119 protein-coding genes, 4 tRNA genes and 1 other annotated feature (2 of these 124 running past the window's edge) are annotated in these 115,343 nt (G+C 50.2%); of the genes, 24 read left to right on the top strand and 99 right to left on the bottom strand.

Annotated elements, in window-relative coordinates; translation table 11 throughout:
- The 21 genes from dxs to IEY46_RS14800 form a co-directional block, all read right to left on the bottom strand.
- Positions 1 to 1,004, bottom strand: partial view of a 1-deoxy-D-xylulose-5-phosphate synthase gene (dxs, locus tag IEY46_RS14700; RefSeq protein WP_188992737.1) — the 5' portion only. It extends 898 nt beyond the left edge of the window; the window shows 1,004 of its 1,902 coding nt (coding positions 1-1,004); it begins with the start codon at positions 1,002 to 1,004; its stop codon lies off the left edge, out of view.
- 110 nt (positions 1,005 to 1,114) lie between these two features.
- Entirely contained in the window at positions 1,115 to 2,026 is a 912-nt protein-coding gene (locus IEY46_RS14705; RefSeq protein WP_229750301.1) for a polyprenyl synthetase family protein, read from the bottom strand.
- Between the two features lie 2 nt (positions 2,027 to 2,028).
- Positions 2,029 to 2,283, bottom strand: coding sequence for an exodeoxyribonuclease VII small subunit (gene xseB / locus IEY46_RS14710; protein WP_188992738.1), 255 nt, complete (start codon positions 2,281 to 2,283; stop codon positions 2,029 to 2,031).
- 4 nt (positions 2,284 to 2,287) lie between these two features.
- Positions 2,288 to 3,640, bottom strand: coding sequence for an exodeoxyribonuclease VII large subunit (gene xseA, locus IEY46_RS14715; protein WP_188993856.1), 1,353 nt, complete (start codon positions 3,638 to 3,640; stop codon positions 2,288 to 2,290).
- Between the two features lie 22 nt (positions 3,641 to 3,662).
- A complete protein-coding gene (folD, locus tag IEY46_RS14720) occupies positions 3,663 to 4,514 on the bottom strand; it encodes a bifunctional methylenetetrahydrofolate dehydrogenase/methenyltetrahydrofolate cyclohydrolase FolD (RefSeq protein ID WP_188992739.1) in 852 nt (283 codons plus the stop codon).
- Between the two features lie 347 nt (positions 4,515 to 4,861).
- Positions 4,862 to 5,362, bottom strand: coding sequence for a transcription antitermination factor NusB (gene nusB / locus IEY46_RS14725; RefSeq protein ID WP_188992740.1), 501 nt, complete (start codon positions 5,360 to 5,362; stop codon positions 4,862 to 4,864).
- A gap of 155 nt (positions 5,363 to 5,517) precedes the next feature.
- Positions 5,518 to 5,751: a DUF2273 domain-containing protein gene (locus tag IEY46_RS14730; RefSeq protein ID WP_188992741.1), complete on the bottom strand. Its 234-nt coding sequence runs from the start codon at positions 5,749 to 5,751 to the stop codon at positions 5,518 to 5,520.
- Between the two features lie 11 nt (positions 5,752 to 5,762).
- Complete coding sequence (gene amaP, locus IEY46_RS14735; RefSeq protein WP_188992742.1) at positions 5,763 to 6,326, bottom strand: alkaline shock response membrane anchor protein AmaP; 564 nt, start codon at positions 6,324 to 6,326, stop codon at positions 5,763 to 5,765.
- A 102-nt stretch (positions 6,327 to 6,428) separates the two neighbouring features.
- The gene (locus IEY46_RS14740; protein WP_188992743.1) at positions 6,429 to 6,836 is read right to left on the bottom strand and encodes an Asp23/Gls24 family envelope stress response protein; all 408 of its coding nucleotides are present in this window, start codon (positions 6,834 to 6,836) and stop codon (positions 6,429 to 6,431) included.
- A 217-nt stretch (positions 6,837 to 7,053) separates the two neighbouring features.
- Positions 7,054 to 8,412 carry an acetyl-CoA carboxylase biotin carboxylase subunit gene (gene accC / locus IEY46_RS14745; protein WP_188992744.1) on the bottom strand — a complete coding sequence of 453 codons (1,359 nt, stop codon included), beginning with the start codon at positions 8,410 to 8,412 and terminating at the stop codon, positions 7,054 to 7,056.
- 75 nt (positions 8,413 to 8,487) lie between these two features.
- On the bottom strand, positions 8,488 to 8,979 hold the full coding sequence (gene accB, locus IEY46_RS14750) for an acetyl-CoA carboxylase biotin carboxyl carrier protein (protein WP_188992745.1): 492 nt from the start codon (positions 8,977 to 8,979) through the stop codon (positions 8,488 to 8,490).
- The gene (locus tag IEY46_RS14755; RefSeq protein WP_188992746.1) at positions 8,957 to 9,310 is read right to left on the bottom strand and encodes a hypothetical protein; all 354 of its coding nucleotides are present in this window, start codon (positions 9,308 to 9,310) and stop codon (positions 8,957 to 8,959) included. The genes accB and IEY46_RS14755 overlap by 23 nt, the downstream gene beginning before the upstream one ends.
- 278 nt (positions 9,311 to 9,588) lie before the next feature.
- Complete coding sequence (locus IEY46_RS14760) at positions 9,589 to 10,275, bottom strand: SpoIIIAH-like family protein (protein ID WP_188992747.1); 687 nt, start codon at positions 10,273 to 10,275, stop codon at positions 9,589 to 9,591.
- Positions 10,276 to 10,313: 38 nt separating this feature from the next.
- Positions 10,314 to 10,952 (bottom strand): stage III sporulation protein AG, encoded by a 639-nt coding sequence (gene spoIIIAG / locus IEY46_RS14765; protein ID WP_188992748.1) that lies wholly within the window; start codon positions 10,950 to 10,952, stop codon positions 10,314 to 10,316.
- Positions 10,953 to 11,000: 48 nt separating this feature from the next.
- Positions 11,001 to 11,822, bottom strand: a complete 822-nt coding sequence (spoIIIAF, locus tag IEY46_RS14770; protein ID WP_188992749.1) for a stage III sporulation protein AF — start codon at positions 11,820 to 11,822, stop codon at positions 11,001 to 11,003.
- A 58-nt stretch (positions 11,823 to 11,880) separates the two neighbouring features.
- Positions 11,881 to 13,128, bottom strand: coding sequence for a stage III sporulation protein AE (gene spoIIIAE / locus IEY46_RS14775; protein WP_229750302.1), 1,248 nt, complete (start codon positions 13,126 to 13,128; stop codon positions 11,881 to 11,883).
- A gap of 3 nt (positions 13,129 to 13,131) precedes the next feature.
- The gene (gene spoIIIAD / locus IEY46_RS14780; RefSeq protein ID WP_188992750.1) at positions 13,132 to 13,527 is read right to left on the bottom strand and encodes a stage III sporulation protein AD; all 396 of its coding nucleotides are present in this window, start codon (positions 13,525 to 13,527) and stop codon (positions 13,132 to 13,134) included.
- A 30-nt stretch (positions 13,528 to 13,557) separates the two neighbouring features.
- The gene (gene spoIIIAC, locus IEY46_RS14785; protein ID WP_188992751.1) at positions 13,558 to 13,761 is read right to left on the bottom strand and encodes a stage III sporulation protein AC; all 204 of its coding nucleotides are present in this window, start codon (positions 13,759 to 13,761) and stop codon (positions 13,558 to 13,560) included.
- A 16-nt stretch (positions 13,762 to 13,777) separates the two neighbouring features.
- A complete protein-coding gene (gene spoIIIAB / locus IEY46_RS14790) occupies positions 13,778 to 14,296 on the bottom strand; it encodes a stage III sporulation protein SpoIIIAB (RefSeq protein WP_188992752.1) in 519 nt (172 codons plus the stop codon).
- A complete protein-coding gene (gene spoIIIAA / locus IEY46_RS14795) occupies positions 14,289 to 15,299 on the bottom strand; it encodes a stage III sporulation protein AA (RefSeq protein ID WP_188992753.1) in 1,011 nt (336 codons plus the stop codon). Before spoIIIAA ends, spoIIIAB begins: the two co-directional genes overlap by 8 nt.
- A 153-nt stretch (positions 15,300 to 15,452) precedes the next feature.
- Positions 15,453 to 15,719: a YqhV family protein gene (locus IEY46_RS14800; RefSeq protein ID WP_188992754.1), complete on the bottom strand. Its 267-nt coding sequence runs from the start codon at positions 15,717 to 15,719 to the stop codon at positions 15,453 to 15,455.
- 183 nt (positions 15,720 to 15,902) lie between these two features.
- Between IEY46_RS14800 and comA the strand changes: the two genes are divergently transcribed.
- The 3 genes from comA (at position 15,903) to IEY46_RS14815 (ending at position 18,154) form a co-directional block, all read left to right on the top strand.
- Positions 15,903 to 16,763 carry a phosphosulfolactate synthase gene (gene comA / locus IEY46_RS14805; RefSeq protein ID WP_188992755.1) on the top strand — a complete coding sequence of 287 codons (861 nt, stop codon included), beginning with the start codon at positions 15,903 to 15,905 and terminating at the stop codon, positions 16,761 to 16,763.
- 55 nt (positions 16,764 to 16,818) lie between these two features.
- Positions 16,819 to 17,529 carry a 2-phosphosulfolactate phosphatase gene (locus IEY46_RS14810; protein WP_188992756.1) on the top strand — a complete coding sequence of 237 codons (711 nt, stop codon included), beginning with the start codon at positions 16,819 to 16,821 and terminating at the stop codon, positions 17,527 to 17,529.
- Positions 17,530 to 17,692: 163 nt separating this feature from the next.
- Entirely contained in the window at positions 17,693 to 18,154 is a 462-nt protein-coding gene (locus IEY46_RS14815) for a DUF441 domain-containing protein (RefSeq protein WP_188992757.1), read from the top strand.
- A 477-nt stretch (positions 18,155 to 18,631) separates the two neighbouring features.
- On the opposite strand, the gene IEY46_RS14820 is transcribed toward IEY46_RS14815, so the two are convergent.
- The 5 genes from IEY46_RS14820 to IEY46_RS14840 all read right to left on the bottom strand — a co-directional run bounded on the left by IEY46_RS14820 (position 18,632) and on the right by IEY46_RS14840 (position 23,158).
- Positions 18,632 to 19,885 carry an aspartate kinase gene (locus IEY46_RS14820; RefSeq protein WP_188992758.1) on the bottom strand — a complete coding sequence of 418 codons (1,254 nt, stop codon included), beginning with the start codon at positions 19,883 to 19,885 and terminating at the stop codon, positions 18,632 to 18,634.
- A gap of 191 nt (positions 19,886 to 20,076) precedes the next feature.
- Positions 20,077 to 20,634 carry an elongation factor P gene (gene efp, locus IEY46_RS14825; RefSeq protein WP_188992759.1) on the bottom strand — a complete coding sequence of 186 codons (558 nt, stop codon included), beginning with the start codon at positions 20,632 to 20,634 and terminating at the stop codon, positions 20,077 to 20,079.
- Between the two features lie 252 nt (positions 20,635 to 20,886).
- Entirely contained in the window at positions 20,887 to 21,960 is a 1,074-nt protein-coding gene (locus IEY46_RS14830) for a M24 family metallopeptidase (RefSeq protein ID WP_188992760.1), read from the bottom strand.
- An 83-nt stretch (positions 21,961 to 22,043) separates the two neighbouring features.
- Positions 22,044 to 22,487 (bottom strand): type II 3-dehydroquinate dehydratase, encoded by a 444-nt coding sequence (gene aroQ / locus IEY46_RS14835; RefSeq protein ID WP_188992761.1) that lies wholly within the window; start codon positions 22,485 to 22,487, stop codon positions 22,044 to 22,046.
- 92 nt (positions 22,488 to 22,579) lie between these two features.
- The gene (locus IEY46_RS14840; protein ID WP_188992762.1) at positions 22,580 to 23,158 is read right to left on the bottom strand and encodes a YqhR family membrane protein; all 579 of its coding nucleotides are present in this window, start codon (positions 23,156 to 23,158) and stop codon (positions 22,580 to 22,582) included.
- Positions 23,159 to 23,364: 206 nt separating this feature from the next.
- Between IEY46_RS14840 and IEY46_RS14845 the strand changes: the two genes are divergently transcribed.
- Positions 23,365 to 24,339, top strand: a complete 975-nt coding sequence (locus IEY46_RS14845; protein ID WP_229750303.1) for a DUF1385 domain-containing protein — start codon at positions 23,365 to 23,367, stop codon at positions 24,337 to 24,339.
- Between the two features lie 20 nt (positions 24,340 to 24,359).
- Positions 24,360 to 24,650, top strand: coding sequence for a PRA1 family protein (locus IEY46_RS14850; RefSeq protein WP_229750304.1), 291 nt, complete (start codon positions 24,360 to 24,362; stop codon positions 24,648 to 24,650).
- A 9-nt stretch (positions 24,651 to 24,659) separates the two neighbouring features.
- Here IEY46_RS14850 and IEY46_RS14855 read toward each other — a convergent pair whose 3' ends face one another.
- From IEY46_RS14855 to IEY46_RS14870, 4 genes are all read right to left on the bottom strand, one after another.
- The gene (locus IEY46_RS14855) at positions 24,660 to 25,568 is read right to left on the bottom strand and encodes a patatin-like phospholipase family protein (protein WP_188992763.1); all 909 of its coding nucleotides are present in this window, start codon (positions 25,566 to 25,568) and stop codon (positions 24,660 to 24,662) included.
- A gap of 376 nt (positions 25,569 to 25,944) precedes the next feature.
- Positions 25,945 to 27,633: a type 2 periplasmic-binding domain-containing protein gene (locus tag IEY46_RS14860; RefSeq protein WP_188992764.1), complete on the bottom strand. Its 1,689-nt coding sequence runs from the start codon at positions 27,631 to 27,633 to the stop codon at positions 25,945 to 25,947.
- Between the two features lie 87 nt (positions 27,634 to 27,720).
- Positions 27,721 to 29,349, bottom strand: a complete 1,629-nt coding sequence (locus IEY46_RS14865; protein ID WP_188992765.1) for a response regulator transcription factor — start codon at positions 29,347 to 29,349, stop codon at positions 27,721 to 27,723.
- On the bottom strand, positions 29,327 to 31,165 hold the full coding sequence (locus tag IEY46_RS14870; protein ID WP_188992766.1) for a sensor histidine kinase: 1,839 nt from the start codon (positions 31,163 to 31,165) through the stop codon (positions 29,327 to 29,329). Before IEY46_RS14870 ends, IEY46_RS14865 begins: the two co-directional genes overlap by 23 nt.
- A 237-nt stretch (positions 31,166 to 31,402) precedes the next feature.
- Here IEY46_RS14870 and IEY46_RS14875 point away from each other — a divergent pair, with 237 nt between their 5' ends.
- Positions 31,403 to 32,260, top strand: a complete 858-nt coding sequence (locus tag IEY46_RS14875; RefSeq protein WP_229750387.1) for an ABC transporter permease — start codon at positions 31,403 to 31,405, stop codon at positions 32,258 to 32,260.
- A gap of 42 nt (positions 32,261 to 32,302) precedes the next feature.
- Positions 32,303 to 33,175, top strand: coding sequence for a carbohydrate ABC transporter permease (locus IEY46_RS14880; protein WP_188992767.1), 873 nt, complete (start codon positions 32,303 to 32,305; stop codon positions 33,173 to 33,175).
- Positions 33,176 to 33,537: 362 nt separating this feature from the next.
- Here the strand turns inward: IEY46_RS14880 and mntR are convergent, their stop codons facing one another.
- The gene (gene mntR / locus IEY46_RS14885; protein ID WP_188992768.1) at positions 33,538 to 33,960 is read right to left on the bottom strand and encodes a transcriptional regulator MntR; all 423 of its coding nucleotides are present in this window, start codon (positions 33,958 to 33,960) and stop codon (positions 33,538 to 33,540) included.
- A gap of 184 nt (positions 33,961 to 34,144) precedes the next feature.
- Here mntR and splB point away from each other — a divergent pair, with 184 nt between their 5' ends.
- On the top strand, positions 34,145 to 35,206 hold the full coding sequence (gene splB / locus IEY46_RS14890) for a spore photoproduct lyase (protein WP_188992769.1): 1,062 nt from the start codon (positions 34,145 to 34,147) through the stop codon (positions 35,204 to 35,206).
- On the opposite strand, the gene IEY46_RS14895 is transcribed toward splB, so the two are convergent.
- From IEY46_RS14895 to yidD, 7 genes are all read right to left on the bottom strand, one after another.
- Positions 35,203 to 35,916, bottom strand: a complete 714-nt coding sequence (locus tag IEY46_RS14895; protein WP_188992770.1) for a cytochrome c biogenesis CcdA family protein — start codon at positions 35,914 to 35,916, stop codon at positions 35,203 to 35,205. The two genes, splB and IEY46_RS14895, sit on opposite strands and share 4 nt — an antisense overlap.
- Positions 35,917 to 35,986: 70 nt before the next feature.
- Positions 35,987 to 36,793, bottom strand: coding sequence for a metal ABC transporter permease (locus IEY46_RS14900; RefSeq protein ID WP_188993872.1), 807 nt, complete (start codon positions 36,791 to 36,793; stop codon positions 35,987 to 35,989).
- 4 nt (positions 36,794 to 36,797) lie between these two features.
- Positions 36,798 to 37,595: a metal ABC transporter ATP-binding protein gene (locus IEY46_RS14905; RefSeq protein WP_188993874.1), complete on the bottom strand. Its 798-nt coding sequence runs from the start codon at positions 37,593 to 37,595 to the stop codon at positions 36,798 to 36,800.
- Positions 37,596 to 37,675: 80 nt separating this feature from the next.
- On the bottom strand, positions 37,676 to 38,635 hold the full coding sequence (locus tag IEY46_RS14910; protein WP_188992771.1) for a metal ABC transporter solute-binding protein, Zn/Mn family: 960 nt from the start codon (positions 38,633 to 38,635) through the stop codon (positions 37,676 to 37,678).
- A 120-nt stretch (positions 38,636 to 38,755) separates the two neighbouring features.
- A complete protein-coding gene (gene metG, locus IEY46_RS14915) occupies positions 38,756 to 40,777 on the bottom strand; it encodes a methionine--tRNA ligase (protein ID WP_188992772.1) in 2,022 nt (673 codons plus the stop codon).
- A gap of 223 nt (positions 40,778 to 41,000) precedes the next feature.
- Positions 41,001 to 41,129 (bottom strand): hypothetical protein, encoded by a 129-nt coding sequence (locus IEY46_RS36780; protein ID WP_268239519.1) that lies wholly within the window; start codon positions 41,127 to 41,129, stop codon positions 41,001 to 41,003.
- A 75-nt stretch (positions 41,130 to 41,204) separates the two neighbouring features.
- The gene (gene yidD, locus IEY46_RS14920; RefSeq protein WP_188992773.1) at positions 41,205 to 41,483 is read right to left on the bottom strand and encodes a membrane protein insertion efficiency factor YidD; all 279 of its coding nucleotides are present in this window, start codon (positions 41,481 to 41,483) and stop codon (positions 41,205 to 41,207) included.
- 265 nt (positions 41,484 to 41,748) lie between these two features.
- Here yidD and IEY46_RS14925 point away from each other — a divergent pair, with 265 nt between their 5' ends.
- From IEY46_RS14925 to IEY46_RS14935, 3 genes are read left to right on the top strand one after another with little or no spacing between them, the layout of a single operon-like run.
- On the top strand, positions 41,749 to 42,741 hold the full coding sequence (locus IEY46_RS14925) for a Gfo/Idh/MocA family protein (protein ID WP_188992774.1): 993 nt from the start codon (positions 41,749 to 41,751) through the stop codon (positions 42,739 to 42,741).
- 43 nt (positions 42,742 to 42,784) lie between these two features.
- Entirely contained in the window at positions 42,785 to 43,759 is a 975-nt protein-coding gene (locus IEY46_RS14930; RefSeq protein WP_188992775.1) for an AraC family transcriptional regulator, read from the top strand.
- Positions 43,752 to 44,834, top strand: coding sequence for a Gfo/Idh/MocA family protein (locus IEY46_RS14935; protein ID WP_188992776.1), 1,083 nt, complete (start codon positions 43,752 to 43,754; stop codon positions 44,832 to 44,834). Before IEY46_RS14930 ends, IEY46_RS14935 begins: the two co-directional genes overlap by 8 nt.
- Before the next feature lie 133 nt (positions 44,835 to 44,967).
- Here the strand turns inward: IEY46_RS14935 and IEY46_RS14940 are convergent, their stop codons facing one another.
- The 5 genes from IEY46_RS14940 to IEY46_RS14960 all read right to left on the bottom strand — a co-directional run bounded on the left by IEY46_RS14940 (position 44,968) and on the right by IEY46_RS14960 (position 50,754).
- Entirely contained in the window at positions 44,968 to 46,947 is a 1,980-nt protein-coding gene (locus IEY46_RS14940; protein WP_188992777.1) for a stalk domain-containing protein, read from the bottom strand.
- 153 nt (positions 46,948 to 47,100) lie between these two features.
- Positions 47,101 to 47,319: a hypothetical protein gene (locus IEY46_RS14945; RefSeq protein ID WP_229750305.1), complete on the bottom strand. Its 219-nt coding sequence runs from the start codon at positions 47,317 to 47,319 to the stop codon at positions 47,101 to 47,103.
- A 126-nt stretch (positions 47,320 to 47,445) separates the two neighbouring features.
- The gene (locus IEY46_RS14950; RefSeq protein WP_188992779.1) at positions 47,446 to 48,624 is read right to left on the bottom strand and encodes an ABC transporter permease; all 1,179 of its coding nucleotides are present in this window, start codon (positions 48,622 to 48,624) and stop codon (positions 47,446 to 47,448) included.
- Positions 48,617 to 49,792 carry an ABC transporter permease gene (locus IEY46_RS14955; RefSeq protein WP_188992780.1) on the bottom strand — a complete coding sequence of 392 codons (1,176 nt, stop codon included), beginning with the start codon at positions 49,790 to 49,792 and terminating at the stop codon, positions 48,617 to 48,619. The genes IEY46_RS14950 and IEY46_RS14955 overlap by 8 nt, the downstream gene beginning before the upstream one ends.
- 17 nt (positions 49,793 to 49,809) lie before the next feature.
- Positions 49,810 to 50,754 (bottom strand): ABC transporter ATP-binding protein, encoded by a 945-nt coding sequence (locus IEY46_RS14960; RefSeq protein WP_188992781.1) that lies wholly within the window; start codon positions 50,752 to 50,754, stop codon positions 49,810 to 49,812.
- 180 nt (positions 50,755 to 50,934) lie between these two features.
- On the opposite strand from IEY46_RS14960, the gene IEY46_RS14965 reads away from it, so the two are divergent.
- From IEY46_RS14965 to IEY46_RS14975, 3 genes are read left to right on the top strand one after another with little or no spacing between them, the layout of a single operon-like run.
- Positions 50,935 to 52,101, top strand: coding sequence for a sensor histidine kinase (locus tag IEY46_RS14965; RefSeq protein ID WP_188992782.1), 1,167 nt, complete (start codon positions 50,935 to 50,937; stop codon positions 52,099 to 52,101).
- Entirely contained in the window at positions 52,098 to 52,766 is a 669-nt protein-coding gene (locus tag IEY46_RS14970) for a response regulator transcription factor (protein ID WP_188992783.1), read from the top strand. The genes IEY46_RS14965 and IEY46_RS14970 overlap by 4 nt, the downstream gene beginning before the upstream one ends.
- Before the next feature lie 35 nt (positions 52,767 to 52,801).
- Positions 52,802 to 53,440, top strand: a complete 639-nt coding sequence (locus tag IEY46_RS14975; RefSeq protein WP_308422800.1) for a YktB family protein — start codon at positions 52,802 to 52,804, stop codon at positions 53,438 to 53,440.
- A gap of 108 nt (positions 53,441 to 53,548) precedes the next feature.
- Here the strand turns inward: IEY46_RS14975 and IEY46_RS14980 are convergent, their stop codons facing one another.
- Positions 53,549 to 56,554 (bottom strand): efflux RND transporter permease subunit, encoded by a 3,006-nt coding sequence (locus tag IEY46_RS14980; protein ID WP_188992784.1) that lies wholly within the window; start codon positions 56,552 to 56,554, stop codon positions 53,549 to 53,551.
- 551 nt (positions 56,555 to 57,105) lie between these two features.
- On the opposite strand from IEY46_RS14980, the gene IEY46_RS14985 reads away from it, so the two are divergent.
- The 3 genes from IEY46_RS14985 to IEY46_RS14995 all read left to right on the top strand — a co-directional run bounded on the left by IEY46_RS14985 (position 57,106) and on the right by IEY46_RS14995 (position 59,628).
- Positions 57,106 to 57,867 carry an ABC transporter ATP-binding protein gene (locus IEY46_RS14985; protein ID WP_229750307.1) on the top strand — a complete coding sequence of 254 codons (762 nt, stop codon included), beginning with the start codon at positions 57,106 to 57,108 and terminating at the stop codon, positions 57,865 to 57,867.
- Positions 57,864 to 58,883, top strand: coding sequence for an ABC transporter permease (locus IEY46_RS14990; RefSeq protein WP_188992785.1), 1,020 nt, complete (start codon positions 57,864 to 57,866; stop codon positions 58,881 to 58,883). The genes IEY46_RS14985 and IEY46_RS14990 overlap by 4 nt, the downstream gene beginning before the upstream one ends.
- A gap of 79 nt (positions 58,884 to 58,962) precedes the next feature.
- Positions 58,963 to 59,628 (top strand): TetR/AcrR family transcriptional regulator, encoded by a 666-nt coding sequence (locus IEY46_RS14995; protein ID WP_188992786.1) that lies wholly within the window; start codon positions 58,963 to 58,965, stop codon positions 59,626 to 59,628.
- 51 nt (positions 59,629 to 59,679) lie between these two features.
- Here the strand turns inward: IEY46_RS14995 and IEY46_RS15000 are convergent, their stop codons facing one another.
- Both IEY46_RS15000 and IEY46_RS15005 read right to left on the bottom strand, forming a co-directional pair.
- Complete coding sequence (locus tag IEY46_RS15000; RefSeq protein ID WP_188992787.1) at positions 59,680 to 60,873, bottom strand: MFS transporter; 1,194 nt, start codon at positions 60,871 to 60,873, stop codon at positions 59,680 to 59,682.
- A gap of 21 nt (positions 60,874 to 60,894) precedes the next feature.
- Positions 60,895 to 62,160: an MFS transporter gene (locus tag IEY46_RS15005; RefSeq protein WP_188992788.1), complete on the bottom strand. Its 1,266-nt coding sequence runs from the start codon at positions 62,158 to 62,160 to the stop codon at positions 60,895 to 60,897.
- 170 nt (positions 62,161 to 62,330) lie between these two features.
- On the opposite strand from IEY46_RS15005, the gene IEY46_RS15010 reads away from it, so the two are divergent.
- On the top strand, positions 62,331 to 63,800 hold the full coding sequence (locus IEY46_RS15010) for an aminotransferase class I/II-fold pyridoxal phosphate-dependent enzyme (protein ID WP_188992789.1): 1,470 nt from the start codon (positions 62,331 to 62,333) through the stop codon (positions 63,798 to 63,800).
- A gap of 80 nt (positions 63,801 to 63,880) precedes the next feature.
- On the opposite strand, the gene IEY46_RS15015 is transcribed toward IEY46_RS15010, so the two are convergent.
- Positions 63,881 to 64,714, bottom strand: a complete 834-nt coding sequence (locus IEY46_RS15015; RefSeq protein WP_188992790.1) for a dienelactone hydrolase family protein — start codon at positions 64,712 to 64,714, stop codon at positions 63,881 to 63,883.
- A 72-nt stretch (positions 64,715 to 64,786) separates the two neighbouring features.
- Here IEY46_RS15015 and IEY46_RS15020 point away from each other — a divergent pair, with 72 nt between their 5' ends.
- On the top strand, positions 64,787 to 65,206 hold the full coding sequence (locus IEY46_RS15020; RefSeq protein ID WP_188992791.1) for a DUF1885 family protein: 420 nt from the start codon (positions 64,787 to 64,789) through the stop codon (positions 65,204 to 65,206).
- A gap of 102 nt (positions 65,207 to 65,308) precedes the next feature.
- Here IEY46_RS15020 and IEY46_RS15025 read toward each other — a convergent pair whose 3' ends face one another.
- From IEY46_RS15025 to IEY46_RS15035, 3 genes are all read right to left on the bottom strand, one after another.
- Positions 65,309 to 65,635 carry a DUF1292 domain-containing protein gene (locus tag IEY46_RS15025; protein WP_188992792.1) on the bottom strand — a complete coding sequence of 109 codons (327 nt, stop codon included), beginning with the start codon at positions 65,633 to 65,635 and terminating at the stop codon, positions 65,309 to 65,311.
- Between the two features lie 111 nt (positions 65,636 to 65,746).
- Complete coding sequence (locus tag IEY46_RS15030; protein WP_188992793.1) at positions 65,747 to 66,319, bottom strand: stalk domain-containing protein; 573 nt, start codon at positions 66,317 to 66,319, stop codon at positions 65,747 to 65,749.
- A 152-nt stretch (positions 66,320 to 66,471) separates the two neighbouring features.
- Positions 66,472 to 66,672, bottom strand: coding sequence for a hypothetical protein (locus tag IEY46_RS15035; RefSeq protein ID WP_188992794.1), 201 nt, complete (start codon positions 66,670 to 66,672; stop codon positions 66,472 to 66,474).
- A 171-nt stretch (positions 66,673 to 66,843) separates the two neighbouring features.
- Between IEY46_RS15035 and IEY46_RS15040 the strand changes: the two genes are divergently transcribed.
- Positions 66,844 to 67,569, top strand: coding sequence for an MBL fold metallo-hydrolase (locus IEY46_RS15040; protein WP_229750308.1), 726 nt, complete (start codon positions 66,844 to 66,846; stop codon positions 67,567 to 67,569).
- Between the two features lie 106 nt (positions 67,570 to 67,675).
- Here IEY46_RS15040 and IEY46_RS15045 read toward each other — a convergent pair whose 3' ends face one another.
- The 3 genes from IEY46_RS15045 to IEY46_RS15055 all read right to left on the bottom strand — a co-directional run bounded on the left by IEY46_RS15045 (position 67,676) and on the right by IEY46_RS15055 (position 68,531).
- The gene (locus tag IEY46_RS15045; protein ID WP_188992795.1) at positions 67,676 to 67,933 is read right to left on the bottom strand and encodes a DUF3892 domain-containing protein; all 258 of its coding nucleotides are present in this window, start codon (positions 67,931 to 67,933) and stop codon (positions 67,676 to 67,678) included.
- A gap of 85 nt (positions 67,934 to 68,018) precedes the next feature.
- On the bottom strand, positions 68,019 to 68,276 hold the full coding sequence (locus tag IEY46_RS15050; protein ID WP_188992796.1) for a hypothetical protein: 258 nt from the start codon (positions 68,274 to 68,276) through the stop codon (positions 68,019 to 68,021).
- Positions 68,277 to 68,369: 93 nt separating this feature from the next.
- The gene (locus IEY46_RS15055; protein ID WP_188992797.1) at positions 68,370 to 68,531 is read right to left on the bottom strand and encodes a hypothetical protein; all 162 of its coding nucleotides are present in this window, start codon (positions 68,529 to 68,531) and stop codon (positions 68,370 to 68,372) included.
- A 245-nt stretch (positions 68,532 to 68,776) separates the two neighbouring features.
- On the opposite strand from IEY46_RS15055, the gene IEY46_RS37050 reads away from it, so the two are divergent.
- Entirely contained in the window at positions 68,777 to 68,902 is a 126-nt protein-coding gene (locus tag IEY46_RS37050) for a DUF2905 domain-containing protein (protein WP_373288810.1), read from the top strand.
- 639 nt (positions 68,903 to 69,541) lie between these two features.
- Here IEY46_RS37050 and IEY46_RS15065 read toward each other — a convergent pair.
- The 3 genes from IEY46_RS15065 to IEY46_RS15075 all read right to left on the bottom strand — a co-directional run bounded on the left by IEY46_RS15065 (position 69,542) and on the right by IEY46_RS15075 (position 70,776).
- Positions 69,542 to 69,913 (bottom strand): iron chaperone, encoded by a 372-nt coding sequence (locus tag IEY46_RS15065; RefSeq protein ID WP_188992798.1) that lies wholly within the window; start codon positions 69,911 to 69,913, stop codon positions 69,542 to 69,544.
- Between the two features lie 165 nt (positions 69,914 to 70,078).
- Positions 70,079 to 70,420, bottom strand: coding sequence for a hypothetical protein (locus IEY46_RS15070; protein ID WP_229750309.1), 342 nt, complete (start codon positions 70,418 to 70,420; stop codon positions 70,079 to 70,081).
- Positions 70,387 to 70,776 carry a hypothetical protein gene (locus IEY46_RS15075; RefSeq protein WP_188992800.1) on the bottom strand — a complete coding sequence of 130 codons (390 nt, stop codon included), beginning with the start codon at positions 70,774 to 70,776 and terminating at the stop codon, positions 70,387 to 70,389. Before IEY46_RS15075 ends, IEY46_RS15070 begins: the two co-directional genes overlap by 34 nt.
- Before the next feature lie 97 nt (positions 70,777 to 70,873).
- Between IEY46_RS15075 and IEY46_RS15080 the strand changes: the two genes are divergently transcribed.
- A tRNA-Val gene (locus IEY46_RS15080) sits at positions 70,874 to 70,948 on the top strand.
- A gap of 743 nt (positions 70,949 to 71,691) precedes the next feature.
- Here the strand turns inward: IEY46_RS15080 and IEY46_RS15085 are convergent.
- A complete protein-coding gene (locus IEY46_RS15085; RefSeq protein ID WP_188992801.1) occupies positions 71,692 to 72,006 on the bottom strand; it encodes a hypothetical protein in 315 nt (104 codons plus the stop codon).
- 247 nt (positions 72,007 to 72,253) lie between these two features.
- Between IEY46_RS15085 and IEY46_RS15090 the strand changes: the two genes are divergently transcribed.
- Positions 72,254 to 73,252 carry an S-layer homology domain-containing protein gene (locus IEY46_RS15090; RefSeq protein WP_188992802.1) on the top strand — a complete coding sequence of 333 codons (999 nt, stop codon included), beginning with the start codon at positions 72,254 to 72,256 and terminating at the stop codon, positions 73,250 to 73,252.
- Positions 73,253 to 73,358: 106 nt separating this feature from the next.
- On the opposite strand, the gene IEY46_RS15095 is transcribed toward IEY46_RS15090, so the two are convergent.
- From IEY46_RS15095 to lspA, 25 genes are all read right to left on the bottom strand, one after another.
- Positions 73,359 to 74,228 carry an SPL family radical SAM protein gene (locus tag IEY46_RS15095; RefSeq protein ID WP_308422801.1) on the bottom strand — a complete coding sequence of 290 codons (870 nt, stop codon included), beginning with the start codon at positions 74,226 to 74,228 and terminating at the stop codon, positions 73,359 to 73,361.
- Positions 74,180 to 74,887: a uracil-DNA glycosylase gene (locus IEY46_RS15100; RefSeq protein WP_188992804.1), complete on the bottom strand. Its 708-nt coding sequence runs from the start codon at positions 74,885 to 74,887 to the stop codon at positions 74,180 to 74,182. Before IEY46_RS15100 ends, IEY46_RS15095 begins: the two co-directional genes overlap by 49 nt.
- A gap of 145 nt (positions 74,888 to 75,032) precedes the next feature.
- A tRNA-Leu gene (locus IEY46_RS15105) sits at positions 75,033 to 75,121 on the bottom strand.
- A 22-nt stretch (positions 75,122 to 75,143) separates the two neighbouring features.
- Positions 75,144 to 75,220, bottom strand: a tRNA-Ile gene (locus IEY46_RS15110).
- A 21-nt stretch (positions 75,221 to 75,241) separates the two neighbouring features.
- Positions 75,242 to 75,318, bottom strand: a tRNA-Met gene (locus IEY46_RS15115).
- 97 nt (positions 75,319 to 75,415) lie between these two features.
- Positions 75,416 to 75,580 (bottom strand): hypothetical protein, encoded by a 165-nt coding sequence (locus IEY46_RS15120; RefSeq protein WP_188992805.1) that lies wholly within the window; start codon positions 75,578 to 75,580, stop codon positions 75,416 to 75,418.
- A 116-nt stretch (positions 75,581 to 75,696) separates the two neighbouring features.
- Positions 75,697 to 77,235 (bottom strand): ABC transporter substrate-binding protein, encoded by a 1,539-nt coding sequence (locus tag IEY46_RS15125; RefSeq protein ID WP_188992806.1) that lies wholly within the window; start codon positions 77,233 to 77,235, stop codon positions 75,697 to 75,699.
- A 6-nt stretch (positions 77,236 to 77,241) separates the two neighbouring features.
- Entirely contained in the window at positions 77,242 to 78,123 is an 882-nt protein-coding gene (locus tag IEY46_RS15130; protein ID WP_188992807.1) for an ABC transporter ATP-binding protein, read from the bottom strand.
- Positions 78,124 to 78,130: 7 nt separating this feature from the next.
- Positions 78,131 to 81,052, bottom strand: a complete 2,922-nt coding sequence (locus IEY46_RS15135; protein ID WP_188992808.1) for an ABC transporter permease — start codon at positions 81,050 to 81,052, stop codon at positions 78,131 to 78,133.
- Positions 81,053 to 81,055: 3 nt separating this feature from the next.
- Entirely contained in the window at positions 81,056 to 82,144 is a 1,089-nt protein-coding gene (locus tag IEY46_RS15140) for an efflux RND transporter periplasmic adaptor subunit (RefSeq protein WP_188992809.1), read from the bottom strand.
- Positions 82,110 to 82,910 carry an ABC transporter ATP-binding protein gene (locus tag IEY46_RS15145; RefSeq protein WP_188992810.1) on the bottom strand — a complete coding sequence of 267 codons (801 nt, stop codon included), beginning with the start codon at positions 82,908 to 82,910 and terminating at the stop codon, positions 82,110 to 82,112. Before IEY46_RS15145 ends, IEY46_RS15140 begins: the two co-directional genes overlap by 35 nt.
- 279 nt (positions 82,911 to 83,189) lie before the next feature.
- Positions 83,190 to 84,017: an ABC transporter permease gene (locus tag IEY46_RS15150; RefSeq protein ID WP_188992811.1), complete on the bottom strand. Its 828-nt coding sequence runs from the start codon at positions 84,015 to 84,017 to the stop codon at positions 83,190 to 83,192.
- Positions 84,007 to 84,825 carry an ABC transporter permease gene (locus IEY46_RS15155; protein ID WP_188992812.1) on the bottom strand — a complete coding sequence of 273 codons (819 nt, stop codon included), beginning with the start codon at positions 84,823 to 84,825 and terminating at the stop codon, positions 84,007 to 84,009. The genes IEY46_RS15150 and IEY46_RS15155 overlap by 11 nt, the downstream gene beginning before the upstream one ends.
- Positions 84,822 to 85,838: an ABC transporter ATP-binding protein gene (locus tag IEY46_RS15160; RefSeq protein WP_188992813.1), complete on the bottom strand. Its 1,017-nt coding sequence runs from the start codon at positions 85,836 to 85,838 to the stop codon at positions 84,822 to 84,824. The genes IEY46_RS15155 and IEY46_RS15160 overlap by 4 nt, the downstream gene beginning before the upstream one ends.
- Before the next feature lie 290 nt (positions 85,839 to 86,128).
- Positions 86,129 to 86,374, bottom strand: coding sequence for a hypothetical protein (locus tag IEY46_RS15165; RefSeq protein ID WP_188992814.1), 246 nt, complete (start codon positions 86,372 to 86,374; stop codon positions 86,129 to 86,131).
- 171 nt (positions 86,375 to 86,545) lie between these two features.
- Complete coding sequence (gene pyrE, locus IEY46_RS15170) at positions 86,546 to 87,193, bottom strand: orotate phosphoribosyltransferase (protein WP_308422802.1); 648 nt, start codon at positions 87,191 to 87,193, stop codon at positions 86,546 to 86,548.
- Between the two features lies 1 nt (position 87,194).
- A complete protein-coding gene (pyrF, locus tag IEY46_RS15175) occupies positions 87,195 to 87,929 on the bottom strand; it encodes an orotidine-5'-phosphate decarboxylase (RefSeq protein WP_188992815.1) in 735 nt (244 codons plus the stop codon).
- An 82-nt stretch (positions 87,930 to 88,011) separates the two neighbouring features.
- Complete coding sequence (gene carB / locus IEY46_RS15180; RefSeq protein WP_188992816.1) at positions 88,012 to 91,233, bottom strand: carbamoyl-phosphate synthase large subunit; 3,222 nt, start codon at positions 91,231 to 91,233, stop codon at positions 88,012 to 88,014.
- A complete protein-coding gene (gene carA / locus IEY46_RS15185) occupies positions 91,220 to 92,365 on the bottom strand; it encodes a glutamine-hydrolyzing carbamoyl-phosphate synthase small subunit (protein ID WP_188992817.1) in 1,146 nt (381 codons plus the stop codon). The genes carB and carA overlap by 14 nt, the downstream gene beginning before the upstream one ends.
- 123 nt (positions 92,366 to 92,488) lie before the next feature.
- Positions 92,489 to 93,781, bottom strand: a complete 1,293-nt coding sequence (gene pyrC / locus IEY46_RS15190) for a dihydroorotase (protein WP_188992818.1) — start codon at positions 93,779 to 93,781, stop codon at positions 92,489 to 92,491.
- A 110-nt stretch (positions 93,782 to 93,891) separates the two neighbouring features.
- Entirely contained in the window at positions 93,892 to 94,791 is a 900-nt protein-coding gene (locus tag IEY46_RS15195; RefSeq protein WP_188992819.1) for an aspartate carbamoyltransferase catalytic subunit, read from the bottom strand.
- The gene (gene pyrR / locus IEY46_RS15200) at positions 94,788 to 95,381 is read right to left on the bottom strand and encodes a bifunctional pyr operon transcriptional regulator/uracil phosphoribosyltransferase PyrR (RefSeq protein ID WP_188992820.1); all 594 of its coding nucleotides are present in this window, start codon (positions 95,379 to 95,381) and stop codon (positions 94,788 to 94,790) included. Before pyrR ends, IEY46_RS15195 begins: the two co-directional genes overlap by 4 nt.
- A gap of 282 nt (positions 95,382 to 95,663) precedes the next feature.
- Complete coding sequence (locus IEY46_RS15205; RefSeq protein ID WP_188992821.1) at positions 95,664 to 96,899, bottom strand: LL-diaminopimelate aminotransferase; 1,236 nt, start codon at positions 96,897 to 96,899, stop codon at positions 95,664 to 95,666.
- 118 nt (positions 96,900 to 97,017) lie between these two features.
- Entirely contained in the window at positions 97,018 to 97,971 is a 954-nt protein-coding gene (locus IEY46_RS15210; RefSeq protein WP_188993883.1) for an RluA family pseudouridine synthase, read from the bottom strand.
- Entirely contained in the window at positions 97,937 to 98,476 is a 540-nt protein-coding gene (gene lspA / locus IEY46_RS15215; RefSeq protein ID WP_229750310.1) for a signal peptidase II, read from the bottom strand. The genes IEY46_RS15210 and lspA overlap by 35 nt, the downstream gene beginning before the upstream one ends.
- A 191-nt stretch (positions 98,477 to 98,667) precedes the next feature.
- On the opposite strand from lspA, the gene IEY46_RS15220 reads away from it, so the two are divergent.
- The gene (locus IEY46_RS15220; protein WP_188992823.1) at positions 98,668 to 99,375 is read left to right on the top strand and encodes a TraR/DksA C4-type zinc finger protein; all 708 of its coding nucleotides are present in this window, start codon (positions 98,668 to 98,670) and stop codon (positions 99,373 to 99,375) included.
- 36 nt (positions 99,376 to 99,411) lie between these two features.
- On the opposite strand, the gene IEY46_RS15225 is transcribed toward IEY46_RS15220, so the two are convergent.
- From IEY46_RS15225 to ftsZ, 17 genes are all read right to left on the bottom strand, one after another.
- The gene (locus IEY46_RS15225; RefSeq protein ID WP_373288834.1) at positions 99,412 to 99,696 is read right to left on the bottom strand and encodes a DUF5665 domain-containing protein; all 285 of its coding nucleotides are present in this window, start codon (positions 99,694 to 99,696) and stop codon (positions 99,412 to 99,414) included.
- A 231-nt stretch (positions 99,697 to 99,927) separates the two neighbouring features.
- Positions 99,928 to 103,023 carry an isoleucine--tRNA ligase gene (gene ileS, locus IEY46_RS15230; protein WP_188992825.1) on the bottom strand — a complete coding sequence of 1,032 codons (3,096 nt, stop codon included), beginning with the start codon at positions 103,021 to 103,023 and terminating at the stop codon, positions 99,928 to 99,930.
- Between the two features lie 98 nt (positions 103,024 to 103,121).
- Positions 103,122 to 103,433, bottom strand: a binding site (T-box leader).
- A 62-nt stretch (positions 103,434 to 103,495) separates the two neighbouring features.
- Positions 103,496 to 104,011 (bottom strand): DivIVA domain-containing protein, encoded by a 516-nt coding sequence (locus tag IEY46_RS15235; RefSeq protein WP_188992826.1) that lies wholly within the window; start codon positions 104,009 to 104,011, stop codon positions 103,496 to 103,498.
- Positions 104,012 to 104,158: 147 nt separating this feature from the next.
- A complete protein-coding gene (locus tag IEY46_RS15240) occupies positions 104,159 to 104,941 on the bottom strand; it encodes a YlmH family RNA-binding protein (protein WP_188992827.1) in 783 nt (260 codons plus the stop codon).
- Positions 104,938 to 105,210: a YggT family protein gene (locus IEY46_RS15245; RefSeq protein WP_505812890.1), complete on the bottom strand. Its 273-nt coding sequence runs from the start codon at positions 105,208 to 105,210 to the stop codon at positions 104,938 to 104,940. Before IEY46_RS15245 ends, IEY46_RS15240 begins: the two co-directional genes overlap by 4 nt.
- Before the next feature lie 7 nt (positions 105,211 to 105,217).
- Positions 105,218 to 105,670 carry a cell division protein SepF gene (locus IEY46_RS15250; RefSeq protein WP_188992828.1) on the bottom strand — a complete coding sequence of 151 codons (453 nt, stop codon included), beginning with the start codon at positions 105,668 to 105,670 and terminating at the stop codon, positions 105,218 to 105,220.
- Between the two features lie 98 nt (positions 105,671 to 105,768).
- The gene (locus IEY46_RS15255) at positions 105,769 to 106,488 is read right to left on the bottom strand and encodes a YggS family pyridoxal phosphate-dependent enzyme (protein WP_188992829.1); all 720 of its coding nucleotides are present in this window, start codon (positions 106,486 to 106,488) and stop codon (positions 105,769 to 105,771) included.
- The gene (pgeF, locus tag IEY46_RS15260; protein WP_188992830.1) at positions 106,485 to 107,348 is read right to left on the bottom strand and encodes a peptidoglycan editing factor PgeF; all 864 of its coding nucleotides are present in this window, start codon (positions 107,346 to 107,348) and stop codon (positions 106,485 to 106,487) included. The genes IEY46_RS15255 and pgeF overlap by 4 nt, the downstream gene beginning before the upstream one ends.
- Positions 107,349 to 107,439: 91 nt before the next feature.
- Positions 107,440 to 107,718, bottom strand: a complete 279-nt coding sequence (locus IEY46_RS15265; RefSeq protein ID WP_188992831.1) for a PRC-barrel domain-containing protein — start codon at positions 107,716 to 107,718, stop codon at positions 107,440 to 107,442.
- 192 nt (positions 107,719 to 107,910) lie between these two features.
- Complete coding sequence (sigG, locus tag IEY46_RS15270) at positions 107,911 to 108,693, bottom strand: RNA polymerase sporulation sigma factor SigG (RefSeq protein WP_188992832.1); 783 nt, start codon at positions 108,691 to 108,693, stop codon at positions 107,911 to 107,913.
- A 145-nt stretch (positions 108,694 to 108,838) separates the two neighbouring features.
- Complete coding sequence (locus tag IEY46_RS15275) at positions 108,839 to 110,083, bottom strand: hypothetical protein (RefSeq protein WP_188992833.1); 1,245 nt, start codon at positions 110,081 to 110,083, stop codon at positions 108,839 to 108,841.
- 19 nt (positions 110,084 to 110,102) lie between these two features.
- A complete protein-coding gene (locus IEY46_RS15280; RefSeq protein WP_188992834.1) occupies positions 110,103 to 110,936 on the bottom strand; it encodes a hypothetical protein in 834 nt (277 codons plus the stop codon).
- Positions 110,933 to 111,622: an ATP-binding cassette domain-containing protein gene (locus IEY46_RS15285; RefSeq protein WP_188992835.1), complete on the bottom strand. Its 690-nt coding sequence runs from the start codon at positions 111,620 to 111,622 to the stop codon at positions 110,933 to 110,935. The genes IEY46_RS15280 and IEY46_RS15285 overlap by 4 nt, the downstream gene beginning before the upstream one ends.
- A gap of 5 nt (positions 111,623 to 111,627) precedes the next feature.
- On the bottom strand, positions 111,628 to 112,017 hold the full coding sequence (locus IEY46_RS15290) for a GntR family transcriptional regulator (protein WP_188993886.1): 390 nt from the start codon (positions 112,015 to 112,017) through the stop codon (positions 111,628 to 111,630).
- A gap of 594 nt (positions 112,018 to 112,611) precedes the next feature.
- Positions 112,612 to 113,334, bottom strand: coding sequence for an RNA polymerase sporulation sigma factor SigE (sigE, locus tag IEY46_RS15295; RefSeq protein ID WP_188992836.1), 723 nt, complete (start codon positions 113,332 to 113,334; stop codon positions 112,612 to 112,614).
- Positions 113,313 to 114,302 (bottom strand): sigma-E processing peptidase SpoIIGA, encoded by a 990-nt coding sequence (spoIIGA, locus tag IEY46_RS15300; RefSeq protein WP_188992837.1) that lies wholly within the window; start codon positions 114,300 to 114,302, stop codon positions 113,313 to 113,315. The genes sigE and spoIIGA overlap by 22 nt, the downstream gene beginning before the upstream one ends.
- A 224-nt stretch (positions 114,303 to 114,526) precedes the next feature.
- A protein-coding gene (gene ftsZ / locus IEY46_RS15305; RefSeq protein ID WP_188992838.1) for a cell division protein FtsZ crosses the window boundary here: on the bottom strand, positions 114,527 to 115,343 show its 3' portion. It continues 329 nt past the right edge of the window; the window shows 817 of its 1,146 coding nt (coding positions 330-1,146); its start codon lies beyond the right edge, outside the window — the gene reads right to left on this strand; it ends in the stop codon at positions 114,527 to 114,529.

Consider the following 115,343-nt stretch of genomic DNA (forward strand, 5'->3'; position numbering starts at 1 on the left):
ACGATCCGCTTATCCTTTTGGGCTAGCTCAATTAATGCGTCGCTAAATACTTCGGTATACATCGGGGGGCCTACAGCCTTCAGAACCTGGCCCGATTCGATTTTATACGGAGAAATGCCATGCCATTTATAGGAATCCGCCTCAGCGGGTGAATAGCCTTTTCCTTTAACGGTAATAACATGAACCAGAACAGGCCCTGAGGCATTGTTTGCCTGCTCCATGACATCAAGCAGTTGGTTAATATCGTGTCCGTCTACAGGACCGAAATACGTAAACCCGAACTGTTCGAATAAAATACCGCTGACGAGTAAATATTTGATGCTATCTTTGAGTCTTTCGGCTGTTTTGGCCAATTTTCCGCCAATAGCCGGGATTTTGTTAAGCAGTTGGTTTAGTTCTTCTTTGGCTTTCTGGTAATGACGGTCCGTTCGAATTTTACCCAGGTAGTGATGTAGGGCGCCGACATTCGGCGCAATTGACATTTCATTGTCATTCAATATGACCATCAGGTTCTTCTTCTCGTGACCGATGTGATTCAAAGCTTCAAGCGCCATGCCGCCCGTAAGGGCTCCATCACCGATAACGGCGACCACTTTGTTGTCCTCGCCTTTCAAATCGCGGGCAAGCGCCATGCCCATTGCCGCAGACAAGGATGTGCTGCTGTGTCCGGCTTCCCAGACATCATGTTCGCTTTCTGCCCGTTTGACAAATCCGCACAGGCCTTTAAACTGACGCAGCGAATCAAACTGACTCATTCGGCCCGTCAATATTTTATGAACGTAAGACTGATGTCCCACATCAAAAATAAATTTATCTTTAGGACTGTCATACAAAAAATGCAAAGCGAGCGTTAGCTCCACTACGCCTAAGTTCGACGCAAGATGCCCGCCCGTCGCGGAAAGCTTTGCAATTAAAAACTCGCGGATTTCTCCAGCAAGCTGCTCCAATTGATTAACCGACAGATGTTTAAGATCTTTCGGCTCGTTTATTTGTTCGAGCAACACGTTATTTCCTCGCTTTCCTCAGCTGGCAGCCACCATAGTCCGGGAACTTTCGACGTTTCTTCCGTAGATTATAACACAGATTGTCGTAAATGCCCAAGGCTGCCGGCAAATCAGTGATCCCGGTTCATTAAATAATCCGCGATCGACAGAAGTTTTTCGGGCATGGATAAATTAGCCTGCCGCAGCGCTTCCTTGGATTCCTTTGTCAAACGCTTCACCAACTCCAGGCTTTGTTCCATTCCGATAATAAAAGGATAGGTAACCTTTTGCTGCTGCACATCGCTTTGTACCGGTTTGCCCAGCTTGGTTTCGTCACCGACAAGATCAAGAATATCGTCCCGCACCTGAAAAGCAAGTCCCAGCTTGCGTGCAAATTCCTCCAGCGCCGCCAACTGCTCAGGAGTAGCTCCACCGATGCGGGCCCCTGACGTTATAGAGAATACAATCAGATCGCTTGTTTTATGCAAATGAATGTATTCCAGCTCGGTCAATGAAGTTACGCCCTGTTCTCCCAGAATATCCGCGGCTTGACCGCCGACCATTCCCGAAGCTCCGGACAGCTTAGCTAAATCAGACACGATCGCCAGCGCTACTTCTGAAGGAACGCCGAGAGATGCTGTCTGGGATACGGCATAGAAAGCATGAGAAAGCAAGCCGTCCCCCGCTAAAATCGCCATAGCTTCTCCAAATACCTTATGATTGGTCGGTTTGCCCCGACGATAATCGTCATTGTCCATCGCCGGCAAATCGTCATGGATCAGCGAGTACGTGTGAATCATTTCTATGGCGCAGGCTACAGGCATCGCTGCCTCATATGTGCTGCCCTCACCCCTGACCGCCTCCGCAGCTGCAAGAACGAGAATCGGCCGCAGCCTTTTTCCACCTGCCTCCAGGGAGTACAACATCGCTTCGCGAAGTTTGGCCGGAACAGGCCATTCCTGCGGGACAGATGTTCTTAACGCCTGTTCGATTTCATAAGCTGTACGAGATAAGTAATCTGCTGTCACAACCGAAGCGTTCAAGTTTATTCCCCTTTATCTTCGTTTGCCGGGGCAAACGTTTTTTTAATTAAGCCGCCTTCGGATTCGATCAGCACTTCGATCTTTTTCTCCACCTGTTCCAGCTTTGCTCCACACAGTTGGGATATTTTCATACCTTCCTGAAAAAGATCGATTGCTTGTTCGAGCGGAACGTCGCCGTTCTCCAGTTGGCTCACGATGACCTCCAGCCGCTCCATCGCTTCCTCGAAACTTACTTCCTGCTGCGCTTCTTTGCTCATCCGGTTAAGCCTCTCCCTTCATCCCCCATACCTGACATTCCAATTGGCCGTCAGCCAGCTTCACTTTGACTATATCTCCTGGTTGTACAGCGGAGATCGTCTTGATCAGCGATTTTTCCTGTTCATCATAAACAAGACTGTATCCCCGTGACATGACTTTAAGCGGGCTTAAAGCATCCAACTGTCTAATCGAAGCAGTTAGATGGATTCGATGTGTTTTGACCGTTGAAATCATAGTGGCCTCCAGCCTCTGTGAAGTTCCCTGCAGGCGGGCACGCGCAAATACAGCCTTCCCTCCAGGGTGAGCGCTTGCCAGTGCCGAACGCAACCCCATCAGCTTTTCCCTGCTGCGCTGCGTTTGTCTCTGGGTCCGATGCTCCAGCTTATCGCGCAGACGGTCCAGGCGTTCAGCCTGCTGAAGCAAATATTTACGCGGATTGACAAACAGCGGCGATCTGCGGATGCGTAATAAACGATCCCTGCGGCTGGATATCGTATTGCGCAACGAGAGAAGCAGGCGGTTATGCAGCTGATTCAACTGGCCGGCAAGCTCCATAACATTGGCAACGGCAAGTTCCGCCGCAGCTGTTGGCGTAGCCGCTCGCAAATCCGCCACAAAATCAGCAATGGTAAAATCAGTCTCATGGCCGACAGCCGAAATAATCGGTATGGCTGAGGCTGCTATCTTCCGGGCTACCGCTTCCTCGTTGAATGCCCAGAGCTCCTCGAGCGAACCGCCTCCGCGCCCTACAATTAATACGTCAACCTCAGCCATTTGGTTCATTATTTCAATCGCTCTAACAATTGCAGGAGCCGCCCCCTTGCCTTGCACAAGTACAGGAAAAAGCAGCACCGGCACGGAAGGGTGGCGACGCTGCAGCGTAATCATAATATCGCGCACTGCGGCGCCGGTCGGCGAAGTAATTACCCCAATCGCTTTAGGATGGCGCGGAATGGCGCGTTTTCTCGATTGATCGAACAGCCCTTCCTGCTCCAGTTTGCGTTTTAATTGTTCAAATGCCAAATACAAGCTGCCGATACCATCCGGCTGCATTTGAGTGGCATAGAACTGATAATTTCCATCCCGCTCAAATACAGATATATTCCCGCGCGCAAGAACTTTTGCCCCTTCCTTTGGCATGAAAGGGAGCTTCTGATTGTGAGAAGCGAACATAATACATTTTAACCGGCTATCCTTATCTTTAAGCGTAAAATACATATGCCCGCTGGAATGATGGGTGAAATTGGAGATTTCCCCTCTCAGCCATACATCGCCAAGAAGAACATCCGATTCCAGCTTCATCCGGATATACTTATTAATATCCTTGATCGAAAAAATGCGCGAACCGTCTGCCATATGCGGTTTCGTCACTCCCCGACTATTTATTTGCCATTTCTGCAGCTTTCATTGTGTTCTGCATCAGCATGGTGATTGTCATCGGACCTACTCCGCCCGGTACCGGGGTTACATATCCGGCTACTTCCAGCACATCGTCAAAATCTACGTCTCCAGCCAGTTTCCCGTCAGAGAGCCGGTTAATGCCCACATCAATGACCACTGCGCCCGGCTTTACAAAATCGCGTCCAATCGCTTTTGCTCTGCCAATCGCCACCACCAATATATCAGCCGTCTTGGCAATCGATTGCATATCCGCTGTCCTGGAATGGCAAATCGTAACCGTCGCATGTTCGCGGAGCAGAAGCATCGCTACAGGCTTGCCTACAATATTGCTGCGTCCAATGACAACGGCATGTTTACCCGCAATATCTATGCCGCTGTGCTTGATCAATTCAATGACCCCAGCCGGCGTACAAGGGAGCAAACTGTCGTCTCCAATGACGAGATTGCCGACACTAAACGGGTGAAAGCCATCCACGTCCTTCTCGACACTGATCGCATCGATAACGGCTTTTTCATCGATATGCTTGGGCAGCGGAAGCTGAACCAGAATCCCGTGAATGGTCGACTGCTTGTTCAGCTTGTCAATCAGCTGCAGGAGCTCCTCCTGGCTCGTATCAGCCTGTAAACGATGAACCTCGGAATAGAACCCAAGCTGTATGCAGGCTTTTTCCTTGCTGCCTACATATACGCGGGATGCCGGATCGTCTCCAACCAGAACAACAGCCAAACCTGGAGTTATTCCCCGGGCTGCAAGCTCTGCAGCCTTTTCTTTAATTTGAACGCGGATAGTATCCGAGACTTGTTTTCCCTGTATAAGTTGTGCGGTCATAATTGCGTTCTCCTTTCATTTATAAGGCATCCCCCTAAGTCCCCCTTGAAAAAGGGGATTCCAAGGGCTCCGCCCTCTGGACACCCGGATGGTTGTCGATTATGGCAGCGTGACGCTCCCCAATTCATGCGAGCCCGTCCCCGTTTTTCGTCCCTACGGGACACACTTTACTTTTAGCGCACCTGCGGTACATGGACTTCGTCTTGAATAACGTATGATTCCCAGAGGCGCTTGCTTCCCACATTTTGCGAAGGGATCGTTTTTCGTCCCTACGGGACACACTTTACTTCTTTTTGGTACACACCTATGGTGCGAAAACCACAGTATAGGCGCAGCAAGATCCCGGACTATTTTTCCGGCGCATTTTCTTCCATCTGGGATTGATCAGCATGGCTTTTGTCTTTCTTGGGCTTAAGCTCATCCAGGGCTTGAAGAAGCCTGCCAAGGACGCCGTTAACGAATTTGCCGGATTCTTCGGTGCCGAAATGCTTGGCCAGCTCGATCGCTTCATTAATTGAGGCTTTTGGCGGAACATCGTCCCGAAAAATCATCTCGAAGCAGGCAAGCCGCAGCACTTGACGGTCCACCCGCGACAACCGGTCTACCTGCCACCCTGTTAGATAGTGTTGGAGCATATCGTCTATAGCCGTTTTATTTTCACTGACGCCATTCACAAGTTCTCTGACATGCTCGTCGATCCGCGATACATCCGCCAAATCGGCCTCGATCTCATTTTCTTCCTGCACTTCGTCCATCAGCATGTTTACCGCATCTTCCGCCGACACTTCGTTCATTTCCATCTGATACAAACTCTGTACTGCAATCTCCCTTGCCAGCCTTCGTTTCATAGGGCCTCCCAAAATCATATATGAGCTGTCTTCTTATCATGTACTACTTTTGAAAACGGTAAAACTCCCACTTTCACTTGTCCGGAAAAAATATGATCTCCTCCCTGCTCCGAACAGCCAGGTGCCGTGTCCGGAGTACGGAGGAGATCATAGTACTATTTGAATGGACGCCAGCGCTGCATAAGCCATTCGGTCCAACGGCTCCACGGAATGATGGGACCGCTCTGATCATCCTTCATCCTGCCAATGGTATAACCAATCCATAACAGCAGTCCGACAAACAGCATATCCCAAAACCCAACGGTCAAATAAAGGATCCCCAGCACGATGGCCACGACCAGACCCGAGATCCGCCCTCCGTAGCTTATCCAAATTTCCCTCCATAACATCGGCAGCACCCCTATTCCACGCGACTTTTATAGTTTGCGGTCTGGATGATATTCGCCACATAGACCGAAACCGTCGCAACCGGTATCCCTGTGATTTCTTCCACATGAGACTTGACGGTTCGCTGGATATCCTCCGTCAGTGTCGGGATCGGGCTTTCACCATCAGCAATTGCCCTTAGTGTAATTTCAATTCCAGCTTCGCTGATGCGAATACGTGCTCGCAAATCCTTCACGCCACGCTGCCTGGCAGCAGCTTTCAGCGCCAGATTCTCGACTGTCTCCAATGAAATACGGATATCGCCGTACTCCGTCCGTTGATCAATAGAAGGCGAAGATGCGTTGCTCCGACGAAGGGATACATAAAAGAACCGGAGGCTGATCAGGAAAATCACCACAGAAACGACGATTACCGTTACCCGCATCCATTCCATTTCCCCGTTATACAAGGTAGTTATAAAATCTTTGAATCCTTTTTCCGGCACCCAATTGAAGCCGGTGCAAAAAGCAAAAACCGACAGCGCACCGATCGCCAGACTATACAAGAAAAGCAACAGCTTGTCCAACACTCTAATCAACGAGATACTCCTCCTCGGGGCGCACTAGATAAAACCCCCCGGCGCCGAGCGACAAGCCCATACACAAGGGGGTACGCTATCATTTCATTTTTGTGATGACAATCACTTCACCCGTAGCTGCGTCTCATCTTCTTCAACCCGTTCGATGGTCTTGAAATGCACATCATGAATATGAACATTCACTTCGATGACATTCAGGCCCGTCATGGTTTCAATGGAGCGCTTTACGTTGCGCTGAATTTCGGACGCAATTTCAGGAATACGGTTGCCATATTCAACAATAATGGATACATCCACAGCGGCTTCGCGCTGTCCGACTTCCACCTTGACCCCTTTGGAAAGATTCTTACGGCCAAGCAATTCGGCAATACCACCGGCAAATCCACCGCTCATACCAGCGACACCATCAATTTCTATCGTAGCAAGCCCGGCGATAACCTCGATCACCTCAGGTGCTATTTGAATAGTGCCCATGTCGGTTTTTTCATAGTCCGCTGCCAGCGTACTCATGGTTTACATACACCTCCTGAATTAATGTGTAGCATCAGCCTCTCGCCGATAGCTCATCCGCTTCTTACTTTCTATACTATAGCATTCGGTGAGAAATATGACAAACAAACAGGAACCGGTAGACGCTTATTTTGTGCGGCCCAGTTAGCTGTAACAGGAACCGGTAGACGCCACCCATTCTTGTCCAGATTGATTGCAGGACATTTTGTTTTTCAAACTAAGCCTCTATTTCATTGATATCATGTTCCTCAAGGAATTTGATATCGAAATCGCCTTTTATAAACTTCGGATGATTGAGAAGCTTCATATGAAAAGGAATCGTAGTGCGTATGCCGTCGATAGCGAATTCAGCCAGTGCCCGTTTCATTCGGGCAATCACATCTTGACGGGTTTCTCCCCAAACGATCAGTTTGGCAATCATAGAATCGTAATGCGGCGATATCGTATATCCCGGATATGCGGCGCTGTCGACGCGAACCCCCAGCCCGCCCGGCGGCAAGTAAAACTGAATCTGGCCGGGTGACGGCATGAAATTGCGATCAGGATCCTCTGCATTTATGCGACACTCCATAGACCAGCCGTTAATCTTGAGATCCTCTTGTTTAATGGATAGCGGATTCCCTTCGGCAACAGAGATCATTTCCCTGATCAAATCAACACCGGTAATCATTTCGGTGACCGGATGTTCCACCTGAATGCGGGTGTTCATTTCCATGAAATAGAAATCCCCGTCAGGCCCCAACAGAAACTCCAGCGTTCCTGCGCCCGAATAATCAACAGCCAGCGCTGCGCGGACGGCTGCACTGCCCATACGTTGACGCAGTGTATCGCTCAGAACGGGACATGGTGCTTCTTCAACCAGCTTCTGACGACGGCGCTGCACGGAGCAATCGCGTTCAAACAAATGGACCGCATTGCCATGTTTGTCGGCCATAATCTGAATCTCGACATGCTTCATCCCGGTCAGATATTTCTCCAGATAAACGCCTGCATTGCCAAATGCTTTCTGAGCTTCCTGCTGGGCTGCCGTGATTTGCGAGATCAGTGCTTCTTCATCCTCGGCAATCCGGATGCCTTTGCCGCCTCCGCCTGCGGTTGCTTTAATGATAAGCGGATACCCGATCTCTCTGGCGATTCGCAGCGCGTCATCCGCATCCTCTACCAGGCCATCCGAGCCCGGTATAACCGGAACATCGGCATCTTTCATCGTCTGCTTGGCAACAGCCTTGTCGCCCATCTTGCTAATCGCCTGTGGCGATGGACCGATAAACACCACGTTGCAGGATTCGCAAATCTCTGCAAAGTCGGCGTTTTCCGCCAGAAATCCATAGCCGGGGTGGATGGCATCGCATTCGGTCAAGGTTGCGACACTCATAATATTAGTCAAGTTCAAATAGCTGTCTTTTGACGCTACAGGTCCGATGCAGTAAGCCTCATCGGCAAGACGGACGTGAAGGGATTCCCGGTCCGCTTCCGAATAAACGGCAACCGTTTGAATACCAAGCTCACGACATGCACGAATGATCCGGACGGCTATTTCGCCCCGGTTGGCAATCAATATTTTATTGAATTTCACACTCACAAGCTCCTCTCGTGCATTGTTCTAGGTGCGAGCAATTCCTCTTAGGTGTGTCAACGACCACTAACAGGTTCACTCTGGCTTCACCATGAACAAAGGCTGACCGAATTCAACAAGTTGTCCGTTCTCAACGAGAACTTCGACGATCTCACCTTTCACTTCGGCTTCCAGCTCGTTCATAAGCTTCATCGCTTCGAGAATACAGACCACCGACTTCTCATTTACGCGGTCGCCAATATTAACAAAAGGCCCATTCTCCGGTGATGATGCACGATAAAAGGTACCGACCATAGGAGATACAATAGGATAGAGGTTGTCCGCTTGCGCGGGAGGTTGAACAGAATCCGCCTGCGGTGCAGACGTCATAGCCACAGGTTGACTCATTGGGGCTTGTACGGCCTGCGTATATGTAGGAACGAGCGACGCGGATTGTACGTTCACGACTTCCGTTTTGCCCGGCTTGCGGATAAGCAGGCGTGCGCCTTCGTTTTCAATTTCAAGTTCATGTACGGATGTTTGATCAACCAGCTTGATCAGCTCTTTAATCTCGCTCAGCTTGAACAATAGTTTCACTCCTAAAAGTTTTCTGTGCTACTTCTTCGATTATTCTTCTCGCAAGCAGGAAACTTGCTTCGTAAGCATATGCTTTCGTTTTCTGTGCTACTTCTTCGATTATTCTTCCCGCAAGTAGGAAACTTGCTTCGTAAGCATATGCTTTCGTTTTCTGTGCTACTTCTTTGATTATTCTTCCCGCAAGCAGGAAACTTGCTTCGTAAGCATATGCTTTCGTTTTCTGTGCTACTTCTGCGATTATTCTTCTCGCAAGCAGGAAACTTGCTTCGTAAGCATATGCTTTCGTTTTCTGTGCTACTTCTGCGATTATGCTCCATTGCAAATTGCTTTGTAAGCATACCCCTTCATTTTCTGTTTACTTCATTTTCTGCTTTTTTTCTCGAAATCCTCCCCTGCGAATGAAACGTTCACATTTGGAAGGCCTATCTCCATTCTGCTGCAATTTCTTGTTCTTATACGGCTAAGCTGCCGCTAGAAATACCAAAAACTTGCTCATAACAGACCTATTATAGCATAAATGCCTGTGAACACGAACCCATTTTTTACATCCGCTTAATGGAAAAAAGCCCGCCGTCATTTCTGACAGCAGGGCCTTCCGGCTTAATTGTTGCTTGTAATGTACTGAACGGATACCTGGTCGCCGCCTACATTCAATTCCTTCATGACCAGCATCATAATGCTGTCCGCCTGACTTTTCTCCAGTTTGTCGCTTTGCACCACGACTTTGTATTTATTGTTGTCCTCCGCCACAAAGGCGTTGCTGTATTCCTTGATCAGCTCTTCCTCAATGCCGGTAATACGTGTATTTTTGTCTTCCAGCAGATTAATCTGCTCGACAGCCGCGGTGGCTTCATCCGGCTTTTGTTTCGTATCGGAAATTTTTCCGTACAGCTGGTTGATTTGCGTATAGAACTTCTGATCGCGTTTTTCCTGCATGTCGTTGAACACACTGCTGCTCGCTCCGCCAGCCGCTTCAATTTGCTTGATAACCTCTTCGTCCGTTTTTTCCTCAGCAGCGGTCTCTTTGATCACCTTGCCGTCATTGCTGGCTGCAGCTCCATCACTTTTGTCGACGCCTGTAACCTCCGTCACAGTGATGCCATTATCCTCCGTTGCTCCCGAGGAAGCTTCCGTGGCATCCGATTTCAATTGCTGCTCCTGCTGTGTCCCGTCCGTAAGCATATCCGACGAGGTGTCGACATCTTCGGTGAATAAATAGTAAGCAGATAAAATGACCATCAAACTGAGCATTGACACCAGCCATACGGTTTGTCTTTTCGTGTTCATTTTTAGAACATCCTCCCTTTTGTCAGTTGAATGAAATTTCATTGCTGATATTTTCTCGGCACAACCGAGATTCGGCTGACCGGGACATTAAATCCTTTTTCCACCGCGTCCAGGATGAGCCGGCGGACCGTTCCGTTCTCCGCGCCTTTGGCAACAATCAGAACACCCCGGATTTTAGGCTTGATGCGTTTGGTGATTAGCGGGTTTTGATCGCCGGAAGTCTCATACAGCACAACTTGTCCGTCCTTCGTAATTGAGGTCGTATGCCGTTTGCCCCCATTCTTGTCGCTTTCATCGGTAATTTGCTGGGACTCTTTCTGATTTTGCTGCACCACAATCTCTTCCGTTGAATCGATGGTTATGAGCACATCAATCGATCCTACCCCGACGATCTTCTCCAATATATCTTTAAGGCGGTTCTCAAGCGGCTCTTCTATGGAAGCAAAACTATCCGAATCGCTGGAGCCTTTGCCGGAAAATGCTGCCTGATCGGAGGTTGTAGACGAATCAGGCGGCTGCGTGGAAGGGACGGCCTGGAAGGAAAGAAAGGAGTTGACCAGCATCAATATGGCTCCAATCCCACCAATGACAAGCAGCCAGCGCATCGTTCTGACCCGCTTCGGCCCCCCGGGGCCACCTCCCACCAAACCCTCGATTCCTTCCAGCCATTTGGCCACGTCCGCTCCTCCTTTCCAAACCGTTTCCAACTAGTCGAACAATGTAAGTTAGCGATCACCTTTATTCATCAGGTCCTGCTTCTGGCGGATGACGACAGCTTGGGCTTTAACGGACCACCCTTCCCGCAGTACCTCCCTGATGGCCTCTGCGATACGTCCATCAACCATTTCATAACCGCCGGTGCTTGGAGATTCAGACAATTCGGTCTGACTATTCCGCTGCTCATCCACCCGGACAACAACCTCTACGTTGGGGATCTCAATCACGGACCTGACCCTCCCCGATTCTTCGGATATCCTGCTCTTGTCCGGATGGATGGAATCATCCGGTCCGCCGACATTGATGCCTCCTGTCTTCTCTACAGCCGTCGAGCTGGGCGAAATCTCCGAAGTTGATCGTGTCTGATCCGGCAGTGTTACAACTACGGACGCCACTCCCGCATCCTGTTTACCTCTTCCCGATCCGGCTGCAAGCTTCACAGCAATGTCGGTTGTTTCAATGCCGGTACGTTCGGTGATTTGACTGCGCATGGTCAGTGCCAGCTGCTTCTCCGTCAATGTGGCTGCTGAAGCCTCCTGTTTCTTCTTAAGAACGTCGGCATTGCGCTGGATATCCTGGAGTGTAGGCATCCGCAGCTCTTTGGACGGCTCGCTTTTGAACCAGCCCTCCACATTCTGATCGAGTTTTGCACTGAAATCACCTTGAAGCATGCGTAGAATCGGCGTTAAAATCGTAAGCAATATAATTAATCCGGCAACAAGCCTGACATACCGCTGCATGGACTTGTTGGGGAGCAGCAAATCGATTAGTCCCGCAAGCAGCACAACGGCAATAATTTGCTGCAGCCAGGTAGCCAGCCAGGAAAGCATCAGCGTTGTCCTCCTTTACCCGGCAGCATATGCACATGCCTTCGCCGTGCAGCATGATTTACCGGATCATCACAGCAGCATTGCCTGCCGTCAGAATAATCGTAACGGCAAGAAAGAACATCAGGCTGACCGCCGCCAGCGCCGCAAACACATAGATCAGCGTCTTACCGATCGTTTGCAGGCAATCGACGATGGGACTGTCCCCCAGCGGCTGCATGATAGCAGCAGACACGTTGTAGATAAGCGCAAGCGTTAATATTTTAATCGCCGGGAAAGCGCACAGGAATATAAGAATAATAACCCCGGCAAGACCGATTGCGTTTTTGACCAGCAGCGAGGCCGTCATGACGGTATCCGCCGCATCCGAAAACGTCCTGCCAATAACGGGCACAAAATTGCCAGTGATAAATTTTGCCGTCCGCATGGTAACGCCGTCCGTCACAGAGCTCGTGGCTCCTTGAACGGAAATGACGCCCAGAAAGATCGTCAGCATGATACCCATCAGTCCAACGCCGAAATTGCGAAGCACATTGGCCAGCTGCGTCACCTTGAACTTCTCTGTCATCGCACTTGCGATTTGCAGCACCGCCGAGAAGAACAACAGCGGAAAAACAAGCGTATAGATGACGGATCCGACTGCATGGATCATGAAAATAATAAGCGGATGCAGCACGGACACCGTTACGACGCTTCCCATGGTAGCCAGCAGGGTAAGCAGCAGCGGCACCATCGCCATCATAAATTGAATCATCCCGCCAATCGCATCCTTGGCATAGCCGATCGCTACCGTGAAGCTGTTGACTGCCAGCACAATCATAACCATGTAGGTAATGCTGTAAGCCACTTTGCTGACGGTATTCCGCTCGAAAGCCGTTTGCATCGTCTGCAGAATCATGCTGAATACGGTAAGCACCACAATCGTTACAAGAAGTTTGCCGTTATAGAGCACCTCATGGAGCATATAACGCAGCAAACCCGACAGTACAGTGGTCAGTTTCAGGCCATTTCCGCCCGGAGTGATCATGTCCATGAAGCTTGGTACTTTACGATCCGGGAAAAAACCGCCATAATCGCTCATCAGCTGATTCCAGTAATTCTCGACCGCTCCGGCATCGATGTACTTGAGCTGCTCGTCCGCCAGTTCCCCGTTCACAGCAGCGGCATTATCGGTTGCTGGACGATTACCAGCATCTGAGGAGATACCCGGTTCGCCTTCGGCTAGTGCCCATGAGGGACCAAGGTGCAGCAGAACGATCAGCAGCAGCAGGGCCGCTGCTGCACAGCGGATCAAAAGCGGCTTCATCATGCTTCAACTCCCTGCCGGCAGCAAGCCGAGCACCGTTTCAACGATGACGCTGATAATGGGAACGGCCATCACCAGAATCAGGATTTTGCCGGCAAATTCAATTTTGGATGCAACGCTTTCCTGACCTGCATCTCTTACGATTTGTGCGCCGAACTCCGCGATATAAGCAATCCCGATTATTTTCAGAATCGTTTTCAGGTAAATGGAAGGAATGCCTGATCGATCCGCAAGCTGTTCGAGCACGGCAATGACCGCTTCAATTTTGCCGATCACATACAGGAAAATGAACAATCCGGTGAAGGCGGCAAGCAGGAAGGCGAACATTGGTTTTTGCTCTCGCACAACAAGGATAAGGACGGTTGCAATCAGCCCAAGGCCGACGATCTGGATCATTTCCAAGTCCGATTCACCTGCCCTGCGCATCCTTCATTATTGAAAAAGAAAGATCGTTTTAATTTCCCGAAACAGCTCGTCGAGCAGCCTGATCACCATAAACAGCACAACGACAAATCCGATGAGCGTTACCCAATGCGCCATATCTTCTTTCCCCATCTGTTTCAGCACAGTATGGATCATGGCGATAATAATGCCTATCCCGGCAATTTGAAATATGGCGCTAACATCCATGTTCATTGTTTTAGGCACCCCACTAAACGATCAAAATGACGACAAGCGCCGCGATGAGGACGCCAAGGCTTTTCCACATCTTCTCGTATCGCGCTTGATCATCCCGCGCCCCATCCTCTTCCGCTTTCAATTGCTGCACCGCAAGACGCATATGCTTGATTTGGTCGTCCCGATCGCTGATGCCAAGTGTCGATCCCAATCGGATCAATGCCGTTCTCTCAGGTGTTTTCATTGCCGTACCCGGCCAATGATCGGCGATCGAAAGTTCCCAGCATTCCCGGAATGATAATCCCTGCGGCTGATTGATCCGCTCCTTCACCCCCCTGAATATCGAAGCTCCAGGGTCAGGAAGATGCAGGGCACAACGTTCGAAAGCGTCCGGCAGCGGTGTAAAGCCGTAACCGATTTCGGTTTCAAGACGCTGCACCGCTTGAATCAATTGGCGGATTTGGCGCGGCCTTGCCGCGTAACGGGAAGCCTGCATAAAACCGATCATCGTACCCGCGAACAGGATAAGCGCAGCTCCGATTAGCTTAACCAAAAGCATCGCCCCCCTGAATGGCGGTTGGTTCCCGCGCGGCAGGCGCCCTTCCTCCAGCCCTGACCGGAACAATCCGGCTCACAGGAGCGAGAGTTCCCCGGCTAAGTTCAATACCGAGCGCAAAAGCGCCCTGATCCAGCAGCCGCCGCAGCACAGGCCGCCCCCGGGCGTCTGCAATATTCTTGGCGTGGGCTGTAGCAATCACGACAACACCTGCATGGCTCGCATCCAGAATCGCATCCGCATCCTCCTCGCGGCCAATTTCGTCCACGATCATCACCTCCGGCGACATTGATCTGAGCATCATCATCATACCTTCCGCTTTCGGGCAAGCATCCATGACATCCGTTCGGGGACCGACATTGAAGGTGGGAACCCCTTTTACACAAGCGGCAATTTCCGATCTCTCGTCGATAATGCCAACTTTGCGGGCAGGCCAGCCGGACGCCAGAGGATGACCCCAGGTCCCGCTGCTGACAGCTCTGGCCAAATCCCGGACAACCGTTGTTTTTCCCTGCTGCGGAGGAGCAAGGATTAGCGCGGAGTGGACGGTTCGACGGTTAATGTCCAGCATCTTGGGCAAAAGTGCCGCAGCAGCGCCAATCACTTCCCGTGCTATTCTGATATTGAATGCCGAAACGTCCCGGATCCCCCTTACGGAGCCGCCTTCCAGAATCGTACGTCCGGCAATGCCAATCCGGTGGCCTCCGGCTACTGTGATATAACCCCTGCGGAGTTCTTCTTCCATCGCGTAAAGGGAATGGTTCGTTACCCGCTCGAGCAGCTTGCGGCACAGCTCCGGGGAGGGCTTGTACGCATGTTCAGGACTGGGCAAGAGGCGCCCCTCCTCGCTGACAAACCAGAACCCCTCGCCTGTGCCAATCTCCAAGGGACGGCTTTCACGTATCCGCAGTTCCTCAATGACGGTTTCCACAGACCGGGGAATCCGTCCAAGCACGGTAACCAGCTCCAAAGGCAGCAAATGCGCCATATGATCCAGCATGCCACTTTCATCCTCCTGGAAAATTAAAATGCCGCTCTATTCCTAAAGATAGTTTCATAGTAGCGAGAGCAGTATGAGAGTCTACTTTCAATGTATTCGGACAAGCAGAAGTTTATGACATGCCGCTTGCCGTAAGCTCCGGGAAACAATCCGCTATTTTTTGAGAATGCCGACCAAAAGACAACCTACACCCGCGACAATCCAGATGATTCGGCCAAACGAAAGCTTATCGGACATACCGACAAGACCAATCGTTGTAGTCGTAATTAAAATGAGCGGACCCACAAGCGCAAGCGCAGCATTGACTGCCAGAGCTTTGTCGATCTGGTTCAAACGTAGCATCACCAAAGCGGCGCAAATCTCTATGGTTCCGGACAACACCCGCAGCGAAGCCATGGTCAGAACGATTTTATTAAACACCACTCCATCCCTCCCGCTCTTAAATTCCTGCTTGTACTAGTAAAGCTTATGCGGGCTTGTCTGCCATTCATGCCGATATTATAGGCTTTCCGGGCACATGCCCTAGTCGCGTTGCATATATTGCTCTGGTAATGGGCGCAAGAGCTTTTAATTATCCATTTAAAAGTGAGGAGATTCCAAGGTATGAGATCAAATTCCCGTCCAGCTTGGCCAACGAGGCTGCAGGATCCCGGGGGCTTACGCAGCTTGCCGCTCGAGCTGGAAAAAAAGCAGAATGCGGACCGGACCATCGGACGCGGCCAGACGATGATCATCGATAAAGGACTGGGCCAACATGGTTTCTCGGACTTGATGGAAACCGCCGGTGATTACATCAGCTGTGTGAAAATCGGGTTCGGAACGGCGCCGCTGTATCCGACTGAGCTGCTGCTTGGAAAAATCGAACTGGCCAAACGCCATGGACTTCTCATCATGCCAGGCGGCACGATGCTTGAAACGGCGGTCAGTCAAAAACTGGTACCTGAATTTTTCGAAACGATTTGCCGTCTTGGCTTTAATGGAGTCGAAGTGTCGGACGGTACAATCGAGCTTTCTCGCAAACTGAGATCGGAATTGATTCGCGAGGGCTTGAAACACGGCTTGCAGGTCGTCACTGAATATGGCAAGAAAATAAGCGGATCCACTGTGGATGTGGCCGAGCTGCAGGCGACAGCCGATGCCGACTGGTATGCAGGCGCAGAGATGATTACAATTGAAGCCCGAGAATCGGGAATTGGTGTGGGCTTGTTTGACGCCAATGGCAATTGTGAGGAAGAGGCACTGAAGGCCGTGGAAAGGTCGTTCGGCGGTATCAGCCGAATTATGTGGGAGACGCCGCTGAAACAGCAGCAGGCGCTGCTGCTCCGCACGTTTGGCCCTGATGTTCATCTGGGCAACATCCCGCCGCAGGATGCTTTATCCCTGGAGACCATGCGCCGTGGACTGCGTTCGGATACCTTCAGCTTTGGAAAACAAATTGAAATCCCGTTTCATTATATGATTTAACTGCCGATTGGTATGGCGTGGAAACATCAAGCCGGACTGGAAGGAGGCGAACAGCATGCGTGTTGAGGTCATTTCAAGCGTAAATGAAGCGCGGGCCGACAGGTTCACGCATCGGACAGCTATTGTTATCGATGTATTGAGAGCCACCAGCACTATCGTTGCTGCTCTTCAAGCGGGCTCCTCTGGAATATATACAGTAGAAACCGTTCTGGACGCAAGAGCTCTGCAGCGACCTGCGGATTTACTGGCGGGAGAACGGTTTTGCCGTAAAATACCGGGATTTGATTTGGGTAATTCTCCGGATGAATTCACACCAGAAATGGTCCAGGACCGCAGGATCATATTAACCACGACGAACGGGACACGCGGGCTGCATAAAGCGGTGAGGGCCGATCATGTATTGGCAGGCTCGCTTCTTAATTTGTCCGCCTGTACGCAGGCTGCACTGGATCTGCGCCGCGATATTGTCCTGCTTTGTTCCGGCAGTCACGATGAATTTGCGCTGGAGGATGGATTATGCGCCGGTGCATTCGTGGCGAAATTACAGGCTGGAAGCCCGGATGGCTTGGAAATGGATGACTTTGCTGCCGCAATGCTGGGCTTCTACAGAAATTCAACCGGACAGCTCTATGAAACATTGGCATCCGGCGCCACCGGCAGGAGGCTGCTTAAGCTCGGAATGGCACGCGATATCAAGCGCTGTTCCCAGCTCGACAGCAGCGACATCGTCGCACGCATGCAGGGCGGGATGCTCACCAGAGGTTAGCAAACATACCGGTAGTTTCAAGCGGCAGGAGGAATCCTGCTGCTTTTTGCCTTAAGGATCATGAAGCAAACATAATCACAGGGCTTGTTCCATACAATGGAAATATGGACGCTGCGGCGAATACTGGCGGCGATGCTACCGGAATAAAGGAGAGCATGCAAGCATGGGCGGGGAAATTGTACTGGTTGTCCTAATCATTATCGGATTAATTGGCCGTTCGCCAATTATTTCGACAGCGGCATGTGTACTGCTGATTGTGAAATTAATTCATCTGGACCGCTATCTTCCTACCATTGAACGCCGGGGCATGGAGCTGGGGCTGCTTTTTCTGACCTTCAGCGTGCTTGTTCCGTTCGCATCCGAGCGGATTCACACCAAGGATATTATGGGGGCATTATGGTCCTGGCCAGGGGCCCTCGCATTGATTGGAGGCGCCACGGCTACCTATGTAAACGGAAAAGGGCTGGAAATGCTGAAATTCGACCCCCAGCTTATTGTCGGTCTTGTCGTCGGTTCCATTATCGGTATTATCTTCATGCGCGGCATTCCTGTTGGTCCCTTGATGGCGGCAGGAATAACAGCCATTCTCTTTAAAATCTTTCAAATGATCGCCGACCGCTTCTGAACATCAGTTCCTTGTTCGCTCAAATAGTCAAAGACCTCCGGTACCAGCGAATGCGGGCACGGGGGTCTTTGGTATAGATGTCTTGATCTTCATTATATCTTGATCTTCATTATATCTTGATCTTCATTATATCTTGATCTTCATTATATCTTGATCTTCATTATATCTTGGTCTTCATTACCTAATGGAGATCAGCGCAAAAAAGGTGCCCCCAAGGGCACCATGTTTAACGTAATCTTACACAATTCAGTAACTCTCCCCGACATCGACACTCCAACGTGTTGAAAGGACGAAGTCCACAAGGTACCGCGGGAGCGCAAGTTTGGAAGTGTGTCCCGAATGGGACGAAAACGATCGTTGTGAACAGTCGCTAACATCCGATTCTCTTTACCGCCAACGTTATTCCACCGGGTGTCCAGAGGGCCGGAGGCCCTTGGGGTCCCTCCTCAGGAGGGATTTAGGGAGGGGCATCCTATACTATCTACGGTCCTGCGGTCCGCCCACAAACGCCTGTTCCGTCGTATCCAAGCCATAAGCCGTATGCAAGGCGCGCACGACATCATGAACGTTCTCAGCGGCAATGATACAGGATAAGCGGATCTCCGAAGTGCTGACGAGCTTGATACTGACGCCAAGGCTTGAGATCGCCTCGAACATCTTGGCTGCAACCCCAGGATTGCTGACCATGCCTGCGCCAACGATCGAAACCTTCACCAGGTTATCCTCCGTCTCAAGCTCCCGGAAAGGCACCTTACTGCGGATTCCCTCCACAACTTTGGTAGCACGGTCCTTATCGCCCAGACCGACCGTAAAGGAAAAGTCGGCTTTGCCGTCCTGAACGCCGCTTTGCACAATGATATCGACATCAATACCTTGGGATGCAAGAGCACCAAATACGGTGGCAAGCACACCCGGCGTATCCTCTACGCCTAAAATACTGATTCTGGCTACATTTTTATCATAGGCGATACCGCGAACGACAATCCCCTGCTCCATAACCGCTTCCCCTTTCACGCTCGTTCCTTCGTTTTGCGTAAAGCTTGAACGAACGACCAGGCGCACATTATAATTTTTGGCGTATTCAACAGCACGCGGATGCAGGACGGCAGCGCCCAGATTCGCGAGCTCAAGCATTTCATCATACGAAATCTCACTCAGCTTGCGGGCGCAAGTAACAATGCGCGGATCTGTAGAATAAATCCCGTCCACATCTGTGAAAATCTCGCAAACATCGGCGTTGATCGCAGCGGCCAGCGCTACCGCTGTCGTATCGGAGCCTCCGCGTCCAAGCGTCGTTATTTCGCCTTCGTCCGTCATCCCTTGGAATCCGGCAACGATGACCGCGTTCCCGTCCTCCAGCGCCTTAAACAGACGATCAGGCTGTATGTCCGTAATACGGGCTTTGCCATGAACCGCTTCCGTGCGGAACCCGGCCTGCCAGCCTGTAAAGGACTTGGCGCTGTGCCCCAGCTTGTGAATGGCCATCGACAACAGGGCGACGGAAATCTGCTCTCCCGTGGAAAGCAGCATGTCCATTTCCCGCGTGGGCGGGCTATCATTCAACTGATTGGCTTGATCTATCAAATCGTCCGTCGTATCTCCCATAGCCGAGACAACAACGACCACTTTATGACCTGCTTCCTTATTATCGGCAATCCGTCTTGCAACACGCTGCATCCGTTCTGTGGTGCCGACGGAGCTGCCGCCGAACTTCATGACTATCAACGACAACGCTTATCCACTCCCAACATTTATCTGATCACGATAATGGCAATGCCTGAGCCTTGCTACAATATGTTAACGTCAGGCGCAAAAGAATCATACAAAATGAAATTATATCATAATGGAGCTCTCTTGGGTACAAAAAAACCGCCCAAACCGAAGTCGGGACGGCCTTATTAGAGCGGATTTAGGCTAAAAGTCTAAGCGCGTGAAACGTACTTTCCTTCACGCGTATCAATCAGCAGCACATCGCCTTCGTTGATAAACAAGGGAACCTGAAGCGTCAATCCTGTTTCGACCGTAGCGTTCTTGGTTGCGCCTTGCGCCGTGTTTCCTTTGATCCCAGGCTCGGTCTCAACCACTTTCAAATCCACGTTGTTAGGCATCTGAATACCGAGAATCTCACCTTGATAGCTGGTAATATTGACGGTCATGTTTTCTTTAAGGAAATTGATTTCCCACTCCAGCTGCTTTTTCTCCAGCGTGAATTGATCGAAGGTTTCATTATCCATAAACGAATATTCATTGCCTGAGTTGTACAAATATTGAACGGCACGGTTCTCGATTTGGGCACGTCCGATTGACTCTCCCGCGCGGAAGGTTCTTTCCACGGTATTGCCATTGCGGAGATTCTTTAACTTGGAGCGGACAAAGGCTGCTCCTTTACCCGGTTTAACATGTTGAAAATCAATAACCGTAAAAATATCGCCTTCCACTTCGACGGTAAGACCCGTTTTAAAATCGTTGACAGAAATCACTTTTGTTTCCTCCTAAAGAGTTTTTAGCGTTACTTCTTCGAATAATCGCTCATGCGAGCTGAAAACTCACTTCGGAAGCAAACACCTTGAGTTTTTAGCGTTACTTCTTCGAATTATCGCTCATGCGAGCTGAAAACTCACTTCGGAAGCAATCACCTTGCGTTTTTAGCGTTACTTCTTTGAATTATTGCTCATGCGAGCTGAAAACTCACTTCGGAAGCAGACACTTCATTCCTTTTATATGTAAAGCACTCATTCCAAAATCGTAAGTTCCTTCGGAGATGAGGTTAACAACATATTGCCGGTCTCGGTGATCACGATATCATCCTCAATGCGTACCCCGCCAAAACCCGGGAGATAAATACCAGGTTCCACCGTAACGGTCATACCTGGCTGCAGCACAACATTGCCCGTCTTGGACAGCCTTGGCGCTTCATGAATTTCCATCCCCAGCCCATGACCGGTTCCATGACCAAAATAGTCGCCGTATCCATATCTGGCTATGACTTCACGTGCCAGCGAATCTGCATCGCGTCCAGTCATGCCAGGCTTTATTCCCGCAAGAGCGGTCATCTGCGCTTCCAATACGATTGCATAAATCTCTTTGTGCTTGTCGGTTGGAGTCCCGACCACAACGGTCCGGGTTATATCCGAGCAGTACCCCTTATAATAAGCTCCAAAATCAAGCTTCACAAATTCATTACGGCCGATAATCCGCTCGCTTGCAACGCCATGCGGCAGTGCCGAACGTTCGCCTGAAGCGACAATCGTTTCAAAGGATGAAGAGGTGGCGCCTTTGCTTCTCATATACATTTCCATCTCAAGGGCGATATCCAGCTCTTTGGCACCGGTTTTGATAAAACTCAAAATATGCGCATACGTATGATCCGCCAGCACAGCCGCTTCTTTCATAACGGCAAGCTCTGCTTCGTCCTTGATCAGCCGCAGTTCTTCCACTGCGCCGGCCGCCGGGACCAGTTGAATGCCTTCAAGCTGCTTGGTCCATGACGCATATTCCCGGTATACGACATGATCTTCCTCGAATGCAAGCTTGCGTATTCCAGCCGATGAGGCCAATTCCTTCACGGTATCCAACATATTTTGCCCATGTTCGACGACCGTAAATGACGTTGCTTGAAGCGGAGCCTGCGACATATACCGGAAATCCGTAATCAGCCAGTTGTGCGCCTGCGTAATCAGCAGCACGCCTGCTGAACCGGTAAACCCGCTCAGGTAGCGCCGGTTAACGGAGCTCGTTATAAGAATGCCGTCTGCATCCATCTGGGAAAGCTTGCTTCTGATGCCTGCCAATCGATTGTTCGTCATCCATACCACCCTTTCAGATACCGCTTATAAAAATAACAAAACCAGGCTGCTAACGCCTGTTATGTCATGGCGGCCTGTCCTTTTTAGGCTTGCGGGTTCAAATGATGCACGAGCGCGGTCAAGCCAAGAATATAGCTTTGTGCGCCGAACCCGGCGATTTGACCGAGCGCGACAGGCGCAGTGACGGAAACGTGGCGAAAAGGCTCGCGTTTGTGAATATTCGACAAATGGACCTCTACAACAGGAATATTCACGGTGCTTAGAGCATCTCTAAGCGCATAACTGTAATGGGTCAAAGCCCCAGGGTTGATGACGATGCCGTCTTCTTTACCGTATGCTTCATGTATGCGGTCAATTAAGGCACCTTCATGATTCGACTGGAAGAAGGAGATTCCGACACCCAGCGATGCGGCATGTCCGCAAACCAGCGATTCAATGTCAGCTAATGTGGTTGTGCCATATACTGCAGGCTCGCGGATACCCAGCATGTTAAGGTTGGGCCCGTTCAATACGAGAATAGATGCCATGTTGTTCCTCCCGGTGCTTGGATCAATTGCAATTTTACCACAAAGACCCTCGCTTTGAGAAGAGATAGGTTCCTGCTTTGACGCCCTTCCCCTTAAGAACCCATCTTCGTTAATTTCCCGCTCCCGCCTAACGGTTCCCGTGAGGCCTCATCTGTAAATTCAAATGCGATTGTATATCCGATAAACAGACCCCAAATCAGAAATACGCAACATTCGCTGATCATGCTGTCCAATCCCCATTTGTTCAGCGGAGGCGTCACTTTCAGCATGGGGCACACCACCGCAAAAAGAATGGCCCACCAAACCAAACCATATGCTACACCGCACCACGGTCCGCGGATTCGGCCAAGCACCAGCTTGTAAATCAGTGTTGCGGCAATCGAGAAGATGATAAAACAGCCAAGCCCGCTCAGATGACCCCACCCCGTCAAGAGAAAGGAATGGCGGAAGAAAGGATCGGCCAAAAAGCCGGGAATAATGGTTGTAAAATGGAACGTGTATAGCAGCCACCGCACCATCCCCCATATAAGTCCCGCGAAAAACCCTAACTGGATGCAATACCAGAAAGGATTTGTCCGATGCTGTCCTTTATAATCGGCTTTTTTTTCATTGTCTTTCGCCTTCTTGTCCTGGTCATCCTTTACTTCATTCGTTTCCGGCTTGTCAGACATGCGACCCGCTCCATTCCTTTGTGGTAAAACTGCCGTTTTCAGAAGTAGTATGCGCCGGTTCCAGCTCTGGTAAACGATGGCCATTCAAGGGAATCCGCTCTGCCCAGGGACACTCGCAATCGAATGCGGAATCAAGTACAATAAGAACATAAAGTTCTTATATCAGATACGGCTTATAGGCCGAAAAAAAGGATGGTGATTCGCCCTTGTCGCAAAACTCGCGCAATATATATGGCGGACAAGCCGTTATTGAAGGGGTCATGTTTGCCGGCAGACATGCGAATGTTACGGCCGTGCGCCGTAAGAACAATGAAATCGTTTTTTATGAAGTGCCCCGGACAACCAAAACCTGGGTACAGAAACTAAAGAAAGTCCCGCTGGTCCGAGGCGTCGTCGCCATTTTGGAATCAAGTGCAAAGGGTTCGCAGCATTTGAATTTCTCTATGGAAACCTATGCGGAGGATGAGGTTCCCCCGGAGAAAGCAGAAGAACAGTCGGAAATTAAAGAAACAAAACCCGAAGAAAAAAGCGGCTGGAGCCTGAGTATGGTAGTCGGTGTTGCCGTTGCCGGTATTATTTCCTTTATTGTGGGAAAACTCGTCTTTACCGTCGTCCCTGCTGCTGTGGAAGAGTTGATCTTTGGACGTGCGTTCTCGAATATAATAGTACACAACCTGATTGAAGGCGGGATCAAGATTCTTTTCCTGCTCGGATATCTGTACATCATTTCGTTAACGCCTCTCATCAAACGATTATTCCAATATCATGGGGCGGAGCATAAAGTAATAAGTGCTTATGAAGCCGGCGTGGATCTGACTGTAGCCAATGTACAGAAATTTACCCGCCTGCATTACCGCTGTGGAAGCAGTTTCATGGTCTTCTCGGTTCTGGTCGGCGTTATCGTCTATTCTTTCTTTCATTGGGATTCCATGTGGGAGCGGATCTATATAAGAGTCCTGCTTCTGCCGGTTGTGCTTGGATTCTCGTACGAAGCACTTCGCGTTACCAATTCCATGCGGGAACTCCCCGTACTCCGGTATTTGGGTTATCCCGGATTATGGCTTCAAAAGCTGACGACCAAAGAGCCAAACGACGATCAGGTCGCCGTTTCCATCGCTTCCTTCAATCGCATGCTTGAGCTGGATCGTCAAGGAACGCCACCGCAGCTTGTAAAAGTATAGGAAAAGAAAGGGTGAAGGTCATGTCTCGAAAAATGAGCCCCATGCTTGTTGTCATCCTGGCATTAGTTGTGATCGGTCTGGTTTCCCAATCCCTTACTAGCCCTTTTCAGCTCATTATTCCCGTAGCCGTTTTCGGTGCTATTTTCCTTCTTTACAAATTCCCACCCGGAGGGGCCAGGTCAGCCAAACCGCGCTCAAGAGCAATCCCCCGCCGCGACCAGGCGCAGGGCAAGACAAAAACTAAAAAAGCCATGCCCTTCCGCGTCATTGAAGGCGGCAAAGATGATGATAATTTGCCCAAATATCATTAGTACACCTCTTTATAGGGTAGCTTGCTCGAAGAAGGCTGCAGCAGCATCATAGCCGGAGACAAACAGTTGATCGCTTTGTTCCTTCGACAAATGAAACTGTGTGGTACGAATGCCGAGCGTCGGAATCTTGACCGTCCGGTCGGTATTCTTTCTCTTGATGTAACGTTCGTCATGCGCCTGCAGCATGGTTTCGAATATCGCTTGAAACATGGAGACCGGACCCCTGATGCGATGGGGTTCGGTTTTATTTTTGCCTACCATCTGATAGCCGACGGTTGGAACCGGTTTCTCCATTCCCCGCTGTTCGGTGTCAAAAATCCATAACGGAAAATTGCTCAACAAGCCCCCATCCACAATATAGGACCATGGCCCGTGCTTCCCTTCAGGGAGCATCATTCTGATCCGGATCGGATCAAAGAAATACGGAATGCTGGCACTCATCCGGACCGCCGCAGCAATATTCATCTTCTTCGGCTCCTGGCCATAGTACACAATATCATCAGGAAGCACCAGCAAGCGGCCATTGGAAATGTCCGAAGCGACAATACGCAGCTTGCAGTGCGGCAGATCTCCGAAGGTGCGGACCCCCTTCTTCGCCAGCAGCTGCTCGATCCAGCCAGTCAAACCCGCCCCGCTGTAAAATCCGCCGTGAACCATCAGCCGCAGCGCCGGCCCGATCACCCCCAAATTATAGATGAAGCCGCGCCTCAGAAACGATTGGAAAGGCGTCGTCTCCAGCAGCTCCCTAATCTCTCTGCAGGTATAGCCGGCAGCCAGCAATGCGGCTACGATGGCTCCCGATGAAGTACCGGCAACACGGTTGAAGGTGATTCCCTGTTCTTCCGTTGCGCAAATGGCGCCAGCCAGCGAAATGCCTTTGACCCCCCCGCCTTCAAAAACGGCGTTGATCAGCTTCATATCTCTGATGCCCCTTCCCTTAAGTCTTTCATTCCGCAATCCTGTAGGGGTAACCGCAGTTCGTTGATATATATGCGGGAACAGCATGTCTTAAGGTGCGGCGGCACAAACGCAAAAAAATCCGGCCCATTCGAGCAATTGACATGCTATTCGCCAAAGGCTTGCGCAACCTGATCCGACAGGATTTGGCGAATTGTGGTTTTGCACAGCCACAGTTCGCCTCCACCAATACGATGTGATAAGACACCTCAACGGGTGTCTTTTTCTTTGAAGTGAAAATGCTGACGCAAAAAAGAGGTTAACCAGATTTAGCTGGTCAACCTCATTTTTAATTTAACGCGATCGCTGTACCGCATTCTTCATGTCCAAGTCATTATTACTGCGTTACGGTCTGGAACCACTCATTGACTTCCTTCGTTACTTGTTCGCCGCCGTTTTTCATCCAGCTCGCTACGAATTCGTCGAACGCGTCTACAGGCAATTTGCCATAGATGATCTTGTTGAAGGTTTCCAGCTCGGATTGACGCAGCAGGTTCCATTTTTCAATCATGGTTGGGGTTGCAGCACCTGTAAAGTAGTTTTGCTTGCGAATGTCAACTTGAGACATAACCACCTTCGCGGCATACCAGTTTTCAGGCTTGCGGAATTGAGCCTGCTGCTTCTCGTATGGCGTCACCGCTTGGTCACCGTTCGCCAGCTTGACCAACGTTGACATATACAGATTAGGAATACGGGCAGGACCGGTAATGTACGGGAATTTGTCAAAGAAATCTTTAATTTTCTCTTTATCGCTTGTAGGCGTACCATCTACGATATCCCAGTCATACCCTTGGGCAAAACCATATTCATACTTGCTGCCAACCTTCGGGTTTGCCAGGTTATCCAGCAAGTAATTGTAATAAAGAATAAGGGCCTCGGGATGCTTCGCGTCCTTATTAATCATAAAGGTACTGTTCACACCCGAGTTTTGCCATTTCGTACCGATCAATCCATCCGGTCCCGCAGGCACTGGATAAGCTTTATATTTCGAGCCAGGCACGTTTTTCAACAGGTCTGGAGCAGGCCAGTCCGGGACCCAGTTCGCGCCAGGCAAGATGCCTGCGTTTCCTTTTGTCCACATTTCAGCGGATTTTCCTTCGTCCCACAGTGCAGAGTCCGGGTGAATGTAGCCCTTCTCCATCCATTCCTGCAGCTTGGCCAACGCCTGCTTGGCACCCGGATTTACAGAGCCGTATTCCAATTTTCCGTTCGCGTCCTTGTTCCACTGTTCTTGCACGGAGCCGTAGGCGCCGAACAGCCAGTCAAGCGAGCCCATCCATGTGTTTGTATTGCTTTTCAATGTAATGGCAAGCGGATAGACATCCTTGGGGGCCAGTCCGTCGGGATTCTCGTTTTTGAATTTGTCCATAATGATCTCCAGATCGGCTATCGTTTTGGGAGCTTCCAGATGAAGCTTCGCCATCCAGTCTTCGCGAAGCCACAGCAGGGTATCGTCGTTGTCCGTGTACTCCATGATCGGAAGGTTCCACTTCTTGCCGTCTTTGATAAACGGGTACCACAGCTCGGGATTCTGCTTGGCATGGTCCTTCCACGTTTGATTCGCGTATTTCTCGAACAGCTCGTCGATCGGCAGAAAATTCCCGGAATCAATAAGCTGGTTTGTCAGTACGGAATCGGTAGGCACCATGACGAAATCGGGCAGTTTTTCACCGGACGTCAGCGCAAGCTGGAGTTGCTGCTTATATTGATCCCCACCGGCCGGATACCAGGTGTCTTTGTGCTTCAGACCCAGCGTTTCCAGCATCCAACGGTCATGAATGTTGTTTTCCTTCGTTTCCCCTTTGGTATACTCCCGCGGCATAATAACGGTACTGATTTCAATCGGCGGATCATATTTCCCTTTCTCGAAAGCAAGATCGGCTTCGGATTTCGTATCCGTTTCTGCGGCAGCCGGGCTTTCCGTGCTTGGGCCAGCGGTATTTCCCTTTTCGTTCCCATTGCTGCAAGCCGATACAATAAGCATCAAGACGATGAGCGGCAGCCATATTTTCATCCTTTTAAACATGTCGATTATCCCCCTGCAGTGTAAGATGATTGCTAGTGTTACTTTATCAACTGGCCCAGGAGGTCATCTATATGAATTTTTCAGTTTCTATAGGACTCTGTTAGGTTGTTCATGCGCTTCCCTGAATTCTTGCGGCGTCGTTCCGAACTGCCTTTTAAAAACCTTGATAAAATAAGCCGGATCCAAATAGCCAATTTCGGCGCTGATCTCATAAACCTTCTTGTCGGTTGTCTTCAGTTTGTGGCAGGCCGTCTCCATCCTCAGGCGGAATACAAATTCGCTTACGCCTTCCCCGGTCTCGTATTTATAAAGCTTGGAGAGATGGGTGGGATGAAGGTTTACATGATCGGCGAGCGCCCGCAGCGAGACGTCAAGATGCAAATTCGACTCGACAAACCGCTGGATTTTCTTGACGTACACAGAGCGGATATCCTTAACGTCCTCGGATGCCCGTTCCTTTAGCTTGCCCAGCGCGTCAAAGGACCAACTCCGAAGCTTGCCGATGGAGGCGAAAGCCTCTCCCGTCTGAAGAAGCTGAAAGTCCTGCTCCAGCAGTCCCTCAAGCATATATCCGTTGCGATGGCAATAATACGTATAGGAGGATGCGATCATATAACCAGCTTCCAGGCAATGCTCCCAGGAATAAGACCATTTTGCCTCGAGCTCTGCGAAAATGTGGGACAGTTTCTCTTCCGCAGACTCCCATCGTCCGGCTTCGAGCAAGTTCTTCAATCCCGGGGGAGCGTGGACGGTGTCCAACACCCCGCAGGACATAGAATTGTCCAAGTCGCTGGCGCGCATGACAAATTCCCGTTCGTCTCCGACGATTTGCCTGAAGTGAGCAACTGCATGGCGATACCGGTCCGACAGCCTGTCCGGAAAAGGGAAAGGCTCGGAAAGTACGATGGACAGGGTGCCTTTCAAGAATTGTTTGACTTTCGATTGGAGCTGCATGGCAGATTTCTCCATACTCATGTCTATCCCGATGCCGAGAGACTCCTCCTTAAATTGCAGCAAAATGGACAGATAACCATAATCATCCTTGACGCCCCATACATAGGCGAAATCGCCGAAAATCTCTTCGGCAATATTGATAATAGCGTATTCCAGGAGATGCTGACCTTTGTTGCGGTATTGCTCAAACTCCTCTTCCATTCGGACGAGCATGAGCGCACAATTCCCAAAGTTGAAGGGCAGGCTATAGTTCTCGAGCTTTCGCTCCCATTCTTCCATTGAAAGCCGCTCGCCACGCAATGCGCTTTGCAGCAGCTGGCCGCGCAACAGCGGGAGATTGTCCCGGAGAATGTTTCCCATTCGCTCGTAAGAAGTAATGTTCTCCCATTCTGACTTCAACTGGTCGATGGCGGACCTCACGGCACTGAACAAATCGTTGTCCGTCGGCGGTTTGAGCAAATAATCGACAGCCTGATTCCGGAGCGCTTCCTTCGTGTATTCATAGTCCGAATAACCGGACAGAATGATGCATTTAATTTTTTTGTCGCGCTCGCGAATTTTTTCAATCAGCTCTATACCCGTCATCTCCGGCATGAGGACATCGGAAATGACGATGTCAATGGGATAGGCATCGAGAATGCCCAGCGCCTCTTGCGCGGAATATGCCTTATGAACGAGCTCGATGCCCAGCGTATGCCAAGGCTTGGTCGTGGATAAGTTGTCTACCCAGTGGGCTTCGTCATCGACGATGATCATTTGCATATGAAATTTCTCCTTTTTGCTGGGAATGATGGTTCTGAATAGGAGATAACGGGAGTTCCCAAACGATTTCCGTCTGAAAGCCCCCAAGATCGGATTGTGAAAAAACAAGCTGCGATTGATCCCCGAATTGATGGATAAGCCGCTGATTCGTATTCCAGAAGCCATAACCGGTATCATCCTGCAGGGGCTGTTTCATTGTGCGGTTAAGCACGCTCAATTGCTCTTCGGTCATTCCCGGACCATCGTCATCGACATAAAGCTTGCAGAAGCCTCCTGTCATTACCCCTTTAATTCGGATTTCGCCGGAGGAATAGGTTTTTCCAACCCCGTGAATAACGGCGTTTTCTACAATCGGCTGAAGCAGCAGCCGCGGGACCTGCTGACTGAGCATGGCTTCCGGAATGTCGATAGTATAATGGATCCTGCCGTTGCGGAGCTTCTGAATATCCAAATAATTAATAATCAGTTGAATTTCTTCGTTCAGAGATGCCGTCGGCCGCTCCAGGCGCGTCATGTACCGGTAATAAGCGCTTAAATTATGACCCATCGAAACGACAGCCTCTTCGTCCTTCATTTGAGCCATATTGATCATATAACCGATGCAGTTGTAGAGGAAATGAGGATTAATTTGAGCCTGCAATTGCTTTAAGGTCGCTTCCCTTGCCCGCAGCTTCTCGTTCAGCACATTTTCGATCAGGCTTTGGATTTGCTGCGACATATCATTGAACCGATAGAACAAGAAGGCAAATTCGTTGTTTATGTTCGAGCTGATCCGCACGGAAAAATCCCCCCGCTGTACGCTCTGCAGACCATGGATCAGCTTGCGAATCGGAATCTGCACATTGCGATACAGCAACACGGATGAGGAAATACCTACCACGAAGAGCAGGGCCATCGCTACATAAAATAGATTACGGCTAGCGGAGATGGGACCCAATATTTGATCGATCGGCATGATGTCTACCAGATACCAGCCTAATGACAGCGATCTCACAGCACTGATCAAGTAACGTTGGTTATCGATTTCAACATCTTTCTGCATCGTATTCTCCCAGCTTCTTGCATCGAGCAGTTGGACGAGCTTATCCGTAAGCCCCATATCTGCGCTGCGGTTCAGAATCGGAGCTTCACCCTTTTGATAGAACATCGGATCGCCTTGTCCCCCGGCCTTATAGGTGTCCAGCAGGTTCTGTATGTTCTCTTGGCGAAAGCTGGATTTGACGACTAAATTGCTGCCTCTCAGCGCATCCTGCTGTCCGAATGAATCGCTATAAAACCAATGAAAGGCCTTCGGCAGCTGCTGTGCGTCCTCCCGCCCGTCACCGTATGCCCATTTGCCCGTAACATTCTTTTTCAAATAGTCTTCGTCATAGTTCACCATGGTAGCCGCATTGGAAATGGCTTCTTTGTTCTGCTGCGAATAGACGGTAAACTCGACCGGCCATATATTCATGACGCCGGATTGCAGCATCATCTTCTCTTGAATGATATATCTCGTCTGCATCCGGTCATATCGGTCGTCCCAGATCTTTAACCCATTGAATTTGCGCACGTTGGGGTCGCGCGAGAATGTCACCGCAAAATCCATCGTCTGATTAACCCGCGAATCGATTTGGCTGGAGAGGAAGGATAGCTGCTTAATATTCGAAGCCTTGAGCTCTTTATTGATGACATTCGAAGAGACCCCGTTGGAGTAGGTGAAAAAGATGATGACCGGAATGAAAAGGATGATGATCAGCCCGTTCGTCTTCGCAAACAAACTCATCCCGGAACCGATGTTTCTCCTGAAAATGCTTATAGCCCTGCCTGACTTCATAGGTCACCCCTTCGGTAAATTCCATGACAAAACCCTATCGATCCTAACAATGTCTTATAGTTTCCGGGATCATGCGTGTTGATAATATATATAGCAGGGCTTGGCTTCATATACAAATGGGATTTTATAGAAGGGGAGAATACAATGGACCGGATGATTGCTTCAGATCCCACAATTAAAGTTTCACAAACAGCCAATAAGCGAAAAAGAAGCAGAGTGCCTTGGGTGCTGCATCTTATGGTACTACCGGCTGTGCTGTTCGTTTTCGTTTTTTCCTATATCCCCATGTCGGGCATTGTGATGGCCTTTCAGGATTATAAGGCTTCACTGGGAATTACAGGCTCTCCGTTCGTTGGGTTGAAGCATTTTCGTTACATGTTTGAGAATGACTACTTTATGAAAATCACCTGGAATACCGTTCTGTTCGCTTGTTCCAAGATCGTGTTAAATTTGATCATCCCGTTCAGCTTCGCGCTGTTGTTAAACGAGGTTCGAAATATGGGGTTCAAGCGGTCCATCCAGACGCTCGTCTACCTGCCGCATTTTCTATCGTGGGTTACCCTGGGCGGGATCTTGATCGACCTGCTGGCGCAGACCGGCATTATCAATTTGTTTTTGACGAATGTGTTCGGGATCAAACCGATTTTCTTCTTGGGCGACGGTACCTGGTTCCGGCTGACGATTATATTCAGCGATGTTTGGAAGGAATTCGGATTCAACACGATCATCTTTCTTGCGGCGCTTGCCGGAATCAATCCGGCGCTGTATGAAGCGGCTGAAGTTGACGGCGCAAGTCGGTTGAAGCAAACGATGCATATCACCATTCCTTCGCTCATTCCGATTCTTATCGTTGTTGCGACGCTGGCGCTTGGCAACGTGTTGAATGCAAACTTCGATCAAGTCTTTAACCTGTACAGCCCGATGATCTATCAACAAGGCGATATTATCGACACATTCGTTTATCGGGAAGGTTTGCTGAGCGGACAATTCAGCTTTGCCACGGCGGTGAGCTTGTTCAAATCCATGATCAGCTTAATCTTAATCATCGTCTCGTATCGGCTAGCCTACAGATTTGCCGGATATCGTATTTTCTAGCACGGATAGATCGGATCAGCTTATTTGAAAGGGTGACGACTCGTGTATCATAAAACGCTGCCTTATCGCATATTTAGCGTGTTCAACTATTTGTTTCTTGCCATCATCTCCATTGTCTGCTTGCTCCCGCTGTACCACTTGTTGATGGTTTCCTTCAGCGATACATCTGCTGCCAACGCCGGTCTCGTTACGTTCTGGCCAATCGGCTTTACAATCGATGCTTATGTCAAAACCTTCGACAATGCCAACTTTATTACATCCCTCTGGGTATCCGTCGAACGTACCGTGCTCGGTACAGCGCTAGCCCTGACGGTAAACGCGATTGCGGCTTATGCTTTATCCAAAGATAACCGCGTGTTTCGCGGAAGAAACGTGTACCTGTGGTATTTTGTTATTACGATGCTGTTTAATGCGGGCCTTATTCCAAGCTATATTCTCATACTAAAGCTCGGCTTGTTGAATAATCTGCTTGCACTGATCCTGCCGGGCCTCGTTTCGGTCTATAATTTGATTCTGCTCTTGAATTTCTTCCGCACTGTACCGAAGGAGCTGGAGGAAGCCACCTTTATAGACGGCGCCGGACATTTCCGGAGCTTCATATCCATCTATCTGCCCATTTCGCTGCCCGCCCTTGCGACGATCGCCTTGTTTACGATGGTGGGACACTGGAATGCTTATTTCGACGGTCTTATCTATATGAAGGGGGTGGAGAACCTCCCACTTGCCAGTTTCATGCAGACGCTTATCGTCCAGGGAAGCACAACGGGATTTGATCCTGCTGTTATCGCCAACATGTCGCAACGGACACTCCGGGCCTCACAGATTTTTATTGGCGCTCTTCCGATCCTGATCGTATACCCGTTTCTGCAGCGATTTTTTGTCAAAGGTATTGTCATCGGCGCTGTAAAGGAATAGAGAATTAAATCGCCAGAGCCATTTTATATACCCGGTAGTGGTCATGCCCCCAATAACGAACATCGACCAGATCGTGCACCAAACAGCGCGGAGGCACTTCTTGCCCCGCGCTCTTCTTATACAAGCGGGCATCGGGATCGCCGGTGCTTCATAGCCTGCATGATCCCTAACTTCACAGCCAGCAGCTCCCGGATCCCTCCGTGTAATCCTTACCAGCAGCTTATTTAAATTCTTCTGTGTACAGCTTAAATGTTCCCTTTTTTAGCCATAAAAAAATCCCCTCCACGTTCACTCATTACTCATGAGTGTCTACTTGAAGGGGATAATACCAGGATGCGGCTTTTTTTTGTAATCTTTCTACCTTACTCATTGTCGAGGTCATTGCGAATGCCGTTTAATTCTTCAAGCCTGCTGCCATCGCGCTTGAAATACTCAACCAGCGTTTCGATGCAGGTGATGGAATCCCAGCTGAGATGATGCTCGATTCCTTCCACATCTTTGTAAATATTTTCTTCCTGCACTCCGATAATCGTCAAAAAAGATTCCAGCAGCTGATGGCGGTCCATCAAGCGCTTGCCCATTTTCTTCCCTTTATTGGTCAGAACAAGTCCGCGATATTTCTCATATATGAGATAATTATCTTTATCGAGCTTTTGAATCATTTTTGTAACCGAAGAAGGATGTACTTCCAGCCCTTCCGCTATGTCCGAGACACGGGCATACCCTTTTTCATCAATGAGCTTGTAAATACGTTCCAGGTAATCCTCCATACTGGGAGTCGGCATAAAAAAGAACCTCCATTCACCATCGTCCCTACAGACAACGGGCTGCCTGTCCGTTACTCTTAGTATCATACACTGCCCGGCCTGCCTACCGCAACCTGTGGTTTTGGAACTTTCCATGTTTGGTGTCATTCAAGCCTGCGCAAACTAGGTTTATCCCAGGAGCAAAGGAGGCCAGAGGCTGAATATGCCTACCTTAACGGTTGAACATCAAGACCGTATTCATTCTTCATTTGTGCCCGATCTGGTTTATTTCGAACCCTCCGCCCTCGATTATCCCAAAGGCAAACGGATTATGGAGTGGGTACAGACGAGCGGCATTCCTTACCGGATGACAACGTCGCACAACCGGATCACCAATTTGCCTGGCGGGACGGAGCTGGAGCAATATAAAATTGCCAAAAGAACCCTTGTGGTCGGAATCCGCAAAACGTTGAAGTTCGACCCATCCAAGCCATCGGCCGAATATGCGATCCCAATCGCCACAGGCTGTATGGGCCACTGCCATTATTGTTACCTGCAAACGACTCTGGGAGCCAAGCCTTACATCCGGGTATATGTCAATATGGATGAGATCAAGCAGGCAGCCAAAGGTTATATTGATGAACGCGCTCCCGAAAACACCCGCTTTGAAGCGGCTTGCACATCGGATCCGGTCGGTCTTGAACCCATTACGGGAAGCCTTCGCGAGCTGATCGAATTTATGGCGGACGAGGAACATGGGAGGCTTCGCTTTGTTACCAAGTTCCATTATGTCGATTCGCTCCTTGATGCCCGCCACAATGGCCATACACGAATCCGGTTCAGTGTGAACAGCAAATATGTAATTAAGCATTTTGAGCCCGCCACATCGCGTTTTGAACAGCGTATAGAGGCAGCGGGCAAGGTGGCCAGGGCCGGATACCCGCTCGGCTTCATTATTGCGCCGATCATCTGGCATGAGGGGTGGCAGGAAGGGTATGCGGAGCTGCTCCGTTCACTGGCTGATACATTGCCCAAAGAAGCGGCAGCTGGCCTGACGTTCGAAATGATTCAGCATCGTTTCACGAAAACAGCTAAAAATGTGATCGAGCGGCGATATCCGAAAACAAAGCTGGAAATGGATATCGACAAACGCAAATACAAATGGGGGCGCTGGGGCCAAGGCAAATATGTCTACCCCGATGAACAGGCAAATGCGCTCCGGCTGTTTATCTCAGAGCGCATTTTTGATCATTTTCCCGATGCCACCATCGATTATTTCACTTAGAACTTAAGCCATTCCGGCGTAATCCCATTCAGCCAGATCGTAATTCTGGTCATTTGGTCGGTGAACAGCAGCACTCCCATCAGCAGCATGACCGAGCCGCCGATTTTCATCATAATCCCGGAATAACGGACAATGAAGCGGGTGGAGCCCAGGAAGAAAGCCAGTACAAAAAAAGGAATCGCAAACCCCAGTGCATAAGCGGTCGTCAATTCAAACCAGGTACCGGGTTCCGATGCAGCCAGGAGCAAAATGCTCGCCAGTATCGGCCCCGTACAGGGTGACCAGCCCGCCGAAAAGCCGATCCCGAATATAAACGAAGCCAGGTAATTGGATTTGCCCAGCTTTATGTTCATTTTTCGCTCCTTCATCAGCACCTTGGGCTGAATAATACCGACGAGAATCAGGCCCATCAGAATTATCAGCACCGCCGACAGCTGACGAATCAGCGTCTGATACTCAGAGAATAAATCGGCAAACGCATTCGTACCATACCCCAGCGTGTAGTACACAACCGAAAAGCCCAGTATAAAAAATAGCGTGTGGCTCATCGTCCGGATGCGGACTTGTTTGCCGGGACGCTCGCTGCGCAGATCGCTGACCGAAACACCCGTGATATAGGACAGATAAGAAGGATAAAGAGGAAGGCAGCAGGGAGAAATGAAAGAAGCAATTCCCGCGCCGAAAGCGGCCCATATGGTAACTTCAGACATGAGATTCTTACCTCTCCTTTAGAAAGAAATGTATTTCTCTGGTGTGGACATGCCTACCGGCAGGCAGCAATCAGGCTGCTGTTGATTTCCCTTTAACCGACAGCAGAAGCAGAAGCAGCGCGATCAGCAGTAGGACGATTGTGCCGCCAGGCGCCAAATTCCAAATGCCAGCAATCAGCAGACCGCCGATTACCGCGATTTCCGCGATCACCACTACCGTAATAACCGACTGCCGGAAGCTGCGTGCGATTACCAGACTGCAGGCAGCCGGTATAGTCAGCAGAGCCGAGACCAGAAGAGCTCCGACAATTTTGATGGAAACGCTGATGACAAGCGCAGTAAGCACGCTGATCATGAAATTAAAATAACGTGTAGGAAGTCCGCTGACTGCGGCCGCATCTTCATCGAAGGTGAGCAGGAACAGCTCTTTGAAATGAATACGGACCGCCAGCAGCACAATAACGGTTACGACTCCGATCAACACCAGATCTATCGTATCCAGTGTATAGATACTGCCGAACAGATAACCGGTGACACTGACATTGAAGCCCTTGCCAAGCGTAAACAGCAAGGAGGCAAGCGCCACCCCGCCTGACATAATAATGGCGATGGACAGCTCCGCGTAGGTTTTGTAAGCTTTGCGCAGCTTCTCAATAGCGAGTGTCGCAACCAGGGCAAAAATAAGACCGACCCCCATGGGATACACGCCGATTAAAAAACCGAGCGCGACACCGGCTATGGATACATGAGCCAAAGTATCGCCAATCATGGCCAGACGGCGCAGCACCAGGAACAGGCCCATCAAAGGGGCAGTAACCCCGATCAGAATGCCCCCGATCAGAGCACGCCCGAAAAATTCACTTGTAACGATATCCAGCAAACTACACGCCCACTTTCCCTTTCTCCATCGAATGACGCAGCTCTTTCAAGCTATGGGTCAAATTCGTTTCCCCGCAATCCTCCAGCTCATGGGAATGCTTCACATAAAATTTCAACTTCCCGCATTCGCCTTTGGGTTCTTGACCCAAATAAGAGCGGATCATCTCCATATCATGCGACACCATCAGAAACGTAATGTTATGGTGCTGGTGCATGTGCTTGATGAGATGAAAAAAACCCTGCTGCGTTTCGGCATCGATCCCTACCGTAGGCTCGTCCAGAATAAGCAGCGCCGGATTATTGATCAGCGCCCGCGCCAGAAAAGCGCGCTGCTGCTGGCCTCCGGATAACTGGCCGATTCGTTTGGCTGCCAAATCATCTATATTCATGGCATGCAGCGCTTCGTCGCATTTGACCTGATCGGCTTTGCTTACTTTACGGAACAGACGGTTGCCGCTGTAAAGCCCGGATAATACAACTTCACGGACAGTAGCGGGAAACAGCGGATTGAATGAATTTTTCTGCGGCACATATCCAACCCGGCTCCAATCCTTGAAATCCTTCACGGGTTGTCCAAACAGCTTGATCGATCCGCAGTCAGGCTTGATCAACCCGACAATCATCCGCAGCAGCGTCGTCTTGCCCGCTCCGTTGGAGCCGATCAGTCCTACAAAATCTCGCTCCTGCACACCAAAGCTGACGTCCTGAATAACCGGCTTGAGCTCATAAGAAAACGAGACATCCTCAAGCTCGATGACATTCTGATGGCAGTGTGCCTGATTGTCCTTCTCCAACTGCATAATCATCACTCCCCTGGTCCACCTAAAGCGTCAGCCAATCATGACAACCTGTCTCAACGCTGCGGGGTATGTTCCTTCTCCTATTGTAATGCCTGTAAAAGATTTTGCAAATTGAGCTCCATTAGCGAGAAATAGTCCTCGCCTCTCTTCTCCTGCTCGGGAGTCAGCCCTTCCACCGGATTCAGTACCATCGTTCCGACGTCGGCTTCCCTGGCAAGCGTTCGGGCCAGTTCGTCGGAGACAAGCTCTTCAAAGAATATATATTTGATCCCATGCTCTTTGACATATTTTGATAGCTTCAGCAAATCCTGCGCCTTCGGTTCCGCATCTGGCGACAGCCCCATAATAGACAGCTGAGTAAGCCCGTAATCGCGGGCCAGATATGAGAAGGCATGGTGGGAAACGACAATATCCTTATGGGCAGCCGCTCCCAGCTTCTCTTCATATTGATCGTCCAACGCGGCAAGTTTGTTGAGGATGGCCTGATAGTTTCCATCATACTGCGCAGCATGGCCCGGGTCTGCCGCCTTCAAGTGATCACGGACGGTTCCTGCCATCACCATCATGGATTTGGGGCTGACCCAGGTATGGGGATCAACTCCGCCTTTATGGTCATCCTGCACTTCTTCATCTCCTGCTTCCCCGGCAGCTGCCGGGATAAGCTTGACATCCTGGCTCGCTGCGACCGTGACCAGCTGGCTGTCCTTGGACAATCCTTTAAGAAAACCGTCGACCCAGCCCTCCAGCCCAACCCCGTTATAGAAAAACAGCTGTGCTTTGGACACGGTATCCAGATCACGGCTCTTGGGGCTCCAATCATGCGGTTCTACGCCTGCAGGTACAAGATTAATGACATGGATATTGTCGCCGCCGATTTCATTGGCAAGGAAATAAAGGGGATAGAAGCTGGTCACCACATTCACCTTGCCTTCAACCAGCTTGCTGCCCGCCGAACCGCTGCAGCCTGTCAAAATCACCAGCATGATAGCTGCGGCCAGCACAAAGCATCTATTAATAATACTGTTTCTCCAGCATTGCATTATCTGACACCCCAAATTGTATATTCGTAAACATTACTGATAAATTATATCGATGAGTTACAGGGCTGTCAATGACAAACCGCCTGGCGCGGGGTGCGCCAGGCGGTTTGGTGTTCAATACTATTTCACAATTGAGCCATTCTGCATATTTTCCGGAACGGTCGCCAGCGTCAATTCATCGCCATGCGAGGCGGCAAGGATCATGCCCTGAGACATCTCGCCGCGCAGCTTTACCGGCTTCAGGTTGGTCACGCAAATCACTTTTCGGCCGATCATCTGCTCTGGCGTATAAAATTTGGCAATGCCGGAGACGACCTGACGCTGCTCATAGCCCAGATCCAGCTGGAGCTTCAGCAGCTTATCGGCATTCTTCACATGGTCGGCGGCAATGACCTGCGCGACCCTCAGCTCCACCTTGGCGAACTCATCTATGGCAATTTCAGCTTTCGGCTCGGGAGAATCGGCGGTGCCTGGAGAAGCCGGTTTCTGGGCTTGAACATCCCCGTTGCCCGCAGCAGCTGCATCAGTTGGTGCCAGTTCAGCAGCCGGCGCCGTTCCTCCGTTCATTGCGGCCGCGATAAACGCCGTTTCTTCCACTGCATCCAGACGGGGGAAGATCGGTCCTGCTTTCTGAACGCGAGTACCGCCCGTAATCAATCCAAACTGCTTGGCGCTGTCCCACTGTGTCAGTTCTTCGCTCTCCACCCCAAGCTGGCGGCGTATTTCAAGCGGGGCATTTGTCAGGAACGGCTGCAGCAGAATGGAAATAATGCGCAGCGATTCGGCCAAGTGATGCATAACCGATGCCAGCTCGCCGCTTTTTTCCGGGTTTTTGGCAAGCGCCCATGGCTGGGTCTCGTCAATATATTTATTGGTCCGGCTGACGAACTGCCAAATCGCCGCAAGAGCTACGGAAAACTCCATTCGCTCCACTGACGCTTCCACCTGAACGACAGTCGAAGCTGCAAGTTCCGAGAGGGACCCGTCAAAGGCCGTTACGCTTCCCTCATAGCCCGGAATTTCACCTCCGAAATATTTCTCGATCATGGCGACGGTCCGGTTCAGCAAATTGCCCAGATCATTGGCCAGATCGAAATTGATCCGTTCAATGAATCCCTCCGGGGTAAAGGTACCATCAGCGCCGAACGGCACCTCGCGAAGCAGATAGTAACGGAGCGCGTCGAGACCGTAACGGTCAATCAGCGTAACCGGATCCACGACGTTTCCTTTGGATTTGGACATTTTGCCATCCTTCATGAGCAGCCATCCGTGGGCGAATACCTTCTTAGGCAGCGGGAGATCCAGCGCCATTAGAATGATCGGCCAGTAAATGGTATGGAAACGAACGATTTCCTTGCTCATCAAATGAACATCGGCAGGCCAGTATTTATCGAATTTGCTTGAATCCGATGAATGGTAGCCCAAAGCGGTCACATAGTTAAGCAGCGCGTCAATCCATACATAGATCACATGCTTGGGATTTCCTTTAACCTTGATGCCCCAGTCGTAGGTGGTGCGGGAAACAGCTAAATCTTCCAGCCCGGGCTTGATGAAATTGTTGATCATCTCATTCTTGCGCGATTCAGGCTGGATGAAATCCGGATTGTCTTCGTAATATTGGAGCAGTCTGTCCGCGTAATTGCTCATCCGGAAGAAATAGCTTTCTTCCTTGACCAGTTCAACGGGTCTTCCGCAATCCGGGCATTTGCCGTCCACCAGCTGCCGCTCCAGAAAAAAAGATTCGCAAGGGGTACAGTACCAGCCTTCATACAAGCCTTTGTAGATATCACCTTGCTGCAGAAGCTTGTCAAATACCTCCTCGACAACCTCTTTATGCCGCACCTCCGTTGTCCGGATGAAATCATCATTTGAAATATCGAGTTTCTTCCACAGATCCTTGATCGACACCACAATATCATCGACAAACTGCTGCGGGCTTTTGCCTTTCTCCTGCGCCTTGCGTTCAATCTTCTGTCCATGCTCGTCGGTTCCCGTCAAATACCAGACATCATAGCCGCGCAGTCTCTTGTAGCGGGCGATGGCATCCCCTGCTACAGTCGTATAGGCATGACCAATGTGAAGCTTGTCGCTTGGATAATAAATCGGTGTTGTAATATAGAACGTTTTGTTTGACTCGCTCATGAAAAATCCCTCCTTCATTAATATGTTTCTTCTTTTACTTCCTGATTGGCTTCATCATCAAAAGGGGACTTTTTGAACAACCTCTTAACGAATCCTGCAGCCAAAAAAACGCAAAAAAAGCCTCATCCACTATGGGACGAAAGCTTGTCGCTCACGCGGTACCACCCAATTTTCTTTCCCCTCAGCCGTAATAAAAAGGGAAAGCTTCATTAATACCGTCCAGTCATGGACGGTTGGTCAGCCGGTAACGCAGCCAATGCGCTGCTCCCTTGCCGCAGCTGTTTTCAGCTGACAGTTCGAAAGCGGATTCTCCCGGACCATTTTCCAAAAGCTGCTCCTTGCCGGTTCCCACCTGCTCCGGCTCTCTGTGTAGGGCGTGGCGATCGTACTTATCCGTTCATTGAATATGAGGATTCACTTGATCAAACTATACCGAATCGGGCTTGTGCATGTCAATAGCGCCGGTCATTCTCATGGCTTCAAGCTCTTCCCTGGTCGGCGGGACATGGTCGATACCGCCCGGATGGAAGGGATGACAGCGGCAAATGCGCCTTGCTGCAAGCCAACTGCCGCGCAGCGGCCCGTGTTTGTCGATGGCCTGCAGTGCATATTCCGAGCAGGTCGGATAAAATCGGCAGGTAGGCGGCTTAAGCGGCGAAATAAATTTGCGGTACGCTTTGATCGGAGCCTGTATGATTCTGCGCATAAGCCCGCCCCACCTCCCTTTTTTCACAACTTCTATCCCTCAATAATGAAGGAAAAAAAGAAATGCGTCAATTCTGACAAATGCAATTTATGATGAAAAAGAGGAAATGTCGCAAATTTGTAGTCAGCATGTCACCTAAACCCATTTAAGACCGAATTCTTTTGTGTTAGTGTAGCGTTGTGTCGCATAATTAGAGGATGATATACTAAGAATAGACGACACCAGCATCCTCTTGCAGGATGTCTATATGAGGAGGAATTTATCGATGATTCGCGTTGCTATGCTCAGTTATTGGCATGTACATGCTTGGGATTACACAAAACAGGTACAACAAAATCCGGGAACCGAAATCGTTGCAGTCTGGGACGAAATCCCAAGCCGCGGCCAAGAAGCCGCAGAGAAGCTTGGTGTTCCATTTGTCGCTGATTTGGATGAAATATTGGCAAGAACCGATGTGGATGCGGTCGTTGTAGATACACCTACCAATATCCACCGTGATGTTATGGTGAAAGCAGCCCGTGCCGGCAAACATATTTTTACCGAAAAAGTAATCGCGCCTACTTTAAAGGAAGTCAATGAAATCCTGGCAGCCGTTAAGGAAGCTGGCGTCAAATTAACGGTATCCCTGCCGCGCCTGAATGACGGGTATACGCTGGCCGCGCAGGAAGTCATCAATAAAGGGCTGCTCGGGGAATTAACGCAGGCCCGTGTCCGCTTGTCGCATAACGGCGCCCTTGCCGGCTGGCTGCCCGAGCATTTCTTCAGCCGGGAGCAATGCGGAGGCGGCGCTCTGATTGATCTTGGCTGCCACCCGATGTACCTGGTCCGTCTTTTCCTGGGTCTGCCGCAGAGCGTTAGCGCAACATTCGGCTATGTCTCCGGCAAAGAAGTGGAGGACAATGCGGTTGCTACACTGCGTTATGATAACGGGGCAATCGGAATTGTGGAAGCCGGCTTCGTCAACAGCCATTCCCCTTTCTGCGTCGAGATTCACGGCACAGAAGGCACTTTGCTCTACGGATTGCCGGATGAGGCTATCCGTGTCCGCAGCAACAAGCTGAGCCAAAATGAATGGGTTACGATCGAGATTCCTCAGAATCGTACATCCGCTTTCGACCAATGGGTTGAACATGTGCAGAACGATACTCTCGCCGAAGAAAATATCGGTCTTGCTGTCGACCTGACCAAGCTGATGGAAGCTGCCAATCTTTCCGAAGCCGAGCAGCGTCACGTGAAGCTGTCCGAGCTGGCAAACTGATACAAAATACTTCATTTAAATCAAGGGAAGGTATGGTGATGGAATGGCGAAGCCGTTTGCTTATGCATTGATGGCCGAGAAAATGGATGCGATCGACCGGCTTGATATTCAGTTCCGCTGGGGCGGATACGGCTTTCGCGTTCACCGCTGCCATTTGACTTCCTTCCCTGCGGGCAAAATCATCCGGTTTCACAAGCATTCCGAATATGAGTTCCATTTCATACCGCGCGGCAAAGGAACCGTCATTATCGAAGACTATACCTTTCCCGTGTATGAAGGGCAATTCTATCTCACGGGTCCGAATGTGATGCATCAGCAGGAGGCCGACAAGAGAGATCCCATGGACGAGTTATGTCTGCACATAGACATTGTGCCTCTTGAAGCCGGGGAGGATACGCTATGGGGAGAGCAATGGGAACGGCATGAGGCGCAGATGTGCATTCATGCGCTCGGCTCTCTTCCGCTTGCTCCACTGACGGATCAGTATAACGCCATGGCATGGTTCCTTACCGCCTACAGAGCCTGGCATGAAGGCCAGCCGGGCGCATACTCCACGATCAAGCAGGCGATTATCCAGATCCTCCTGCGCGCATCGCGGCTCTCTTCTGATCCGACGGTGACGTTCGAACCGCCTAACCGCAATATGAACGAGCACCGGTTCAAAATCGCAACACAGTTTATTCATGACAACTATGCATCCCCTATTACCCTTCAGGAGGTTGCGGAACGCATCCCCATCAGCGGGCGGCAGCTGCAGCGGATCTTCAGGGAACAGGGTGCAGACTCGTTCAGCGCCTATCTCGAAAACTATCGGCTGAGCCAGATTTGCTCCGCAATTGTGGAAGGCGCAAGCCCGATCGACCAAATTGCCCTTGAGCATGGCTTTGCCAGCGGCAATTACCTCTATTATGTCTTTAAAAAAAGATTCGGCATGACGCCCAAGCAATTCCGGGCACATCAAGCGGCAGTCGATGCGTCGGGGCCGGATAAAAAAGGAGATCAAACCACTCATGATTAAAACCGTTCGAATCGGCATTATCGGCAGCGGCGGCATCGCTCATGCCCATGTCAACCAATACAAAAAGCTGCCGGATGTGGAAATTGTCGGCGTTGCCGACGTTGTGCCAGGCAAAGCGAAGCAATTTATCGAATCGCAGTCACTGGAGAACGCACAGCCATTCGAAGATCACCGCAAGATGCTGGAAATGGACCTGGACGGCGTCAGCATCTGTACGCCTAACGTCTCGCATCACCTGACAACGGTCGATGCACTGCGCGCCGGCAAGCAGGTATTGCTGGAGAAGCCGATGTCCGTCACGCTGGATGAAGCCGTTGATATGGTACAAGCCTCGCGCGAATCCGGTAGCATGCTCACTATCGGCTTCCAGCCGCGTTATGACCCTAACATGAAGCTCGTTCAGGACATTGTACAGTCCGGCAAGCTGGGGAAAGTCTATTATGTGGAAACAGGCGGAGGACGGCGCAGAGGCATGCCAGGCGGCACATTCATCCGCAAGGATCTTGCCGGCGCAGGCGCTATGGCCGATATCGGCTGTTATTCCCTGGATATGGCTCTAAATGCGATGGGCTACCCGCGCCCGTTGACAGTATCCGCCTATACGTCCAACCACTTCGGCACCAATCCGCTCTATCACAACGAAGCAGACCGTTTCGAGGTTGAGGATTTCGGTGTCGCCTTAGTACGATTCGAGAATGATCTTGTTCTGCAGTTCAAGATTTCCTGGGCGATGCATATGGACTCGCTGGGTTCGACGATCTTTCTGGGCACGGACGGCGGACTTAAAGTCGAGCCGCACGGAACGGGGAACTGGTCGGGCGTATGGGATGGCAAGGTCGGCAGCATGACGCTGTTCCATGATTTTATGGGCCAGCAGACCTCAACGCCGGTTCCGGTAATCGAGCATTCCAAAGAGCTTTTCTTTGAGAAGGTTCGCGATTTCGTAGATGCTGTACGTGATGGCCTGCCTGCTCCTATTCCTGGCGAACAGATTCTGATTCAACAGGCAATCATCGACGGCGTGCTGCGTTCCGCCGATTTGAAACGGGAAGTGTCGATTGAGCTTCCTTATTAATTTCTAACCAGATCCCATCACGGTTCATAAAAAAGGCCTTGTCCCTTGAAGCAGCTTCCTCTGCTCCTGGGACAAGGCCTTTTTAATTGGAAAGGAGGCACCCGGATGTGGGTGCCTCCTTCTCTGATTAGTTTTAGAAACGTTTAGCCGGCATAGGCAGAAACAGCATCGCTATCGGAAGGTTGCTCCCTGCTGAAATCGTAAATACAATTTCAACTGATTCCGCTGAATCGCCAGTGCGGTATAGAACAGCCGCCTCACCACTATCTTTCAATATACTGCTGTTGGTGACCTGAACAACTTGACCATTCACTATCATCGCTCCGGTATAATTGCCTCCCCGGGGATTCAAAGCGATCAAGGTGTGGGGTGCTACATTCTGCAGTCTCATTTTGTAGAGTACGCCGAAGTTACCCGTATTCAGTTCAAGCTGTCCTGTGATTTCATCAATTCCGTCGGTATATTTGTCCATGGTGCGGTCGCCCAAAATGATGCGCTGAGGTTCAGCGCCCAAAGTCTCCGACATTTCGATTGCACGATTCGCTTTGTTGAAGGTGCCGCGTACATGGACATCGTTACGCTCCAGGACGTTCAGTTTGTTCCATTCTTTTATTGGATCCTTCGCGGAAGCGACCACCACAACGCGGTATGTCAGTTCTTTGTCCGCATATAAATCCGCATAAGCGGTAAAGACATCATTCTGCTTGAGCGGAACCTTGGATATTTCCGGTAACAGGGTTACGGATTGCCCAGGCTTGATCGTTGTCGTTGTCGGCGTCGGATTCGCCACTAATGAATTCATATAACGCAGTGTCGCCATCTTGCCGGATTTATCTACATAAGGATCCGGTCCGCCAATACCAACCGCGCCTGTGTTCACGGTTACGGACGAGCTGTTATTGTTCGTGGCAACCAGATGAATTTTTACCGGGTAACCCACATTGTTGACATTATGGAACATAAACCGAACTTGACCAGTCAGCTGCGAAACGTAAGCAAGTCCTTCACCCAGCAGTATTTCCGGGCTGTTGCTTCGTACAAACTGGGCTCCCTCATCCTGGATTTTGTAAGGCAATGACGGGAATTTAAGTACCGAATCGCCGTCAATGGCAAACTTCTCGCCAGTCGGGGTAAACAGTTTATTGTACTCATCCTTGGTGTAAAGCACTTCATCCGTGACGTTGATCGTCTGGGTGATCGAATTGGTCAATCCCTTGGAATCCTCAACTTCCAGGGTAATCGTCTTCACGCCCGGTTCGAAATAAACATCTTGTTTATCGCCGCCCCAGGTTCTGCGCACGATGGCATTATTGTCATCCGAACTGAGATCCGTATAGTTTACGCGCTCGCCGATCCGGTACTCCTGCTTCTCTGTCTTGAAGCCGGCAACCGGCGGCATGTTCTGCGGCTTAACCTGAACCGTAACCGAGTAGGGATCGCTCCACAGGCCGTTTACATCCTGAACCTGTCTTGTAATGGTATAGCTCCCCGCTTCCGGGAACACTTCCATCCTTCCCGTATAGCGGTCATCCACGAAAGGCAGGCCGCTTGGGTTGGTCGATTTATCGATATAGTTGACAACCGTCTCTCCGGCATAAATCTCGCCAGGCTCGATCGAGAAATCGGCTGTCGGCTGCTTGAGCACGTTCCAGGAAAGCGTAATTTTCTTGCCGCTGAAATCCAATGTGCTTCCACTCAGATTCGACCAGGTCCGAACTGGAATCATCGTCGATCCGTTGAGAATATACGGGGCGAGAGCCGTTTTGACAGGCTGTCCGTCGCCGTAAATAATCGTACTGCCGATTTTAAATATCAGCTCATGCGAGTTGCCCACGGCTGTAATTTCCTTTGTTGCTGCGTTGAAGGAAACTGTATAACCATAACGCGCCGATATCGAGCTCAGCGCAATAAATGAAGTGCCATTCTGTACGGTAACCGGCTGTACCGAATTCATGGTAACACCGTTATGCACCATTGTCTTGCTGTTGAGCGTCAGCATAAGCTGATCGGACATTTTACCTGCAGCCGATACATTGGAACCGGCGACGTTAGCAAACGGCAGGACCAGGAAAGATAATATCAGGATCCATTTTAAAGACTTCAGTGATTTCATTCTCTATCTCCTTTGTTTCTCTGTAGTATGACAGCCCCTTCGCCAGCTTCAGGATTAAGAAGGCCACCAGCAAGCTTCCATGACACATTTAACGCTTAGTGCCGGGGAAAAGTTGCGAGAGAAACGCAAACAGACAAGAATTCGACACATTCTTCACCCGTTGACTTTCATGTTCATCACGAAGCTTAGCGACATTCCAAGAAATGCCAATACCGTCAGAACGCCAAATACGAAGCGCTTGCGGACAGCACTTCTGATTCGCTGCTCAGCCTTCTCCTGACGTGCCTGTATGACGGAACGGTGACTGAATAAAAAAATGATCAGTAAGGCCACAAAAAACATATTGACGATAAACCAAATCTGCTGCCACATAAAATTTAAATCGCTCCCTGTCGCTTTGTTTCTGTAAACAACACGTTTCGAATGTAACGTATTCACCGCGTGAATGCAACCAGGCAGTATGAATCATCTGAAGTCTTGCGAAAAAAATTCAAGCCATCAAGCGGATTTGCGGCTTGGCTGAAGGACAAAGGCGCCGAATGCCAGTAGCACTGCGGCAAACAGCAGCATAATACCGAGCGGAAGCACGATGGCGGCCAGTTCGTTTCCGAAAGCCAGGCTGCTAAGCGCTTCCATCGCCCATTTCTGCGGGGTGAAATTAGAAAGCTTTTGCATGAATTCCGGCATAATGCCCAGCGGCCAGAAACAACCGCCCAGCATGCAGGTCGGCGTCACCACCAGATTATTCAATTGCGAAAGCTGATCCACATTTCTCACGAGGCCGGCGACCGCTGTCGCAAGTCCGATCACAGCAAGCAGAAAACATTCCAATATGAGAAGATGAGGAAAGAATCCGATCCCGAAGTTATAAGAGAAAATAAGCCGCGTGGCCGTGAGCACGATGACCAGTTGAATCGTCCCAACAAGCAAGCTGCCGATAAAATTGCCAAGAGCGATTTCATATCCGTGCAGCGGAGCTGTAAACATACGCGCCATCGTTCTTTTTTCACGATCCTCCATAACAACCTGCACGGATTGATTGATGGCCAGCATCATGAACATCAGCATCGTCCCGTTGATGAGCACATGGAATGAAACTTGCGGTCTCACCTGGGAAGTATCCCCGCGCTGAAGGCTGATTAAATGACTGCCACGTTCATCCAGCATCCGCTTCAGCGATGTACTGGTTATGCCATTCTTGGACAAGCCAGCCGCCTGCATCAAGGACGCCAACTGTTCGGCTTCTGCAGAAAGCTCCTGTTCCAACGCCGCATTCCACGGTTGGACTTCCTTGCGCAGCAGCTTCACTTGCGGACGCTCCCCGTTTTTCAGCATGGCGGTGAACCCGGCTGGAATGTACAAACCCAAATCCGCTGTGCCTTCATACACGGCTGCTTCAAGCGAAGCCTCGCTCTGCCAATTCCCCGGCAGCAGTTTAATCGTTCGTTTCTCCTGTTGGTCTTCGTCTCCCAGCACATTTTCAACCAGCACGGCACCCAGCATACCGTTATCCTCGTTGGAGACCGCTATTGCATATTCACTCTCCCCTTCGGAGAATCCGAAGATCCCTACAATTCCGGAAAGCGCAAGTGCAGGAAGCAGCACAAGAAACATAAACCCTTTGCGCTGTCCGATCGTTCTGCGAATCATGGACCCGGCAATAATCAGACTATGCATCCATACCCACCACTTTCTTCATTCGTAATAATGCGATGGTCAACAAGAGTACCGTTATTCCCGCAAGGATTCCGATTCCCTTCCAAACCAGTATATCCGCACCGCCATCCATCATTTGTCTGATGGTGGTGACCGCCCAATGATTAACAGTGAATTTACCGACGTTCAGAACGGTATCGCCCAGATCGGGAACCATCCCTCCGCTGAGGAAGGTCATGAGCAATACGATGATCGAGAATACGGATTGAGTGGCCTTTTCGGTTTTCACGATCGAGGCAATAACAAGACTGAGTCCTACTGCACTCAATGAGGCAAGCAGGCAAACGAGTGCCAGTTGACCGAGCCGGTTCCCCCATTCTACGCCAAACACCAGCCAGGAGAATACGATAATGGTGAGCGATTGAATCGCTGCGAATATCGTGATGGAGGTTATTCTGCCTGCGATGATCAACGACCACCGCTGTGGAAGGGAATACAGTCGCCCCAAGGTCCCCCGCCGCTTCTCGTCCAGCAAAGACAATGCGGCCGGCATGCCGGAGTACAACAGAAACATGATCAGATAACTGCCTGCATAATACTGAATGGCTGATACTTCTCCAAAGGCAGAGCTGCTTCCCCCGACAAGCTCAGCCAATACGATGGCTTCTTCTACGCGGCTTGAAGACGCTTCAGACTGGCTCGTGGAAGTTGTTGTCCCTCCACTGCCGCCCATAACAGCTTCTATCGTCTGTTTGGTCTGGATGACGCTTAGAAAACGGTTCATCAGGGCTTCCGCAAACCGATTCTCCATATCACCGCGTCCTGGGTAGCTGTTCATATACGCATCGCGTCCCGCCAGCGCCTGTTCCGAGAAATCGGCTGGAATGACGATTCCGTAATCGGCACTCCCGTTTTTGACCCCGTTCAGAATCTCTGTCTCCGAATGGGTGGATTTGAAGACAGCGGTAGCAGTCAAAGCAGGATCGTTCATAAATGCCTGCACCGAGCTTTGCATTGCCCCTTTATCCGCATTGTAAACGGCAATTTTGACAGGTTTCATCCCTCCGCTGAAGGCACTTCCCAGAAGGAAAATAAGCAGCAGAGGCAAGCCAAACATGATAATAACAACAACCTTCATCCGAATATATTGCACAAAATCGTAATAAGCGGTAAAATACCAGATTTTCATCTTTCCCCTCCTTCGGTCTACGTCCGGTCCCGAAGCGACCGGCCTGTGAGCTGCAGAAACAGAGTCTCCAGATCTGGTTCTATGCGGGTCAGCTTGCGCAGCCCGATCCCATGCTTGTGCAATATAAACAACAGATCCTGCAGCGCCGTATCGGATGCCTTTAGAAAGATCTCAAGCACAAGCGAATCCACTGCTTCGATTGAAGTGACGAGGGAATGTTTGCCAATTTCAGCCACAGCTTCCTCCACGATCCGGTCCACTTCCAGAATCAGCTTCTCATCCTGCCCCATCTGTCTGAGAAGCTTTTCTTTCGTTCCGGAAACAATCAGCTTACCCTTGTCCATGATGCCGACCCTTGTGCTGATCGCTTCTACTTCCTCCATGTAATGGCTGGTATAAATAATGGTGGAACCAAGTCGGTTCAGCGTACGAACCGACTCCAGAATATGGTTGCGCGACTGCGGGTCAATCCCGACCGTCGGCTCATCCATAATAATCAGCTTCGGCCGGTGCATAATCGCGCAGGCGATATTAAGCCGCCTCTTCATGCCACCAGAGAAGGTCGCCGGCTTGTCTTTGGCTTTGTCTTGAAGACCTACGAACTCCAACGCTTCAGCCACACGCTCCCGCAGGAGCTTGCCGCCCAATCCGTAAAGTCTGGCAAAAAAAGTTACATTCTCCGCAGCCGACAAGGAATCATAGATCGCCAGTTCCTGAGGGACAAGTCCGATCCGCCGTTTCACCTCAAGGGAATGCTTGCGGACAGACCAGTCTTCCACCGTAATATCTCCGGCATCGACGGACAGCAGTCCCGAGAGCATATGGATCGAGGTGCTTTTGCCCGCACCGTTGGGGCCCAGCAATCCGAATATTTCGCCTTCCTCAATGGCCATAGACAGATGATTGACTGAAAGCACCGTGTCATATTTTTTAACGACTTCTTTAAACTGAACTAAGCTCATCGTAATCCCACTCCTGTTCCTTCTTATGCCTTCATTATAAATCCTGGAAGAGATGCGCGCAGGTCATGAAAGTCATGAACTTCGATGACGAAAGTCATTTCTTCAGCGGCTTCCGGTCTGATTTGAGCAGCTCGTATGCTATAATGAAACAATTGAATTCTACGCCGGAGGCGTTAATTGATGTCGCTGCTGCTGCAATGGCTAAGATATTTATTACTCATTGTTCCTGCGCTCGGGACGCTGCTGACCACTCATGTCGAATTCCAGAACTGGTTCACTTTCTTTGTCCTGCTTGTCTTATTGATCATGAGAGCTGGAGAATTGTATCCCGGATCCGCTAAATGGCTGATGGTTGTGGAGCTTGCAGGAATCAGCCTGCTCGCCTATCATGCGCAGGGGCTTATGTTTATGCTGCTGTTCTCCAGTCTGATTGTGGTTGGTGTTACGTTCCGTTCGCCGCAAGCTACAACCTTCGTCGTTCTGACGGGAGCTGTATTGCTTGGTATATGCTTGCAGCACCGTTCCCCGGAGCTGATCTGGACCACTTATCTCCTGTGGTTCTCGGTAGCGGCCGTGCTTTACACCTCCAGCCGGATTTCCGACAAACATCAGATTGTGGAATCGCTGTATGAAGAGCTTAACCGCAGCCACGAGGAACTGGAGCAGGCGCGCAGACGGCTGGAGGAATACGGCGCGCAAATCGGACGTTATGCCCAAGCAGAAGAACGCAGCCGGATCGCCACGGATATTCACGATGATCTGGGCCACCGGTTGATCCGCCAGAAGATGATGATGGAAGCGGCCCTGCAGCTGTATGAACAGCATCCGGAGCGTGCTTATTCCATGTTTGAACGGGTTCGCAGCCAGATGGAAGAGAGCATGGAGCGGATGCGCCGGACGCTGCGGCGCCTTTCCCCCGCTGAACCCCGGGATGCGCGGGAATACGCGCTGGATCAATTGATAGCGGATGCCGGCAGAGAGCTTGGAATTTCCGTCACGTTTGCCATTGAAGGGCATCCCCAGCCTCTTTACCCCAGCATGGAATATGTCTTGTACCGTAATGCCCAGGAAGCGATAACCAATGCCGTGCGTCACGGATCGGCCTGTACCGTGAATGTCCGGCTTAACTACAGCATGCATGAGATTGCGTTGACGGTTGCCAATGATGGCTCGTTGCCGGACGCACCGATTTCGCATGGCCTCGGCCTGCGGGGAATGAAGGAACGGATCCTCATGCTGGGCGGCCGCCTGGAGGTATCGGTATCGCCGGAATTTGCGATTACCACAACTCTCCCTCTGGCCGGGGCCGCTCCACAAAACCTGTCATTACGGAGGGATTATCAGTGATCAAGGTCCTAATTGTCGACGATGACCCTTTTATCCGCGAGAGTCTTCAGGTCATTCTGGGTCTGGATCCGGAGATTTCCGTTGCCGGCACCTGTCCGGATGGCGATGCCGCTTATCGGTTTGTCGCAGAACACGCTGTCGATGTTGTACTGATGGATATCCGGATGCCTGTCTGCGATGGCGTTCAGGGGACAAAGAAGCTGAAGTCGCTGCCACTCCCCCCTGCGGTATTGATTCTGACCACCTTCGACGATGATCAATATATCATTGAAGCGCTGCGCAGCGGCGCCAACGGTTATCTGCTGAAGAATGTCCCACCCAGCCGGATTGTCTCCAGTATCAAAACCGTTTATGAGGGCTCCCTGCTTGTACATCCCGACATAGCCCGCAAGCTGGCCGGCCTTGTCGGTACCGGCCTGCTCCCTGCTTCGCAGGCTGCGGACGAATCCGCTGAGGCGCTCCGCCAGAAGCAGCTTGGCGAGATGGGGCTTACACCTGCCGAGCAGCATGTGGTAAGGTTGATTGCCGAAGGCAAATCCAACAAAGAGATTGCCGCCGTGCTTTTTTTCAGCGAAGGCACCGTCAAAAACTACATTTCCGTCATTCTCGGCAAGCTTGCGCTGCGCGACCGTACACAGATAGCCATACTTTATTTGAAAATGTAACCTCGGCAACATTCAATAAGAAAAGGATGATGACCATGACCGAACAACTGCTGACCTTTGAAGGTTTTACCGCCGAAGACTTTGATGTCTTTGAGGTTCCGGGCCTGGAAGCCCGTATGAATGTTTTGATCGACCGGGTCAGGCCCAAGCTTAATCTGCTGGGGGAACGTCTTTCTCCTGTATTGAGCGGGCTCTGCGGCGAGACCATCTATCCTCATGTCGCCAAGCATGCCAGACGCACCGTTAATCCTCCTGTCGACACCTGGGTGGCATTTGCCGCCAATAAGCGGGGATATAAAGCTCATCCGCATTTTCAAATCGGCCTGTTCAGCTCGCATTTGTTCGTACAGTTCGCGATTATATACGAATCTGACAATAAGTCGATTTTTGCCGGACATGCACTAAAGCAGCTTGACGAGATCATGCGGTATATTCCTGCTGACTATGTCTGGTCAGGCGATCATATGATACCAGGCGGCGACAAGCAGGGTGATCTGGGCCGCGAAGGCCTAACCAGTCTGCTGAAGCGGCTGCGGACGGTAAAAGCGTCCGAGGCGCTTTGCGGCATCATCATCGACCGCGAGGATCCACTGCTGCAGGACGGTGAAGCGTTCATCGATAAAACCATCGAAACCTTTAAGACGGTGCTGCCTCTATACAAAATGGCTCTATAAACGCCCTGCCCAAAATCCTTGCAGGCGAGTGAAGCGTTTATAGTCAAATCGAAGAACCCCCAAATCACTTTGAAGTGATTTGGGGGTTCTTTAAAGCTCCGTATTTACTTAAGCGGCATGCTGGGCTTTCACCGCGATGCGCTGACGCTTTGATTTCCGGAAGAAAAACAGTTCGTAGATACAAGGAACAATGACGAGTGTCAGCAGCGTGGCTGCGGCCAAGCCGCCGATCACTACGATTGCCAGACTCTGGGAGACGATACTGCCGCTCTCCGATGAACCAAATACAAGAGGGAGCATAGCGGATATCGTGGCGACAGCGGTCATAATAATCGGGCGCATCCTTGTCGTTGCCGCTTCGATAAGCGCTTCGCGAATCGTCATCCGCTCTTCATTCTGTTTAACGCGGTCAATCAACACGATGGCATTGGTGACCACAATTCCAATAAGCATCAGCACCCCGAACATGGCTGTGAAATCCGGCGTAACGTTCGCAACAAGCAGCCCGACTACCGCACCGATGGCGGCAAGTGGGAGCGAACACATGATGGCCAGCGGCGCACGCAGCGTTTTGAAAGTAATCACCATAATCAGATACACGAGGCCGATGGCAATCATCATAATAATTCCGAGATCTGCAAAATCATCCGACTGATCGGCTGAAGCACCGCCTACGGTAAATTTAACATTATCCGGTGCCTTGAGCGCATTCACTTTATCGCCGATGACTTTACCGACGACAGACAGCTGTGCAGGCTCGACGTCAGCCGTCACCCGGATATAGAGCTTGCCATCCTTGTGGTAATAAACAATGGACTGTTCGCTTTTGACCAGTTCCGCTACAGAGGAGACGGCTGCCGGCCCTTGAGCGGTCATGATCGTCAGCTTGCTCAAATCGCCTTGCGATTTGGGATCAACCGCAGGCTGCAAGATCACCTGGGTTGGACGACTATCTATGGTTACGGTTCCCAGAGGGATCGGGTTCAGCAGCCCTTGCAGCTGCATAGCGATCTCCTGTCCTTTCGCTTTGACCGGATCCAGCTTAAAGGTATAAACCGGCTTCTTTTCCTCTTGATTGGATTTGACCTTAATGACGTCTTTCACCGGTTTGACAGCCGCGATTACCTGTTCCGCACCCAGTGCGATTAATGCCGGGTCCTCGCCTGTAATGTCAACGACGATTTGGGTGGAGCTGCCGCCGCTCATAAAGTCAGCCGCACCTGCGTTTATTTCAGCACCTTCGTAGTCCGGACGAAGTCCCTTCAAGTCTTCAATCAGTTTTTCGGCATCTGCCCCTTCCTTCATATCCACCAGATAAGTAACCAGCGTTGGCGAGGAAACATCGCCGTATTGAGCATTTTCCGCGCTGTTCCCGTTGGACATCAGGACCCAATCAATTTCATTGCGCTCATTCAAATAATTTTCCAGCTTGCGCCCTGCTGTAATCACTTGGTCACGCGGGGTTTCACCTGGATATTCCAGCGTGATATTCACATTTGCCGCATTGGAGGAGTCAATCGCTCCTTTGGGCATGGAAACATAAGCGGCAACCGATCCGATCAGGAGCACAACGGCAACAAGCAGCGGTACCCATTTATGCTGGAGATTCCAGGACAGAAAGTTTGAGAAACGTTTGGAGCCTTCATGCTCCTTCATTTTCGTTCCACGCAGCAGCACGGCGCTAAGCAGCGGTACGACTGTTAAGGCTACGATCAGAGAAGCAAGCAGCGAATAGGCGACTGTCAGCGCAAAAGGCAGCAGGAAGCTTTGCAATGAACCCCGCAGCAATCCCATAGGAAGGAAAACAGCAACCGTGACAAGTGTCGAGGATGTAATGGCCGTTGCTACTTCCTTAGTGGCATCGACGATCAGCTCAATCGAGAAGTTTTCCTTCTGCAGACGCCTGTAAATATTCTCGATGACGACAATGCTGTCATCCACCAGCCGGCCTACTGCAACGGCAACGCCGCCGAGTGTAATAATATTTAATGTGACGCCCGATAAGCTAAGCAAGTAGAGCGTAATGCCCAGCGACAGGGGAATCGAAACAATCGTGACGATCGTTGCGCGCAAATTACGCATGAACAGCAGAATTACAATCGTGGCAAACAAAGCCCCCAGCAATACTTCGCGCATCATCGAATTGACCGAGTGCACGATCTGATCCGATGTGCTAAGCAGAACCTTCGCATCAATACCCTTCATTTCTTTATTCAGCCGTTCCGTTGTACTTGCGATTTCCTCACCTACGGTAACCGCGTTGGCATTGGCCGTTTTAGAAAGGGTCAGCATCATGACATCTTTGCCATTCACACTATTGATGCTATCCTGCCGTTTTTCCATTTTCACTTCCGCAACGTCACCCAAGGTGACGCCTTCTGCCACAGGAAGTATGCGTAGGGTTTCCAAATCGTGGATACCGGCTTCCACATTAATATTGCCCGATGCACCGTCAATTGTTTTTTCCCCAACGGATGAAGCAGCGCCGCGGCCTTCAAGCACACCCATCAGCGTCTGGAAGGGAATTCCTTTCTCTGAAAGCTTCGACGCATTGGGGATAACGGATATGCTTGGCGTGGAACGTCCGCCCAATACTACTTGTCCAGCTCCCTCGATTTGCTTGTATTCGTTAATAATTTCTTTCTCCGCTTGGTCCCGCTGGGCATCGGACAAGGTTTGGTCGAAGCCGATGGTTACCCAGGATATCGGAATCATCGAGGTATTGAACTGTACGACAAACGGTTTGCCTACCCGTTCCGGCAGCTGTACGCCTGCAACCGCCTGCTCGACCTCGGCTTTAGCCTCTTTCATATCGGTCTTGGAATCGAACGATAAATCAATTTTTGAAAATCCGTTGCCGGAGGATGAAGTCATCCCGCTTTTGCCTTTGATGAACTGCAGGGCTTCCTCCAACTGGCCGGTAACCTGTACCTCCATTGATTTGGCATCATATCCGGGTCCGATCGCCGCGATGGATACCATCGGATTATCCGCTTCCGGAAGAAACTCCATCGGCAGCCGGTAATAGCTGACAACCCCCATCGCTAATGCCATAAGTACGACAAGCTTCATTGCCGCTTTGTTGTTGAAAGCCCATTTTGTTAGCCACTGCATCTTTCCTAAGACCCCTCTCACCGTTCAATTGACGTTGCTTGCTAAATCTTACCTGATATGCAGCTCCTCCCAAAAACGTCTGCAGACCAGTCTTTTCCCCCGTCTGGAGACGGAGCTTATATCAGGCCAAAGGTCGATCAGTCTTATTTTTAAGTTTGCGGAGGAGGGGGAATACTCTATTTACTTGAAGCATACAATTCGTTAATCCAGCGTTGATGCTAACGGTTTATATTAGGGAAGGCCATGCGGCAGGAGGTGAACATTGCATGTATTATGAAGAAGATCGGGTACCTTTCGACGAGCCGGACCAGAAGGTTGATGAAAACAATAAGGATACCAAGGAAAACAAAGAAAATAAAGAAAACATTGTCTGACGACAGTGCTTTTTTTATTTGTTTTTTATATTCCCCTTCATTCCCCCTCAAAAAAATCCTTCCCTCCGAACGCAGAATATAGCATAAAAAAAGTGATTACTCACTTTACAAATTAAAAAACGTTTCCTATAATAAAAATGAGTGATCACTCATTTTGAAGGAAGGGGGAATTACCCCATGATCCCGCAGTCTTTATCTTCCGGCATGTCCGGTGCCGGTCCGGCTGCAGAACTTCAGCGCATCACACGCCGGTTTGGCCATCGAACGGTTCTGGATGAGATTTCGCTAACTGTGGCATCCGGCGAATTGTTCGGTCTTCTCGGCCCTTCCGGTTCGGGCAAAACGACGCTTGTCAAGCTTATTACCGGCATCGACAAAGCAGACGCCGGTTCCGTGCGGATGCTTGGGGAGCTGATGCCCAAGCTGGCTATGCTCCAGCGATTTGGCTACATGGCGCAGGCGGATGCCCTGTACAGCGAGCTGACCGCCAAAGAAAACCTTGTTTTCTTCGCTTCGCTATATGGATTAAGCGGCGCCAGGCGGAACGACCGTATTCATCAATCGATGGAAATCGTCAATCTTCTCGATCATTTGAACAAACCCGTTGCGGCTTATTCCGGAGGTATGAAGCGGCGCTTGTCGCTTGCGATTTCCTTGCTTCATGAGCCCGGGCTGCTGGTTCTTGATGAGCCTACCGTCGGCATCGATCCCGTGCTCCGGCAATCCATCTGGAAGGAGCTCACTGCCATGCGGGAACGCGGCACGACTATCATTTTAACTACTCATGTCATGGATGAAGCCGAAAAATGCGACCGTCTTGCGCTCATTCAGGACGGAAAACTGACTGCGGTGGATACACCGGAAGCAATTAAAGCTAAGACGGGAAGCGACAATTTGGAGGATGCCTTTATCGCACTTGGAGGAGGTGCCAGGCCATGAGAATACGCGCTCTTGCCATCCGGATTATCCATCAATTCATGCGCGATAAACGTACCCTTGCCCTGCTTTTTGCTGCGCCGCTTTTTATTCTCATCCTAATGAAGCTGGTCTTCAACGGCCAGGCCGTTCAACCCCGCCTCGGTACGGTGCAGCTTCCGGCTCAGCTTGTTGAACAGCTGGAGTCAGCCGATGCCCGCATTACGGTTTATGAAGATGCGGGAGAAGCAAAATCCGCTCTGGAGTCAGGCAAGCTTGACGCTTTATTGGAATGGCAGGCGGGCAAACCTTCCGTACTGCTGGAGGGGAGCGATCCTTCCGTGAACAGAGCGGTACTGTTTGCGTTGCAGGAGGCCGTGCAGGCTCCTTCCCCTTCAATCCAGCCCGTTGTTGAATATTTGCATGGCAAACCGGATATGGCTTCCTTCGATTCATTCGGCCCGGTTCTGATCGGATTTTTCTCCTTCTTTTTTGTTTTTATGCTGGCCGGGGTTTCGTTTCTGCGGGAAAGAACGAGCGGGACGCTGGAGAGGCTGCTGGCTACGCCGATCCGCCGCAGCGAGATCGTGGGCGGTTATTTGACCGGATTCGGCATATTCACGCTGCTTCAGGCGGCGCTTATTGCCTGGTTCGCGATTGACGTGCTGGGGCTGTATATGGACGGCTCGATCTGGCTTGTCATGCTGATGAATCTGTTGCTTTCCTTAACCGCTTTGACGCTTGGCATTTTGCTTTCTTCTTTTGCGGGGAGCGAATTCCAGGTGATTCAATTTATCCCGATTGTGATTGTTCCGCAGGTTTTTTTCTCCGGGCTGTTCAATCTCGATTCCATGGCACCCTGGCTGCAGAAGCTGAGCCTTATTATGCCGCTCTACTACGGTGCGGACGCGATGCGCGGAATTATGATCCGGGGGGCAGGCTGGGCCGATATTCAGCTTGATGTCTACATTCTGCTCGGCTTCTCCCTGCTGTTCGCTTTGCTCAATATAGCCGCGCTTCGCAAGCATCGGGCGATTTAACAATACAGCCGTACTGTGATAAGATCGAATTCATGGTGAATTTTCACTTCATATCAGGCTTTGAGGAGTTGTCGGGTTTATGGAAGAATCCATCGAGCAGTGGCTTGCCGAACTGGAGAAAATCGAAGCCGCGGGCGGAAAAATGACCGAAAAGCAGTCCAAAATCCTGCAGGCGGCCATTGAGGTTTTTGCGGAGAAGGGTTTCGCTGCAGCTTCCACGAATGAAATCGCCCAGCGTGCAGGCGTTGCGGAGGGAACTATTTTTCGTCATTACAAAACCAAGAAGGACCTGCTGCTCTCCATTGTGGCTCCTGTGATGGGGAAGCTGATCGCCCCTTTTGTACTGCGCGATTTCAATAAAGTGCTGGATCTGGATTACGAACGTTATGATCAATTCCTGCGCGCTGTTATCGCCAACCGCATCGAGTTTCTGCATAATCATATGCATGTCCTTAAAATCCTGATTCAGGAAATCCCTTTTCATCCCGAGCTGCAGGAACAGTTCCGTAAAAATATTCTGGCAAAGGTGCTTGAGCGGATGAACCGGATCGTGGATCAATTCAAGATGAGGGGCCAACTGCTCGATCTCCCTAATTTGACGATCATCCGCCTGACGGTTTCCGCGCTGATCGGTTATGTCGCCGCCAGCCTCTATCATGAACAACATGAAGGTTCCGCCTGGGACGATGAACGCGAGCGCGAGGATACGATTTCCTTCATCGTCCGCGGGCTCGGCGCCTCCTAAATCAAAAGACGCTCCTCCGTTATGGATAACGGTGAGCGTCTTTGTTTATTTTCAGGAAACAGATTCTGATTTCTGCTTGTTTCTGATAGAAGGCTCAATCAGCCGGAATCGCAGCAGGAGCAGCAGTGCTGCAAGTGACAGCAGCCCGCCTGCCAAATAAGGCAGCTCCACGTTCATCTTAAACAGATATACCCCAAGCAAAGGCCCGATAATACGGCCAAGACTGTCCATCGAAGAGCTTAAGCCTGAAGCAATTCCTTGCCCGACCGTTGTTTTCTGGGTGATCAGTGAGGTCACGCAGGGACGGATCAGCGCATTCCCAATTCCGAAGATAGCCAGATAAAGGGTTGCGGTTGCCAAGGAATGGGAGGTAATCAGAAGCAGGAAACCCACTGCTGAAATAACCAGTCCAATTGCAATATATTTAGGCTCGTCCCCTTTACGGATCATTCTGCGGACTACACCGCCCTGAATGAGGGCCCCGACCAAACCGCAAACAAGAAACATAATCCCGACCTCAAGCGGCGTCACATCAAAACGTTTCATTCCAAACAGCTGCAGCGTGGCTTCCAGTCCAGCCAGCGACAGGGAAACTAATAAGGCAAGGAGATACAAATATTTGACCGAACCCGTAAAAGCGCTCCACCTTGAAGGCTTACGTTCGCCCGACGGATGGCGCATATCCGGCGTCAGGGACTCCGGCAGTTTGGTCACTGCCAGCATAAAGGTTACTAAAGCAAGACCGGCGGCAGCAAAAAATGGCGTATTATCCGAAACCAGACTGAGAACTCCGCCAACGCCAGGTCCAATCGTAAAACCAAGGCCGATCGACATGCCCACAAGTCCCATACCCCGGGTCCGTTGATCCGGAGGTGTAATATCGGCCACGTAGGCGACGATTACGGAGGTTACAGCACCGGAGAAGATCCCTCCAAGCACCCGGGAAACATACATAAGGGGCAAGCTTCCGTCCGCAATGCCGAATACAAGGAAGCTGGCAGCGAAGCCCAGCACGCCGATCAGGATAACAGGACGTCTTCCGATTCTGTCGGACAATCCCCCCCAGAGCGGCGAGACGATGAATGATACTGCCGAATAGATGGACAGCATCATGCCCGTATGGAACTCCACGGATTCGGGACTCGCTTTTTTAATCAGCTCCGGCAAGACAGGAATGATAATGCCAAAGCCAATGAATGTTGTGATCAGCATAAGCATGACGATTAATAGTCGTTTATCTTTCATTGATTATTTCCCTCCACCACCTCATCGTACCACAACTTTTGAGCGTCTTGTTATGAACAAATGAAGAACAAAAAGCAGCAGCATCACGATCCCGCTCAACAGGAACGGAGAATGCGGCCCCAGATTGTCCCACAGCTTCCCGGACATAATACTTCCAAATACCATCCCCATGCCTTCAATAGTCAGGAAGAAGCCCCAAACTGCGCCTCGCTCCGATTTTGGAATAGCCTGGGCGATAAGGGTATTCCAGGCTGGAATGATCAGCGCATATCCCAGGCCCACAAACGCAACAATGACCAGAACCAGCGGCAAATCACGCGTATAGCCAAGTGTCGGCAGCGCGACAGCGGCAATGATAAAGCCGACATGGAGAAACCATCGGGTTCCGAAGCGGTCGACCCACTTGCCCACCGGGATCAGTCCCAGAACCGTTACGGCTCCTCCAGCAATGAGATACAAACTGTATTCCTCGGGAGACAAGTGAAGCACAGTCCGCGCATATAGCGTCAGAATCGGAGTCAGCAGGCCCAGAGCAAAATTCTGCATAAACATGGCCGGGTAAAGCAGTTTGCTGGCATGAAGCGAGCTGGCCACTTTAGCGAAGTAGCGCTTCGTTTTCTCAGTGAGGCTCAATGAATCCTTCTCTCTGGTATGGGCTGCTGCCTCCGGCAAAGCCCGTCCCTCCAATTCATGGGACCTGCGTCTGCCAGGCAGAAACAGCGCGACGACAACAACCAGACACATCATTCCGAGCAGCAGTTTGAAAGCCGGATTAAATGAATGCGAGATGAAGAAATTAATAACAATCGGGCCGCTGCCTACGCCAACGAGCCAGGCCATATAAACAACGCTCATGATGGTGCCGCTGGCTTCGTTTCCCGAAACCGCCGTCGCTCCGGTAATGACGCAGGGCCATAACGGGGAAGTGCCGACACCGAGCAGCAGACAGGCTAATATAATCCAGGCGACATGGCCGCTCGAGAATGAAATGATAGCTACGGAAATGAATGTCAGCATTACCCCAAACAGCATCACATAGCGATAGCCGATTCGGTCAATAATCCATCCCAGAGGACTTCGAAATGCATTATCTCCTATGTATTGCAGAGCCAGCGCCCAGCCGACCGCGTAGACGGACAAGCCCAGGACCGTTCCCATATAGACAGGCAGGATCGAGACAAGCAGTGCGCCTTTCACAAATTCCACGAGGTACATAATGATAAGAAGCTGAACGACAAACGGTGATGTGAGCACTTTTTTGCCTGCCCAGGTTTTCACAATTTCCATGGTGCTTCCCCCTTTCTGACTTTCAGCGGTCCGACGATCCATATAGGACCCGATGAATATTTCCGCTCTTCAAGATTTCTTCACTAAAAACGTACTTGCAATCCCCCCTGTATTTGCTATACTCAACTTTGTTTGCAACGATACCTGATGGAAGGGTGGAATGATAGTTCATGAATCATACTCGGACACCGCTGTTTAGCGCACTGCGCAGCCATGCGGCTCAAAATCCTGTTCAATTCCACATCCCCGGACACAAAAAAGGATTGGGGAGCGATCCCGAATTCCGGGAATTTATTGGAGATAATGCGTTATCCATCGATCTTATAAATATTGCGCCGCTCGATGATCTGCATCAGCCAACCGGTGTTATCGAAGAAGCGCAGAAACTTGCAGCAGATGCATTCGGTGCCGATTTCACCTTTTTTTCGGTACAAGGGACAAGCGGTGCCATTATGACGATGATTTTATCCGTCTGTGCGCCGGGAGATAAAATTATCGTGCCAAGAAATGTGCACAAATCGATTATGTCCGCCATTATTTTCGCCGGTGCGCGGCCTGTATTTATATCCCCGGCCCGTGATTCGAATCTCGGGATCGACCACGGGATTACGACAAGATCCGTAAAACGGGCACTGGAGCGCCACCCCGATTCGAAAGCCGTACTCGTTATTAACCCAACCTACTATGGATTATGCGCCGACCTGCAAGAAATTGTCGAGCTTGTCCACAGTTACGATATCCCTGTGCTGGTCGATGAAGCTCATGGCGTCCTGATTCATTTTCACGAAAATCTCCCAATGTCAGCTATGCAGGCGGGCGCCGATATGGCTGCAACGAGCGTTCACAAACTGGGCGGGTCCATGACCCAAAGCTCCGTATTAAATGTGCGCAATGGCCGGATCAATCCGCAGCGGGTTCAAACGATTATCAGTATGCTGACGACAACTTCAACCTCCTATATTCTGCTTGCATCCCTGGACACCTCAAGACGCCATTTGGCACTGAACGGCCATGAGATTGCAGACAAAGCCATCGGTCTTGCCCAATTTGCGCGGGAAGAAATCAACCGCATGGAAGGACTGTATTGCTTCGGCAAGGATATTCTCGGCGGTGAAGCAACCTTTGATTATGATCCGACCAAGCTGACCATCCATGTCCGCCATCTCGGCATTACCGGATACGAAACCGAGAACTGGCTGCGTGAACATTTTAACCTTGAAGTTGAATTAAGCGATATGTATAACATCCTTGCCCTTGTGACACCTGGAGATACACAGGAATCTATAGATATCCTGCTGAGCGCCTTGCGGGACCTGGCAAAATCGCATTACCAGCTTAACGAAGCCAAGGAGCTGGTTGTCAAGATTCCTGAAATTCCCCAGCTTTCGCTTACGCCGCGCGATGCGTTCTACGCCGAGACAGAGGTGATCCCGTTCAAGGAATCTGCCGGAAGGATTATTGCCGAATTTATTTATGTGTATCCGCCTGGCATTCCCATACTGCTGCCGGGAGAGGTCATCTCCCAGCCGAATATTGACTATATTATCGATCACGTCGAAGTGGGTTTGCCGGTCAAGGGGCCGGAGGATCGCAGCATCGAGTTCGTGAAGGTGATTGTCGAGGAAACAGCCATTTCATAAGCTAGAAAGCCCGCTGCCATGCGGGCATGACCGCTTCCCGCGAATTTGAGTCATAGGGAAGCGGTTTTTTTTGCAGGGAATCAGGATTCGGGGGAATCGGTCAGAACCCGTTGTAAAAAAAGCAGCGTGCGGGCAAAGGCGTCTCTGGCTGCGTTAACGTGATATGAAGGACGGGTATCATTGAAAAATGCATGCTGCGCGCCGTCATAAATATGATAATCAAAGTCCACGTCCGCCTCATTGGCAGCCTGGGCAAACTCCGGTACCGCTGCCGTTATCCGCAAATCCAATTCTCCATAGAAACCGGAAACCGGACATTGAATTTCCGGAAGCTGCTCCGGCGAAGGCGCATTTCCATAAAAAATAACGGCTCCCCGAAGCCCCGGATCCCTCACCGCAAGCTGGCCCGACAAGGTTCCGCCCAGACAGAACCCAACGGAAGCGACCCCTTTACCATAGGAATACTCATACGTCTCTTTGAGCCAAGCGGATGTCGAAACAACCTGCCGGGTTAACTCCGGAAGCATCCCGCCCACGTTGAAAATGCCGGCCAGCGTGCGTTCGATTTGCTCTCGCTGGTGGACCGGAAGTCCGGAAAGCGCCGCCGAGCGCTGCTTTGGATCCGCCCACTGGGCAGGCTTGATCGTGTTGCGAAACTGTTTGGCCTGCTCAATCCGATCCTGCTCAAAGCCAGGCAGCCGCTCCCCGTCCTTGCTGAACAAATCCGGTGCGAAAGCCACATATCCAGCCTTGGCAAGACGACGTGTCACATCCTGGATATGCCCGTCCACTCCCCAAATTTCCTGCAGCACGATTACCGACGGCAGCGGCTCTCCCACATCAGCCATTCGTGCCATGTAACCACTGTATTCGCCATTTTCTCCATATCGGATCCATTCCGTTTCCACGCTCATATCTGTCATCCTCCCGGTCTTATTGTCATTCTCAAAACCTAATGCTATGATGATCAAGGGGGTGGGCATACCATGAGTCAAAGCGCTTACATTATGTTTGTAGAAGGCTCCGCTGTGCAGCAAATGAGCCTTGATGAAGTAAAAGAACATCTCGCACGTTATCAGCAGCAGACATCGCTTACAGGAGAACAGCTGGGTTGGGATTATTCCGAAGCTGCTTTTCCATACACGGTTGAAACAAAACCCGGCGAAGAGCAGCGTTGGTTTTATTTGAAAGGCATAAATGCGCTTTATTATTATATTTTATTTGGCGTTGGTTCGCAAAGCCGCGGCGAGCGTGAAATCTCTTATGTCCAGGTTGTTCTCCCGGATGGCGCTACCCACGGCGACAAAGCCAAAGGCAATGAGCTATGCAAATATTTGGCCAAGCATCTGAAAGCTGAATTAACCATGTTCAATGGACGTACCATTTACTACAATCCGCGTAAATAACTAACAGCCAGGCACAGTTTTTAGAACTGCTGCCGGATCCTTGTAAAACAACAAAACTCCGGCAGCCTGTTGGTTACCGGAGTTTTAGCTTTTGTAAACAAGTTACGCTTCCGTTTCATTCTCGCGTTGAGCAATTTCCTCATAGATCTTCGTAACACGATCCCATTCGGCATCATCTTCAATTCCAACGAGAAATGCTTCGCCGTCTTCTTCTTCAATACGGAAAATCACGCCATCCGCTTCCGGATCGTTGCGGTCCAGCAGTACTGCATATACTTGCTCTTCAGACTCAAAGGTATACACCATGACCATTTCACGTTCTTTGCCTTCTTCATCGGTTACCAGAAATACATGCTCCTCGTGGTCATGATCGTGGTCGCAGTCTGGTCCATGTACATGTTCGCCGTTATTATGTTCATGCTCACTCATTGGATACCCTCATTTCAGTTCATGATACATTTCTTTACGTATCGTAACACGGATTATTAGTCAGGGTCAAACAAAAACACCCCTGCTCAACCAGAGCAAAGGCGCTAATTCTTACGAGCTTTTGGCCGTTATCGTCTTCTCCGATAATAACTTCCATTCATCATCACCCGTCATCTTCATAAAAAATCTGATCGTATATTTGCCTGCTGCATCAAAGGAATACGCGAGGTCTTCCGTCCGATACCAGAAATTGTCTTTATCGATAGATTTATTCTCCGATTGAATGACTTTCTCGGTTCCGCTTGGATCGAAGATCGATACCTTTACAGCAGTTCCGCTGGTGAGCAGATTATCAATCTGCGCAAACACTTTGAACGTAATCCGATTTCCTTTCACTACATTGCCGAAAATGGTGTTGTCCTGCTGAAATAAAAACATGTGGACATTTGGCTTGTACACCGTTACTTTCTTGGATCCTTCATCCCATACGACGAGAGCCTGCAGTGTGTTCGCAATTTGGCGAACAGTGATGAACGATTTGCCGTCCATAAACATTCCCGCATCATCCAATTCAGATCCATTGACAATAACCCGTACCTTCTGAGCTGCCGAATCGGCAAACATCATCGTACCGCCCCACAAGGACATCACCAGAAGCAAGAAGAGAAGTTTTCTAAACTTCATGACATACCCTCCATCACTTTATCTGGTTGTAAGATTATACTCATCCATTCATCCAAAGTTGCGCCATCCCCATTATTATTTTGAGAAAGTTTGGATGTCATAACAAGCTGAGAAAAAGGAATCCCCGGGAATTGTACCCGGGGAATGATTCTTTACGTATATGTTCTTGTTAAAATGCAAGGCACGCCTTTCCCTACCGCCCCCGCTTTTTTCATAGCCGCCCAGTAACGCAGCCCGCGCGCACATGGCGTTTTGCAAGCCGCACATGTATCGGAAAGTACAAGTTTCAATACGGTTTGTTTTTTGTCTGATGCTGATGGCGTTTTTTTCTTAGCCACTTTGCCTTTTGCCATTTCAGCTGCACCTGCCTTCTCGAAGGTCCTTCATCCCTATCTTATGAAGAACATGACAGGTGCGTAGCGGCATTTATACCGGGAAGGCGGAAAAATACCGTTCTCGCATCTTTCCATTTGTTGCAAGAAATGATAAATTGAATTGTAACGGAATGCTAGGAGGAAGCCTGGTTGAAAGTACAAATGCTCGGGACAGGCAGTGCGTTTGCAAAAAAATATTACAATACGAATGCGCTGTTTTACACAGATTCTCACACAATAATGCTGGACTGCGGCATTACCGCCCCCCTCTCTTTGCATCAATTGGGAAAATCCTTCAATGATATCGACGCCCTTCTGATCAGTCATATTCATGCGGATCATATTGGCGGAATGGAAGAATTTGCGCTGCAAATGAGTTTTATTTTCCGGCGCAAGCCGGTTTTGTATGTGATGGATTCCCTGGTTGACCAGCTTTGGAATTCCTCGCTAAAGGGCGGTTTGAAGCAGGAGATGTTTAATACGCTGGACGATTATTTTGAGGTGCGTCTTCTAAGTGAAGACGTCAGCGCCAAGCTCATGCCCGGATTTCACGTCAGACCAATCCGCACCAGCCATATTCCAAACAAAAGCAGTTATTCCTTTCTTATTAATGAGACGTTTTTTTATTCTGCGGATATGAAGTTTGATCCGGCTTTGCTCGAAGCCTTGGTTCAGGAGGGCTGCACCACCATTTTTCATGATTGCCAGTTCGCTTCACCCGGCATGGTTCACACTACGCTGGATGAACTCATGTCACTGCCTTCTTATGTACAGGAACGGATCATGCTGATGCATTACGATGACAACAAAGTTGACTACGAAGGCCAAACGGGATTCATGAAATTCGTGGAGCAGCACCGGCTGTATTCGTTTTAACAGCAGCTAACTGAGAATGGCCCGCTTCTGTCTTCTTAAGTTGAAGATGAAAAAAGCAAAAAGCCCGCTAAAATGCGGGCTTTTTGTATCTTTTATGACTTTGAAATCAGAATATCGGCAAATTATCGAGGTTGTTTGTCGGGTCGCCATCGGCATCCCCGCGTATATACAACTCTCCGTCTCTCCCTTTAAAGACATTGGCGCCTGCTATTTGTCCAGCCTGCACTTCTTGCAAAGCCTGGGCATAATCGAGTACACGACCTGAGGAAGTCTTGAATGCCTGAAGATCACCATCACCGTTCTTCTGCACCGCTACGAGTGATTCGCGGCCATTTTGGCCGAATGCTTGTCCAGTCTCATTCATTGTTGTTGCCTCCTTGTTTGTCTGTCCTTGACTGCAAGGTTAGCATACCCGCTTGTCTTGACTCTTATCCACAAACGTACACCATTTAAGGAAGGGCAACATCGTTTTGTCTGCCGACATGTTCCTCATCGGGTAAAGCCGGCTTATACGGCTCGGGCATGCGTTTCAAACCGTACACTTCGCGCAATACCGACCGGCTAGGCGGATATACGTTCGTGGATATGCTTTCGAAATTTCCATACCCGTGCTGCCGATTCATGACTGGCGATACCTTGATGGTATCGCAGCTTGCACACACGAACACTAGCAAGGCAGCAGCAGCCCCCGACATGTAATGATTCAATTGCATCAGCCCCTTGGCATCTGTTGTTTTCCCACGGGACTATTATGTCCAATAACTGGAAAGTCAAACAGATAACCTTCAGCCTCTCTCGTCCTATTTGGGCCGGACTTCTTTGGGAAGCTTTCTTCTCCAGACATAAAGTTCATCGTAACGGAACGAGTCATGGATCACCATTTTGGCTGTGAGTGCGATTACAATGCCGACAAACCCAAATAATCCAATCAGCCAGACAACCAGCTCGGCTGCTTCTTTCATATCGTAACCGCCTCTTTCATCTCATTACTGGCAAGGTTCTTTAAAGAAACGATATGCAGCAGTCGCCTGGAATAGTCGCGAAAAATAATAAAGAATCGTGAGATGCAAAATCTCCCACGAATCCTTACACATATTCTTCAGGTGGTTATGATGAGTCAAAGCGGTGTTTGCATCCATTTGAAAGGGGATTATCCCATGAATAATAAATTGCTGCTGATCGCAGGAGTCGGCCTATTATTATCGGATTGTTCTGGGCTTTTCTGGGCCGATATATCAACCTGGGGCGCTTACCGGGAGATGTTGCCGTAGAAAAAGGAAATGTCATATTTTATTTTCAATCGTCACCTGTATTGCAGTACGCGTTGTTTTGACGTTAATCTCCTACATCGTGCGCTGGTTCAGCAAATAGCCCGAACTGTGCCCTCACCTTATCAAGATGAATCTGCGTTCGACCGCCCCATCGATCCGCACCACCACTACCGGTAAGTGGCAGCTATCGCCCTTCCTTCCCCCTGAAAGCATATTTGTCCAGACACTTCCTACCATCCATTCATAGAATATATCATTCCAAAAGAAAGGGTGATAGATTTGGCAAACACAGACGTAAGGCTTCAAATTTTCTCCGGTAATAATTTTACAAATCGGCGGATTGTTTTTAGACGGGGAGGAGTTGCAATTCGAGATTTGGGGGCATTTCGTTTTGATAACATTCTTTCCAGTTTCCGTCTAAGAAATGTTTCCACCACAAATTCTGTGACACTCGTTTTGTTTTCACGAATTAATTTCCAGGGATCCGTTCGTGTATTCCGTGGGGCACAAAACGTGTCGAATTTAGGTAACTATAACAATGTATCTTCTTCTTTAATAGTAGTAGGACGCAATCTTACCAATTCCCAAATTCAACAGATTCAAAATACCGGCAATCCTCCTCGTGATATTTTAGTTATCAGACAATAAAAAAAAGGCTGAATTGGCACAGGCCTGTGCCTATTTTTTTTATAGTTTTCCTACTATTTCCGCCAAAAAGTAGAACAGTCTGCTTTATCCATAATATTAAACTCGATCATTTTTTCAAGTAAGGAGAAATCAACCGGACCATTCCACGGGATGCGGACCAGCTGCTTGGTATGAGCATAGCCAGCCTTCACAATTTCATCTGAAAAATGAATAATCCCAGCGCTTTCAGGGGCAACAGCCATATGATCTTTGGCTACGCTAAATCCAAGAATATAGGTGTCATGATCGGTAAACATAGGCTGATTCCATGCAATTTTTGGCATTAAATTTGGAAATTTCATCATTACCCAATCCAATACCTCTTCCGTTCGAGCCCGATGTTGCGGGTTAGCAATACGCGATAAATATTCTGCAAAAACTTCCATGTTACCCCTCCTGAAATCGTTTATGTGTTCTTCATATTCCTGTTCATTTTAACACCAAAATCACGATTCGTATCACCTGTCAAATAAATGATGCCAATACTAAGGGTTTTGATGTTTAAAATTATGGTGATCTGAACAGGGTTCGAACCTGTTAACCCCGCCCTGTCAATATGGCGATATATCACTATCTCTAGTTTCACTAGTAAGACCGCGCTTGAAATCCCCTAAAATGATCCTGAAATTGACTTCGATACTATCTTTGCTAATCATAACAGTCTCAAGCAAACTTCCTAGCATAACTTTCTTTTTATCGGTGGATGCGTTTTTATAAGTTTCCCTCCAAACAGGTATAATTTTTTGTAACTCTTCTGCATCATTAATTTCAACTTTTTTTGAATTTAATTTAATCTCCAATTGTTCAATTTCTGATTTCAAAGAAGCGATCTCATCTTTTTTAACTCCCACCAGCTCATTCAAATATTCGGGAGAAAACGGACTCTTTCCCAAATAGACTTTGGGACCTCCGCAGAAAGTGTTGACAACTCACTATAAAATTCTTCAATTTTATTTTGCAATGTTTTGAGAATTTTCTCATCGGCACGTATATTTTTTTCTTTAAAATCTTCAATTTGAACTGTGAAATCACGCTGTTCTAAATCGTCAAGATATGCATCTAGCCTTTTCAAAACTATACTTTCGATTCTTGGCGCTGCGAATGTTCCCTGCCCAACACAATCTGACTTCCCCTGCCATTTATTTGAGCATCTGTAACTTGGCGAAGATCCATACTTTTTAATTTTATTAACAAAAGAAGTAGAAACATTAAACTTTATATTGAAAACTGTAAAATCCATATGCAACAAGAGGGTTTAGAACCTATGACAATGTATTGCCTGAGTAAATAACTTTAAATAAGACTTGCATAACTGCCCATAAATATGATAAGATAATTTTTGTTCTAGTCCGATAGCTCAGCGGGAGAGCACTACCTTGACAGGGTAGGGGTCATGGGTTCAATCCCCATTCGGACTACCATTATTTTATAAATTGAGTGCATTAATTAAGATAACTGCTGACTGGTAGTTGTCTTTTATTTTTAATGTTTATTATTTAATAAATCGACTGGACTTAAAAAGACAACCGCTATTTGGCAGTTGTCTTTATTTTTTGTATGTTATTTATAATAAGCTGTGCAGAGATCCCTTTTCTTACCTGCGTAATTAGTGATGGTACTCTCCCAGCTGAGCTATCAAATCAAGAGATAATGTCGTTCAATGAAAAAAATTTTTATATCAAAATCGAAAAACGAAGTCAACATATATTTTCCTTTATTGCATGGGCATGATCGCTATGCTTGTCTCATGCATGTAATAGTATCCATATAAAGGAGGGAGGCATCAACGGATCATGATTCCTCTGATCATTTTTCAAATTGCCCTGATTATCATTATCGTCCGTTCCATATATTTTCTAGCGGGCTTATCAATCTGCCGGCCAAACGATGGCTCGTTATTCTCTTCCATCTGTCGATTGCCATTGTCTGTCTACAGTTTCTATTGTAAATGTTAAAAGAGCGGGATAACCTAACGATACTTTCAAGCCAATCTTCAGCCTGTACCTGCCCTGGCAGTAAGTATGACTCCCCGCCCAAGGGGCCACTCGAAATTCGAGTGGTCTTATTGACATGAAAAAATGAATCTTTCCGCCGGGCTGCCCACCACCTATATGGCTATGCCATAGAAGGAGTGTGCAAACGTTGGACAATCCGAACGGCCGATTTATTCGATTTTCACGTTTTTAAATACATTATCCAGCTTTTCATTCAGCTTCAGACGCTTTTTCAAAGGAATCTTAATATCTCTCCCGAGCTCCTTGAAAAAAGTCTCTACATCGCAGTTTACATTGCTGAGCAGAACAACCAATGTCCCATCCGCAATGATATTGCTGTTGTCTTCGCTAGGTACCACAACATCAACCGTGTACTTCTTGGTTAACGTATTGCTGTAACGGGCGAATATCTCAATTAATTCCTCATTATCGAAATTTTCAATTGCTGCTTGACCTTTTGCGGTGAAATTTAAATTTACTCTCACGTTCACTTTACCCCTTTTCTTTGAACCCTTTATTATCGTCGCTGGTCCATCCTTGTTGATCTCATGGTTCCTGAAGAGAAAAGCTAATATGTCAACTCTCTAATCATAGCACAAAATACCCCTGTTCATCGAGAAATATCTTAAGAAAAACAGCTGGTGAATATTTCAGTTGTAACATTCCACTACTTTTTGCCGTCTATGAATACGAACAGGTTGAAAACCAAAAATAACCAAGAGGTGATCTGTCATGAAAAAAAGTTTGCTGACGCTATCTGTGCTTGTGCTGCTATTTGTCGCAGCTCAAACTGTCTGGGCCTTCCCAGATACGAAAAATGATCCAAACGCATCTAAAATTGCCGATCTTCAAACCAAAGGCATAGTGAAAGGCGACAAGGACGGATTGTTTAAACCCGAAGATAAATTGACCTATGCGGCGGGAATATCCATTATTGTCGGCGGGCTGGATCTTAATTTGGATACCATCGATTTCATTAAAGAGCCCAAGGCAAGTGATTATTTCACCAAAATAAAAGACGATGCCTGGTATTCAGATGCATTCGTTATCTCGCAATACAACGACCTTAACGTTCCCAAGGATGTTGATCCAGCCGCTGCCATGACACGCGAAGAGTTCGCTTACTACTTGTTCCAGGGAGTCCAGAAGAAAGGCGATTATGCCTTTATCGATATCTATATGCTTATAAATGATGAGGCGGACGTAAACAAAACCTACATGAACAATATTCAAAGGCTGCTGATCTCCAAAATCGTAACACTGGACAGCAAGCAAAATTTTTATCCAACAAAAGAGATCACACGGGGTACTGCGGCAGGCTGGCTGTTCGATGCCATCAAATTCGTTGAAACAGCAGAACCGGTTCCCGGCGAAACGCCTGTTCCTTCACCGCTTAGCGAACTGACCATTGCGTCCAAAGCTGTAAATGACAATGTCAATGAAGTAACGGTTTCGGCAACAGTGCCTCACCCTGGATACGGCCTGAAGATTGCCTCCATCTCCTTCGACGGGGACAAAGCCATTCTTCATGTAGAAGCCGTCTATCCTGAAGAAGATAAAATGTACCCACAGGTCATCACGGAAGTGAAAGCCGTTACTTATGTATCGGCAGCCTATACATCTGTCCTTGGAGAGGAAGCCGGTTCATTAGGCGGTTCAGACGCTTCGGATTCCTCCACAGATATTCAGGCTGAATCCCCGACGGAGAGCCCGGCTAATCCGGTTCAGTAATGAATGATTGACTTAACATTTCTCTCATGAAAAAGGAGCCCCATGCGACTTTGAAGCAAAGTCGCATGGGACTCCTTTTCTTTGTTTAAGATACGGCAAAAGGTTCCTAGGGCATGAAACCTTCATGACCGAAATAAACGGTGCCTGGCTTCATAAGCATACTTAGCTCCCCAGTGAACCGGTCCGCAGTCTGCTCATCATAGAGTTCTTCAAGACCCAGATTCCGGTATTGCTCCCTCATGCCAAGCTGTGCGGATCGTTTGCCTTTGCTGCCATCCCCGCGGAAAAAATCATCGACAACCACTCGTTCCACAGCTTCCGCAAGCTTAGCGGTAAAATGCTCGGAGCAAGGCAGAAGCGGCGATACGGCCGCTTGTACCGGGATGCCATATTCTCTCAGCTCGCGGATTGCGCGCCATCTGGATGCCAGTGGAGGGGCTTTGGGGGTCAACTGCTTGCGAATGTCCTCCAGGTCCGTTTCAATCGTCATGCTGACACGGACACGGCTGCCCAGCCGTGCCAGCAGCTCCATATCCCGAACCACCAGCGGGCTCCGGGTCTGTACCAGCACAAAAGCAGGCGGCTGCTCCGCCATCACCTCCAGCACAGCCCTGGTCCGCTCCGCTGCGTATTCGGCCGGCTGATAGGGATCGGTCGCTGAGGACATAAAGACGGTGACCGGCCCCTTCTTCAGCGCTTTTCCCCATTCCTTGCGAAAATCCTCTCCGTCAAAGCTCTTCGGATCTACCCATTCTCCCCATTCTTCATTTCGGAACATGGCAATAGGCATACGCCTGACGTAGCAGTATGAACATCCGAAGGAACAGCCTGTATAAGGGTTTAGCGTGTAGGTATAACCGGTCAAATACCCTGAGGCCGGATTAAGCAGCCGCGGCACACGTTTTCTCGGTTCAGCCGGCGTCATCGCTATTCCTGATCCGCAGCGGATTCCAGCTCCGCCAGTGAAGGCAGGCACCAGTCGATCTCCGGACGTCCATTGCTGCGTAGAAATGTATTCGCGCGCGAGAAAGGACGGCTGCCAAAAAAGCCCCGATGGGCAGCAAACGGGCTTGGATGAGCAGAAGCGATCGTCGCATGTTTGTCTGAGTCAATCGCCCCTGCTTTCTCCTGGGCATGTTTGCCCCATAGAATAAACACAACCGGCGTCTCCCGTTTGTTTAAGGCTGCGATAATCGCATCAGTAAACCGCTCCCAGCCAAGTCCCTGGTGCGATGCCGCAGCGCCTGCCTGAACGGTGAGCACATTATTCAGCAGCAGCACCCCCTGCTTGGCCCATGAGACCAGATGGCCATGATCGGGAATGGGGCATCCCACATCATCACGCAGCTCCTTGAAAATATTTTGCAGCGAAGGCGGGGCCTTCACCCCGGGTTGTACAGAAAAGCTCAGCCCATGGGCTTGTCCCGGTCCGTGGTAGGGATCCTGTCCCAGAATGACGACACTCGTCTTCTCATATGAGGTATAATGCAGCGCATTGAAGATATCATGCATACCCGGATAAATGGTTTCCCCGCGGTATTTCTCCGCGAGCTGCGCACGAAGCTCCTTGTAATAAGGCAGCTCCAGCTCTTGATCCAAGATGGCAGCCCAATCATTTTTGAATATTGCAGCCAATTGAATTCCTCCCTAAAAGAAATTAAAAAAAACACCTCATCGAACCCCCATCTGCTGACGAGGATCACGGCTATGAGGTGCTCTTTCCTTCCGAGCGTTCAGCGAACGGGATCGGTATGTATGCAAGAGTCTTATGAGTACAACTTGGTGCCGAGGACGGGAATCGAACCCGTACGGTGGTCACCCACCGCAGGATTTTAAGTCCTGTGCGTCTGCCAGTTCCGCCACCCCGGCATGGTAAGTGACGTGTATGTGATGGTGGGCCCTGAGGGACTCGAACCCCCGACCAATCGGTTATGAGCCGACCGCTCTAACCAGCTGAGCTAAGGGCCCTTAAGATAATAATCGAAAGGTTGGTTGCGGGGGCAGGATTTGAACCTGCGGCCTTCGGGTTATGAGCCCGACGAGCTACCGGGCTGCTCCACCCCGCGAAAGTACCATTTTCACAACAACGTCATTTCAATGGCGACAAGATATAATATACAACACATTCCAATATTAAGTCAAGATAATTTTTTCAGCTGATGCTTAAGGAATATAGCGTACACCGAATCGTCCCTTTTTTGATTGGAAGACTTCAATTTCCCGAGGACACTCATAGCCGTAAATCCACCAGTCATTCTCCATACGGCTTACCAGACAACCCGCTTGAAACTTCGTTTCATACAACCGGACCCAATAGATCCATCGCATGAAAATCAACCTCCCTGACCATTTTTTCCATAGATTGCCCAGGAGCAGGTCAAGCTAGCCTCCCTTTTGCGTAAAAAAAAAACTGCCGCACTCATTTGTGCGGCAGCATAAGAGGTTTAACCCCCGTAAGTCCCTCCCATCACGCCGCCTCCATTAACGGGTTCCAGCGTGGCGTTAGGATTTTGCTTAAGTTTTTGCAGAAATGCATCGCCTTTGGTCTGCCATTCCTTGAGGGCTGCATCGACGGATTTCTTCCCGCTGAGTACCTCCTGGAATAATGGCTGGCCAAGTTGATTGACTGACCACAGATTCGGTTTCTCCCGGTTTAACTTGTCGAAATCGATATCCTGCGGTGGAGTAGGTTTAAGCGCATAGAAGGCACCGATGTTGTAGCTCATACCATCCTTAGGCTTGAGGAAGGATTTGCGGGCAACCATCTCATAGGAACTGCGCGACTTCAGCTTCGCCCATTCCTTGCTGTTGTTAAATTGAATGAATTCCCAGGCATCTTCACTGTTTTGCGCTTTGGAATTGATGGCCATCAGATTGTTCAAATAAATATTTCCCCCAACGCCTGGGGCTTCGGCAAATGTAGGGACGGTTACAACATCCCAGTCAATCGCTTTGATGTCTTTGTTCTTGGTTGAAAAATCTTTGGCTCTGGCCAGCTCGTTAATATAGTCATAACCGCCGATTGTCATCGCAACGCGTCCGTTGATGAACAGATCACCCTGGAATGGATTATAAATCTGCTTGGCACTCTTGCTGCCGGCCGCGGCATCGCCATTATCCACATTCATATCCTCTTGTGTCGGCACGATTTTGTTCTTGTACAGCTTCGCCACATCAGACCACACTTTATTCCACTGCGGTGTATCGACGGTCATTTTCTCGCCTTTTTTATCGAAAGTCGTCAGCTGCAGCGGGGAGGCGTAATTCTGGGTATCATAGAACCCGTCACCGCTCCAACGGTTGAAGGAGAATCCGAATGTGCGTTTTTTGCCTTCGCCTTTGGAAATACGCTCCGCCAGATTGAATATATCCGGCCACTGCATATTGTCGGTTGGCGGGGTAAGGCCTGCTTCGGTAAACAAACCTTTGTTATAATAGAGTGCCGATGCGCTGAATGTAGGTGTCAGCGCATAAATGTTATTGTCGCCCGCATCCTTGATCCCGTCAATGACCGCCGGCACGAAATCTTCAATATCGAATTTGCTGTCCGCAATAAGCGGATCCAGCTGCGTAAGCATATTATCCTGCACCAGACGTTTCAAATACGAGGAATCCAGCACGACCACATCGACCGGATTGCTGCCTGCAAGCATCTCCTTCAGTTTCTCATAAGGATCGGGCTGTTTGGTGTTCTCGTCCTGCTGCTGAAAACGCTGATCATCATAATTGATTGCAGCTGCAATTTCAATATCAACATTAGGATGCGTAAGCTCGTAAGAGTCCGTAAATTGTTGGCGCAGGTATGGCTCGTTGTCCGAATTGGAATACATGAATCCTATGCGCAGCACACTGCGTTTCGTATCGCTGCCGCTGTCGCCTTTCGAGCAGGCAGCAAGCATACCCGATACGAGAGCCATAGATAAGGTAATGGCAGAGGCCTTGAGAATAATCGATTTCCCTTTAGGTTTGAGCTTTTGTTCCATAACTGGTTATCCCTCCAATGATTTTGGCGACGATATAATAATACGCTCGCCATCGAATTCCATCGATGCTTTATCGGTGATCTGTAAAGCTGTTAAATAACTTTTGGGTATTTGCAGCCTGCCAACTCGGTCGACCACCACATATTCCTCATGAACCTCGCCTTTTCCATGCTGCGACAAGCTGATATTTCCGTCTGCATCTATGTTGGGATTGCGCTTGATAAATTCCGTACTTGTCAGTCCGTCACGGATCGCAACCACCCGGTCAACCTTGCCGGCCAGCGACAAATCATGGGTTACGATAACAATGGTAATGCCGATTTCGCGGTTTAATTTGCGGAAGATATCCATGATCATATCCGAGGTCCTGGAATCGACCGAGCCTGTCGGCTCATCGGCAAGGAGCATCTTCGGACGGTTGGACAACGAAATCGCTATGGCTACCCTTTGCTGCTCCCCGCCTGACAGCTGGTGAAGCTTGTTATGCATCCGCTCCTTGAGTCCCACCCATTCCAGGAGCTGTTTGGCATATGCACGATCGAGCTTGGAAGAGAGCATCATCGGCATCTCCACATTCTCCAATGCGCTCAGATAGGGCAGCAGATTGCGCGCATTGTTCTGCCAGATGAAACCGACAGTATCTCGTTTGTATTCGACCAATTGCTCATCGGTAATCTTCAGCAGGTCCCAGGGACCGACATGAACGGAACCGGCGGAGGGCCGGTCCAGCCCTCCCAATATATTGAGCAGGGTGGATTTCCCGCTGCCGCTGTTTCCGATGATCGCCATCATTTCTCCTTCGCGCACATTCAGGTTCAGCCCTTGAAGAGCGACGACTTCGAGATCTTCCGTTTTGTAAATTTTAACCAGACCTTCGCAAGATATCATCCTTGTGTTAACGCTCCTCTCCCATCTTCACCGCCTGGTGCACGCGCAGCCTGCGGATATGCACCAGCAGCAGCGCCGCGCCCAGAAGCATCATGCCCCCTACGACGATATACAGCTGTGTCGTGTCCTTCGAATCGAAGACCACCCTGAAGGGAGGAACCGAATTCGTAACATTCTCCGAAGTCTGCAGAAAGGGCAGGAACAGCAAGCTTGCTATCTTCCCAATCAGAATACCAAGACCGATCGACAAGCCGGCCGTGAATATTTGCTCCAGAAGCAGCATTCCTGTAAGCTGTCTGCGCGACAATCCCATCGCGCGAAGGACACCGAACTGCACGATCCTTCCCGATAAATTAAAGAACCAGTAGAGCACATATCCGGTAAGAGAAACGATGATGGAAACCAGGAAGCCCAGACTCAGGATTCCGAATACGCCGCCCCTTGTCGGAAGCTTGGATTGCGAAGCAAGCTCAATGCGGACATCCTTCACATCCGCAAGGTCAATGCCTTGTTCCTCCAAAGCTTTCATAATCGGCCCAGTAAGTGAACCGGGCTTCATCTTCAGCCATACATCATACGGAATAATCGGGACCTGATCATAGATATAATCCAAATTGGCAATAACGAATGGCGATTGGTCAGGATATTGGGCCGGCCAGTAAGGCACAATTCCCACGACCACAAATTCAATCATGCCGTCCTGCAAGCCGACCGACACAATATCACCAAGCTTGAGTTGATATTTCTCGGCAACACTGGAAGGAATAATGGCCGCCTGCTCATACATCCCGAGGTACTTCAAATAATTAAAGGGATGTGCCTGGTACAGATCGTCACGAAACCAGGCGACTTTGGAGAAATCGACATTATCAATCCCCATAAGGGTTCCTTGCCCAATGGAACGTCCGGAGACGACTACATTGCCCTTGGTCTGCAGTACGCGGGCTGCCGATTCCACGCCTTCGAGCTTGCGGAATATTTCAAACGGCGGTTCGGTATAATTCATGCGGGTTGGAACGGAAGAACCGCCTCCATTGCCTCCCCCACCACCTTGACCGCCGCCACCTTGGCCGCCGCCGTTTCCGCCTTGGCCGCCACCCTGGCCGCCTCCTTGACCGCCACCAGACTGGCCGCCACCTTGATTTCCTTTATCAATAACCTCTGGCTTGCCCTCCCAGACCGTCTGCATAACAACATCCGTTCCGAACTTGTAGAGCGTGCGCTCCGTCGAGTTCAGATCGATGGTCCGTGCCGCCGAAGCATTATAAACACCCAGACCAAGCGTAAGAATGAGCAGAATCATCAGTGGATAATAACCTTTGGAAGAACGGGAAAGCTGGGTAAGCGTCAAATACAGGGGCACCGGCAGCAGCTTCCGCCCCAGCCAATTAAAGAGCTTGAGCAGCCACGGGAACACACGAAGGAAGAAGAGCCCCATCGCGAAGATCGCCAGCGCCGGTACAAAGAACAGGAACGGCTGGACATTCAGCTGCTCCGACGTCATTCCACTCTGGAATGAAATCATCTGTCGTTCATTAAACAAATACCAGCCGTAACCGGCTATTCCCAGCAGCACCACATCCATATACCAGCGCTGCCATACCGGTCTTTTGTCCGACCTTGCCATCTGCTGTTTGTAATTGACAATCGACGATCTCGCATACAGGACAGCCGGAATTACGGTTGCCAGCATAGCAAGGACGACGGCGGCCACGCCGGCAATTATGGCTTCCGAGGAGAAACCGACCGGAATGGACTGCCGGTTTACAAACTCCAGGAAACCGTTGGCGGAGCCGATACTCTTGGCCATAAACCATCCGATTAAGGGTCCGATAACCAGCGCGACAGCGCCCAGCAGGATGCTTTCCAGCAAATAAATCCAGATAATCTGTCGCGTACCCGCGCCGCGGCTGCGCAGCACGGCGATATCGCTGCGCTGTTTATCCAGCGACTGCCTGGCATTCATGGCAATAAAATAGAACACCATTGCCAGCATCGGAGCAGCCAGCGTGAAGAGCAGCAGCTGAAGCTGGAGGCTCTGTGTCCGGAATTCGCTGAGCAGCTTGGAGAACGAGATCTCCACCTTCGTATCCTTAAGCCGTTGATACAATTCAATATTGAGACGATCCAGCGTCTTCTCAAGCGGGGACAGCTGGCTGGTCTGGATCTCGCCCAAATCAAAAGCATAATACCAGTTAGCCGTATGCAAAGGTATTTTGCGGTCGGTCAGGAGCCCCTTCTGAAAGGCGTTTCCGCCAATTTGCAGCGTGCTCATCATCCCTTCAAGTCCTTGATACCAGTATGGATCGGTATCGCTAAGCGGCTTATAAGCGCCGACAATCTTAACACGCAGCGTCAGATTCAAGCCGCTGTATATCGGATATTCAAACACATCACCGATATGTATATCGCTTCGGTACATCGCTTCTTCCATGATTACCGCTTCAACAGTATCGTTTTCCCCTACCGAATCGGCGTACCATCTTCCTTGTGTAAGCTCGCTTTTTTCCTCGATTCCACCCATGGAGGTCAGAGAAAACTGTCGGGAACGGCTGGCATCGACTTTGGTCGGATCTTCCGGCGATATGTCGGCGCTGCGGATCGCCAGATTTTGAACAAAGGTATGGAATGGAAATCCGATGTCCGAAGGAACATCCTCTTTGACATAGCGCGATACTTCCGATAATGCCTTCACATCCGTGCTTCCGCCGCCTGTAGCCTGATAGCGCATCAACAGCGATCCTGCGGGCAACCCACCGCTTTCTTCCTTCAGCGACTGCGCGACAACCCGTTTGAGGGCGCCATCCGCATACATCGGGATGCTTGTCGCGAATGCTACGGCAATAATCAGACCGGCAAGCGAGCTAAGCGTCATCCATCGCGTGTTCCACATTTTGCGGAACAAAAAGCGAAATAGCGGCATCCCCATCCTTTATCGACCTACGACTTTCTGTCCAGGCGTTAACCCTTTTATAATTTCAATCTCCGTCGGCGTCTGTTCGCCAACTTCGACATCCACTTCGCGTTTGCCCTGGTCATCCGCAACCTGAACATACGTACGGGAGCCTATTGTCCGCAATGCGGATGGAGGAATAACGATCACGTTTTCCTTGCGCGAAGTCGTGATGCTGATCGAGAGAAGCGTACCGCGCACTGCTTTTTCAGGCATTTTTGAAAGCTCCACAATCAAAAAGTCCTCGGGACGCTCCGGTTTCTGAGCAGCTCCGCCGCCGTTTCCGCCGCCATTGCCCCCGTTTCCGCCATTCTCGTCTTCTTTATCGATGACCGGCAGCTGCTTCACCTTGCCGTTCACCTGACCTGCACCGTTTATGTCAACCATGACCGGCATACCGACGCTGATTCCCTTCAATTCATCCTGGGACAGTTTGGCCGCAGCGGTTAAACGGCCCGTATCGGCGATAACGCAGATAGGATCATAAGCTTTAATCTGATCCCCTTTCATGACAGACACCGACACGACTGTCCCGGTGAATGGAGCGACCAGCGTTGCTTTATTGATTTCTTCCTGGGCGTCCACAAGCTTTTGGCGTTTCGCTTCAAAGTCCACGACAGCCATTTCAAAATCAATCGGCTCCATTTCATCCTTCTTGCGCAGCGTATCTTTCATCTGCACTTCGTCTTTCTTGAACTGCAGCTTGTCGGAGCGCAGTGTCTTCACCAGATCTTCGACATCCAGAGATCCAATCGTCTGACCGGCAGTTACCTTCTGGCCGGCTTTGATGTTTAAATCCTTCAGACGTTTGCCATCCAGCGTAAAATACATCGTTTCTTCCTGCAGCGAAATAATCTTGCCGGTTCCCGTCGTTTTCGATTCGAGCGTCGTCGTCGTAACATCATACTCCGGCTTCTTCGAAATTTGCGGCGGTGTGATCTCCGGCAATACCTCCTCCTTGTCTTCATTGGGGAGCAGCGAGCAGCCGCTGGTGAAAACAAGCGCAGCTCCTAAAATAACAGCGGCTGTCCGCTTAAATGAACCTTCCGTCAACCATTTCGTAAACATGATCGGCAACCTCCAAAATCGTAGGATCGTGCGTTGTCATACATATAGTAACTTGCTCCGTGCGGATAATCGTCTGAAAGACCGACATAATCTGTGCCGACATCTGTGAATCAAGATCGGCCGTTGGCTCATCAGCCAGCAGCAGCAGCGGCCGGTGGGCAATCGCCTTGGCAATGGCCACACGCTGCTGCTCACCGCCCGAGAGCTCGTAGGGCCGGTGATTCATCCGCCTGGTCAGCCCAACCATTTCCAGACAATGCAGCACTCGCGGTTTCCATTCACTCTTGGGCGTTCCCGCCATTCGGAGCGACAGTTCGACATTTTCATATGCCGATAATAAGGGCATCAGCGCAAAAGCTTGAAAAATAAAGCCCATCTGCTTGCGCCGGACAGACGTTCTCTGATCGTCATTCATTTTATGAAAAGGCAGCTCATGAAAAAAGATCTGCCCCTTGGTCGGCTGATCAAGTCCCCCAATCATGTTAAGCAGTGTTGTCTTGCCGGATCCGGATCTCCCGCGCAGCATGACAAGCTGCCCGGGAACAAGTTCCATGTTAATGCCCTTCAGCACATGGAGCGGATGGCCGCCCACCTGGAACGTTCGCTCTACCGATTCGACAGACAACAGCGGTTTGCCGCTCTCGGCAAGCTGTTTCAGCTCCGGCCTAACGTCTTGATTAACAACATCATAGGTTTCAATTACAGGTTCTTCCGCAGGCTCAATAACGGCTACAGATTCGGTTTGTTTGCGTCTCCATAATGCCATGCCGGTATCCGTGACCCCCTTTCCATTAGAATTCTTTAATCCAATATACCGTATAGACGGAGCAGGGGGACAAAAAGTTACGTACAGCGTGTCACGATTAGATAAATTTTTGATAAAGTGGGAGCATTTCCTTCAATCCTATAGACGACGACAGCGCTATCATGGAATACAAAGGTAAATATCGCGCATGCGCTGACAAAATCAGACCGCCGGCACGCTGCCAGTGGTCTGATTGAGCTTGAAGATGGACACAAATTTGTCACACGCGTCTTTCTGAAATCAACCGCGCATCGCAATAGCATTTCCGGATGTATAGCGGCGCAGACCGGCTTGAAATAGCACGACCGATACCGCGAACAACAGCATTGAAATACCGGCTGCGCTGAATGCGAACAGAGGGTCAAAATGTTTCAGCATGCCAATCGGCAAATAGCTGATGAACCCCGCCGGAATTAGCGAGAATAGCAATATTTTGGCGGCACCTCTAAAAATATCAGAAGGATAGGTGGTAAGCGCGACAAAGCTGTTAAATACCTGCTGCGAAATCCCCTCCGAGTTCCCAAAAAAGAAGGAACAGCAGCCGAAAATGATCATCACCGCCATAAACAAGGTTCCGCTAATGATGAGCGCTGCTGCGAACAACAGCACTCCCGCCAGCGTATGGTCGCCTACCAGCGCATAAACCACGATGGCAAAAGCAAAATCACCGATCGCAGTGAGCGACATGCGGCTCGCCAGCACATGAAGCAGGACAGGTTTGGGCTGTGTAAGATAAACATCCAGCTGGCCGTTTGCGACGATTGTTGCGATGCGGTGAAAATTGCCGAACAGAATGCTGGCCAGCCCGAAGCCGCCGGCGCTGACCGCCCACAGCATCATCACATCGCTGAGCTCCCATCCGTTGACAACCGGGAACCGGTTAAAGAACATACTCCAGAAAAAAAGCCACATAAAGTTGTTCAGAAACATCATGCCGGCAAGCAGAAAAAAACTGACCCGGTATTCCATCGCCGATGCCAGATTCACTTTCCAGCAAGTCAACAGAAATCGCGCGTTTGCAGTCAGTGCTCCGGATGCACCGCTTCCAGCTACTCTTCTATCCACCATTGACATGCAGCCTCCTTACCCCTCTTCTGTATATAATCAGCACAGCGGCCGCCATCGCCAGAACCCAAGCTCCCTGGATCAAAAACTGCTGCAAAACAGGAGCAGATCCGTATTTAACCGCCGTACGGGCGGGAAAATACAGCACTGCCTGGAAAGGCAGCCAGGCGCAGATCCGCTGCAGCCATTCGGGCATCAGATCAATCGGCAGCAGCATCCCGCCCACCGTAAATTGGAGTTTATGAAGGACAAATTCCATTCCCCGTGTCTCCTCTACCCAGAAGGCCGTTAACGCAACGACCGCATTAAGCAGAAATGCGAGTGTCAGCGCCCCGAAGCTGAGCGAGAGAAACCCCAGCCAGCCCCACCCAAAAGACGGCGCCCCCACAAAAGGCCAGGCAATCAAGCTGCCAACCGCCAGATGGACACTGAAACGAAAAACGGACTCGGCCAGATAGGATATATAATGATAGCCGACATAGGACAATGGACGAATGAGCCGGATGGCGATCTCCCCGCTCTTCACCTCGTCCTCTATACGCAGGCACAGGGAAGGTGCGGCCATAGTCAACGCTTCAGTGAATACCAGATACCAGATGATTTGTTTCAGCGTAAACCCTGAAATAACACGCTGCGCATCACCCTCGTAAGCGGCTGACCATAGCTGGGTAAAGACATAGAGAATGAGAAGCAAGAACAGGGAGCGGATGACAAAATCGGATTTGTACGCCAGCTGCTGGCGCAAGGTTATCCGGGAAACAGCATAAACCTTTAAACTTTTGGACTGCCACTTCATTAATCGTGCATTCATTGAATAAGCTCCCCTCCCGTTCCGGCGGCACTCATCCCGTAAATATGTTTAATGATTTCTTCCATAGGCGGATCCTCAATCGTCACATCATCAAGCCTGACCTGCGTGAGCAGGGCGCTGAGCACCGTTTCAATATCCGTTTTCCGCAAATCCACGGTCAGCTTCAATCTTCTGCCTTCCGACGAAATCACACTCGCTCCGTCTACCTCCGGAATGGTGTTTTCCATATGGGTGACAGACAAGGTCAGCACGATCGTCTTGCGGTTCATCACATCGCGCCTCAGCTTCTCCACGGGAGCATCCAGCAGGATTCCGCCATGATGAATTACCACCGCCCGGGCACAGAGCTCTTCTACGTCACCGGCGTCATGGGAGGTCAGGAAAACCGTCGTGCCTTCCTCCTTGTTGCACTCGCGGATCAGGTCGCGGATACGCTGCTTCACGACCACATCCAGTCCGATCGTCGGCTCATCCAGAAACAGCAGCTCAGGACGGTGGAGGAAGGAGACGGCGATTTCGCAGCGCATCCTCTCCCCCAGCGACAGCTTCCGGACCGGCGTGTGCAGATACGGTCCCAGCTCGAAGCGTTCGATCAATTCATCCCGCCGGGCGAGATAATCGTTCCGCTTCAATTCATATACCCGGCTGATCAAATCAAAGGTGTCAATCGGCGGCAAATGGTACCACAACTGCGACTTCTGGCCAAATACCGCCCCGATCCGGTAGGAAAGCCGGGTACGGTCGCTCCATGGCGTAAAGCCCAGCACTTCGGCGCTGCCGGAAGTGGGGTGCAAAATACCGGTCAGCATCTTGATCGTTGTCGATTTCCCTGCCCCGTTAGGTCCCAGGAAAGCAACCGTCTCGCCAGCCTGAACAACAAGATCGATCCCGTCTACGGCTTGCTTCTCCTCCCATTTCGGTCTCAACAGGGACTTTAGACTTCCGGTCAGACCTGCCTCTTTTTGTTTAACTTTGAATGTTTTGCTCAGCCCTCTCGTTTGCAAAGCCAACATATGGGTCACGCCCCTTTCGTAGATCCCCGCCTTAAAAAGTGGAATGAGCCTTGCGGTCTGCCGTGCAAGTTTTCAAATAGCAAAAAAGACCTCCGGCAAGGCACCGCCCACTAAGGTGAGGCGGAACTTGCCGAAGGTCTTTTATCCCTTACGGTGTAGCATGACGTATCGTCCTTTGCCGGTTTCGCTCGGTTCGCCAAGTACGCGGAGCCCTAGAAACCCTTCCGTTTAATGTAATATATTACAATCTCATAAACGGTTTGGCAAGACTTTTATCGGGAAGCGGATGATCAGGCGGTGAATAATAAATCCTCCATCATTGTGACCAGCCTGTGCTTCATATGGAGGAGCTTATGAGCAGCCCGGTCCTGCCAGGCGTCATTGTCCATGTTTTTCAGTTTTCGTTCAATCATGCTGTAGGTTTCATCCATTTCGATAATCTCATCAACCTTGGTCAGCTCGCGATCGTAGATGCGTACGCGGTACAAAAGGTCTCCCGTCGTTTCGAATAAGTGAACAAAATAGTTGTTGTTCATAAGCGTTGCCCTCATCTTTCACATTCTATTTGTTGGATAAGCTATTTGTAAGAGTATGCAGCGGAATTGTTAGTTATTACACGGGTGTGGATCCTTTGAATCAGATGCTATCAAAAAAACAGGACAAGGGGGGTCCCATGTCCTGCTTTTTCCGGTAAAGATAGATGTGATTTAGACTCCAAAAGACTGCGGGTTTTGTCTCCATTCAAGCAGAAGCTCGACATCACTGTTCTGAACGGCTCCGCTTTGAACGGCCACATCGATCAGCGCGGTATAGTTGGATAAGGTTTCAAGCTGAATCTTTTGCGCCGCAAATGCATCCAGGGCCATCTGGAACTGATAGGTAAAAATGGCGATTACCCCTTGCACTTCGCAGCCTGCTTCGCGGACGGCTACAGCAGCTTTCAGCGAGCTGCCGCCAGTCGAGATAAGATCCTCGATCAGCACCACCTTCTGGCCGGCAGTGAAATGGCCTTCGATCTGGTTCGTCTTGCCGTGTCCCTTGGCTTTATCCCGGACGTACAGCATCGGCAGATTCAGCTTCTGGGCGACCCAGGCGGCATGAGGAATTCCGCCGGTGGCGATGCCCGCAACCGCTTCGCAATCGGGATACCGCTCCCGGATGACAGTCGCGAAGCCTTCCGCGATTACTTCACGGATTTCCGGATAGGACATGGTCAACCGGTTGTCGCAATAAATCGGCGACTTCAATCCCGAAGTCCAGGTGAAGGGATCGTTGGGCTGCAGCTGTACCGCATTGATTTTCAGCAAAGCCTTGGCAATTTCGGCTGGCAATTGTTCCAATAAAGGTTTCGTCATTTTACAGCATCTCCTTCAAAATGGATTCAACGGCTTCCCGTGGATCGGGAGCAGCCGTAATCGGACGGCCGATTACCATATAATCGGTTCCTGCCTCCAGCGCTTGCCGTGGGGTCATGATCCGTGACTGGTCATTGACATCCGCTCCGGCCGGCCGGATTCCCGGCGTAATCGTTTGAAAGTCTTGTCCGCAGGCGGCTTTAATGGACTGCACCTCCTGCGGGGACGCGACGACCCCGCTGAGTCCGGCATTCCTCGCAAGCCGCGCATAACGCAAGACCGCATCTTCCACAGTCCCTTGGAGACCGATTTCCCTGTTCAGCACATCCTGGCTGGTGCTGGTCAATTGAGTTACGGCAATGACGGACGGCCGCTTCAATCCGCTTGCACCGGCAAGTGCCGCATCTACCCCTTCGAGGGCCGCTTCCATCATTTGAATGCCCCCTGCCGCATGCACATTAAAGACATCTACACCCAGCTTGGTGATGCTGCTGGCTCCGCCTTTAACGGTATTGGGAATGTCATGCATTTTCAAGTCCAGGAATACCCGGTACCCGCGTTCTTTCAGACTGGCCACAAAGCCCGGACCGGCAGCATAAAACAACTGCATGCCTACTTTCATGTAGCAGGGAATGCCCTCCAAACTGCGGAGCAGCCCTTCCGCCGCGGCAGCATCAGAGTAATCGAGTGCGACCATAATGCGTTCCGCCGCTTCCTCACGAGACAGCTTAACCATGGATCCACCTCCGGATTTTTGCTATTGGCATAACGAAAGCCTGCTATGGGAGCAGGCTTTCGTAGCCTAATCAGGCTTTTGTTCAGCTTTTTTTCTGCAATACGGGCATCGGACGGGATGAGAAATTAATCGTCTCCAGCATATTCAGCAGGGCGCGCACGGTATCCAGCGAGGTCATACAGACGACCCCGTTCTCTACCGCTTCACGGCGGATACGGAATCCGTCGCGCTCCGGCGCTTTGCCTTTGGTCAATGTATTAACTACGAAATGCGCTTGGCCGTCGCGGATCAGATCCAGAATATTAGGCGAGCCTTCGCTCAGCTTATTCACGGTTTTCACACGCATCCCGGCTTCTTTGAGCGATGCCGCCGTTCCGCCTGTAGCGATAATGTTATAACCCAGGTCATAGAAGCCTTGGAGAATCTCAAGCGCTTCGGGCTTGTCTTTGTCTGCGACTGTCGCGATGATCGCACCTGTCGGCGGAATACGCATTCCTGCGCCGATCAGTCCTTTATACAACGCTTTGGCGTACTGCTGGTCGCGGCCCATTACCTCTCCGGTCGATTTCATTTCCGGCGTCAGCGTCGGGTCGACCCGGCGCAGCTTGGCGAAGGAGAAGACCGGCACTTTCACGGACACATAATCTTCCTCCGGCCACAGGCCTTCGCTATAACCCAAATCAGCCAGCTTGGTACCCAGAATCGCCTTCGTCGCCAGATTCGCCATCGGGATGTTCGTCACTTTGCTCAGGAACGGAACTGTACGCGAGGAACGCGGATTGACTTCGATCACATAAACCTCGTCCTGGTAGATGACAAACTGGATATTGACCAGTCCGATAACCTTGAATTCCTTGGCAATTTTGATCGTGATGTCAATCATCTGCTGCTTCAGCTTGTCGGACAGCGACTGCGGCGGATAGACGGCAATCGAATCGCCGGAGTGGACGCCTGCGCGCTCTACATGCTCCATAATACCCGGAATCAGGACGGTATCGCCATCGCAGATCGCATCGACTTCCGCTTCCTTGCCAAGCATATAGCGGTCGATTAGCACCGGATGCTCCGGATTGATTTTCACAGCCTGTTCCATATACATCAGCAGCTCTTCATCGGAATAAACAATTTCCATCGCGCGCCCGCCAAGCACATAGGACGGACGTACAAGGACCGGATAACCGAGGCCTTGTGCCGTTTCAACAGCTTCGCTCACGGAAATGACTGTTTTCCCTTTCGGTTGGGCGATATTCAGCTTGCGCAGCAGTGCTTCGAACTTCTTGCGGTCCTCTGCAGCGTCAATGCTTTCCAAATCGGAGCCCAATATACGGATGCCCGCTTTGGTGAGCGGAGCCGCAAGATTGATGGCAGTCTGTCCGCCGAACTGGACGATAACGCCAATCGGCTTCTCCTGCTCGATAACGTTCATAACATCCTCGAAGAACAGCGGCTCAAAGTACAGCCGGTCGGACGTTGAGAAGTCTGTCGAAACCGTCTCCGGATTGTTATTGATAATAACCGCTTCATATCCCGCACTTTGAATCGCCCATACTGCATGAACGGTTGAATAATCGAACTCGATGCCCTGGCCGATCCGGATCGGTCCGGAGCCGAGCACAAGCACTTTCTGCTTGTCAGTTTCAGTCACTTCGTTTTCGGTTTCGTAGGTTGAATAATAATATGGTGTTGTCGCTTCAAATTCCGCGGCGCAGGTATCAACCATTTTGTAAACCGGATTCAAGCCCAGTTCTTTGCGGAATTTGCGGATATCATGTTCATTCGTCAGCTCCTTATGGCCGCCCTCCGTGCGAATTTCAGCGATGGAGCGGTCTGAGAAGCCATTGCGTTTGGCCTTATAGAGAAGCTCGTACGTCAGTTTTTCCGCTCGTCTGAGCTCGTCCTCGAAGCGGACAATGCCCTCGATTTTGTCCAGGAACCACCAGTCGATCTTCGTAAGATCCTGCACATCCTGAAGCTTGTAGCCGCGGCGGAACGCTTCTGCCACCAGGAACATCCGCTCGTCATCCGGTTTCTCCAGACGGGTGCGGAGCGTTTCCTCGGAAAGGCCGGACGCTTCCTTCAGATGAATGCGGTGCGCGCCGATTTCAAGCGAACGTACCGCCTTATGAATAGATTCCTCAAATGTCCGGCCGATTGCCATCACTTCGCCGGTCGCCTTCATCTGCGTACCGAGCTTGCGGTTGGCGGACAGAAATTTATCGAACGGCCAGCGCGGGATTTTGGATACAATGTAATCCAGCGTCGGCTCGAAGCATGCGTAGGTTTGGCCTGTCACAGGGTTTACGATTTCGTCCAGCGTATAGCCGATTGCGATCTTGGCTGCCATCTTGGCGATCGGATATCCGGTCGCTTTGGAGGCCAGGGCCGATGAACGGCTGACACGCGGGTTAACTTCGATGACATAATATTGATAGCTGTGCGGATCCAACGCGAACTGCACATTGCAGCCGCCCTCGATATTCAGAGCACGGATAATTTTCAGCGATGCCGAGCGCAGCATTTGGTATTCGCGATCGGACAAGGTCTGGCTTGGAGCCACTACGATGGAATCGCCAGTATGAACGCCCACGGGATCAAAGTTCTCCATGTTGCAGACGACGATGCAGTTGTCGTTCGCATCGCGCATAACCTCGTATTCAACTTCCTTCATGCCGGCAATCGACTTCTCAACCAGACATTGGCTGATCGGGCTGTAACGGATACCCGAGGCTACCGTTTCCAGCAATTCCTCTTCGTTGCCGCAAATACCGCCGCCTGTTCCGCCAAGCGTATAGGCCGGACGCACAATGATTGGGAACCCGATTTCCCGGGCAAAATCAACGGCTTCCTCTACGGTTGTTACAATAACGCTGTCCGGTACCGGCTGTTCCAGCTCACGCATCAAATCGCGGAACAGGTCGCGGTCCTCGGCTTTCTCAATGGCCGTCAGTTGAGTTCCGAGAAGCTTCACATTCTCCCGCTCCAATACGCCTGCGCGGGCCAGCTCTACGGCCATATTAAGGCCTGTCTGACCGCCGAGTGTCGGCAGAAGCCCGTCCGGACGTTCCTGACGGATGATTTGGGTAACAAAATCCAGGGTGATCGGCTCAATATATACTTTATCAGCCATATTCGTATCGGTCATGATTGTAGCCGGATTGCTGTTGATCAGCACAACTTCGAAGCCTTCTTCCCGCAACGCCTGACAAGCCTGTGTGCCGGCATAGTCAAACTCTGCAGCTTGTCCAATTACAATGGGACCGGAGCCGATAACGAGAATTTTTTTGAGTTCATTATTTCTGGGCATACTGCAGCTCTCCTCTCAATGACTCCGCAAGATGTGCCTGACGCGGTCTCTGTGGGTTTTCTTTTTTGTGGGTGCGGATCATTTCCAGGAACTCATCAAACAGGTAACCGGAATCGTACGGTCCAGGCGCTGCTTCCGGATGGTATTGAACCGAGAACGCCGGGTACTGCGTATGTTTCAAGCCTTCAATGGTGCGGTCATTGTTGTTGATATGCGTGACTTCCAGACTGGTGCCTTTCACCGATTCTTCAAGTACGGTGTAGCCGTGGTTCTGCGAAGTGATGTAACAACGGTTGGTAGCCAGCTCTTTCACGGGATGGTTGCCTCCGCGATGACCGAACTTCAGCTTCGATGTGTCCGCACCGCAAGCAAGAGCAAACAGCTGATGCCCCAGACAAATGCCAAACATCGGATATTCGCCGAGCAGCTGCTTGATGGTTTCAACCGCATGAGGAACATCCTTGGGGTCCCCCGGTCCGTTGGACAGCTGTATGCCATCGGGCTTCAGGCGCCGGATCTGCTCGGCCGTCGTATCATGCGGGACTACGATCACATCGCAACCGCGTTTGGTCAAATCGCGCAGAATTCCGCTTTTTGCGCCGTAATCGATCAGAACGATACGTTCGCCTTCTCCAGGGCTTGAGAAGATGCTTTTCGTCGATGTGCGATCAACCTGATTGGTCATTATCGTCGAAAGGCCGAGGCGCTCCTGAAGCTCCTCCACGCGTTCTGCGCCTGTCGACAAAATGCCCTTCATCGTTCCGAAATGACGGAGCTTGCGCGTAAGCATGCGCGTATCGATGTCGCTGATGCCGATAATGCCATACTCTTTCAGCAGACGGTCAAGCGTATATTCAGCGCGCCAATTGCTTGGAACCGGCTCGTGCCGGCGTACGACAAAGCCATGGATAAACGGGCTGATGCATTCAAAATCATTTCGCGCAATGCCATAATTCCCGATAAGCGGGTATGTCATCGTTACGATCTGTCCGCAGTAGGATGGATCGGAAAGTACTTCCTGATAACCGGTAATGCCGGTGTTGAATACGACTTCGCCGGTTGACTGGCCTTCCGCGCCGAAGCCAAGACCTGTAAACAATGTGCCGTCTTCCAATAACAATCTTGCTTGCATCCGTATCACTCCTAATGTTTGAAAGTTTGAAGCGCTGCTGCCTTATCGGACTATTGCGAAAGCAGGAAATACTTTCACATTTGCCGCATGCGCTTTGTTCTAGTTGGTTAGGTCTTTACAGGCTCACAGCTCCGACCAGACTACAGCACCGTCTACAAGGGTCAGCACGGGCCATCCGGTTAACTTCCAACCGCCAAATGGCGTATTATTGCTTTTTGACAAAAACGTTTGGGGATCCACGGTCCGTTCATCCTCCAGATCGATAATCGTCAGATCAGCCGGAGCCCCGACCTCAAGCCGGCCGCTAGCAAGTCTGAATACCCGCGCAGGATCGGAAGTCATCCGTTTAAGCAGGAAGCCCAGCGTCCATTTGCCGGTCTGCACGAATTTCGTGTACAGCAGCGGGAAAGCCGTCTCGAACCCGACAATCCCGAACGGGGCAAGCTGCATGCCGCGGGCTTTCTCATCCGCACTATGCGGGGCATGGTCGGTAACGATCATATCCAGCGTCCCGTCCTCAAGCCCTTCAATGACAGCCTCGACATCGCGCGGCGTCCGCAGCGGCGGATTCATTTTCCAGTTCGGATCCATTCCCGGGATATCCTCGTCGGAGAGCACCAGGTGATGCGGGCATACCTCTGCGGTCACCTTGATTCCTACCTGCTTGGCAAGCCGGATCAGGCGCACCGATTGCTCCGTACTCACATGGCAGACATGATAATGCACACCGGTTGATTCGGCCAATAGAACATCGCGTCCGACATGAATCGCTTCCGATTCATTGGGAATGCCCTTCAGACCATTGCGCTCGGCAAATTTTCCTTCCGAAACGAACAGCCCCTCGACAAGCGAGTCGTCCTCGCAGTGGGCGATGACCGGCATATCCATGGAAGCCGCGAGCGCCATGGCATTCTTCATCATCTGGGCATTCTGAACGCCTACGCCGTCATCCGTAAAGCCGATCGCCCCCGCAGCTTTGAGCGCTGCGAAATCGGTCAGTTCGCGGCCTAGCTCGTTCTTTGTAATTGCGGCATAGGGCAGCACCTTAACCAAACCTTCAGCGTCCGCCTTATCAAGGATGTAGCGCACGGTTTCCGGCGTATCGGTAACGGGCCTTGTGTTGGGCATGCAGGCAATAGTGGTAAAGCCGCCTTTGGCAGCAGACTTTGTGCCCGTGACAATATCCTCTTTATGTTCAAATCCGGGATCGCGCAAATGGACATGCATATCAATCAAACCTGCGGACAGCAGCTTGCCTGCCGCATCCACCACGTCTTGTCCCGCTGTATCGGGCAATCCGTCTGCTGCATCCTCAATTGCTGCAATCAGGCCGTTCTCGATTTTCACATGTCTGATCTCAAGCTGTTCCTTATTTTCATTCCAAATTTGGCCGTTCACTATCCATAAAGATTTCATGTCATTTCTCCTTTCAAAAAGGGCGCTCCATTCGACTAGTGAAGAATGTTTGGCCTGTTCCTGTTCTTCATCGATGCCTGCTCTTGTTCAGCTTCCGCAGGCGAATGACATTAGCCTAGTGCCCGCTCAATAACGGCCATCCGAACGGCGACACCATTTTGCATCTGCTGAAATATTCGCGACTGCGGATGCTCGACAAGCTCATCGTCAATCTCAACATCGCGGTTGATCGGCGCGGGATGCATGATGATGGCATGAGGGGCTATGGAGGCGGCCCGTTCCACCGTCAGCCCGTAATGCTCGCGGTACGCCTCAGCGGATTCGAACTCACCATTCTCATGCCGTTCCAGCTGAACGCGAAGCATCATAATCACATCGGATTTCAGCGCTTCTTCCATCGTGACATAGGGAACATCCAGCTCGCGAGCTGCCATGCTTGGCGGGGAGCAGAACCGGACCTGCATGCCCAGCTTCTTCATCGCCCATAGATTGGAGCGGGCTACCCGGCTGTGCAGAACGTCCCCGATGATGGTGACGGTCAGATCCTGTAGTGCTCCAAACTGTTTGCGTATCGTGTAGAGATCAAGCAGTGCCTGCGTAGGATGCTCGTTATTTCCGTCTCCGGCATTGATCAGCGGCACTTTAACCCTGGTCGCCAGCTCCGCCAGCACTCCGATCGGCTTGAGCCGGATGATGCCTGCATCGATCCCCATGGATTCAAGCGTGCGTACGGTATCGTAGATCGATTCGCCTTTTTGCACACTGGACACGGCGGCGGAGAAATTGAGCACCTCCGCACCCAGCCGTTTCTGTGCGACCTCGAATGAAAACCTTGTGCGCGTGCTGTTCTCAAAAAACATATTGGCTACGAATTTGCCCTGGAGCACAGGAGTTAACTTCTCGGGCCGGGCTTCCCAATAGCCGGCTCGCTCAAGCAGCTCGGTAATTTCCTCCCGGGCCATATCTTTCAATCCCAGCAAGCTGCGCTGTGTAAGGGTTGACGTACTCATTCCCTAGCCTGCCCCCTTTGATGGATAATGGTCACTTTGTCCTCATGATCCACTTCATGTAGCGAGACCTGTATCTGTTCCAGCTTGGAGGTCGGTACGTTCTTGCCTACATAATCAGGACGGATCGGCAGCTCGCGGTGTCCCCGGTCAACCAGCACCGCCAATTGAATCGTCTGCGGTCTGCCGCAGTCCATTAATGCGTCCATGGCCGCCCTTATTGTCCGGCCGGTATACAGCACATCATCGAATAAGATGATCCGCTTGTCCTGTACAAACAGCCCCTCTTCATTCCTGGCCGAAGCTCCTTCTGACCCGGACTGCTGATCCTTGGCCTGAGTGCTCGAACGTCCCCCGGCTCCCCGGTCATCGCGGTAGAGCGTAATATCGATGCCCTGCACATCTACGGGAAGACCTTCAATCTCACGGATCTGCTCGGCGATCCGCTCGGCCAAATAAATCCCGCGGGTACGGATACCGACAAGCACACAATTTTCGATGCCTTTGTTCTTCTCGACAATTTCGTGGGCGATACGCGTTAGCGCACGACGGATCGCAGTTTCGTCCATAATGATACGGTGCTGCTCATCCATACGCTTCATCCGCCTCCTTGACTCCAAGCGAAGCTCGGGCACAATAAAAAACTCCTTGCGGCCGTCGCAAGGAGTCGTTTTAAATGAAGATATCCAAACTGAACCCAGAGAATTACCGCCTGTGCGCAAAACACAAGCGATTCTAAAAGTCAGAAATGATAGGATAATGTCATTTAATCACGATACCTTGACAGCCTCTCTGGACTGAATTAAAGGTACTACTGTTCATTAAATGAATTATCCCACTTTCGATAAATGATGTCAACACCTGCATAAGAGTTGTTAGAGACTGAGCTTTGTTATGCGCTCCACGGCTTTTTCCGTATTCTCGCGGCTTCCGAAAGCCGTAAGCCGGAAGTACCCCTGGCCGCTCTGGCCGAAGCCGACTCCTGGTGTACCGACAATATGAGCTTCCGAGAGCAATTTGTCGAAAAATGCCCAGGAATCGAGACCACTTGGAGTTTTGAGCCAAATGTAAGGCGCGTTGATTCCGCCGAAGACTTCCAGGCCCAGAGAAGCCAGACCATCGCGGATAATACCAGCATTTGTCATGTAATAGTCGATGATGGAAGTGATTTGCGCCTTGCCTTCAGGACTGTAAATCGCTTCTGCGCCGCGCTGCGTCACATAGGAAACACCATTGAATTTCGTGGTGTGGCGCCGGTTCCACAGATCATTGACCAGCAGCGTATTGCCTAGCGCATCCTTTGCTTTCAGCTCACGGGGGACAACCGTATACGCGCAGCGTACACCGGTAAAGCCGGCTGTTTTGGAAAAGCTGCGAAATTCGATGGCAACCTCTTTGGCCCTATCGATCTCATAAATGCTGCGTGGAACATCCTTTTCCTGGATGAAAGCTTCATAGGCGGAATCGTACAAAATAATGCAGTCGTTCGCTTTGGCGTAATCCACCCACCGCTTGAGTTCTTCCTTGCTCAGCGTCATGCCTGTCGGGTTGTTCGGATAACATAAATAAATCAGATCCACCTTGCGCTCAGGCAGACTTGGCGTAAAATCATTCTCGGCGCTGCATGGCAGGTAAACAATATTCTCGTACTGATTGGTTTCTTTATTAAACGGGCCGGAACGGCCTGCCATCACATTGGTATCGACGTATACCGGATAAACCGGGTCCTGAACGGCCACGATCGCATCCTGGCTGAAGATCTCCTGGATATTGCCGACATCGCATTTGGAACCGTCGCTTAGAAACACTTCATTGGTGGCAATATCGATGCCGCGCGCTTTATAATCGTTCTCAATAATAGCCTGAATTAGAAAATCATACCCCTGTTCTGGTCCATAACCGCGAAAAGCTTCGGGATTTGCCAGCTCGTCGACTGCTTTATGCATAGCCTTTATGACGGCATCCGGCAATCCCCTGGTGACATCGCCGATCCCCAGGCTAATAATTTGCGCATTCGGATTTTCCTGGGTGAACTTGGTGCGGCGTTTGGCGATTTCTGAAAACAGGTAGCTGCCCTGAAGCTGCGTATAATTATGGTTAATTTGCGTCATTTGACTCAATCTCACCTTTCCATAGTCGGTTTAAGCAATACGATAATTGCTATAATCATAGCCTACGGATGAAGCAAAAATAATAAAGAAAATGGTGAAAAGTTTGCACTTTTCACCATTATCTCTGACGCAGTATCATTAATTCATGTTCCATGTCCGCTGGAATGGGAGCATTAAATTCCAGGTATTCACCGGAACGCGGATGCTTAAATCCAAGAACAGCCGCATGCAGCGCTTGCCCTTTGAGCCCAATCGTCTTGTTTCGTCCGTACATGGGATCTCCGGCAAGCGGATAACCGATGTACTTCAGGTGCACGCGGATCTGATGGGTCCTCCCGGTCTCGAGCTGCAGCTCCAGCAGCGTAAAGTCCTCACCCAGCCTCTCCAGCACGGCAAAATGCGTGACGGCGCGCTTGCTGCCCCGTTCGATAACCGTAAATAACTTGCGGTCCTGCGGGTCGCGGCCGATCGGAGCGTCGATCGTTCCATGCTCATGCGGCACTTTGCCGTGCACCAGCGCGATATATTTCCGGGTAACCGTATGCTCCTTGAGCTGGGCGGCAAGCGAAGCGTGAGCCAGATCATTTTTGGCGGCCATAATTAACCCCGACGTATCTTTGTCGATCCGGTGCACAATTCCCGGACGCAGCACACCGTTGATTCCTGACAGATCAGTGCAGTGAAAGATCAGTGCATTCACCAATGTACCGGAATAATGACCTGGCGCCGGATGCACGACCATCCCGCGGGGTTTGTTAATGACGATCACATCGCTGTCCTCATACGCAATTTCCAGCGGTATGTCTTGAGGGTCGATGACGGCCTGCTCCGGCTCTGGGATGACAACAGTAACGGTTTCCTCCACGGAAACCTTATGATTCGCCTTAACGGGACGGCCATCCACCATAATCGAGCCGCTCCTGATCCACTCCTGAACCAGTGTGCGCGAGGCCGTTCCTTCCTCAAGGCTATCCGTTACATATTTATCAAGCCGTTGCCCGGATTGGGTTTCGTCTACAGTGAACTCCAGCGGATCCTCATTGAATAGGCTGGTGCTCCTGCTTGCCGTCATGTCCGTCTTGTTTAATTTTTTTATGCTCATTCGAATCTCCGTTCTCATTCTTCATTGAAAGGATAGCGTCCAGCAAAATCAGCCCAACTCCGCAAACGATGCCGGAATCAGCCAGGTTAAATATCGGGAATATGTAAGGGCCAAAGGTGAATTGCAAAAAGTCGACTACATGGCCATACAGCGCACGGTCGAGAAAGTTGCCAACAGCGCCGCCAAGCACCATGCCAAGCCCAATCAATAATAAAGTCGTGCCGGTCTGCCTGTTTCGCTGTATATACCAGATAACTCCCCCAACAACAAATAGCGTAATAATAAGAAAGAACAGTGTTTGCCCTTGAAGTATGCCGAATGCGGCGCCTGAGTTGCGAATAGAGGTGATAACAAAAAAACCGTCGCCAATCACATTGATTTTTTCACCGATAGCCACATTGTACTCCACTAACTTCTTGGCTACCTGGTCAATCACAAATACGAGTACCGCGATCCAATAAAAATAGTACTTCAAATTATCAGGCCCCCTTGTCCCAAACATTGTAGCATATTCTCCCCATTTGCTACCAGCGAATCCTTGATGGCCGAATATCTGCCCTTCTCTGCCAATTTCCCCATCGTTGCCCTCCTCTAAAACAAGGCGGAACAGCATAAGCTAAAGCCAATCTTCCATGCCTGGAGAAACGGATGAAAAGGGGCTTAACTATGAACACCATCACAATGGACCAACTGAATATATTGCGCAGCCGGCTCGAAGCGGAAAGAATGGAGACCTTGGAACGGCTCGATAATAACGATTATTATGGACATGCCGACTCTCAAAGGGATCAAACCGGAGAGCTGTCGATGATTGACAACCATCCGGCGGATGTGGCCAGCGAAACCTTTGAGCGAAGCAAGGACACAGCTCTGCTGGAGCAGGAGGAGCTAAGGCTTGAACGGATTGATGCTGCCCTTACCGCTATGGACAATGGCGTATATGGAAACTGCCGCGTCTGCGGGGAACTGATTCCTTACCAGCGGCTCAAGGCGCTTCCGGATACCTTGTATTGTGTGGAGCACTCTCCGCGGCAGGAAGTATCAGAGCGCAGACCGGTTGAAGAACAGGTGCTCTCGCCTGCATTCGGACATTCCAGTATGGATGAAAACGAAGGCTACAATGGCTTCGACGGGGAAGATGCATGGCAGATCGTGGAGCAGTGGGGAACGTCCGATTCCCCCGCGATGTCCGAGAACCGCGATGTCACCTCCTACGATGAGATCGGCATAGAAGCCGGCGAAGCGGACGGATATGTGGAGCCGCTGGAAAGCTTCTTGGCTACCGATATCACCGGGACCATTGTGAGCGTAGTTCGAAACCGGGAATATTACGATTACCTGAAGCGTGAAGAAGGGGATCATGATCTGGAATAACCCTTATTCTTCTCAGCTTCCTGGCACTTGACTTGACTAATAGGCCTTGCCTTCCAGCTGATGCTGGACGATTCGGACAATATCGGCGATGTAATCCCCGATAATGGGCAGGTTTAGTGCCCCAAGAAGCTGTAGAATATATACAATCGTTGCGGCAAAAAAAGTAAAACCAAGCGCGATGCCGATACCCCTGAAGACGCCTGCCAACAAATTGCGCCAGATCAATGAAAGCGGGCGATTGAGAAGCAATACGTAGTCCGCCATTTGCGAACGCTCCATATCCACTGCCACCTTCTCCAGCCGGCGGTCGAGAATTTCCATGGAGTGCTGAATAGCGTTTAAGCTTTTAGTCTGCTCGGTCATCCTGTTATCCTCCCGTACCATCTGCGGTCATCGTTGCTAAACTACACCGGATATGGATCGTCGAATGGCGTTTTGTCCGATGAAAAGGGCGCCCATGCCATGCGGCCGGCGAGCGGTACAAACCGCTTCGCCAGCTGCAATTGCATGGGCGCCTTCGTGCATATCAGTAATTCTGGGTTTAGAATACCCCTAACCGCCGATTAAAATCCCAATTTCTTTCTCCCCGATCTTCATGCGTTCCATTCCTTCAATGCTTTCGTAATCCACTCCGCTGAGCAGCACATTCTCTTTTAATACCGATTCAAATGCTTGCAGCGCTGCCGCGAGCTCTGCATCGACATCCAGCGTGAGATGAACCCGCTTCTCAATAGGCAGATCCAGCTTCTTGCGCGTGTCCTGCACGGCCCGGATCACTTCGCGGACCAGTCCTTCCTGCTCAAGCTCCGGTGTGATATCCGTATTGACGGCAACCGTCAACTGATAGCCCGAAGCTGAGGCAAATCCGGCTTTGGCTTGTTTCTCAACAAGCAATTCGTCCATAACAAGGCTGATATCTTCGCCTTCGGCCGTTGTATATGGAAGCATACCGTTTTGAACGGCCGCATGGGTTTCTTCCGGAGTAAGCTGCTTCAGATACGCTTGAATGGCTCCAACCAGCTTGCCGTATTTTTTGCCTGCGGCTTTCAGGTTGAGCTTGAAGGTGAAATCCACAAACCCGCTGTCGCCGCTTGCAATCGTAATGGACTTCATGTTGATTTCGTCCTTAATGATATCCTCATAGGCGGAAAGATCAAAATCACGATCCAATGCGACAATCAGCTCGGATAACGGCTGACGCGTCTTGATTCCTGTTTCATTGCGGACATTGCGTGCAAGCTCAACGATCTGGCGGGCTGTCTCCATATCCCGTTCCAATGTTTCGTCGATCGCCGCTTCATCTGCCCTTGGGTAGTCGGCCAGATGAACACTTCCCATGTCTGAGCTCAAGTTACTGTAGATATCCTCTGCCAGTATGGGGGCATATGGGGCAATTAACCGCGATAGCGTGAGCAGAACATGATGCAGCGTACCGTAAGCATCCAGCTTGTCATCATTCAGGCCGCTTCCCCAGAAACGGTCGCGCGACCGGCGGATATACCAGTTGCTGAGCTCATCCACGAAGCTTTCAATCGCTTTGGCCGGATTAAGAAAATCATTCGCCTCTAGCCCTCGGATAACCTGATGTGTCAGACTGTTCAATCGGGATACGATCCAGCGGTCCAGCTTCGCTGCAGACTTCCGGTAAGGATGCTGCGCAGGCTCATACCCGTCAATGGAGGCATACAGGGCAAAGAAAGCGTGGGTATTGACGATCGTATCGATGACTTTCGATTTTGCTTCGCCAACAATTCCGCGCGAGAAACGTTTGCTGTTCCACGGTGCGCTATCGGCAAGCAAGGCCCAGCGGAAAGCATCCGCGCCGTATTCATCGAGGATCTCCCACGGATCAACGACATTCCCTTTTGATTTAGACATTTTCTGCCCATTCTCGTCGAGTACATGCCCCGTTGAGAGAACCGCTTTGTACGGAGCCTGGCCATTATATAATGTCGATACCGCCAGCAGACTGAAGAACCAGCCCCGCGTCTGATCGATTCCTTCACAGATGATATCGGCCGGATATTGATCCGTAAAGGCTTCCTTATTCTCAAATGGATAATGCTGCTGTGCAAACGGCATCGATCCGCTGTCAAACCAGACATCAATGACTTCCGGCGTTCTGCTCATCACGCCTCCCTCACATTGCGTACAGGCGAGCTTGACTTCATCCACATAAGGCTTATGCAATTCGATATCCGGTGAGATCGGCTGAATCGAGCGGGCGACCAGATCCGCCCTGCTACCCGGCGAGTGCTGGGCGCCGCAGCTGTCGCAAACCCAGACATTAAGCGGCGTTCCCCAGTAACGGTTGCGGCTGATATTCCAGTCAACGAGATCCTCAAGAAACTTGCCGAACCGACCTTCACGAATATGGCCCGGATACCAGTCCACGGAATTATTATTGGCAATCAGCTGATCCTTGACGGCCGTCGTTTCAATAAACCAGCTTTCCGTCGCATAGTAGATAAGCGGTGATTTGCAGCGCCAGCAGAAGGGATAGCTGTGCTCATAACGTTCCTTGGAGAATAGCAATCCTTGTTCGCTGAGCATTTTGACAATATCAATATCGCAGTCTTTCACGAAACGCCCGGCCAGATCCGTCACTGTGTCCATGTATCGACCGGCGTTATCCACCACATTCAGGAAGCTCACGCCATTTTGGCGGGCTGCCTTATAATCGTCTTCGCCATGGGCAGGAGCAATATGGACAATACCCGTACCGCTCGTATCACTTACAAAATCGCCTGAGATAACCACATGGCCATGTTCCAGCGAAGCATAACGGAAAGGAGGCTCATATTTCATACCGACCAGATCCGCGCCTTTTACCGTCGATTCGATTGCATAATCGCTTTTCATGACGCTTTCCACAAGACCTTCTGCGACGATATACCGCTCACCGTTCTTGCGTACATAAGCATAGTCAAGCTTGGGATTGACCGCTAGCGCGACATTGGCCGGGAGTGTCCATGGCGTTGTCGTCCACGCCAGCACATAGGCGTCCGAATCCGCCAGCTTGAATTTAACGGTAGCACTGAGGTCTTTCACATCCTCGTAACCTTGCGCTACCTCATGGGAACTGAGCGTAGTTTGGCAGCATGGGCAGTAAGGACTGACCCGATGTCCGCGGTATAGCAGACCTTTGCCGTGTATGGTGGACAAAATATGCCATACAGACTCGATATAGTCGTTGTTCAGTGTAATATAAGGATTATCCATATCCGTCCAGTAAGCAATCGCCTCAGTCAGATCACGCCATTGACGCTCGTACTCGAACACGCTGTCCTTACACTTATTCACAAAAGCTTCGATGCCATATTTCTCGATTTCCTGCTTGCCGGAGATGCCCAGCTGTTTCTCCACACCAAGCTCGACCGGCAAACCATGCGTATCCCAGCCCGCTTTACGGACTACGCGATAACCGGACATTGTCTTGTAGCGGCAAATGAAATCCTTAATGACCCGGCCCAGCACATGACCGATATGCGGTTTGCCATTTGCAGTAGGCGGGCCTTCATAAAATACAAAATTAGGCTTGCCGTTGCGGTTCTCAATCGACTGCTGAAATGTCTGTTCCTCTTTCCATTTGTCCAGTACCCGGACATCCCGGGCTCTTGCACGTTCTTTCACGTCTACGCGCTGCATCTTCTTGTGGTCCCCTTCCGGTATAAACAACCCTGGATATTTTTTGTTGATTGGAGCAGGTCAATACTGTTAATGAAAACAAAAAAAGCCTCATCCCAAAAAGGGACGAGGACATGCTCGCGCTACCACCCTTGTTCCAAGTACCCTCTGAAGGGCCGTGACTTTCTCTGCATAGTCCGCAGGATCAGTCAGGACCGACATAATTCAATACTTGACACTCATTCACGGATCATCGATATCCGCACTCCAGGTAACGGTGGATTCCGTCAGCGCTTAGTCTTGTTTCAATTCGATTCGGCGCCGCTTCTCGGAGATGATATTCAACCATTGCTTTGCTCACCGACTCACAGCAATCATCGGATTCTCTGGGAGCATGCCAACGGCCTACTTGTTCTCGTCAACAAATTTTGAAGGATTAATTAATCACATTTATACGCCAGTCTTGCCTGTTTGTCAAGTATGGCGGATTTATTTAAGAATTATTGATCATTTCATTAGACATACGGTCTCCAGATATACGGTCTCCACTGCCTTCAAGCGAATCCCATCCATTATTGCTAAGCAGTTCAAGCTGCGCTTCCACCAAGGAACGGAATCGGGCACGGTAGATGGAGGCCTGTTTCTTCAGCTCCTCTACCTCAAGAGATACTTTACGCGATTTGGAGAGGGCCTCGTTAATAATACGGTCCGCATTCTTCTCTGCTTCTTTTACAATCAACTGAGCTTCCTTCTTGGAATTGCTCTTTACCTCGTCAGCGGCTTCCTGGGCGACGATGATCGTCTTGCTGAGCGTTTCCTCTATATTGGAGAAGTGGTTCAACTTTTCCTGAAGGGACAAAGATTGATTTTGCATTTCTTTGTTTTCACGGATAAGCGCCTCGTAATCCTTGATCACCTGATCAAGAAATTCATTAACTTCATCTTCGTCGTATCCGCGAAGACGTCTGCCGAATTCTTTGTTATGTATGTCCAATGGCGTAAGCGGCACTGGCGCACCTCCCAAGAGTGTGAAAGAGTTGAAGAACGAAATCGTAATCGCATATGAGTAAAAAACGCAGGATATTGCATCGCTTGACTTGCAGCAATAGCCTGACTGATTACTTTCGACATATCGAGCTAAAATCCTGCAAAGCGGTTATATAAATTTGCCGATTCTGACCCTGACTCTGCCTTTCTTGGTCACGCCTTCAACGCCGAGCACCTTAAACCGTCCTAAACCCTGAAAGGAAACGACATCCCCATCTTTAAGCAAAGCGGAGGGATCTTCTTCGGACCGCCAATTGACCCGGCAGCGGCCAGCCCTGATCGGGTCCATAATTTTAGAACGGCTGACCCGGTATACATCGCTGGCAATCCCGTCCAGACGCAAAGAAGCCACCGATAGGCTCTGTTCCTCCAACATCGGCGCAGCAGGCTGCAGAAGAGATAAAGGAACAATTTCAGTGAGAACGTGAACCCGGTGAACTTGACGCAAATGGATATTGACGTAATCGGCAATTTCCTCTACCACCAAACAATGACAAAACTCCGGATGGATGTGCAGATCTCCCACCCGGTCGCGTTTAATGCCCAAACCCAGCAGCGCCCCCAGGTAATCCCCGTGGTCCAGCTGTAGATGGCCTCCAGTTCCGGCCGTAATCTGAACCAGCGCTATGCCTTCCGGCTCATCATCCAATACCCGGTAATCCGGCGCGATGAGCGCCCGTCTGCGCTCAGCCTGCTCGTATCCGCCCGTCAGCTTAATCTGGATGTCCATCTGCCGATTGGCAAGACTCCATATAATATCGGCTTGCCGGGGATCAAGGAAATCCGTACGTTTCAGCTCGTGGCCAAAAGCCGCGCGTTCAATCCACTCCGATGCCCGATCGACGAAAGCACGCTCATCCGGATGAAAATGCACATACAGATCTTGTTTCATGGAAAGATCATTTTAAGGATCGCAATAATCCCGTAGGCCACAAACCGGAGCGCGAACAACGCAACAATTGGGGAAATATCGAGCATTCCGCCAATCGGCGGGATAATCCGTCTGAAAGGCGCCAAATAAGGTTCTACGATCTTACCCAACAGCTCGCCGATAAAACTTTCGCGCGCGCTTGGAAGCCACGACAAAAGGATATAGCCAATAATCAAAAAGTTGTAGATCGTATAAAGGTTCATGACAATGCTCGTTACATTCCAGTCCAACTAAAGGTCACCTCGATTTTTTATATTCATTCTCTTCAGCCAGCATATCCGTAATCGATCCTTGAATTTCAACCGTATCCGGCGTGCACAAGAATATATTCGGTCCGATTTTCGAAATGCTTCCATTCAGAGCGTAGATGGTTCCGCTAAGAAAGTCAACAATCCGCACGGCCAAATCCGTACGTACACGCTGCAGATTGACAACAACAGACCGGCGCGAGCGCAGATGGTCGGCAATATCCTGAGCCTCGTCATACGATCGGGGCTCGTTCAAAATAACGCGAACATTTTTTTGCGAATGAATGCTAACTACATTATTGCCTTTTGTAGATTGTTTACGTGCTTCAAACGGAGAAGTTTCAATCTCTTGTTCCTCAAGATTGTCGATTCGTTCACGCTCAACGATTTCCTCTTCTTCCTGCAGCCCGAGAAAACTCATAAATTTATTCATGACGCTCATTATCCATTCCTCCTAAGAGTTTCTGGCGATACTTCCTGGTTTCACACCGAAGCGAGCCAGAAACTCACTTCGAAAGCTTATGCTGAGTTTCTGGCGATTCAGGTTTTTCCGACAAGGACCGTGCCAAGCCGGAGCCAGGTAGCCCCTTCTTCTACGGCCACTTCAAAATCGTTCGACATGCCCATAGATAACCCATTCACAGGCTGACGAAGCACAGCGGAAACATTTAGTTCATCCCGCAGCTGGCGTAAACCGCGAAACACGGGACGGGCCTCCTCCGCTTCACCCTCCAGAGGCGCCATTGTCATAAGTCCAACCGGCTCGATATGCTTCATCGACGCAAGCTCCTGCGCGAATGCTTGCAGTCCCTCCGGTGCTATGCCATGCTTGCTGTCTTCACCGGATACGTTCACCTGTATAAAACAAGGAACAGTTATCCCGAGCTGCTCTGCCCTAAGCTCAATCGCTTTGGCCAGCGAAGAGCGGTCCAGTGAATGGATATACGTAAATCTCCCGACAACCTCTTTCACCTTATTGGTCTGCAAGGAGCCGATAAAATGCCAGCAGGCTTGTCCCGCAGGCACATCTCCAACCGCTTCGCTTCCGTCCCCGCTGATGGCCCGCCATTTGGCAGCGGCATCCTGCCAGCGGTTCTCCCCCAGGTGGACCAGCCCGTGCCGCAGCACGTCAGCAGTCCGGTCCACACCCACATATTTGGTTACTGCGATTAGCTCAATATCTTGCCGGCTTCTGCCGCTTCGGCTGCAAACTTCGGCAAGCCGCCGCTCTACCGTTTCAATCCGTTCCGCTAATGTCATAACTTGCCTTCACCTCTCATGCCAATCCAGCTGACCATCCGCCCAGTAGCTCCTCCCTCCATACGATGGGAAAAGAAGAGTTCTGTGCTGCAGCCAGTACACCATTCAGATAATTCGATAGACATCGGCAAAATTCCTGCTTTTATCATAATCTGTCGGTTGATTTCTTTCAAGTTGATCCGCGCCCGGCCATTTACGGCGTCATGTATGACCTGCTTCGCATCTGTCCCGAGTGCCTGTTCGAGCTCCCGTACGAGAGGTTCCACCCGGCTAAGAACCGTCTGATCGACCTCGTAGCAGCAGTCTCCAATGGACGGGCCGATCGCTGTCTTGATGTCCCCGGCCAAACAGCCATAGCCATCTGCCATGGCCTCAATCGTGTACCGGGCAATCTCCAGCACGGTGCCTTTCCAGCCCGCATGGGCAAGGGCGATGACGCCCTGCTTCGGATCAAAAAAATATAACGGCACACAGTCCGCGTAGAAGGAAGTAAGCAATATATCTTTCTCGTCTGTCATCATCGCATCGGAATCGGCGATAGCCGTTTCCCGGCTCAATCGTCCCTTCCCTTTATCCTCTGCGCTTACCCGGTAAATATGACGGCCATGAACCTGCTCGGCGCAGGTCCAGCTTTCAAATGGCCACTCCAGCGCGTTCGCAAGCCGTCTCCGGTTGTCGACCACAGCAGCGGATTCATCACCGACATGCAGCCCGCAGTTCAAGGATGTCCACGGCTCATGGCTAGTCCCGCCAAGCCTGCTTGTGAAACCCGCCGTCAAACCGGCATCATGCTCCGACCACTGCGGCAATAAAAAAAGCGAAGGCCCCTTCGCTGAATCTTCCCTTTTAAATGTTTCCATATTCGCTCACCCCGTAACAGTTTACCATAGGGGCGGCCGCTCATGCGAGCGGTGTTATCCGCCCGCGCAGCCAGCAAGCGTGCTTTTTCACTCATCTGGATCCATTGTCGTCGTCTTCATTCTTGTATACCTTGGCATCATCCATTCGGACAAGCACAACATCCGTCCCGATCTTCACGATATTGCGCCAGGGAATGACAACATCCGTTCCGCCGCCGCCGAACATGCCGAAGAACTTGGTGTAACTCGGCACCACAATGGAATCGATCCGGCCATGCCGCAGGTCCAGCTCCAAATCACTCACTTGACCCAGTTTACGGCCGTCAACGATATTAATGACATCCTTCGTTTGAAAATCAGATATTTTCATTTCGGACTCACCACGTTTCCGCAGATGTTAGGCATGCAGACAGCAGCTTTATTGGGGCTTCGCCTACACATTATTACTATATGTAAGCAAAAATTAAAATGTCCATATTTCCATGAAAAACTTGTCCTGCTTCCGGTAGTGCGAGTCGGGAACAGCCATAAAGCATAAAAAAACGGCGCAAGGCGCGCCGTTTCAGGTTTTAACATGCTTTTGCATTTGCTGAATAGCTGATTTTTCAAGCCGTGAAACCTGTGCCTGCGAGATGCCGATCTCATCGGCAACCTCCATCTGGGTCTTTCCTTCGAAAAACCGCATCGATAAGATCATTTTTTCCCGTTCATTGAGTTTATGCATCGCTTCGCGAAGCGCAATTTCCTCGATCCACGAGACATCCTTGTTCTTGTCGTCGCTGATTTGATCCATCACATAGATCGGGTCTCCCCCATCGTGATAGATCGGTTCAAATAAGGATACGGGATCCTGAATGGCATCAAGGGCAAATACGACTTCTTCCTTGGGCACATTCAACGCCTCGGAAATTTCCATAATAGTCGGTTCCCTCGAATTCTGATTGGTCAGTGTATCCCGGACCTGGAGTGCCTTATAGGCAATATCCCGCAAGCTTCGCGAGACCCGTATCGGGTTGTTGTCCCTCAAATAACGACGAATTTCTCCGATAATCATCGGCACGGCGTAGGTGGAAAACTTCACATTCTGACCAAGGTCAAAATTATCGATGGCCTTCATGAGACCAATGCAGCCGACTTGAAATAAATCATCAACGAACTCCCCACGATTATTAAATCGTTGTATGACACTGAGTACCAGTCTAAGGTTGCCGTTGACCAATTTCTCTCTTGCTGCCCATTCATTCTGTGTTTGCAAAGCCGTGAAAAGTTCCCGCATTTCGACATTGGTAAGGACAGGTAGCTTTGCGGTATCCACACCACAAATCTCGACTTTGTTTCGGGTCAACGTAATTACCTCCCAAGGAGAAACATTAATCTACAGTATCTCCTCGGGTCTCCAATTTATTCCCCTAAACATGAATCGATATGGCTTTAGTCCGATCCGGAGCCCTCAATTCCGCAGCCCGGTTGGGCTGCCGGGAAGAGGAAGATTATTCCGTTATAATGGGATTGCCCGGACTTAGACGCTTCAGCAGACGTTCACGCTCGGCAGGCGATCCTTCCACGCTGATTGCTCCCTTGTACAGAATGTTTCCTCCGCTTCGGTCAAGGATCGCTATGCCGGGTTGACCGCCGATATCCATCGAAATATACAGCTTGTTCTTAGAAAGCAAGACGTTATTCACGGATTGGGTCCCGAGCTCCTTCAAGGTCAGGAGCGTTTCGCTTGCGGTATTGTCAACCAGACGGTACACGAAGATATGTAAACCTAATTGATCAACGAATGTCCGCACGAGTTCCGTTTCGTCCATATATAGAGATAAGTTGCCCTCTTCTTTAAAAACTTCAGTTTCATGAAGGGGGAGCGGCTTTAATTGTCCGGCTGCCAGATCATAGACCTTTCTATTTTCGCTCTTTGCTATCCATGAATAAGAATCCTGATCGTTCTCAGTTTTTGTGAATTCCTGAAACCTGTATACGACATGGGAGCTGGGAGCCAATGGATCAATGGCGGGAACAACAGACATTTCAAGTCGTTTTCCATTTTCCCGATTATTCTCGCTGGGTGCTGACAAAAGTTCATCTGAACCGGTTAGTTTCCCGCTTTTCTCATCGATGGAATAAAGATGGATGGTACGCAGGTCTTCCGAATGGCTTGCCCCCGGCTGCAGCAGGTTTGTAGTGAAAATTTTAAATTGTCCGTTAACCATCTGGACATCGTCCACATGAATCCAAAACAAATTCCGGGCTTCCTTCCCAGTCACTGGTACGTCAAGGCTGCGCGTCTCTTCCGCTTTCTTATCCCAGATGGAAAGATTAATGCGGAAATTGTAGCTGCCTTTTGTATTGCTGTAATCATAGGGAGTGCTGGCATAAACAATCAGATCGTCATTCTCATAAAAACTGTTTGGATCATAGCGTCCTGGGAGGAACTGCCGATGGGACGAAATGATCGAATTGAAATGTTTGGAATAACTGGTATGCATGTAGAATTGGTCCAGGAAGCTTTTATCACTATCATACTTGCTGCCTTCTATACCAACCTTCATTCGTTCCGTATATAACCCCGCTCGATAAAATCCCTCCAGCATAAGACCTTCAGCCGCCTGCTCGTCCCCCTGAAGCTTCATCAATCGATACTGGGGAAGATCGTTATCCGCAGCTTGCACGTAATAAGTGCCGATCGAGACAATGATTAAAATAAGAAGCAGTGCTGATAATCCGTATCGTTTCAACGTTTATATCCTCCTCTTGTCACACAGACACTTTCTTCTTGATCAGAAACATCCCGGTCCATATCGACATGACGCCAACAATCAACCCCAACGCCAGCTCCATCATGAAGATTTCCATCGGATACAGGTGACTTTCAATTGAATCCCATATCAGGAATGGCGAGATTACGATAAGGACACATAATCCCGCGAAACCGATCCCTCCGGCCAGACCTTTCCAACGATAGCTGCGTTCGATCAGGATCGAGGTGAATAGAATACTCACAGCAAGCAGTCCTGTTCCATAATAAATCACAAAAGCCATGAACGTTGAAGGAAGCAACAATTGCAGGATATAATCGGATCGGATATAGTCCATGGTTGACACGGTATCTCTTAATTCCTCAGGCACAAGGGCATGAAAAAAAGTGATTTCCAGCGGCAGCAGCGCTAATTGATAGGCTACCATCCCCAATACCAATACGATTATGGCGCTTAGTTTCGCGAAATATATGGAATAACGCGGTCCCGGAAGCATCAGCAGACGGTAAATGAAAGAGTTCATAAACAACCAATCCCGATACCAGATTCCAAATATATAAAGCAGCAGAACAGACGCACAGAGAAATGCAGGAATCATATAAAACATGCTCTGGGACATAACGTCGGCAAAGTTCACCTTACCCATAGGATAGAGAACACCAGGACCGGCATTGAGATTTAGACCATTGAATGCTGCTGCTTCATTTGTAATTTCTCTGGCTTTCATCCACACGATTGCAAACTGGGCCAGCAGCACAAAAGAAAATAGACTGATATAGATTTTGCTGAATCGTGACAGTTCCATATGAACCAGCTTCAAATAATGGATCACGGGCGATACACCTCTCTCATCACATCAATTACCGATTTCCCTTCCTCCTGCCGCATAATTTCACAATCGAATTCCTTTAGAACGCTCCCCTGATCCATTAATACCGCCTTATCCAGCAAATGCTCGATATCATTGATTTCATGCGTCGTAATGATGACACCGCGATCTTCAATCAATTCACTCGTTAAGATGGAGGCAATCTGTTCGCGGCTGAACATATCGATGCCGGAGAACGGCTCATCCATCAAAATATAGTCAGAATCCATGGCCAGGCCGAGTAGGAGGTTGAGCTTGGCGGCATTGCCTTTGGACATTTCACCTACCTTGTCCTCCTCCTTCAGCTTGAAGAAAGCCAGCAGATCGATCGCACGCACCGGGTTCCAGTTGCGGTAGAAATCCTGCATGAACCGCATGCATGCCAGTACCGTCATTCCGCGGGGCATGATTATCGCATCGGGAACGAAAGTGATCCGCTCATATAGGCGTGGATGCAAGGGTTGTTCATCAATATGTATCCTCCCTTTATCAATGGGGATAAGACCCATAATCGCTTTGAGGACAGTCGACTTGCCGACTCCGTTTATACCGATAAGACAGGTGATTTGACCTTTCTCGGCTGTGAACGAAACGTCGGAAAGCACTTTTTTGCGGCCATATGTTTTCTTTATAGCTTTCACTTCAATCATAGTGGTCAATCCTCCTCTCCGGTCTCTTCGCGACCGCTCATATATTGCTGCCTTACAGCATCCAGCAGTTCCTCGACAGGCATGTCGATCTTGCGGATGGAGTCGATAAAAGCGGCTACCGCCTCCTGAATCAGCTCACTGCGGATGGAGCTTATCAACTGCTCATTATGGGTAATTCTGCTCGGGGAATTGCCTTCTGTTAGGATCAAGCTCTGGTCCTCCATTTCCTTATAAGCTTTCTGGGCGGTATTGGGATTTATTTTGAGCAGACCGGCAATCTCTCTGCGCGAGGGTATGACATCGCCCGCTGCAAGCCTGCCTGTCGCAAGCTCCTCCTTGAAGTAGCGTACAACCTGCAGATAGACCGGATCGCGATTATTAAACCTCATGTTGATTTGTCCGTCATCCACGTTTCCATCAACCTCTCTCCTATTTTCGTGTATGTACTAAGTGGTTCATACACTATATGTGTACTATACGAGTAATACACATCCATGTCAATCAAAAAAAGATTATATTATAGAACATATGATCTATAAGGGCAAGATAGTTCGGGCTTCAACCTGCGCTAAGCAAATTAAAAAAGAGCCGACTAAGCGGCTCCTTGGGCAAATAAAACAGAATTCAATTGATAGGCTCAAAAAAGATATTCATTATACGAGCCTATATATACGTACCACGTTATGCCAGGCCCTGCAAAGGCCTGGGTGACACGGGAGCGCCACATTAAAGTGTGTCCCGAATGGGACGAAAACGAACCTTGCACGCACCAACTAACAAGCTGCTGTGTCTCTCCCACGTTATACCCGCCCTGCAAGGGCACTGGCGACACGGGAGCACCGATGGGAGTGTGTCCGTCAGGGACGAAAACGAGCCTTGCACGCACCAACTAGCAAGCTTGTGTGTCCCTCCCACGTTAGTTTATTCCGGGAGTCCAGAGGGGCGGTCCTCTCTGGGGTCCCCCTCAGGGGGATTTAGGGGGGATCCACCTATACCATTTTATTAAACTCCTTGCGCAGACGCTTTATAATCCGTTTTTCCAATCTGGAAATGTAAGACTGCGAGATCCCCAGCAAATCTGCTACATCTTTCTGGGTTTTCTCTTCGCCGTCGGCCAGTCCGAACCGGAGCTCCATAATAATCCGTTCCCGTTCTGTCAGTTTATCCAGCGCCTTGTGCAGCAGCTTGCGGTCAACCTGTTCTTCGATATTGCGGTAAATGGTGTCATTTTCTGTACCGAGCACATCCGAAAGCAACAGCTCATTGCCATCCCAATCAATATTCAACGGTTCGTCGAAGGATACCTCCGTGCGCGTTTTGCTGTTCCGCCGCAGATACATCAGGATTTCGTTTTCAATGCATCGCGAGGCATACGTAGCCAGCTTGATTTTTTTCTCGGGGTCAAAGGTATTGACGGCTTTGATCAGCCCGATTGCTCCGATGGAAACCAGATCCTCAATGTGAATGCCCGTGTTCTCGAATTTACGGGCAATATAGACGACAAGCCGAAGATTGCGTTCAATCAGCATTGCACGTATGGCCGTATCACCGGAAGGCAGCTTTCCCAGCAAAAATTCTTCTTCTTCCCGTGTTAACGGAGGGGGCAGCGCCTCACTTCCGCCGATATAATAAATTTCTTCACTCTTGAGGCCGAATAAAAACAAAACACGATAATAATATAACTGCAGGATCAATTTCCATTTGACGAGCATGCCGCTCCATCCCTTCTCGAAGAACTGTGAACTGGATCAATCGTGGCGGTCCGATTTTGCAGCATTGACGGATGGAGGATCGCTTGGTACGCCCCATCTGCGACTAGTTTGCCGGCATCCAAGCCGATCAGCACTTTGCGTGATTCAAAACTTTCCCCTTCCCTTACAACCGTCACAAGGTCCGGCTTGACGGCAAGCATGAACTGGGCTCCTCTGTTCACACCGCGATAAGGCACAAGCCGGAGCCTATCCTGCCAAACGAAAGATTCTTCATCCATATTTGCCAGCAGCTTATCAACCTGGGCTTCCCGAATTTGTTTGATCCAGGCCGGTGGCAGCACATCCTGCCATAATGAAGCTTCCATCACCATAACCGGTGTGCGGGTCAGCGGTTCATAAAGCTGGTTGCCCGTATCGATAAGTCCTGTGCACGACCGCATGTCATCGCCAATCGTAATGTTCACCTCCGCAAGATGACTATGCACCAGATCGCGTTCTTTTCGCTGAATCATAATGGAACGAAAAATATAATAGCCTATGCAAAGCATGCAAAACAGAAAAACCAATCCCAATTTCAGCTGAAAATGACCGTTTATCATGGAGTTCCAAAGCGGTGCCGAACCATTCATAAATAAATAATGCAGGCCCAGCACAGCACCTGCCGCCGCAAAATTGACTCCATAAAAAGCTCCAATATGGCGGACGAAATGCTGAAGGCCGGGGTAACCAAATGCAATAAGCAGCATGACCAGGGACAAAGCGAATTTCACAACAAGCGTAAACATAAACGAAAGGGGAGGAAAAATGATCATAACCGCATACAGCGAACCGATTAGAGCTGCGGTTACAACCCGCCACCACTTGGCGCGGATGCTGCGGACCCAAGCTGTCATCAGCAATGCGGAGCCGTCTATAAGCAGATTGATCATGAAATAAATATCAATATAAACCGCATCCAGCGCATTCACCTTCCCGCCGTATGTCCATGATCCCCTTTGCCTTCCACCCCCGTGTCCACAACCCGGCGGCTTGTGTCTAGTATATTTAAATCCTATTACGATGTCTGTCTAAACATGCCGTCAGCAGCGATCTTTTTTTGTCGATGCGTCGGGTCGGAATTCCTCACCGCACCCAGTTTCATCAAAAAAAACCGTCCTCCCTGAATAGGGAGAACGGCTTAAAAAGAGAGAGATTAGCGGTCGTTGTTCCGGCGGTTGCGAAGAAAAGCCGGGATATCCAGTTGATCGCTTGAGGTTGAGCTGCCAAAGGGCTTCGGACCCGGCGCTGAACTTTGCGTACGGTTGTCCGAAGCTGCCGGAGTTCCTGCCGTAGTGTTCTTGTCAGCAGCCTGTTGACCGGGAAGCTGTCGGAAAGCAGCGCTGCCGCGGTGCTCAAAACCTGTTGCGATAACGGTAACTTTGATATCTTCCTTCAAATTCTCATCGATGCTGGCTCCGAAAATCATGTTGACTTCCGGGTCTGATGCGGAGATAACAATTTCTGCAGCTTCATTGACTTCATAAAGCGAAAGGTTGGAGCCGCCGGTAATATTCATAATAATACCGCGTGCCCCGTCAATGGACGTTTCCAGCAAAGGACTTTGAATCGCTTTGCGAGCCGCTTCAGCCGCGCGGTTCTCGCCCGTAGCTGCGCCGATCCCCATCAAAGCGGATCCCCGTTCGGTCATAATCGTCTTCACGTCAGCAAAGTCAAGATTGATTAAACCCGGTACGGCGATAAGATCGGAAATCCCTTGAACGGCTTGTTTAAGCACATTATCCGCTTCGCGGAATGCCTCAAGCATCGGGGTTTTTTTGTCGACGATTTCAAGCAGACGGTCATTGGGAATGACGATCAGCGTGTCTACCTTTTCCTTCAGGGCTTCAATTCCCATCTCAGCTTGTCCGGAACGTTTGCGGCCTTCAAAGGTAAAAGGACGCGTTACAACGCCGACAGTCAAGGCACCGCACTCGCGGGCAATTTCCGCAATAACAGGAGCCGCTCCGGTA

This window comes from Paenibacillus nasutitermitis (assembly GCF_014641075.1).
Lineage (GTDB): Bacteria > Bacillota > Bacilli > Paenibacillales > Paenibacillaceae > Paenibacillus_Z > Paenibacillus_Z nasutitermitis.

Bases quoted from the DNA above. Each gene is read 5' to 3' on its own strand.
- xseB (WP_188992738.1), bottom strand. From the start codon at position 2,283: ATGAGCAAAGAAGCGCAGCAGGAAGTAAGTTTCGAGGAAGCGATGGAG.
- xseA (WP_188993856.1), bottom strand. From the start codon at position 3,640: ATGGCAGACGGTTCGCGCATTTTTTCGATCAAGGATATTAATAAGTAT.
- folD (WP_188992739.1), bottom strand. From the start codon at position 4,514: ATGACCGCACAACTTATACAGGGAAAACAAGTCTCGGATACTATCCGC.
- nusB (WP_188992740.1), bottom strand. From the start codon at position 5,362: ATGAAACGAAGGCTGGCAAGGGAGATTGCAGTACAGAGTTTGTATCAG.
- IEY46_RS14730 (WP_188992741.1), bottom strand. From the start codon at position 5,751: ATGTTATGGAGGGAAATTTGGATAAGCTACGGAGGGCGGATCTCGGGT.
- IEY46_RS14740 (WP_188992743.1), bottom strand. From the start codon at position 6,836: ATGAGTACGCTGGCAGCGGACTATGAAAAAACCGACATGGGCACTATT.
- IEY46_RS14760 (WP_188992747.1), bottom strand. From the start codon at position 10,275: ATGAACACGAAAAGACAAACCGTATGGCTGGTGTCAATGCTCAGTTTG.
- spoIIIAF (WP_188992749.1), bottom strand. From the start codon at position 11,822: ATGCTTTCCTGGCTGGCTACCTGGCTGCAGCAAATTATTGCCGTTGTG.
- spoIIIAE (WP_229750302.1), bottom strand. From the start codon at position 13,128: ATGATGAAGCCGCTTTTGATCCGCTGTGCAGCAGCGGCCCTGCTGCTG.
- spoIIIAC (WP_188992751.1), bottom strand. From the start codon at position 13,761: ATGAACATGGATGTTAGCGCCATATTTCAAATTGCCGGGATAGGCATT.
- spoIIIAA (WP_188992753.1), bottom strand. From the start codon at position 15,299: ATGCTGGATCATATGGCGCATTTGCTGCCTTTGGAGCTGGTTACCGTG.
- comA (WP_188992755.1), top strand. From the start codon at position 15,903: ATGAGATCAAATTCCCGTCCAGCTTGGCCAACGAGGCTGCAGGATCCC.
- IEY46_RS14810 (WP_188992756.1), top strand. From the start codon at position 16,819: ATGCGTGTTGAGGTCATTTCAAGCGTAAATGAAGCGCGGGCCGACAGG.
- IEY46_RS14815 (WP_188992757.1), top strand. From the start codon at position 17,693: ATGGGCGGGGAAATTGTACTGGTTGTCCTAATCATTATCGGATTAATT.
- IEY46_RS14830 (WP_188992760.1), bottom strand. From the start codon at position 21,960: ATGACGAACAATCGATTGGCAGGCATCAGAAGCAAGCTTTCCCAGATG.
- aroQ (WP_188992761.1), bottom strand. From the start codon at position 22,487: ATGGCATCTATTCTCGTATTGAACGGGCCCAACCTTAACATGCTGGGT.
- IEY46_RS14840 (WP_188992762.1), bottom strand. From the start codon at position 23,158: ATGTCTGACAAGCCGGAAACGAATGAAGTAAAGGATGACCAGGACAAG.
- IEY46_RS14850 (WP_229750304.1), top strand. From the start codon at position 24,360: ATGTCTCGAAAAATGAGCCCCATGCTTGTTGTCATCCTGGCATTAGTT.
- IEY46_RS14855 (WP_188992763.1), bottom strand. From the start codon at position 25,568: ATGAAGCTGATCAACGCCGTTTTTGAAGGCGGGGGGGTCAAAGGCATT.
- IEY46_RS14860 (WP_188992764.1), bottom strand. From the start codon at position 27,633: ATGTTTAAAAGGATGAAAATATGGCTGCCGCTCATCGTCTTGATGCTT.
- IEY46_RS14865 (WP_188992765.1), bottom strand. From the start codon at position 29,349: ATGCAAATGATCATCGTCGATGACGAAGCCCACTGGGTAGACAACTTA.
- IEY46_RS14870 (WP_188992766.1), bottom strand. From the start codon at position 31,165: ATGAAGTCAGGCAGGGCTATAAGCATTTTCAGGAGAAACATCGGTTCC.
- IEY46_RS14875 (WP_229750387.1), top strand. From the start codon at position 31,403: ATGGTACTACCGGCTGTGCTGTTCGTTTTCGTTTTTTCCTATATCCCC.
- mntR (WP_188992768.1), bottom strand. From the start codon at position 33,960: ATGCCGACTCCCAGTATGGAGGATTACCTGGAACGTATTTACAAGCTC.
- splB (WP_188992769.1), top strand. From the start codon at position 34,145: ATGCCTACCTTAACGGTTGAACATCAAGACCGTATTCATTCTTCATTT.
- IEY46_RS14895 (WP_188992770.1), bottom strand. From the start codon at position 35,916: ATGTCTGAAGTTACCATATGGGCCGCTTTCGGCGCGGGAATTGCTTCT.
- IEY46_RS14905 (WP_188993874.1), bottom strand. From the start codon at position 37,595: ATGCAGTTGGAGAAGGACAATCAGGCACACTGCCATCAGAATGTCATC.
- IEY46_RS14910 (WP_188992771.1), bottom strand. From the start codon at position 38,635: ATGCAATGCTGGAGAAACAGTATTATTAATAGATGCTTTGTGCTGGCC.
- metG (WP_188992772.1), bottom strand. From the start codon at position 40,777: ATGAGCGAGTCAAACAAAACGTTCTATATTACAACACCGATTTATTAT.
- yidD (WP_188992773.1), bottom strand. From the start codon at position 41,483: ATGCGCAGAATCATACAGGCTCCGATCAAAGCGTACCGCAAATTTATT.
- IEY46_RS14925 (WP_188992774.1), top strand. From the start codon at position 41,749: ATGATTCGCGTTGCTATGCTCAGTTATTGGCATGTACATGCTTGGGAT.
- IEY46_RS14930 (WP_188992775.1), top strand. From the start codon at position 42,785: ATGGCGAAGCCGTTTGCTTATGCATTGATGGCCGAGAAAATGGATGCG.
- IEY46_RS14935 (WP_188992776.1), top strand. From the start codon at position 43,752: ATGATTAAAACCGTTCGAATCGGCATTATCGGCAGCGGCGGCATCGCT.
- IEY46_RS14940 (WP_188992777.1), bottom strand. From the start codon at position 46,947: ATGAAATCACTGAAGTCTTTAAAATGGATCCTGATATTATCTTTCCTG.
- IEY46_RS14945 (WP_229750305.1), bottom strand. From the start codon at position 47,319: ATGTGGCAGCAGATTTGGTTTATCGTCAATATGTTTTTTGTGGCCTTA.
- IEY46_RS14950 (WP_188992779.1), bottom strand. From the start codon at position 48,624: ATGCATAGTCTGATTATTGCCGGGTCCATGATTCGCAGAACGATCGGA.
- IEY46_RS14955 (WP_188992780.1), bottom strand. From the start codon at position 49,792: ATGAAAATCTGGTATTTTACCGCTTATTACGATTTTGTGCAATATATT.
- IEY46_RS14960 (WP_188992781.1), bottom strand. From the start codon at position 50,754: ATGAGCTTAGTTCAGTTTAAAGAAGTCGTTAAAAAATATGACACGGTG.
- IEY46_RS14965 (WP_188992782.1), top strand. From the start codon at position 50,935: ATGTCGCTGCTGCTGCAATGGCTAAGATATTTATTACTCATTGTTCCT.
- IEY46_RS14975 (WP_308422800.1), top strand. From the start codon at position 52,802: ATGACCGAACAACTGCTGACCTTTGAAGGTTTTACCGCCGAAGACTTT.
- IEY46_RS14980 (WP_188992784.1), bottom strand. From the start codon at position 56,554: ATGCAGTGGCTAACAAAATGGGCTTTCAACAACAAAGCGGCAATGAAG.
- IEY46_RS14985 (WP_229750307.1), top strand. From the start codon at position 57,106: ATGATCCCGCAGTCTTTATCTTCCGGCATGTCCGGTGCCGGTCCGGCT.
- IEY46_RS14990 (WP_188992785.1), top strand. From the start codon at position 57,864: ATGAGAATACGCGCTCTTGCCATCCGGATTATCCATCAATTCATGCGC.
- IEY46_RS14995 (WP_188992786.1), top strand. From the start codon at position 58,963: ATGGAAGAATCCATCGAGCAGTGGCTTGCCGAACTGGAGAAAATCGAA.
- IEY46_RS15000 (WP_188992787.1), bottom strand. From the start codon at position 60,873: ATGAAAGATAAACGACTATTAATCGTCATGCTTATGCTGATCACAACA.
- IEY46_RS15005 (WP_188992788.1), bottom strand. From the start codon at position 62,160: ATGGAAATTGTGAAAACCTGGGCAGGCAAAAAAGTGCTCACATCACCG.
- IEY46_RS15010 (WP_188992789.1), top strand. From the start codon at position 62,331: ATGAATCATACTCGGACACCGCTGTTTAGCGCACTGCGCAGCCATGCG.
- IEY46_RS15015 (WP_188992790.1), bottom strand. From the start codon at position 64,714: ATGAGCGTGGAAACGGAATGGATCCGATATGGAGAAAATGGCGAATAC.
- IEY46_RS15020 (WP_188992791.1), top strand. From the start codon at position 64,787: ATGAGTCAAAGCGCTTACATTATGTTTGTAGAAGGCTCCGCTGTGCAG.
- IEY46_RS15025 (WP_188992792.1), bottom strand. From the start codon at position 65,635: ATGAGTGAGCATGAACATAATAACGGCGAACATGTACATGGACCAGAC.
- IEY46_RS15030 (WP_188992793.1), bottom strand. From the start codon at position 66,319: ATGAAGTTTAGAAAACTTCTCTTCTTGCTTCTGGTGATGTCCTTGTGG.
- IEY46_RS15035 (WP_188992794.1), bottom strand. From the start codon at position 66,672: ATGGCAAAAGGCAAAGTGGCTAAGAAAAAAACGCCATCAGCATCAGAC.
- IEY46_RS15045 (WP_188992795.1), bottom strand. From the start codon at position 67,933: ATGAATGAGACTGGACAAGCATTCGGCCAAAATGGCCGCGAATCACTC.
- IEY46_RS15055 (WP_188992797.1), bottom strand. From the start codon at position 68,531: ATGAAAGAAGCAGCCGAGCTGGTTGTCTGGCTGATTGGATTATTTGGG.
- IEY46_RS15065 (WP_188992798.1), bottom strand. From the start codon at position 69,913: ATGGAAGTTTTTGCAGAATATTTATCGCGTATTGCTAACCCGCAACAT.
- IEY46_RS15090 (WP_188992802.1), top strand. From the start codon at position 72,254: ATGAAAAAAAGTTTGCTGACGCTATCTGTGCTTGTGCTGCTATTTGTC.
- IEY46_RS15120 (WP_188992805.1), bottom strand. From the start codon at position 75,580: ATGCGATGGATCTATTGGGTCCGGTTGTATGAAACGAAGTTTCAAGCG.
- IEY46_RS15125 (WP_188992806.1), bottom strand. From the start codon at position 77,235: ATGGAACAAAAGCTCAAACCTAAAGGGAAATCGATTATTCTCAAGGCC.
- IEY46_RS15130 (WP_188992807.1), bottom strand. From the start codon at position 78,123: ATGATATCTTGCGAAGGTCTGGTTAAAATTTACAAAACGGAAGATCTC.
- IEY46_RS15135 (WP_188992808.1), bottom strand. From the start codon at position 81,052: ATGGGGATGCCGCTATTTCGCTTTTTGTTCCGCAAAATGTGGAACACG.
- IEY46_RS15140 (WP_188992809.1), bottom strand. From the start codon at position 82,144: ATGTTTACGAAATGGTTGACGGAAGGTTCATTTAAGCGGACAGCCGCT.
- IEY46_RS15145 (WP_188992810.1), bottom strand. From the start codon at position 82,910: ATGGCATTATGGAGACGCAAACAAACCGAATCTGTAGCCGTTATTGAG.
- IEY46_RS15150 (WP_188992811.1), bottom strand. From the start codon at position 84,017: ATGGTGGATAGAAGAGTAGCTGGAAGCGGTGCATCCGGAGCACTGACT.
- IEY46_RS15155 (WP_188992812.1), bottom strand. From the start codon at position 84,825: ATGAATGCACGATTAATGAAGTGGCAGTCCAAAAGTTTAAAGGTTTAT.
- IEY46_RS15160 (WP_188992813.1), bottom strand. From the start codon at position 85,838: ATGTTGGCTTTGCAAACGAGAGGGCTGAGCAAAACATTCAAAGTTAAA.
- IEY46_RS15165 (WP_188992814.1), bottom strand. From the start codon at position 86,374: ATGAACAACAACTATTTTGTTCACTTATTCGAAACGACGGGAGACCTT.
- pyrE (WP_308422802.1), bottom strand. From the start codon at position 87,193: ATGACGAAACCTTTATTGGAACAATTGCCAGCCGAAATTGCCAAGGCT.
- pyrF (WP_188992815.1), bottom strand. From the start codon at position 87,929: ATGGTTAAGCTGTCTCGTGAGGAAGCGGCGGAACGCATTATGGTCGCA.
- carB (WP_188992816.1), bottom strand. From the start codon at position 91,233: ATGCCCAGAAATAATGAACTCAAAAAAATTCTCGTTATCGGCTCCGGT.
- carA (WP_188992817.1), bottom strand. From the start codon at position 92,365: ATGCAAGCAAGATTGTTATTGGAAGACGGCACATTGTTTACAGGTCTT.
- pyrC (WP_188992818.1), bottom strand. From the start codon at position 93,781: ATGAAATCTTTATGGATAGTGAACGGCCAAATTTGGAATGAAAATAAG.
- IEY46_RS15195 (WP_188992819.1), bottom strand. From the start codon at position 94,791: ATGAGTACGTCAACCCTTACACAGCGCAGCTTGCTGGGATTGAAAGAT.
- pyrR (WP_188992820.1), bottom strand. From the start codon at position 95,381: ATGGATGAGCAGCACCGTATCATTATGGACGAAACTGCGATCCGTCGT.
- IEY46_RS15205 (WP_188992821.1), bottom strand. From the start codon at position 96,899: ATGACGCAAATTAACCATAATTATACGCAGCTTCAGGGCAGCTACCTG.
- IEY46_RS15210 (WP_188993883.1), bottom strand. From the start codon at position 97,971: ATGACGGCAAGCAGGAGCACCAGCCTATTCAATGAGGATCCGCTGGAG.
- IEY46_RS15220 (WP_188992823.1), top strand. From the start codon at position 98,668: ATGAACACCATCACAATGGACCAACTGAATATATTGCGCAGCCGGCTC.
- IEY46_RS15225 (WP_373288834.1), bottom strand. From the start codon at position 99,696: ATGGAAATTCTCGACCGCCGGCTGGAGAAGGTGGCAGTGGATATGGAG.
- ileS (WP_188992825.1), bottom strand. From the start codon at position 103,023: ATGCAGCGCGTAGACGTGAAAGAACGTGCAAGAGCCCGGGATGTCCGG.
- IEY46_RS15240 (WP_188992827.1), bottom strand. From the start codon at position 104,941: ATGAAACAAGATCTGTATGTGCATTTTCATCCGGATGAGCGTGCTTTC.
- IEY46_RS15250 (WP_188992828.1), bottom strand. From the start codon at position 105,670: ATGAGCGTCATGAATAAATTTATGAGTTTTCTCGGGCTGCAGGAAGAA.
- IEY46_RS15255 (WP_188992829.1), bottom strand. From the start codon at position 106,488: ATGACATTAGCGGAACGGATTGAAACGGTAGAGCGGCGGCTTGCCGAA.
- pgeF (WP_188992830.1), bottom strand. From the start codon at position 107,348: ATGGAAACATTTAAAAGGGAAGATTCAGCGAAGGGGCCTTCGCTTTTT.
- IEY46_RS15265 (WP_188992831.1), bottom strand. From the start codon at position 107,718: ATGAAAATATCTGATTTTCAAACGAAGGATGTCATTAATATCGTTGAC.
- IEY46_RS15285 (WP_188992835.1), bottom strand. From the start codon at position 111,622: ATGATTGAAGTGAAAGCTATAAAGAAAACATATGGCCGCAAAAAAGTG.
- sigE (WP_188992836.1), bottom strand. From the start codon at position 113,334: ATGCTCGTCAAATGGAAATTGATCCTGCAGTTATATTATTATCGTGTT.